This window comes from Lacibacter sp. (genome assembly GCF_035299325.1).
Classification (GTDB): domain Bacteria; phylum Bacteroidota; class Bacteroidia; order Chitinophagales; family Chitinophagaceae; genus Lacibacter.
This window is the reverse complement of record NZ_DATGWT010000027.1, coordinates 115,343-211,400: the sequence shown is the minus strand read 5'-3', so window position 1 is coordinate 211,400 and position 96,058 is coordinate 115,343. Positions and strand designations below refer to the sequence as shown.

General features: G+C 40.2%; 93 protein-coding genes (2 of these 93 cut by a window edge). 48 read left to right on the top strand and 45 right to left on the bottom strand.

The window, feature by feature from the left end; all coding sequences use genetic code 11:
* The first annotated feature begins 461 nt into the window (after positions 1 to 461).
* The 9 genes from VK159_RS16995 to VK159_RS16955 all read left to right on the top strand — a co-directional run bounded on the left by VK159_RS16995 (position 462) and on the right by VK159_RS16955 (position 9,258).
* The gene (locus VK159_RS16995) at positions 462 to 1,628 is read left to right on the top strand and encodes an aminotransferase class V-fold PLP-dependent enzyme (protein ID WP_324231362.1); all 1,167 of its coding nucleotides are present in this window, start codon (positions 462 to 464) and stop codon (positions 1,626 to 1,628) included.
* Between the two features lie 10 nt (positions 1,629 to 1,638).
* Complete coding sequence (paaI, locus tag VK159_RS16990) at positions 1,639 to 2,058, top strand: hydroxyphenylacetyl-CoA thioesterase PaaI (RefSeq protein ID WP_324231361.1); 420 nt, start codon at positions 1,639 to 1,641, stop codon at positions 2,056 to 2,058.
* Between the two features lie 16 nt (positions 2,059 to 2,074).
* Positions 2,075 to 2,671 carry a transferase hexapeptide repeat family protein gene (locus VK159_RS16985; RefSeq protein ID WP_324231360.1) on the top strand — a complete coding sequence of 199 codons (597 nt, stop codon included), beginning with the start codon at positions 2,075 to 2,077 and terminating at the stop codon, positions 2,669 to 2,671.
* Between the two features lie 136 nt (positions 2,672 to 2,807).
* A complete protein-coding gene (gene obgE, locus VK159_RS16980) occupies positions 2,808 to 3,797 on the top strand; it encodes a GTPase ObgE (protein WP_324231359.1) in 990 nt (329 codons plus the stop codon).
* 39 nt (positions 3,798 to 3,836) lie between these two features.
* Positions 3,837 to 4,730: a CPBP family intramembrane glutamic endopeptidase gene (locus VK159_RS16975; protein WP_324231358.1), complete on the top strand. Its 894-nt coding sequence runs from the start codon at positions 3,837 to 3,839 to the stop codon at positions 4,728 to 4,730.
* Positions 4,731 to 4,782: 52 nt separating this feature from the next.
* Complete coding sequence (locus tag VK159_RS16970; RefSeq protein ID WP_324231357.1) at positions 4,783 to 5,610, top strand: hypothetical protein; 828 nt, start codon at positions 4,783 to 4,785, stop codon at positions 5,608 to 5,610.
* A gap of 44 nt (positions 5,611 to 5,654) precedes the next feature.
* Positions 5,655 to 5,855 (top strand): hypothetical protein, encoded by a 201-nt coding sequence (locus tag VK159_RS16965; protein WP_324231356.1) that lies wholly within the window; start codon positions 5,655 to 5,657, stop codon positions 5,853 to 5,855.
* Between the two features lie 61 nt (positions 5,856 to 5,916).
* The gene (locus VK159_RS16960) at positions 5,917 to 8,079 is read left to right on the top strand and encodes a S46 family peptidase (RefSeq protein WP_324231355.1); all 2,163 of its coding nucleotides are present in this window, start codon (positions 5,917 to 5,919) and stop codon (positions 8,077 to 8,079) included.
* A 69-nt stretch (positions 8,080 to 8,148) separates the two neighbouring features.
* Complete coding sequence (locus VK159_RS16955; protein WP_324231354.1) at positions 8,149 to 9,258, top strand: dipeptide epimerase; 1,110 nt, start codon at positions 8,149 to 8,151, stop codon at positions 9,256 to 9,258.
* Positions 9,259 to 9,348: 90 nt separating this feature from the next.
* Here VK159_RS16955 and VK159_RS16950 read toward each other — a convergent pair whose 3' ends face one another.
* Positions 9,349 to 9,846 (bottom strand): hypothetical protein, encoded by a 498-nt coding sequence (locus tag VK159_RS16950; protein WP_324231353.1) that lies wholly within the window; start codon positions 9,844 to 9,846, stop codon positions 9,349 to 9,351.
* A 24-nt stretch (positions 9,847 to 9,870) separates the two neighbouring features.
* Positions 9,871 to 10,491 (bottom strand): DNA-3-methyladenine glycosylase 2 family protein, encoded by a 621-nt coding sequence (locus VK159_RS16945; RefSeq protein WP_324231352.1) that lies wholly within the window; start codon positions 10,489 to 10,491, stop codon positions 9,871 to 9,873.
* 126 nt (positions 10,492 to 10,617) lie between these two features.
* Between VK159_RS16945 and VK159_RS16940 the strand changes: the two genes are divergently transcribed.
* Positions 10,618 to 11,442: a UDP-2,3-diacylglucosamine diphosphatase gene (locus VK159_RS16940; RefSeq protein WP_324231351.1), complete on the top strand. Its 825-nt coding sequence runs from the start codon at positions 10,618 to 10,620 to the stop codon at positions 11,440 to 11,442.
* Positions 11,439 to 12,605 carry a glycosyltransferase family protein gene (locus tag VK159_RS16935; protein ID WP_324231350.1) on the top strand — a complete coding sequence of 389 codons (1,167 nt, stop codon included), beginning with the start codon at positions 11,439 to 11,441 and terminating at the stop codon, positions 12,603 to 12,605. The genes VK159_RS16940 and VK159_RS16935 overlap by 4 nt, the downstream gene beginning before the upstream one ends.
* Before the next feature lie 18 nt (positions 12,606 to 12,623).
* On the opposite strand, the gene VK159_RS16930 is transcribed toward VK159_RS16935, so the two are convergent.
* The 8 genes from VK159_RS16930 to rlmD form a co-directional block, all read right to left on the bottom strand.
* The gene (locus VK159_RS16930) at positions 12,624 to 13,385 is read right to left on the bottom strand and encodes a LytTR family DNA-binding domain-containing protein (protein ID WP_324231349.1); all 762 of its coding nucleotides are present in this window, start codon (positions 13,383 to 13,385) and stop codon (positions 12,624 to 12,626) included.
* 29 nt (positions 13,386 to 13,414) lie between these two features.
* Entirely contained in the window at positions 13,415 to 14,443 is a 1,029-nt protein-coding gene (locus tag VK159_RS16925) for a sensor histidine kinase (protein ID WP_324231348.1), read from the bottom strand.
* Positions 14,444 to 14,511: 68 nt separating this feature from the next.
* Positions 14,512 to 15,471: a fasciclin domain-containing protein gene (locus tag VK159_RS16920; protein ID WP_324231347.1), complete on the bottom strand. Its 960-nt coding sequence runs from the start codon at positions 15,469 to 15,471 to the stop codon at positions 14,512 to 14,514.
* 153 nt (positions 15,472 to 15,624) lie between these two features.
* The gene (gene cysS / locus VK159_RS16915; protein WP_324231346.1) at positions 15,625 to 17,118 is read right to left on the bottom strand and encodes a cysteine--tRNA ligase; all 1,494 of its coding nucleotides are present in this window, start codon (positions 17,116 to 17,118) and stop codon (positions 15,625 to 15,627) included.
* Positions 17,119 to 17,368: 250 nt separating this feature from the next.
* On the bottom strand, positions 17,369 to 18,514 hold the full coding sequence (locus VK159_RS16910; RefSeq protein WP_324231345.1) for an endonuclease/exonuclease/phosphatase family protein: 1,146 nt from the start codon (positions 18,512 to 18,514) through the stop codon (positions 17,369 to 17,371).
* Positions 18,515 to 18,522: 8 nt separating this feature from the next.
* Positions 18,523 to 19,449, bottom strand: a complete 927-nt coding sequence (locus tag VK159_RS16905) for a rhomboid family intramembrane serine protease (protein WP_324231344.1) — start codon at positions 19,447 to 19,449, stop codon at positions 18,523 to 18,525.
* Positions 19,450 to 19,463: 14 nt separating this feature from the next.
* Positions 19,464 to 20,303, bottom strand: coding sequence for a rhomboid family intramembrane serine protease (locus VK159_RS16900; RefSeq protein WP_324231343.1), 840 nt, complete (start codon positions 20,301 to 20,303; stop codon positions 19,464 to 19,466).
* A gap of 90 nt (positions 20,304 to 20,393) precedes the next feature.
* Entirely contained in the window at positions 20,394 to 21,860 is a 1,467-nt protein-coding gene (gene rlmD, locus VK159_RS16895) for a 23S rRNA (uracil(1939)-C(5))-methyltransferase RlmD (RefSeq protein WP_324231342.1), read from the bottom strand.
* An 83-nt stretch (positions 21,861 to 21,943) separates the two neighbouring features.
* Here rlmD and VK159_RS16890 point away from each other — a divergent pair, with 83 nt between their 5' ends.
* The 4 genes from VK159_RS16890 (at position 21,944) to VK159_RS16875 (ending at position 26,182) form a co-directional block, all read left to right on the top strand.
* Entirely contained in the window at positions 21,944 to 22,201 is a 258-nt protein-coding gene (locus VK159_RS16890) for a DUF6364 family protein (RefSeq protein WP_324231341.1), read from the top strand.
* A gap of 114 nt (positions 22,202 to 22,315) precedes the next feature.
* On the top strand, positions 22,316 to 22,732 hold the full coding sequence (locus VK159_RS16885; RefSeq protein WP_324231340.1) for a PIN domain-containing protein: 417 nt from the start codon (positions 22,316 to 22,318) through the stop codon (positions 22,730 to 22,732).
* 60 nt (positions 22,733 to 22,792) lie between these two features.
* Positions 22,793 to 24,256 carry a redoxin domain-containing protein gene (locus VK159_RS16880; RefSeq protein WP_324231339.1) on the top strand — a complete coding sequence of 488 codons (1,464 nt, stop codon included), beginning with the start codon at positions 22,793 to 22,795 and terminating at the stop codon, positions 24,254 to 24,256.
* 9 nt (positions 24,257 to 24,265) lie between these two features.
* On the top strand, positions 24,266 to 26,182 hold the full coding sequence (locus tag VK159_RS16875; protein ID WP_324231338.1) for a peptidylprolyl isomerase: 1,917 nt from the start codon (positions 24,266 to 24,268) through the stop codon (positions 26,180 to 26,182).
* A gap of 62 nt (positions 26,183 to 26,244) precedes the next feature.
* Here the strand turns inward: VK159_RS16875 and VK159_RS16870 are convergent, their stop codons facing one another.
* Positions 26,245 to 27,198, bottom strand: a complete 954-nt coding sequence (locus VK159_RS16870) for a methylenetetrahydrofolate reductase (protein WP_324231337.1) — start codon at positions 27,196 to 27,198, stop codon at positions 26,245 to 26,247.
* A 249-nt stretch (positions 27,199 to 27,447) separates the two neighbouring features.
* Here VK159_RS16870 and lptB point away from each other — a divergent pair, with 249 nt between their 5' ends.
* The 8 genes from lptB to can all read left to right on the top strand — a co-directional run bounded on the left by lptB (position 27,448) and on the right by can (position 35,247).
* On the top strand, positions 27,448 to 28,224 hold the full coding sequence (gene lptB / locus VK159_RS16865; RefSeq protein WP_324231336.1) for an LPS export ABC transporter ATP-binding protein: 777 nt from the start codon (positions 27,448 to 27,450) through the stop codon (positions 28,222 to 28,224).
* Positions 28,225 to 28,272: 48 nt separating this feature from the next.
* Entirely contained in the window at positions 28,273 to 29,781 is a 1,509-nt protein-coding gene (locus VK159_RS16860) for a GH3 auxin-responsive promoter family protein (protein WP_324231335.1), read from the top strand.
* A gap of 2 nt (positions 29,782 to 29,783) precedes the next feature.
* On the top strand, positions 29,784 to 30,734 hold the full coding sequence (locus tag VK159_RS16855; protein WP_324231334.1) for a phytanoyl-CoA dioxygenase family protein: 951 nt from the start codon (positions 29,784 to 29,786) through the stop codon (positions 30,732 to 30,734).
* Positions 30,735 to 30,756: 22 nt separating this feature from the next.
* Positions 30,757 to 31,605 carry a DUF3667 domain-containing protein gene (locus VK159_RS16850; protein ID WP_324231333.1) on the top strand — a complete coding sequence of 283 codons (849 nt, stop codon included), beginning with the start codon at positions 30,757 to 30,759 and terminating at the stop codon, positions 31,603 to 31,605.
* A 1-nt stretch (position 31,606) separates the two neighbouring features.
* On the top strand, positions 31,607 to 32,362 hold the full coding sequence (gene fabG, locus VK159_RS16845) for a 3-oxoacyl-[acyl-carrier-protein] reductase (protein WP_324231332.1): 756 nt from the start codon (positions 31,607 to 31,609) through the stop codon (positions 32,360 to 32,362).
* 21 nt (positions 32,363 to 32,383) lie between these two features.
* Complete coding sequence (locus tag VK159_RS16840) at positions 32,384 to 32,773, top strand: hypothetical protein (protein WP_324231331.1); 390 nt, start codon at positions 32,384 to 32,386, stop codon at positions 32,771 to 32,773.
* Between the two features lie 217 nt (positions 32,774 to 32,990).
* On the top strand, positions 32,991 to 34,592 hold the full coding sequence (locus tag VK159_RS16835; protein ID WP_324231330.1) for a SulP family inorganic anion transporter: 1,602 nt from the start codon (positions 32,991 to 32,993) through the stop codon (positions 34,590 to 34,592).
* A 22-nt stretch (positions 34,593 to 34,614) separates the two neighbouring features.
* Positions 34,615 to 35,247, top strand: a complete 633-nt coding sequence (can, locus tag VK159_RS16830; RefSeq protein ID WP_324231329.1) for a carbonate dehydratase — start codon at positions 34,615 to 34,617, stop codon at positions 35,245 to 35,247.
* A 53-nt stretch (positions 35,248 to 35,300) separates the two neighbouring features.
* On the opposite strand, the gene VK159_RS16825 is transcribed toward can, so the two are convergent.
* The 4 genes from VK159_RS16825 to VK159_RS16810 all read right to left on the bottom strand — a co-directional run bounded on the left by VK159_RS16825 (position 35,301) and on the right by VK159_RS16810 (position 38,294).
* Positions 35,301 to 35,954: a hypothetical protein gene (locus VK159_RS16825; RefSeq protein WP_324231328.1), complete on the bottom strand. Its 654-nt coding sequence runs from the start codon at positions 35,952 to 35,954 to the stop codon at positions 35,301 to 35,303.
* A gap of 120 nt (positions 35,955 to 36,074) precedes the next feature.
* On the bottom strand, positions 36,075 to 36,356 hold the full coding sequence (locus VK159_RS16820) for a hypothetical protein (RefSeq protein ID WP_324231327.1): 282 nt from the start codon (positions 36,354 to 36,356) through the stop codon (positions 36,075 to 36,077).
* Between the two features lie 199 nt (positions 36,357 to 36,555).
* Positions 36,556 to 36,840 carry a hypothetical protein gene (locus VK159_RS16815; RefSeq protein ID WP_324231326.1) on the bottom strand — a complete coding sequence of 95 codons (285 nt, stop codon included), beginning with the start codon at positions 36,838 to 36,840 and terminating at the stop codon, positions 36,556 to 36,558.
* A gap of 17 nt (positions 36,841 to 36,857) precedes the next feature.
* Entirely contained in the window at positions 36,858 to 38,294 is a 1,437-nt protein-coding gene (locus tag VK159_RS16810) for an NADP-dependent isocitrate dehydrogenase (protein WP_324231325.1), read from the bottom strand.
* Positions 38,295 to 38,383: 89 nt separating this feature from the next.
* On the opposite strand from VK159_RS16810, the gene VK159_RS16805 reads away from it, so the two are divergent.
* Positions 38,384 to 39,307: a LysR family transcriptional regulator gene (locus tag VK159_RS16805; RefSeq protein WP_324231324.1), complete on the top strand. Its 924-nt coding sequence runs from the start codon at positions 38,384 to 38,386 to the stop codon at positions 39,305 to 39,307.
* 222 nt (positions 39,308 to 39,529) lie between these two features.
* Here the strand turns inward: VK159_RS16805 and VK159_RS16800 are convergent, their stop codons facing one another.
* From VK159_RS16800 to rplM, 8 genes are all read right to left on the bottom strand, one after another.
* Positions 39,530 to 40,168 carry a DNA-3-methyladenine glycosylase 2 family protein gene (locus VK159_RS16800; protein WP_324231323.1) on the bottom strand — a complete coding sequence of 213 codons (639 nt, stop codon included), beginning with the start codon at positions 40,166 to 40,168 and terminating at the stop codon, positions 39,530 to 39,532.
* A gap of 91 nt (positions 40,169 to 40,259) precedes the next feature.
* Positions 40,260 to 41,033, bottom strand: coding sequence for an enoyl-CoA hydratase/isomerase family protein (locus VK159_RS16795; RefSeq protein WP_324231322.1), 774 nt, complete (start codon positions 41,031 to 41,033; stop codon positions 40,260 to 40,262).
* 57 nt (positions 41,034 to 41,090) lie between these two features.
* Positions 41,091 to 43,166, bottom strand: coding sequence for a phenylacetic acid degradation bifunctional protein PaaZ (gene paaZ / locus VK159_RS16790; RefSeq protein ID WP_324231321.1), 2,076 nt, complete (start codon positions 43,164 to 43,166; stop codon positions 41,091 to 41,093).
* A 68-nt stretch (positions 43,167 to 43,234) separates the two neighbouring features.
* The gene (locus VK159_RS16785; protein ID WP_324231320.1) at positions 43,235 to 43,702 is read right to left on the bottom strand and encodes a DinB family protein; all 468 of its coding nucleotides are present in this window, start codon (positions 43,700 to 43,702) and stop codon (positions 43,235 to 43,237) included.
* Positions 43,703 to 43,811: 109 nt separating this feature from the next.
* Complete coding sequence (tsf, locus tag VK159_RS16780) at positions 43,812 to 44,648, bottom strand: translation elongation factor Ts (protein WP_324231319.1); 837 nt, start codon at positions 44,646 to 44,648, stop codon at positions 43,812 to 43,814.
* A gap of 136 nt (positions 44,649 to 44,784) precedes the next feature.
* The gene (gene rpsB, locus VK159_RS16775; RefSeq protein WP_324231318.1) at positions 44,785 to 45,675 is read right to left on the bottom strand and encodes a 30S ribosomal protein S2; all 891 of its coding nucleotides are present in this window, start codon (positions 45,673 to 45,675) and stop codon (positions 44,785 to 44,787) included.
* Between the two features lie 108 nt (positions 45,676 to 45,783).
* Positions 45,784 to 46,173: a 30S ribosomal protein S9 gene (rpsI, locus tag VK159_RS16770; RefSeq protein WP_324231317.1), complete on the bottom strand. Its 390-nt coding sequence runs from the start codon at positions 46,171 to 46,173 to the stop codon at positions 45,784 to 45,786.
* 29 nt (positions 46,174 to 46,202) lie between these two features.
* Entirely contained in the window at positions 46,203 to 46,646 is a 444-nt protein-coding gene (gene rplM / locus VK159_RS16765; protein WP_182803332.1) for a 50S ribosomal protein L13, read from the bottom strand.
* A gap of 375 nt (positions 46,647 to 47,021) precedes the next feature.
* Between rplM and VK159_RS16760 the strand changes: the two genes are divergently transcribed.
* Positions 47,022 to 47,900 carry a DUF6268 family outer membrane beta-barrel protein gene (locus VK159_RS16760; protein WP_324231316.1) on the top strand — a complete coding sequence of 293 codons (879 nt, stop codon included), beginning with the start codon at positions 47,022 to 47,024 and terminating at the stop codon, positions 47,898 to 47,900.
* Positions 47,901 to 47,914: 14 nt separating this feature from the next.
* Here VK159_RS16760 and VK159_RS16755 read toward each other — a convergent pair whose 3' ends face one another.
* From VK159_RS16755 to VK159_RS16715, 9 genes are all read right to left on the bottom strand, one after another.
* Positions 47,915 to 48,757, bottom strand: coding sequence for a DUF6089 family protein (locus VK159_RS16755; RefSeq protein WP_324231315.1), 843 nt, complete (start codon positions 48,755 to 48,757; stop codon positions 47,915 to 47,917).
* Between the two features lie 73 nt (positions 48,758 to 48,830).
* Positions 48,831 to 49,709 carry an NAD kinase gene (locus tag VK159_RS16750; protein WP_324231314.1) on the bottom strand — a complete coding sequence of 293 codons (879 nt, stop codon included), beginning with the start codon at positions 49,707 to 49,709 and terminating at the stop codon, positions 48,831 to 48,833.
* A gap of 171 nt (positions 49,710 to 49,880) precedes the next feature.
* Positions 49,881 to 51,374, bottom strand: coding sequence for a POTRA domain-containing protein (locus tag VK159_RS16745; protein WP_324231313.1), 1,494 nt, complete (start codon positions 51,372 to 51,374; stop codon positions 49,881 to 49,883).
* Between the two features lie 73 nt (positions 51,375 to 51,447).
* On the bottom strand, positions 51,448 to 52,107 hold the full coding sequence (locus tag VK159_RS16740; RefSeq protein ID WP_324231312.1) for a CBS domain-containing protein: 660 nt from the start codon (positions 52,105 to 52,107) through the stop codon (positions 51,448 to 51,450).
* A gap of 17 nt (positions 52,108 to 52,124) precedes the next feature.
* Positions 52,125 to 52,898: an alpha/beta hydrolase gene (locus VK159_RS16735; RefSeq protein ID WP_324231311.1), complete on the bottom strand. Its 774-nt coding sequence runs from the start codon at positions 52,896 to 52,898 to the stop codon at positions 52,125 to 52,127.
* Positions 52,899 to 52,977: 79 nt separating this feature from the next.
* Positions 52,978 to 53,520: a CvpA family protein gene (locus tag VK159_RS16730; RefSeq protein WP_324231310.1), complete on the bottom strand. Its 543-nt coding sequence runs from the start codon at positions 53,518 to 53,520 to the stop codon at positions 52,978 to 52,980.
* A gap of 1 nt (position 53,521) precedes the next feature.
* Positions 53,522 to 53,971, bottom strand: a complete 450-nt coding sequence (locus tag VK159_RS16725) for a GatB/YqeY domain-containing protein (RefSeq protein ID WP_324231309.1) — start codon at positions 53,969 to 53,971, stop codon at positions 53,522 to 53,524.
* A 6-nt stretch (positions 53,972 to 53,977) separates the two neighbouring features.
* Positions 53,978 to 54,322: a gliding motility protein GldC gene (gldC, locus tag VK159_RS16720; protein WP_324231308.1), complete on the bottom strand. Its 345-nt coding sequence runs from the start codon at positions 54,320 to 54,322 to the stop codon at positions 53,978 to 53,980.
* Positions 54,323 to 54,348: 26 nt separating this feature from the next.
* Complete coding sequence (locus tag VK159_RS16715; protein WP_324231307.1) at positions 54,349 to 55,479, bottom strand: glycosyltransferase family 1 protein; 1,131 nt, start codon at positions 55,477 to 55,479, stop codon at positions 54,349 to 54,351.
* Positions 55,480 to 56,053: 574 nt separating this feature from the next.
* Here VK159_RS16715 and VK159_RS16710 point away from each other — a divergent pair.
* From VK159_RS16710 to murA, 4 genes are all read left to right on the top strand, one after another.
* Complete coding sequence (locus tag VK159_RS16710; RefSeq protein ID WP_324231306.1) at positions 56,054 to 56,512, top strand: hypothetical protein; 459 nt, start codon at positions 56,054 to 56,056, stop codon at positions 56,510 to 56,512.
* A gap of 52 nt (positions 56,513 to 56,564) precedes the next feature.
* Complete coding sequence (locus tag VK159_RS16705; RefSeq protein ID WP_324231305.1) at positions 56,565 to 58,187, top strand: T9SS type A sorting domain-containing protein; 1,623 nt, start codon at positions 56,565 to 56,567, stop codon at positions 58,185 to 58,187.
* 99 nt (positions 58,188 to 58,286) lie between these two features.
* Entirely contained in the window at positions 58,287 to 58,991 is a 705-nt protein-coding gene (locus VK159_RS16700; RefSeq protein WP_324231304.1) for a DUF4290 domain-containing protein, read from the top strand.
* A 126-nt stretch (positions 58,992 to 59,117) separates the two neighbouring features.
* Positions 59,118 to 60,428: a UDP-N-acetylglucosamine 1-carboxyvinyltransferase gene (gene murA / locus VK159_RS16695; RefSeq protein WP_324231303.1), complete on the top strand. Its 1,311-nt coding sequence runs from the start codon at positions 59,118 to 59,120 to the stop codon at positions 60,426 to 60,428.
* A gap of 76 nt (positions 60,429 to 60,504) precedes the next feature.
* On the opposite strand, the gene typA is transcribed toward murA, so the two are convergent.
* Positions 60,505 to 62,316: a translational GTPase TypA gene (gene typA, locus VK159_RS16690; RefSeq protein WP_324231302.1), complete on the bottom strand. Its 1,812-nt coding sequence runs from the start codon at positions 62,314 to 62,316 to the stop codon at positions 60,505 to 60,507.
* A 253-nt stretch (positions 62,317 to 62,569) separates the two neighbouring features.
* Here typA and VK159_RS16685 point away from each other — a divergent pair, with 253 nt between their 5' ends.
* Both VK159_RS16685 and VK159_RS16680 read left to right on the top strand, forming a co-directional pair.
* Complete coding sequence (locus VK159_RS16685; RefSeq protein ID WP_324231301.1) at positions 62,570 to 62,839, top strand: hypothetical protein; 270 nt, start codon at positions 62,570 to 62,572, stop codon at positions 62,837 to 62,839.
* A gap of 109 nt (positions 62,840 to 62,948) precedes the next feature.
* Entirely contained in the window at positions 62,949 to 65,414 is a 2,466-nt protein-coding gene (locus VK159_RS16680; protein ID WP_324231300.1) for an ATP-dependent helicase, read from the top strand.
* Positions 65,415 to 65,492: 78 nt separating this feature from the next.
* On the opposite strand, the gene cysK is transcribed toward VK159_RS16680, so the two are convergent.
* From cysK to VK159_RS16665, 3 genes are all read right to left on the bottom strand, one after another.
* The gene (gene cysK / locus VK159_RS16675) at positions 65,493 to 66,404 is read right to left on the bottom strand and encodes a cysteine synthase A (RefSeq protein WP_324231299.1); all 912 of its coding nucleotides are present in this window, start codon (positions 66,402 to 66,404) and stop codon (positions 65,493 to 65,495) included.
* Positions 66,405 to 66,419: 15 nt separating this feature from the next.
* Positions 66,420 to 67,232 (bottom strand): serine O-acetyltransferase EpsC, encoded by an 813-nt coding sequence (gene epsC / locus VK159_RS16670; protein WP_324231298.1) that lies wholly within the window; start codon positions 67,230 to 67,232, stop codon positions 66,420 to 66,422.
* A gap of 174 nt (positions 67,233 to 67,406) precedes the next feature.
* Positions 67,407 to 67,763 (bottom strand): arsenate reductase family protein, encoded by a 357-nt coding sequence (locus tag VK159_RS16665; protein ID WP_324231297.1) that lies wholly within the window; start codon positions 67,761 to 67,763, stop codon positions 67,407 to 67,409.
* 76 nt (positions 67,764 to 67,839) lie between these two features.
* Here VK159_RS16665 and VK159_RS16660 point away from each other — a divergent pair, with 76 nt between their 5' ends.
* From VK159_RS16660 to VK159_RS16640, 5 genes are all read left to right on the top strand, one after another.
* Entirely contained in the window at positions 67,840 to 68,349 is a 510-nt protein-coding gene (locus tag VK159_RS16660; protein ID WP_324231296.1) for a sigma-70 family RNA polymerase sigma factor, read from the top strand.
* The gene (locus tag VK159_RS16655) at positions 68,339 to 68,962 is read left to right on the top strand and encodes a hypothetical protein (RefSeq protein WP_324231295.1); all 624 of its coding nucleotides are present in this window, start codon (positions 68,339 to 68,341) and stop codon (positions 68,960 to 68,962) included. The genes VK159_RS16660 and VK159_RS16655 overlap by 11 nt, the downstream gene beginning before the upstream one ends.
* Positions 68,963 to 68,972: 10 nt before the next feature.
* Positions 68,973 to 69,839: a TraB/GumN family protein gene (locus VK159_RS16650; RefSeq protein WP_324231294.1), complete on the top strand. Its 867-nt coding sequence runs from the start codon at positions 68,973 to 68,975 to the stop codon at positions 69,837 to 69,839.
* A 61-nt stretch (positions 69,840 to 69,900) separates the two neighbouring features.
* Positions 69,901 to 70,596 carry a hypothetical protein gene (locus VK159_RS16645; protein WP_324231293.1) on the top strand — a complete coding sequence of 232 codons (696 nt, stop codon included), beginning with the start codon at positions 69,901 to 69,903 and terminating at the stop codon, positions 70,594 to 70,596.
* 31 nt (positions 70,597 to 70,627) lie between these two features.
* Positions 70,628 to 71,848 (top strand): ATP-binding cassette domain-containing protein, encoded by a 1,221-nt coding sequence (locus tag VK159_RS16640; RefSeq protein WP_324231292.1) that lies wholly within the window; start codon positions 70,628 to 70,630, stop codon positions 71,846 to 71,848.
* Between the two features lie 25 nt (positions 71,849 to 71,873).
* On the opposite strand, the gene VK159_RS16635 is transcribed toward VK159_RS16640, so the two are convergent.
* Both VK159_RS16635 and recA read right to left on the bottom strand, forming a co-directional pair.
* Complete coding sequence (locus VK159_RS16635; RefSeq protein WP_324231291.1) at positions 71,874 to 72,374, bottom strand: hypothetical protein; 501 nt, start codon at positions 72,372 to 72,374, stop codon at positions 71,874 to 71,876.
* Between the two features lie 201 nt (positions 72,375 to 72,575).
* Positions 72,576 to 73,607 (bottom strand): recombinase RecA, encoded by a 1,032-nt coding sequence (recA, locus tag VK159_RS16630; RefSeq protein WP_324231363.1) that lies wholly within the window; start codon positions 73,605 to 73,607, stop codon positions 72,576 to 72,578.
* Positions 73,608 to 73,842: 235 nt separating this feature from the next.
* Between recA and VK159_RS16625 the strand changes: the two genes are divergently transcribed.
* Entirely contained in the window at positions 73,843 to 74,313 is a 471-nt protein-coding gene (locus VK159_RS16625) for a DUF4920 domain-containing protein (protein WP_324231290.1), read from the top strand.
* A 54-nt stretch (positions 74,314 to 74,367) separates the two neighbouring features.
* Here VK159_RS16625 and VK159_RS16620 read toward each other — a convergent pair whose 3' ends face one another.
* Entirely contained in the window at positions 74,368 to 75,810 is a 1,443-nt protein-coding gene (locus VK159_RS16620) for an N-acetylmuramoyl-L-alanine amidase (RefSeq protein ID WP_324231289.1), read from the bottom strand.
* Between the two features lie 126 nt (positions 75,811 to 75,936).
* On the opposite strand from VK159_RS16620, the gene VK159_RS16615 reads away from it, so the two are divergent.
* Positions 75,937 to 77,853, top strand: a complete 1,917-nt coding sequence (locus VK159_RS16615) for a S9 family peptidase (RefSeq protein ID WP_324231288.1) — start codon at positions 75,937 to 75,939, stop codon at positions 77,851 to 77,853.
* Positions 77,854 to 77,890: 37 nt separating this feature from the next.
* Here VK159_RS16615 and VK159_RS16610 read toward each other — a convergent pair whose 3' ends face one another.
* A complete protein-coding gene (locus VK159_RS16610) occupies positions 77,891 to 78,658 on the bottom strand; it encodes a LytR/AlgR family response regulator transcription factor (protein WP_324231287.1) in 768 nt (255 codons plus the stop codon).
* Positions 78,655 to 82,344 carry a sensor histidine kinase gene (locus VK159_RS16605; RefSeq protein ID WP_324231286.1) on the bottom strand — a complete coding sequence of 1,230 codons (3,690 nt, stop codon included), beginning with the start codon at positions 82,342 to 82,344 and terminating at the stop codon, positions 78,655 to 78,657. The genes VK159_RS16610 and VK159_RS16605 overlap by 4 nt, the downstream gene beginning before the upstream one ends.
* Before the next feature lie 334 nt (positions 82,345 to 82,678).
* Here VK159_RS16605 and VK159_RS16600 point away from each other — a divergent pair, with 334 nt between their 5' ends.
* The 4 genes from VK159_RS16600 to VK159_RS16585 all read left to right on the top strand — a co-directional run bounded on the left by VK159_RS16600 (position 82,679) and on the right by VK159_RS16585 (position 86,074).
* The gene (locus VK159_RS16600; protein ID WP_324231285.1) at positions 82,679 to 83,281 is read left to right on the top strand and encodes a DUF3455 domain-containing protein; all 603 of its coding nucleotides are present in this window, start codon (positions 82,679 to 82,681) and stop codon (positions 83,279 to 83,281) included.
* A gap of 32 nt (positions 83,282 to 83,313) precedes the next feature.
* The gene (locus tag VK159_RS16595) at positions 83,314 to 84,096 is read left to right on the top strand and encodes a class I SAM-dependent methyltransferase (protein WP_324231284.1); all 783 of its coding nucleotides are present in this window, start codon (positions 83,314 to 83,316) and stop codon (positions 84,094 to 84,096) included.
* Positions 84,097 to 84,122: 26 nt separating this feature from the next.
* Positions 84,123 to 85,445 (top strand): vanadium-dependent haloperoxidase, encoded by a 1,323-nt coding sequence (locus VK159_RS16590; RefSeq protein WP_324231283.1) that lies wholly within the window; start codon positions 84,123 to 84,125, stop codon positions 85,443 to 85,445.
* Positions 85,446 to 85,621: 176 nt separating this feature from the next.
* Positions 85,622 to 86,074, top strand: a complete 453-nt coding sequence (locus VK159_RS16585; protein ID WP_324231282.1) for a hypothetical protein — start codon at positions 85,622 to 85,624, stop codon at positions 86,072 to 86,074.
* 98 nt (positions 86,075 to 86,172) lie between these two features.
* Here the strand turns inward: VK159_RS16585 and VK159_RS16580 are convergent, their stop codons facing one another.
* Positions 86,173 to 86,820, bottom strand: a complete 648-nt coding sequence (locus tag VK159_RS16580) for a YceI family protein (RefSeq protein WP_324231281.1) — start codon at positions 86,818 to 86,820, stop codon at positions 86,173 to 86,175.
* A 216-nt stretch (positions 86,821 to 87,036) separates the two neighbouring features.
* Between VK159_RS16580 and VK159_RS16575 the strand changes: the two genes are divergently transcribed.
* Complete coding sequence (locus tag VK159_RS16575; RefSeq protein ID WP_324231280.1) at positions 87,037 to 90,156, top strand: WD40/YVTN/BNR-like repeat-containing protein; 3,120 nt, start codon at positions 87,037 to 87,039, stop codon at positions 90,154 to 90,156.
* Between the two features lie 60 nt (positions 90,157 to 90,216).
* Here the strand turns inward: VK159_RS16575 and VK159_RS16570 are convergent, their stop codons facing one another.
* Positions 90,217 to 90,750, bottom strand: coding sequence for a DUF4199 domain-containing protein (locus VK159_RS16570; RefSeq protein ID WP_324231279.1), 534 nt, complete (start codon positions 90,748 to 90,750; stop codon positions 90,217 to 90,219).
* A gap of 106 nt (positions 90,751 to 90,856) precedes the next feature.
* On the bottom strand, positions 90,857 to 91,387 hold the full coding sequence (locus VK159_RS16565) for a response regulator transcription factor (protein ID WP_324231278.1): 531 nt from the start codon (positions 91,385 to 91,387) through the stop codon (positions 90,857 to 90,859).
* 66 nt (positions 91,388 to 91,453) lie between these two features.
* Here VK159_RS16565 and VK159_RS16560 point away from each other — a divergent pair, with 66 nt between their 5' ends.
* From VK159_RS16560 to VK159_RS16550, 3 genes are all read left to right on the top strand, one after another.
* On the top strand, positions 91,454 to 92,062 hold the full coding sequence (locus VK159_RS16560; protein ID WP_324231277.1) for a Crp/Fnr family transcriptional regulator: 609 nt from the start codon (positions 91,454 to 91,456) through the stop codon (positions 92,060 to 92,062).
* 94 nt (positions 92,063 to 92,156) lie between these two features.
* On the top strand, positions 92,157 to 92,813 hold the full coding sequence (locus tag VK159_RS16555) for an NADPH-dependent F420 reductase (protein WP_324231276.1): 657 nt from the start codon (positions 92,157 to 92,159) through the stop codon (positions 92,811 to 92,813).
* A gap of 23 nt (positions 92,814 to 92,836) precedes the next feature.
* Positions 92,837 to 93,607 (top strand): family 16 glycoside hydrolase, encoded by a 771-nt coding sequence (locus VK159_RS16550; RefSeq protein WP_324231275.1) that lies wholly within the window; start codon positions 92,837 to 92,839, stop codon positions 93,605 to 93,607.
* 70 nt (positions 93,608 to 93,677) lie between these two features.
* On the opposite strand, the gene VK159_RS16545 is transcribed toward VK159_RS16550, so the two are convergent.
* Positions 93,678 to 95,366: a B12-binding domain-containing radical SAM protein gene (locus VK159_RS16545; RefSeq protein ID WP_324231274.1), complete on the bottom strand. Its 1,689-nt coding sequence runs from the start codon at positions 95,364 to 95,366 to the stop codon at positions 93,678 to 93,680.
* A 347-nt stretch (positions 95,367 to 95,713) separates the two neighbouring features.
* Between VK159_RS16545 and VK159_RS16540 the strand changes: the two genes are divergently transcribed.
* On the top strand, positions 95,714 to 96,058 hold the 5' portion of the coding sequence (locus VK159_RS16540) for a metalloregulator ArsR/SmtB family transcription factor (RefSeq protein ID WP_324231273.1). It continues 12 nt past the right edge of the window; 345 of the gene's 357 nt are visible here — the first part of the coding sequence; the start codon lies at positions 95,714 to 95,716; its stop codon lies beyond the right edge, outside the window.
* Positions 96,054 to 96,058, top strand: partial view of an SRPBCC family protein gene (locus VK159_RS16535; protein WP_324231272.1) — the beginning only. The gene runs 451 nt beyond the window's last position; the window shows 5 of its 456 coding nt (coding positions 1-5); its start codon is at positions 96,054 to 96,056; the stop codon falls past the right edge of the window. The genes VK159_RS16540 and VK159_RS16535 overlap by 17 nt, the downstream gene beginning before the upstream one ends.

Here is a 96,058-nt window from a genome sequence, read left to right as displayed (position 1 = left end):
CCAATTTGGGCAGTTCCACGTATAGCAATTATACAAAGGATTACGACTAAAAGATTTTTCATTGGATACGTAAAAAGGGTTGATGACTAAAGCGAACTAATAGTTCAATTAAGAGGTAAAAGTAAAAGAACTAATCGGTTTCACTTATAGAACAAGCACCCGTTGTATAATCAGTTTGTCTACTACAGGTTCTGACTAACTACTTATTTGCAGTAACAGTTTATACTTAATCGAGATAATAAATTTTGACTACTGTAGGTACTTTTCTGTATTTGGTTTCAACATGCGTCTTACAATTGTGAGCTTACCTAAAGCCGACAATTACCTGCATCGTCTGTTGCTACCGGCTTTTTGTCTTCAAAACTCTACTTTGCTTAAACCATAGAATTTGCTGAATTTCGTTTGCATGCCTTGCTAAACGGCATTGGTCAAACTATCAACTTATCGAATAATTATCGGCTATGCAAGATCTGTCATCTCAATTCCTTGTTCGTAAAGACATCACTTACTTAAACTATGGATCTTTTGGTGCGTGTGCCAAACCGGTATTTGAACGTTACCAGCAATATCAACTGGAACTGGAACAGGAAGCTGTGCAGTTTATTACTGTAAATGGTCCAAAATATCTTGAGCAGTCGAGAACGGCTTTGGGTAATTATATTAATTGTCATCAGGATGATGTGGTGTTTGTGCCCAACCCTTCGTATGCGGTAAATATTGTTGCTAAAAGTTTTGATCTGAAACCTGGTGATGAAATACTCAGCACCAACCTTGAATATGGTGCCTGTGACAGAACCTGGAGTTATTATTGTAAAAAAGCTGGTGCTGTTTATAAACGTCAACCCATCAGGCTGCCATTAATTAGTAAAGAAGATTTTATTGAACAGTTTTTTCAAGGACTGACGACAAAGACAAGAATGGTTTTTATCAGTCAGATTACAAGTGCCACAGGTCTTCGATTTCCTGTTGAAGAAATCTGTGCCATTGCAAAAGAAAAAGGATTGATCACATTTGTTGATGGCGCACATGGACCGGGTCATGTTCCTGTAGATGTGCAGGCCATGCAGGCTGATATGTACACAGGTGCCTGTCATAAATGGATGATGACACCAAAAGGAAGTTCATTTTTATATGTAAAGAAAGAATTTCAATCGTGGCTCGATCCGTTGACGGTGAGTTGGGGATATGATGCAATTCATCCTTCCCATTCGCAGTTTCTTGACTATCACCAGATGCAGGGCACCCGTGACTTCTCTGCTTTTTTAACCATACCCGATGCAATAGCATTTATGGAGAAACACGATTGGGTGAATGTTGCGGCGCATTACAGGAAATTAACACAGGACCACGCAGCAGAATTTTGTAGGCTGCTGCAAACCGAACCATTAGCACCGGTTACAGATGATTTTATTGCACAGCTATTTAGTGCTAAAATAAAAACAGCAGAACCCGAAAAATTGCAAAAGCATTTATTCAATGAATACAAAATTGAGATACCTGTTATGCGGCAGGGTGAGGATATTTACCTTCGTTATTCATTGCATGCCATCAACTCGCAGCAGGATATGGATAAATTGTTCAATGCCATTGCTGCTATTAAGAAAACAACCAATTTAATTGAATCTTAAATAAACAGATATGCCATCAGCAAAAGAAGTGGTCGATCATATGATGCAACACGATCTGTTCAGTCAATGGCTGGGCATACAGGTAATCGAAATAAAAGAAGGATATAGTAAGATCAGCATGACCGTGCGGTCAGAAATGATCAATGGTTTTGGGATTGTGCATGGTGGTGTTGCCTTTTCGTTGGGCGACAGTGCGTTTGCATTTGCCTGTAACAACCGAAATAATTTATCAGTTGCATTAGATACATCCATCAATTTTATTAAGCCGGTGCATGTGGGTGATGTATTAACGGCTGAAGCAAAAGAGTTGCACAATGGCCGGTCAACAGGGTTGTATCATATCCAGATCTTTAATCAGAAAGATCATTTGGTGGCGCAGTTTAAAGGAACCTGTTACAGGACTGGGAAAGAATTGGTTGCTGTTAAATAATCAATGGATAGAAATCATGATCTACAAATTCAAAGGCTTCATCCCGGTTGTACATGAATCTTCATTTGTTCATCCGCAGGCAACAATAACCGGCAATGTGATCATTGGTAAGCATTGCTACATTGGACCAGGCGCCGCCTTGCGTGGCGATTGGGGTGGAATTATTTTAGAAGATGGCTGCAATGTGCAGGAGAATTGTACCATTCACATGTTTCCGGGTGTTACAGTTGTTTTGAAAGAAGGCGCACATATCGGTCATGGTGCTGTGATTCATGGCGCAACCATTGGCAGCAACTGCCTGGTTGGAATGAACAGTGTGATCATGGATAATGTAGTGCTGGGTGATGAATGTATTGTGGGTGCATTGAGTTTTATAAAAGAAGGCGAAGTGTTTGAACAACGAAGTTTAATCGTGGGCAACCCGGCTAAAAAGATAAAGGAAGTGAGTGAAGAAATGATCAGCTGGAAAACGAAGGGAACGCAACTTTATCAATCGTTACCCAAGGAAATGATGAAGGAATGGGAAGTGTGTGAACCGCTAAGGGAAATTCCTGCCGACAGACCGGAGCAGGAAAAACTCTATGAGAACTGGAAAAAGCTGAAAAACGAATAAGCTGCCTCATTTTCAGCTGTACAAGAGTCAAAGACGCTTCCGGTCTTGATGCCGACCAGAGCGTCGGCATGCGACGCCAATGCAGTTGAACAGAAATACGGCTGCTCGGCCCATAAAAACTATCTTTGCCGCCAGCATGGAAAAGAACTTTATTGATTACATACGGGTATTTTGCCGCAGCGGACATGGTGGTGCGGGCATTAAGCATTTTTTGCGCAACAAACTCACCGCTTTTGGCGGGCCCGATGGTGGTGATGGTGGCCGTGGTGCACATATTATTTTAAGAGGCAATTCGCAACTCTGGACCTTACTCCATTTACGTTATTATAAAAATGTATTGGCCGATGATGGCGACCCTGGCGGCAAGAATAATATGACCGGTAAGGATGGCAAGGATATTATTATTGAAGTGCCCCTTGGAACAATTGCCCGTGACGAGGCAACAGGTGAAGTAAAAGCTGAGATCCTGGAACATGGTCAACAGGTAATTTTAATGAAAGGCGGACGTGGTGGTTTGGGTAATGCTAATTTTGCAACACCTACTAACCAGGCTCCTGAACATGCACAACCCGGAGAGCCGGGTGTGGAAGGATGGATTCAGTTGGAGTTAAAAGTGTTGGCTGATGTTGGGTTGGTTGGATTTCCGAATGCAGGAAAATCAACTTTGCTTTCAACAATCACGGCTGCAAAACCAAAGATTGCTGATTATGCATTTACCACATTGGTGCCACAGCTTGGCATGGTGGAATATCGTGATGGAAAAAGTTTTTGCATTGCTGATCTTCCCGGAATTATTGAAGGTGCTGCTGAAGGCAAAGGTCTTGGTCATCGTTTCCTTCGTCATATTGAACGTAATGCGGTATTGCTGTTTTTAATTCCTGCTGATTGTAATGATCACAAAAAAGAATTTGAAATTCTGCATAAAGAACTGGAAGAATATAACCCTGAAATGCTGCAGAAAGAATTCATCATCGCCGTTAGTAAAAGCGATATGCTCGATGATGAACTGAAAGAAGCAATTGAAAAAGAGTTGCCGAAAAATATTCCGCATGTATTTATTTCTGCTGTTACAGGCAAAGGACTTACGGAGCTGAAAGATGTGCTGTGGCAGAAATTGAATGCGTAAAAGCAGCACAGGATCTTTCGCTAAGACTAACTTATTGTTTTGAAAAAACTCATCGCCAATACAGTTGCCGATCTGTTGCAACCAGCAATGTTTAAAAAATATGCTGTCAGCTTTCTGCTGATTGCAGCAACATGCTTTTTAAATTATTCTACTTCCTTTTCCTTTTGGCTGCGTAATGTAGCTTTTTCTCATGCGCTTGTTTGGTACAGTTTATTATTCTTCTTCTTTTTTACAGCCGGGTTTCTCATTCAAAACGGAAAAGAGCTTTTTCAGAAGAAACAAGTGCAATTCATCCTCATTGCCGGGTCAATTCTCTTTGCATTAAAGGTGGCAATGCCATTTCATAAGTTGTTTCCGGATAGCATTGGCACTAATTATCAGAAAGCATTTCAGCAGCCAATGAATTGGTTTGGGGCACTGCTGGTTATGTTACCGCTGCTCATGCTCATGCACTGGCTCTTAGAAAAAAAATGGACGTTGTTCGGTATCAAACAAAAACAATCGCTGAAGGCCTATGTTCTGTTGATTGCTTTTATGCTGCCGCTGCTTATCTGGGCATCGTTACAGCATGACTTCTCCCTTGTGTATCCTAAGGCAGCAATTGTTGGTCGACAGTTGGGTAGCGAAGCAAATCCTTTTCACTATTTAGCATTCGAAACGGCATATGCTGCCGATTTTTTTACCATTGAATTTTTCTTTCGTGGATTTCTCATACTTGCCCTTTCAAAACTCATCGGCAAGCAATGTCTATTACCCGTGGCGCTATTCTACTTTTCTATTCACCTTGGTAAGCCTATGATGGAAGCAGTGAGCAGTTTTTTTGGCGGGCTTATTCTCGGCAGCATTTCTTACCACAGCAAAAGTATATGGGGCGGCTTACTCGTGCACATCAGCATTGCATTGTTCATGGAACTCTTCGGTTTCATTTTTTAACAAGTAAGGTCTGCAGCTTTCATTAATTTTATTCTTCATCAATCCGTTTTACATGAAACAGGTGAAGGTTATTTTATCCCTCTTTATTTGCAGTTTCTTTTTTGTTGACAGCATCAACGCACAATCTGTGCGTCAACTTCGCAAAACTGTTGAACTGAAAATGCCGAGAGGTGGAGAGAATGGTGGAACCGTTGCGCAAAACGGAAAGAACCGTTACTTCTATGCAACCATCGCCGGTAATAAAACATACAGCTTAGCTTACTTTAACCAGGTTGGCGAAATGATGTCGCCACCTGATCTTTCGATATTAGCCGATGTTCGTGGCTTGTGGTATAACAACGCACTCAAAACTTTCCAGGGAAATGTATTTGGCAACGGCGGCTGGGTAACTTATGTAATGGATGATGCAGGTGTACCTTATGATGTGAAACAGTTTTTACCCGGCCAGTTACAACCGCATCCTAATTCAGTTGCACAATATAACCTGCGTGAAAACCTGGTGCATTTTCTGAAAGGATCAACTGTCGTTTCTTACAATGCTGCTACAGGTGCTGAAGTAAAAGAGAAAACGTTTTTGCTGAAAACCGGTTATTCTAAAAAAACACCAGCACCTGCTGATCTCGTAATTGATTCAAATGTAGTGCTCACAAAATATAATACCACCACTGTTGTTTATACCGGCATCAGCAATGCGGAATTTGGTTTACTGAATGTGCAAACAAAAGAGATTGAATTGTACAGCAAAAACGATGGTTTACTGTACCAGAAATTAAAGTTACCTGCTGATGCTATTGTAAAAGATAAACTCAATTTCAGTTTCAGCAACAATACTTATTTCCTGTACGATGCAAGAAACAGGACCTGGGTTGGTTATCGTTAAGCTTCTTCTTTTTGTTTTTTCATAAGCCCTGCTTAATTTCAGGTATGCAGCAATGTTTATTTTGCGGTCATCCTGTTGAGCTGGTGCATGTGCATGGCCACTACCAATGTCCTGTTTGTTTTACCAATGCATTGCCTTGCTGCGATGGCGATAATTGCCATACTAATCAATACTTCAACGAGTCTGTTTCAGAAGCTGCACAAACTCCCCTTACGAATCAGCAGAAACAAGACGTTAAAAGCTGATAACAATCGTTCGCCTGGGGTGGTTTTTTCCGTAGGTTTGTCCTCCGTAAATTAAATAAGTATGAAGAAGATTATTTTAACGATCATCGTAACATGTACCTTGTTACGAAGCTATGCCGATGAAGGCATGTGGTTACCTTTATTGCTGGGCGAACAGGTTTATGCCGACATGCAAAAGAAAGGGTTGAAACTCACCAGCCAGCAATTGTACGATATCAACAAAGCATCGCTGAAAGATGCCATCATTATTTTTGGAAATGGTTGCACCGGCGAAATCGTCAGCAGCAAAGGATTGATCTTTACTAATCACCACTGCGGTTATGGTGCGATTGCTACAGCATCAACTGTTGATCATAATTACCTGCGTGATGGCTTTTATGCAAAGAATCATGCTGAAGAAATCCGTACAGCATTAACCGTCCAGTTTCTTTTACGCATTACTGATGTTACAAAAGAAGTAAACGATTCACTTGGTTCATTAAGTGGAAAAGAAAGAGCCGACAAACAAGCCGCTGTTCTTGCATCTATCAATCAGCGTTTATCAAACATTGATCAATCAATTGAATGTCGTGTAAGTCCTTTGTTCAAAGGCAACCAGTTCCTCGCATTTATTTATCAGCGTTACAAAGACATTCGTCTTGTTGGTACACCGCAGGAAAGCGTGGGTAAATTTGGTGGCGATACGGATAACTGGGAATGGCCACGTCATACCGGCGATTTCAGTGTGTTTCGTGTGTATATGTCAAAAGATGGAAAGCCGGCAGATTATAATGCTGAGAATATTCCATTGAGACCAAAATACTTTTTACCTGTTTCAATCCGTGGATTGAAAGATGGCGATTTTGCTATGACCTGGGGTTATCCCGGCAGCACTAACCGTTACGAAACATCGTTGGGTGTAAAACTATCAACCGACATCAACAACCCTACACTGGTGAAGTTGCGTGACATGCGTTTGAAATACATGTTCGCTGAAATGCAGAAAGATCCGGGCATTAAATTAAAACTCGCCAGCAGCTATGCAAGCATTGCCAACTACTGGAAGTTTTATGATGGTGAAACAAAACAGTTGCTGAAATACGATGTATACGGGCAAAAACAAAAAGCAGAGGACGTATTTATTAAATGGGCAGCAGGTAAACCTGAATATGCAAACCTGTTTTCTGAGTGGGAAAAAATATACAGCGCATGGCGACCATATGCACAACACCGTGTTTATATGACAGAAGGTATTTACGGTTCACCATTGCTTGCATTTGCTTCAACTTTATTGCAATTGGAAGCAGCACTGGTAAAACCAAATGCATCGAAGGATGATATCATCAAAGCAATGAATGCAGTTACTGAATCACGTAAAAATTTTCTTGAAGGGCATAATGCTGCCAGCGATGAGAAAATTGTTGCAGCTGCATTAATGATGTATTACAACGATGTGCCAAAGGAACAACACCCTATCAGTTTCTTTGAAAATGTAAAAGGAAGCTATGGTGATCTGAAAGATGAAGCTACTTGGAAAAAATATGCGGCAGCTGTTTTTGCCAATACCATCATTTTAAATGATGCAAAATGGAATGCATTTGCTGCCAACCCCGATGCGTTGAAATTACAGCAGGACCCTGCTTTTACTATTGGAAGTGCTTTCACTAAAAATTATAATACAAAATTCCTTCCTCGCTTTACTGAGTTTAATAATAAGAACAACGACCTCGGTCGTTTGTACCTGAAAGGAATTATGGAAATGAATCCTGCTAAAGCAAAGAAGATGTATCCTGATGCTACGTTCACCATGCGTGTGTCTTATGGTAATGTAAAAAGTTATGTGCCGAAAGATGCTGTGAAATACGATTTTGTTACTACCTCAAAAGGTTTGCTGGAAAAATATAAAGCAGGTGATTATGAGTTCGATCTTCCTTCAAAACAAATTGAACTGCTGAAGAAAAAAGATTTCGGTCAGTACATTGATAAAAGCCGTAACGATCTTGTGATCGGTTTTATTACCACCAATGATATTACCGGAGGCAACAGTGGCTCACCTGTTATTAATGGCAATGGTGAGCTGATTGGTCTTGCATTCGATGGCAACTATGAAGCACTAAGTCATAAGCTGGCATTTGATAAAGACCTCAACCGTACCATTTGTGTTGACATCCGTTATGTGCTTTGGTGCATTGATAAACTGGGGGGTGCGGAGCACCTCGTAAAAGAACTGAAGCTGGTGAAATAAACCGCTGATGAAATGATTTTCCTGATAAGAGTCCCGCCTTCAGCGGGACTCTTTTATTACCTTCATTGTATGCAATTACAAATCACTTCCGTGGAGTTATACAAACTGCGTATTCCGCTAAAACAACCCTTTGTGATTTCCCTGGGAGCACAATACGATGCGGATAATGTATTGGTGATCATTCGCACCAACAAAGGCATCAGCGGTTACGGCGAATGCAGCCCTTACATGAGTATTAACGGTGAAAGCATGGACACCTGCTTTATTGTTGGACAGTACCTTGCAGGATTACTGAAAGGAAAAGACCCGTTACGAATTGAAGAATGTGTGTTGGCAATGGACAGGCTTATTACACGTAACGAAAGCATTAAGAGTGCATTTGATATGGCCCTGTATGATATTGCTGCACAATTCATGAATCAACCGCTGTATCAACTACTGGGTGGTACGAAAAATAAAGTGATCTCTACCGATATGACGGTGGGACTTGGATCTCCTGAAAAAATGGCGAAAGAAGCCGTTGAGTACAAAGCAGCCGGTTTCCCTTCCATCAAAGTAAAGCTGGGCACAACAACGGAAGATGATGTTGCACGCATAAAAGCAATATGTGATGCTATCGGCAACGAATTGCCATTGCGCATTGATGCCAATCAAGGCTGGTCTGTTGAAACAGCCATTGGTACTTTACAGGCACTCGCTGCTTACGGCATTGAACATTGCGAAGAACCGATTGCACGTTGGAACTATATGGCCTTGCCTGAAGTAAGGAAGAACAGTCCTATTAAAATTATGAGTGATGAAAGTTGCTTTGATGAACACGATGCTGAACGTCTAGCGAAACTGAATGCCTGCGATTATTTTAATGTAAAGCTGGGAAAGAGTGGCGGTATCTGGCATGCATTGAAAATCGTGGAAGTTGCAAAAGCAAATAACTTAAAACTTCAGGTCGGTTGTTTTATGGAAAGTCGTTTAGCCATTACTGCATTGGTGCATTTTGCATACAGCAGCGACTTGATCGTTCACTACGATCTTGACACACCGTTGATGCTGAAAGAAGATCCTGTTGTTGGCGGAATGAAGTTTCTTGACAATGGCATTGTGGAAATTAACGATGCAGTTGGGATTGGAGCAACGATTGATGAAGAGTATTTACAAAAGTGTGAAAAAGTCATTATTTAATTTTTGGCGCAGCGAAAAGAGATAAGAAGTTTTACTCAGAGGGATTACTCTGCGTAACCTCTGCTTCTTCTTTCTTTGCGCCAAAAGATTTTAATCTAACCTCTTCAACACAACCTGCACATCTTCCAACGAACCTGATCTCACTAAAATCAATCCTTCTTTATCGAGTAACATGTAAGTTGGAAATTCATTAATATGTAATACATCAATTACATTGGCACCTTCAGAGTTTGTTTGCCGGTATTGCAGCAAATGCGCCCAGTTGAGTTTATACTTCGCCGTCATTGCTTTTGCAACAGCTATCTGTTGTTTGTATTCATAAGGAAAACCATACACAGTGATTTTTGCTTCGTATTGTTTAATGAGTGCAACAAGAGCCGGAAACTCTTTAATGCAGCTATCGCTTTCACTTTTCCAGAAATGAAACAATGTATAGTCCTTCGATTCCCTGAATATTACATTGATAATTTTGCCGGAGATCATATCCACACCGGAAAGCGAACGCAATGCTGAGCCGGCAGTGGGTCCATCCTGGGCACTGAGTTGTGTGGCCCACAACAACAGAACTATGGCAAGTAGTTTTTTCATAACACTGAGTTCAACAGGTAACTGCTACTTCGTTTTATCAACCGGTGGCTTATTATCCTTCCATTTCCACAGGTGTACACAAGCATAAGTGCGGTAAGGCCTCCATTTGGTTGCATGCTTCTGCATTTTCTCGTAGAGTTCCTTTTTGTTTTCGTATCCGATCTTGTACAGTTTGATCATAGCCTGCTGTATACCAAGGTCGTCAACAGGCAATACATCTTCATGCTGCAAAGCAAACATCAGGATCATTTCTGTGGTCCATCGTCCCACACCTTTTATCTTCGTCAGCTTTTCAATCACTGCTTCATCACTCATTTTATACAGCTGGGCATCGGTGATCTTCTCATCAATAAAAAAGCGGCAAACGTTGTGTACATAGTTTGTTTTTGCATTGCTTAACCCTATTCCTCTTAGTGTTTCAAACGGCGTGTCGAGTATCTGTTGTGCAGTTGGTTCTTTCTTTCCATACAATGCAAGAAAACGGTTATAGATAACTTCAGCCACTTTTGTACTCAGTTGCTGGCTCATGATGGATGCGCAGAGATACAGGTAGATCTTCTTTCGCTTCACTAACGTATGCGGCTCCTGTGCATCAAGTACTTTTTTTAGCTTTTTATCTTTTGAGAGATGCGGAATGTAATGCATGATAATTCGGATGTAAGGTTGACAATATTTCGGCTTAACAATTTCATTACAATTTATTCATTCTCTTTTAATCATTCATCAATAGTTTGATAACAGTGGGTTTCAACCTTTGTAAAACCCTTCTTTGTGAAGACCTATTACAAAACAATTATCCTCTCCGACATCCACCTTGGTATCCGTAATTCACGGGTAAAAGAAGTAGTGGACTTCCTGACGCATCACAAGTGTGATACGCTAATCCTGAATGGCGATATCATCGATGGCTGGCAACTCCGTAAATCAGGTGAGTGGAAAAAGAAACACACTTCCTTTTTCCGCATCATTATGAAGTACATGCACAAATACAATACAAAGGTGATCTACCTGCGGGGTAATCATGATGATTTTCTTGATGAGATATTGCCTTTTTCATTCGGACAATTCATTATTAAACGCCATCACATCCTGCAAAGTGCAGAAAAGAAATACTATGTAGTGCATGGTGATATTTTTGATACTGTTACAACCAAACTGAAATGGCTCGCCAAGCTGGGTGATATTGGTTATACATTTTTACTCTGGCTCAACAGACATTACAATCACTATCGTACCAAAAGAGGATTACCTTATTACTCATTATCACAGGTAGTAAAAGCAAAAGTGAAATCGGCTGTCTCCTTTATTTCCGATTACGAAGAACAGTTATGCGAAGTGGCGGCGGCAAATCATTGCGATGGTGTTATCTGCGGCCATATTCACCAGGCTGCTGACAAGACCATCAACAATATCCATTACCTCAACAGTGGCGATTGGGTGGAGACAATGAGTGCATTGGTTGAAACAGAAAACGGCGAATGGAATATTGTTTACTATAACGAGTGGCTGCAACAACAATCACCTGCAGAAACAACTTATACAAACGTACAAAACACTGCTACTTATTTTCCAAGCTTAACACCTGAACTGCTATGAACAACCGTTTTGTTTTTGCTGTACAGGGCGAAGGAAGAGGTCATTTAACCCAAGCCATCGCCACTTATGAAATGCTTATTGCACGTGGTCATACTGTATGTGCAGTATTGATCGGCAGCAGTAGCCGCAGGGAGATTCCTGCGTTTGTGCGTGAACGTATTAAAGTGCCCATCATTACTTACCGTAGCCCGAATTTTGTAACGGATAAAGAAAACAAATCGATCCGTATTGGCAGAACAATTGTAAAAAATGTAATGCAGTGGAGAACTTACCGGAAAAGTATTCGGCTGATCCGTGAAGTAATTGCACAATACAAACCAGATCTGTTGCTGAATTTTTATGAACCGTTAATTGGTCTTTCATCGGTATTTAAAAAGCTTGACACGAAAATTATTTCTATCGCTCACCAGTTCATTTACCTGCATCCTTCTTTTCAATTTCCGAACGAAGGAAATAAGAGCGATGCATTTGCAATAAAGCAATACACCAAACTTACCGCCAGAGGTTCTGATAAACTATTGGCACTTTCCTTTTATCCATTAAACCTGTCATCCTATAAAAACGTATTGATTTCGCCGCCATTGCTTCGCAAAGAAGTATTTCAGCAGGAAGTATTTGAAGGCGATCATATTCTTGTGTACCTGCTCAACTCCGGTTACATGCAGGATATTATCAGCTGGCACAAAGCTCATCCTGAGATTGAATTGCATTGTTTTACTGATAGTGCTACCGTAAAAGGTAAATGGCATTTTGATGAAACTCTTTGTTTTCATTCCCTGGATGATCAGAAGTTTTTACAATACATGGCAAGCGCAAAAGCATTGGTAACAACTGCCGGTTTTGAAAGTGTGTGCGAAGCAATGTATTTTGGTAAGCCTGTGTTAATGGTTCCGGTGAAAGGACATTTTGAACAATGGTGCAATGCAAGAGATGGTGCAAAAGCCGGTGCCGGCACTCATGCCGATTCGTTTAATCTTGATGTATTGCTTGATTACGTGCCTCAGTACAAAAATACAGGTGAAGCTTTTCAACAATGGAGCAAACAAACAAAGCATATTATGTTGCAATGTTTTTCAGATGTATTGCATCAACCCATGGAAGAGGAAATAACGGAAGAAAAATCAACTCCCTTTTTTTCAGTTCCATTCTTTGCTTTCGGTTAATCAACAGTTGGGACATAGTTAAGCTTCGGCCCATGTTTTAAACTCATGTACCCTCTCTCGACTAAGTACTACTTCTTCTGTTTTAGAACCGTTGCGTAACAATAATTTAAGACGACTGTTAACGTAGGGCTTTACCTGGGCAATACTGCTGAAGCGTGCAATATATTTCCGGTTGAGACGAAAAAATTCCTTTGGATTCAGCAAGCCTTCCAGACGATCCAATGTGTAATCCACCGTCAGCTTATTTCCTTCTTTATCCACGAGGTACACAATCTTATCATCTGCCTGGAAAAACTGTACTTCCGATGTTTCAACAAAAAACATACGTTGTCCTGCTCTTCCAAGAAACCTCGTTTTAAAAGAGGCATTATCAAAAAACTTCGACAACTGATCATAATTAACTTCTGCGAAATTTGATTGCAGCTGCATAAACTTCTGCAGAGCTTTCGCTAATGCTTCTGCTGTTACCGGTTTTAAGAGGTAGTCAATACTGCAAAGCTGAAACGCATCCAGTGCATATTCATTATAGGCTGTTATAAAAACAATGGGCCTGCTATAATTAACCTGTTTAAAAATGTCAAAACAAAAACCATCAGCCAGTTGAATATCCAGGAACAGCAGATCAGGATGTGCATTTGAATTTAACCATTGAATACTTTCTTCCACACCGTACAGGTGTTTTACTATTTCAATGGCAGGATCGTATTGTTTCAGCAGCAGCATCAGGCGTTCTGCTGCCAGTTGTTCGTCTTCAATAATCACAATTCTTTTACTTTTCATCGGTTATGCAGTTTAGTCTTGTTTTCATGTCAGTTTATGTCAATTAAAGGCAGGCTTACTTTAAACTCGTGTTCGTTTTTTTCTACTTCAATCTTCCTGCCGGTTATTAATTCGTAACGTTGATTAATATTATTCAATCCGATATTTGAAGAAGGCTCACGGTTTATTTTCGGCTGAAGATTATTACTTACTTCCAGTACAGCCGATCCGTTTGCTTTTATTTTTATTTCCAATGGTCTTGTATGAGACACAACGTTGTGTTTAATAGCATTCTCTACCAGCATTTGTAACGCAACAGGAACAACATATGCATGATTCCATCGCTCATCAATTTCTGTTTTCAACTCGATTCCTGCCGGGAAACGTTTCTGAAGCAGATACATATAAGGTTGCAGAAAATCCAGTTCCTTCTGCAGTTCAATCAACTCTTTATCCTGGTTACGTAAAATATAGTGATACACTTTTGAAAATGCTTCAATAAAATCATTCGCTTCTTCACTGCTTTTCATCACCAATGAAGACAATACATTCAGATTGTTGAATAAAAAATGTGGATTGATCTGCGACCTGATACTTTGCAACTGTGCCTGCGTATTCATTCGTAACAGCTCCTCTGCCTCCAGTTGTTTGGATTTATATTTCTGCATATAAAAAACAACCGCATTCAACAAGTGAAACAACAAAGTAATGAGTGATGTATAGGTGAGTGTTAACTTCAACGGATTATCCAACGACATAGGCACGTGTAACACAACTACTTCAAACGATACCACCACCATTATCGTTAAGATGAGGCTTCCGGCCAATCCCAAACCAAAAAATGAAAGCAGCCGTTTGTTAATGTGCTCGTCACCATGAAACCATTTGCTGAAGAATGGCTGAATCAACCGGCTCCATTCCCAGCTAAGAAGCGTGATGAGTAATATGCTCAGGAAAGCCTGGTACCAATTAATAGGTAACTCGAAATAATCGTACACCCGGCAAACAGCTGTATTTACATAGGTATATACAGCCAACGCCAGGACGAACCAATAGCGGTATTTATTCTGAAAAAACATGTAGTCAGGAAACAAAACAAAAAAACCGGCCCAAAGGTTTGGACCGGTCTCAAATGATTAAACTAAACTTAAGGAAGAATTACTTTGTTGATGAGGTGAACCACCCCGTTTTTCGCCATAATATCTGTGGCAACAATAGTGGCTGTTGCACTTGTAGCGCCACTTCCTTTAATGGTAGCATTACCACCTGAAATAGCGATGACAGCATTTGTGCCATTTGCCATTCCCACGTTACCCGCAGCAACATCGTTAGAGAATACACGGGCGCCTCCCACAACATGGTGCTTCAATACCATTCTGAGTGTTGCTACCGGAACCTGCGACAAACTGGTAACGCCCAATTGAGCCAGGAGATCTGTAAACGCCTGGTTGGTTGGTGCAAAAACAGTAGCTCCATTAATTGTTGATAAAATTTCAGCAATGTTATCGGCACTGCCGGCTGCAGTACCTGCACTTGCCAGTGTTACTGCACGAACCAATGAATCAAGGGCAGGCGCTGCGGCAACTGCTACTTGCACAATGTTTCGTCCACCTGCAGGGATCAACACACGGCCAATCACATGTGCCACGCCGTTAGAGGCTTCTGCATTGGCAGTTGTTACACGCTGTCCGTTTACAAACACATCGCTTCCAACACGCTTCACATACAATGTATCTGTAGTTGCGTTTTTTGAAGCGATTGCTGTTAAAGTTGTTGGAACCGATGCTGCCAATACTTTGCCGTCAAACACATGATACAACAATACACTTTGCAAAGTTGCTACCGGTGTATTGGCGGGGAAAGCCGCTGCTGTAAAAGCTGCATTAGTTGGTGCAAAAACAGTGAAAGGACCAGCGCCTTTCAACGTGTTGGTTAAACCTGCAGCTTCTACTGTTGATACTAAAGAAGTAAGGCCGGCTGAGCTTGCAACTTCTACCAATGTGTTAGGAGCAGGATCATTTTTCTTTTTGCAACTGCTGATACTGCCAATAAGCGTAAAAGCAGCGAGGGCCATTGCCCCATTACGTAGTACCTGGTTCTTTTTCATAATTTTGATTTTGTTATAGAACAATGAAAAAGCAAAAGCAGCGACCAAAACCGACGAACTGTTGAATGAAGGGAGTGAATCTACCGTTAAGGGTAATGAAAAGAGGGGCGTGTGCCCCTCTGAAATTTTTTGCTGAATATGAACCTTACAATATCAGATTGAATAACTCATTCCTCCGTCCTTCTCATCTTTCAACTGAATACCAAGTTCAGCCAGTTGATTGCGGATCTTATCACTCGTAACAAAATCCTTTTTCGATTTTGCATCTTTCCGCAACTCAATTAATATCTGCATCACCGAATCAAAGCGGCCGCTGTCTTCAGCACTGATCGTTTTTAAACCAAAAATATCTTCGATGTAGAGTTTCATTTGCTTTTGCATCAACACAATTGTCTCGCTGCTCAATGCATCTGCTGCAATATGTTTGTCTTTTAATCCATTGATCACAGGCACCAGTTCAAACATGCTCGCCAATGCTTTTGCAGTGTTCAAGTCATCATTCATGAATTCTTCAAACTCAGCAATGAGCTTTAGGCTGCTTGCTTCAAGTGCTGCATCTTTCGCTTCGTACTTCGTATTGCCAACATCATACTTCTGTAACCATTCATGTGCTTCCAGTAAACGTTTCAATCCTTTCTCCGCAGCCTGCAGTGCTTCGTTACCAAAATCGAGCGTGCTTCTGTATTGGGTTTGCAGGATAAAGAAACGCACGGTCATCGGGTGATAGGCTTTCTCCAAAATAGGATGATTACCACTGAACAGTTCTGTTAACTTAATGACATTGTTATAACTCTTCCCCATCTTCTTACCGTTGATGGTGATCATGTTATTATGCATCCAGTAACGCACCGGTGCTGTATGATTGCAGATAGTGCTTTGTGCAATTTCACTTTCGTGATGCGGAAACTGAAGATCCATACCGCCACCATGTATATCGAACTGTGCACCTAAATATTTTGTTGCCATCGCCGAGCACTCGATATGCCAGCCGGGAAAACCAACACCCCAGGGACTTTGCCAACGCATGATATGTTCAGGCGCTGCATTTTTCCAGAGAGCAAAATCAGCACGGTCACGTTTTTCTTCCTGTCCGTCAAGTTCACGTGTTGTTTCCAGGAGATCATCAATAACACGTCCGCTCAACTTTCCGTAATCATGACTGGCAGCATATTTCTTTACATCAAAATAAACCGAACCGTTTACTTCATACGCATAACCGGCAGCAATGATCTGTTGAATCATACCGATCTGCTCCACAATATGTCCCGTTGCAGTTGGCTCTATCGAAGGCTTTACTGTATTGAATTGATCCATGGCCCAATGAAAAAGGTTGGTGTATTTCTGCACCAGTTCCATTGGCTCCAGTTTTTCTAATATGGCTTTGGTTGAAATTTTATCTTCTGCTTCACGACCTTCTTCTTCAAAATGGCCAGCATCGGTAATGTTACGAACGTAACGTACTTTATAACCAAGATGTGTCAGGTAACGATACAACACATCAAACGTAATGTAAGGTCTTGCATGACCGAGATGACTTTCGCCACTAACGGTAGGCCCGCACACGTACATACCGACATGGCCGGGTGTAATGGATTCAAATATTTCTTTCTGACGTGTAAGTGAATTGTAAACTTTTAGCTGCGACATAAACATGAAATGGTTGTAATGAAGAATGTTGTACAAGAGGGATTGGTTGCCAAAAAAATCAGCAACAACAGCTACAACAACAGGTATAGAAGAATTTCTTCATTGAAACAAAGATAGGATTTCATGTGTTAATTTTTATTTGATTTTGGCCACCTAGTATATCCATAAAAATGATCATCGCTGTTGTTATAAATTAGCTCCCCGCCTGAATGGAAATGGCGGGCAGGGATCATTTTATGGATATTTCAGATTATTTCTGCTGCAAATTAAAATCGGCAATTACTGGACTGTGGTCACTTTGCATTGATCTTAACACTTGCACCCGTTCCACTGATAGTGATTGGCTATGCAGTACATAATCGATCCGCAAGGTGGGCGACAGGAATTTGAACGTTCGGCCAATACCCCAGCCTTTTTCAGTAAATGCATCGTACAGGTTATCGCTGATAATCTGGTAAGCATTGGAGTTAGGCACATCATTCATATCGCCACAAACAATTACCGGGTATGGGCTCTTGTCGATTGCTTCCCTTACATTTCTTGCCTGGGCAGAGCGAAGCAAATTCGCCGTTTTCATTTTACGTAAAATACTTTTTCCGGCCGTTTGCACTGCATCTACATCTATCCCTTGCTGATCAATATTCTCTACAAATTCGTAATCCTTTTTTGCAAAGTGCATGCTCTGCAGGTGAATGTTGAAAAGTCGTACGGTGTCACGCTTAATCAACAGATCAACCCATAAAAATGTGTGATTGTATTCCTTTATATCCTGCACTTTTTCCCAACGTAATATGGGATAATTTGAAAACACAGCTACACAAAAAGGATGGTAGCGTTCATTCTTTTGTCTGAGGTTAGTATGTACACCAAATGCCCTGTCGTTAGCTGCGGCCACATATTTATAGCCGAGTTTTTTCTTCACCTTTTCCAGTGTAATTGGTGACAAAGTATCGAGTGAAAAAACAAACTCCTGAACAGCCAACACATCAGCTTTAAGATTTTTTGCTTCCTGCAACATACCAAGATCAAGATGACCTTTGTTCTCAAAAAAATTAAAGAGATGTGCGTTCCAGGTGGCTACCCGAAATGATGATTCATCTGCCGGTTTTGTTTTTGATTTGGGATGAAATCCAAAGAAAGAACCGATCAGCTCAAGACAAAGTAATAAGGTAATGACAGGAATGAAAGCCAGCCTGCGTTTTGCTGCCAGCCAGAAAATAAGAAACCCTATTTGCAGAATAAGAAAGAAAGGGAATAAGAGCGCAAACAAATTAACGATCCACGAAACAGATGGCGGAAGAGCAGGCAGGAAATACAACAGCAGCATACAAACACTCAACGCAACATTGCAGAAAATGAAAAATTTTTTTGTGAAGCTGCGAAAGAATCCGGCCATAACAGGTTTTATGTTTCATTATCAGCCGCTTTTTTCAGAATATCTTTTTCTTCCTGTGTTAATGATTGATATCCCTGCTGGCTGATTTTATCGAGGATGTCATCAACACGTTGCTGTGTTACGTTGGGCTTTTTTGAAAAAGGTTGTTGACCTTTTGTGTTGTAAAATACTTCTTTCTTTAATGTTTTTTTCGCCGGTTTTTCTTTGGGGTCAAATAAATGAGTAAACCAGTTATAAAGTCTGTGCATCCACTCTCCGGGATCTTTTCCTTTCTGTATTTGTTTGATGTAAACATAACCTAAGGCAGCACCACCGAGATGAGCCAGGTGATGTGGGAAAGCAGCACTGGCAAGACCCGCAAAATCAATGATCACATAAATCAGGGTGATCACCCATAATGGAATACCTCCATTGATCATAGGAAACACACGATAATCGGGAGCGGTAAATGTTGCCGCAATGGCAATGGCCATCACACAGGCACTTGCTCCGAGATAACTGAAGCTGTTGATCTCAGCAGCAAAACGTGGTAACAGGTTGGCACTTGCAATAAACAAAACAGCCCCGGCCAGGCCACCATAAATATAAAGTGGAACAATGTGCTTGTTGCCCACCAGGTCTTGCAACAAAAATCCAAATGCCCACAGGAACAACATATTTCCCAGCAATTGCCACAAACTGTATTGCGCAATCATGTGCGAAAGCAATACCCAAGGCCGGGTGATAAACGTATTTAGATTTGCAGGTAAGCTCACCCAATCGAGCACCTGCGATTTGTACAAGTTGACTTCAACATTGGGTGTGAGTTGGAATACGATCTCAATAAATTTGAGGATCACAAATATGATTACATTAATGGCGATGAGGCGCATGACTGCATCTCCATCTTCACCAAACATCATTCTTTTCTTCTTTTCTGCCTGCAGGTAACTCATACTTCAGTCATTTATCAATAAAACGTACGGCGATTCTTTTTGTTCCAGTACCATACCAATAAAAAGCCAATTAGTGCACCGCCCAGGTGAGCAAAGTGTGCTACACTTCCTCCACTGTTACGAACGCCCATCCAAAGTTCGGCAGCAGCATACAAAATCACAAACCATTTTGCTTTTATCGGGAAGAAAAAATAAATATAAATAAGTGTGTTGGGGAAGATATAACCAAAGGCAGCCAGGCAGCCGAACACTGCGCCTGAAGCGCCAACGGTTGGCGTGTTCAGCATCACATCAGCACCTTGCTGAACATATACAATACTTTCATCTACATATGCCTGGTTACTGAGATCGTTCGACCACATATCAGCAAATGCCTGTAATTGTTGCCTGTCGAAAACCCTCGTTAGTCCATTTTGATCAAAGAAACTCATAAAGCCTGCTGGGGATGGCGAAGTTCTGTACGAAGCAAGCTCACTCATTAATGGCTGCATTTCATAAAATAGCCAACCCAGATGAATAGCTGCTGCGCCTAAGCCACAGAGTATGTAAAAAGTGAGAAACCGCTTTGAACCCCATAAATTTTCCAGCATATTACCAAACATCCACAATGCAAACATGTTGAACAGGAAATGGAAGAAATCACCATGCATGAAAAGATGGGTGATGAGTTGGTGCGGTTTAAACAAATCAGATTGTACGCTATGCAATGCAAAAAAATCGATGATTGCTTTTTCGCTTCCCCATGCGCCACTGGTATATTGCGCCAGCAGTACTAACCCGTTTATGATAATAAGATTTTTGATTACCGGTGGTAACACGTTAAAACCACCGGGGCGTATTTGCTGATAACTCACTACAGATTAATTTGAATGATGAAGTACAAATTTCGGGATTGTGGGGCAATCCCGAGATAAACATCTTTCTTTAAAACGTTAAACCCCTGTTTACTTTCTCAATACCAACGCCGCCACATTTTCAATATGGTGCGTATGCGGGAACATATCTACCGGTTGCAACTGTTCAACCACATATTTCTCATTCAGCAATTGCAGATCTCTTGCCTGTGTGGCAGGATTACAGCTTACGTATACAATACGTGGCGCTTCAATTTCCAGCAACTTCTTCACGAGTTTTTCGTGCATACCCACACGTGGAGGATCAGTAATGATCACATCAGGACGGCCATGTGCTGCAAAAAACTCATCGTTACAAATATCAATTACATCGCCTGCATAGAACGAAGTGTTGGTTAAACCATTTGCTTGTGCATTCAACTTCGCATCTTCAATGGCTTCGGCCACTGCTTCCACACCAATGATCTTCTTCGCACCTTTGCTGCAAAAGATACCGATGCTGCCGGTGCCGCAATACAGATCATACAAGGTTTCGTTGCCGGTGAGCTTTGCAAACTCTCTTGTTACTTTGTATAATTCTTCGCCTTGCTTGGTATTGGTTTGAAAAAAAGATTTGGGGCCGATCTTGAACACAAACTCTTCCAGCTTTTCACTTACATATCCGCTGCCAAAAAAGGTTTCCGGCTGCAGATCATATATACTATCGTTCCATTTAGGATTAATGGTATAAAGCAAAGTTGTGATCTCCGGGAACTCTGCCAGCATTGCATTGAACAATAACTCACGGTTAGGCACATCGTCATAACCAAACGTGATATTCACCATTACTTCGCCGGTGGTGGTCATCCGGAAAATCATGGTACGCAACCAACCTTCGTGTGCTTTAATATCATAAAACGAAAAGCCGTTCTTTTTTGCAAACTCTCTTACAAAATTGCGGATGGCATTGTTGGGTTCCTGCTGCAGGTAGCAGGTGTGTATATCGATGACCTTATCAAAAATTTTGGGAACGTGAAAACCCAACGCAACATCTGCGGGCGGAGGAGCAGGTTCGGATTGTTCAGATGATGGGTTTGTTTGTGCTTCCTTGGCTCTTACCTCATCTCTTTTCAATAATTCCTCACGTGTGAGATAGCGTTTATTGCTGAACGTGTATTCAAGTTTGTTGCGATAGTATTTTGTTTGCTTTGCGCCAACAATGGGCAACAGTTCGGGCAACTCAATGCGGCCAATGCGTTTCAGGTTTTGCTCCACTTCCCGTTGCTTATACTCCAGCTGCTTTTCATAAGGCAACATCTGCCATTTGCAACCACCGCACAAACCGAAATGTTCACAAAACGGTGTGGTACGTTCGGGAGAATATTCATGAAAGTGGACGGCTTTCCCCTCGGCCCAGTCTTTTTTGCTTTTTCCCAGCTGAACATTCACCACATCGCCGGGCACGGCGCCTTCAATAAACAGCACTTTCCCATCTACACGGGCTATTGATTTGCCTTCGGCGGCATAATCTTCCACTTTTACCTGTTCGAGTATCCTTATTTTCTGTTTTTTTCTCACGGCGCAAAGGTAACAAAGAGCGGTTTACCGTAAAGGCTAAATTCTACGTATAAAAATTTTATATTTGCCGTATAATTAAAGTTATGGATACGAAGATCACCTTGAGCTTTGATGCCGCTGTAATTGAAAAGGCAAAGAAGTTTGCTGAAAAAAACAATATGAGTCTGTCACGGCTTACCGAATACCTTTTACGTCAAATTACCAGCAATCAATATAAGACGCTGGAGGAGTTCCCGATTTCAGATTGGGTAAACCAGGTTGCGGAAGGCGAAGCAGAATACCTGACCAAGCCAAGAGGAAGAAAAGCAATTAAGTCAGAATATTACCAATCAAGATCATGAAATATTCATAAAAATTATCACCGCTTTTGGTATAAACCCGCCTGCCGGACGGGGAGGTTTGCTTGATAATTTTTATGAATATTCTATGTGGCTAAATTAAATAAAAATGAACACGTGAAAATTTTTCTTGATGCGAATATCCTGATTGCAGTTTGCAATAAAGAATATCCCCTTTTCCCTTTTGCTGCGAGAATTTTAAGTCTTGCCGACAAACGTGAACATCAGCTTTACACATCTCCATTATGCCTTGCAATCAGTTACTATTTCGCAGAGAAAAAAGCTGGGCATAGTAAAGCAAAACAAAAAATGATACTACTGGCTGAAAAGATAAAACTGACAGATCACACGCCTGAAGATGTAAGGCAGGTTGCTTTAAATAAAAAGATAAATGATTTTGAAGACGGGCTGGAATATTACTCAGCCAAGCGGTTTAAATGCGATGTGGTTGTTACAGAGGATATTGATGATTTTTATTTTTCTGACATTTTGGTCTTATCAGCCGAAGCTTTTCTGAAGGGATTACACAAATAGCCACTTTGCAAATCGTTAACAGCTGCAGAAAGCTTTTGAATTAACTTTACGTTATTCGCTATGAAGAAGACAACCCTTGTTCTGACAACCCTTTTATGCTGCGGTACCCTTTTTAGCCAGGGCTACCGTATTGCCGTTCAGTACAAACCTGTACCCAACAGCCGGCTTTATCTCGGATATTATTTCGGCAGTCAGAAATATGTACTCGATTCTGCTTTGCTCGATCCTAAAGGTGAAGCTGTTTTTACCGGTGCTGAAAAACTTACCGGCGGTTTGTATATCATTGTTGATCCGCAAAAGAAAACCTTTGTTGATATTCTTATTGATAAGGAACAGGATTTCAACGTAAGCATCGACAGTGCTGCCTTCACTATTATGTCCATTAAAGGATCAAAGGAAAACGACTACCTGAAAAAGTATAAAGATGCTTCGGCATTGTATTACAGAAATTATCCGCAGCTGATGAATGATCTTGCTGTTGCTAAAACAAAACAAGACAGCGCTGCAGTTCAACGAAAACTGAATGAAGCAAATGTAAAAGCACAGCAATGGCGTGATAGTTTTATCACAGCTCAACCCGATGCTTATCTCAGTTTACTTTTCCGTCTGCTGAAAGAACCGGTTTATTCTGCTGCGGGTGCAAAAACAAAACAAGACAGCGTTAATGCATTTTATCAATACAAAAAACAATTCTGGCCAAACATATCTTTTGCTGATGAACGCCTGTTACGTACGCCCATGTTTGAGCAACGGCTCAACAGGTATATGGAAACAGCAGTGATTCGTGATCCTGACAGTATTAAACTCGAGTTGGATAAGTTTATTCTTTACAGCCGTACCAATAAAACCATGTTCCGTTACTTCATTAATCGTTTTACCAACGAATACATGAATCCGAAGTATATGGGGCTTGATGTAGTGTTTCTTCACCTGTTTGAAAAATATTATCTCAGCAACCAGGTTGACTGGCTCGAGAAAAAAGACCGTGATCTTGTTTTCAACAGGGCTTATAATATTTATGGAAATATAGTTGGCGAGCCTGCGGCCGAATTGAACTTGTTAGATACACTAAACCGGAAGGTGAACTTGTATTCCATCAAATCACCTTATACAGTTGTTATATTTTGGGACCCTGAATGTGGTCATTGTAAAGAACAGGTGCCAAAAGTTGATAGTCTTTACCGGGCCAGTTGGAAAAAACAAGGTGTGAAAGTAGTTGGGGTGCTGAGTGATGGCTCCGGCGATGATGAAGCAAAAGCAAAAGAAATGCAGCAACGCTGGACCGAATACATACGCACACAAAAGTTGAGTGATTGGGTGCACTTGTATCAGACCACCCAAATGCGTAAAACAGAACAGGCCAACCAAACACCGGGTTTTCGACAGGCATACGATGTTTTTCAAACGCCCACAATATATTTGCTTGACGAACAAAAGCGAATTGTTGCTAAAAAAATAAATCCTGAGCAGGTTGATGAACTCCTGCAGTATAAAAAAAACAACCAAACGTCCAAACATCCATAACCAAAGCTTATGCGTAACATTCTATTTTTTCTTTTGATGGTTGCAGCTACCGGCAGCCAGGCTCAAACCCTTTTTACCTACGGCACAAACAAAATTGATAAGAAAGAATTCTGGCGTGCATTTTCTAAAAATAACAATGGCGCAACCGATGAAAAATCCATTCGGGAATATCTTGATCTCTTTGTTCGTTTTAAACTGAAAGTACAGTCAGCAAAAGATGCCAAGCTCGATACGTTGCCTAACATCCAGAATGATATTGCGGCCTTTCGTGCACAGATCATTGAACAATATATGCGCAACCAGGGCAGCATTAAAGAACTGGTGAATGAGGCTATTGAACGCAGTGCTACTGAACTGGAAGTAGCACATGTATTTGTTGGATATGATAACGACACTGCAAAAGCAAAAGCTGCTATTGATAAAGCCTATGCTCAATTGCAAACAGGTGCTGACTTTGCAGTTACATCAAAAACTTTATCAACCAATGATTATGTAAAGTCAACCGATGGTTATATCGGTTACGTTTCTGCTTTCTCCTTACCATACGATCTTGAAACAGCTATTTATAACACAGCAGTTGGCGGTTATTCAAAACCGGTAGCAGGCAAAAGTGGTTACCATATTTTTAAGGTGATGAATAAACGTGCAACACTTGGCAAAATGAAAGCAGCACAAATTCTTATTGCTATTCCTGCCAATGCAACACAAGAAGAAATTGCAGCAGCACGTACAAGAGCGGAGATGGTTTATGGCTTAGCTAAGAAAGGCGATGCATTTGATAAGCTTGCGCAAACTTACAGCGACGATAAATTAACCTTTCAGAATGGCGGAGAATTACCTGAGTTTGGTTTTACGAAATATGATGCAGCATTCAGCAAAGCCGCATTTGGCTTGCAAAAAGATGGCGACATCAGCGCACCTGTACAAACAGCTTCAGGCTTTCACATCATTAAGCGATTGGAATTAAAGCCAGCAGTAGCCGATAAAAATGACCCGGCCCTGGTGCAGGAATTTAATGAGAAAGTAAATACTGATGCCCGTATTAATGTTGCCATTGCCAAACAAAGAGAACAGATGCTGAAGAGCAGTAATTACAAGGCACTTCCGTACAATGAAAAAGAAGTATGGATCATTACCGATACATTACTGAAAGCAAAGAACTATGCAGCCATCTATAAAGCTAACCAGCAAAAGCCATTGTTTACATTAGGCACAAGAGTTACTTCGGTGGCAGATTGGTTAAAGTATGTGAAGAGCCTGCAAACGCCTAACTACCAACCGAAACAAACTGACTACAAAGAACTGATGAAACAGTTTGTTTTTGCTACTGCTGAACAGTATTACAAAGACAGGCTTGAAACAACAAATGATGAAGTTGGTTTCCAGATTAAAGAGTTTCGTGAAGGAAGCATGTTGTTTGAAATTATGGAACGGAAGATCTGGAGTGTGGCACCTGCCGACAGCGCAGGACTTATTGCATATTACAATCGTAACAAACAAAAATATACCTGGCAGCCAAGTGTAAACGCTATTGTGTTTAATTGTGCGGATACTGCTGTTGCCAACCGTGCATTGGAAATGATGAAGAAAGAACCAATGAAGTGGAAAGACCACATGGATTTTCTCGGTGGAACAGCATTAGCCGACAGCAGCCGTTTTGAACTGAATCAATTGCCTGTGGTCGAAGGAACAAGTTTTACTGCGGGACAATTCACTCCCATTGTAACAAATCCAAATGATGGGTCCTCTTCCTTTTGTTATATCCTGAAAGTATATAACAGCAAAGACCAACGCAGTTATGACGAAGCAAAAGGTTTGGTGATCAACGATTATCAGCTGGAGATGGAAGAGAAATGGATCAGTCAACTCAAAAAGAAATACCCGGTAAAGGTAAATGAAGCGGTAGTGAAAAGTATGGTGAAGTAATTAAGTTCTATAATAAAAAGAGGCGGTTGAAATCAACCGCCTCTTTTTATTAAGCTTAATTTTTACATCACATTCTTCACCACATTATAAATCACTTTCGGGCTGCCGAGTGTGTAATAGTGCAACACCGGTACTCCAAACTCTTTCAATTCCTTTGATTGTTGAATGAGCCATTCCGTTCCTACTTTCTTGCAATCTTCATCTGTTTTAGCACGCATCATTTCGTTGCTGAGTTCTGTTGGTATGTCAACATGGAAAGTTCGTGGTATAACAGAAAGTTGCTTTTTGCTTGTTAATGGTTTCAGGCCCGGAATGATTGGTACTTCAATTCCAATTTCACGGCATTGTTTTACAAACGCAAAGAATTTGCTGTTGTCAAAAAACATCTGCGTCATTATATATTCGGCACCTGCATCTACTTTATCTTTCAGGCGTTGCATTTCTATTTCCTGGTTAGGGGTTTCGAAATGTTTTTCAGGATAACCTGCCACACCTGCACAGAAATCGGTACGGAAACCATCACGGATATCTTCTTCGAGGTAAATACCATGATTGAGATTGATGGTTTGTCTTAAAAGATCAATTGCTAAACGGTTGCCCTCAGGATGCGGTTCAAAATAGGTTTCGTTCTTAGCTGCATCACCACGAAGCACCAACACATTCTGTACGCCAATAAAATTCAGATCGATGAGCGCATCTTCAGTTTCACGTTTAGAGAAACCGCCGCAAATGAGATGGGGAACAGCATCGATATTGTAGTGGTTTTGCAAAGCTGCGCAAATACCAACAGTGCCGGGACGCTTACGCACTTCCACTTTTTCGAAGGTACCGTCGGGTTTCTTTTTAAATACCTGCTCTGCACGGTGGTAGGTAACATTGATCCATGATGGTTTAAACTCCATTAAGGGATCAAGATGATCAAAAATTGAATTGATGGTTTTTCCTTTCAGTGGCGGAAGTATCTCAAAAGAAACAAGGGTATCTTTTGCCTGTGCTATATGCTCGGTTACTTTCATTTATCGATTGTTATTTGCTTTGGCTTGCTGCTGTTTCCTGTTCAATTCATGAATGAACGATGAAGGGATTGCGACGCAACGATGATGCTACAGGGAACAAAAGCCGGTATCAAAAAAATTTCATGCAAACATATAACAGGAGCGGTTCTTAATCAAACAATGTTTGGCTGCCACTTTCACATTTTAAAAGGGAATGAACAAGTGTTCATAAAGAGGAATGCGGTATTTTCGCAACTACAATTTTTTGTTTTGAGTTTAACCATCCATACATCTGAGCTTGTAAAGCGTTACCGCACCCGCACGGTGGCCAATAAAGTGAGCATTGAAGTGAAGCAAGGCGAAATTGTTGGTTTGCTGGGACCCAATGGCGCCGGTAAAACCACAACGTTTTACATGGTGGTGGGTTTTGTGAAACCAGATGAAGGAGAAGTGTTTCTCAATGATGAGAATATTACCAATATGGCCATGTACAAACGGGCGCAATTGGGCATTGGCTACCTGCCGCAGGAAGCCAGTGTGTTTCGCAAACTGTCGGTGGAAGAGAATATTGCAGCTGTTTTGGAAATGACGAAGCTGAGCAAAGACGAACAACGGGAAAAACTGGAAGATCTGTTGAGCGAGTTTCGCCTGCACCACGTGCGTAAGAATAAAGGCGATTCCTTGAGTGGTGGTGAACGACGCCGAACTGAAATTGCCCGTGCCTTGGCAGTTGATCCTAAGTTTATTCTGCTGGATGAGCCTTTTGCAGGAGTTGACCCGATTGCCGTGGAAGACATTCAGGCGATTGTTGCCAAACTGAAATACCGCAATATCGGTATCCTGATTACCGATCATAACGTAACCGAAACTCTATCGATCTGCGACCGTGCCTACCTCTTGATCGAAGGAAAGATTTTTAAACATGGAACTGCTGAAGAGTTGGCCGATGATGAACAGGTACGCCGATTATACCTGGGCCGCAATTTTGAACTGAAGCGGAAGGATTATTTGCATGAAGAGGCTGCCAATAGTCAGCAAAGCGAATAACCATTTCAGTTAGCGTAAGTCGATTAACTTTTTTTATCTTGCCGAAACATGAGACTGCTTAGCCCTGCAATATCAAGACTTGCACGCCTCCGTATGTGGAGGATAGAAAGCTGGATGAATAATCCGGTGGCAGCGCAGCGTGAAGTATTGCAGGATCTGGTTACTACCGCTCAATACACACAGTTTGGTCACCAGTATAAATTTGCAAAGCTGTTTAACCTGCGTGAATTCAAAAATACAGTTCCCGTTCACGAATATGATGATATAAAACCCTACATCGAACGAATGATGCAGGGCGAAGAAAATGTATTGTGGCCAACACCTGTTACCTGGTTTGCCAAGAGTAGTGGTACCACCAGCGATAAAAGCAAATTCATTCCTGTTAGTGATGAGAGTATGAAAGATGGCCATTTCAAGGCCAGCAAAGATGTACTCACACTTTACTACAATAACTTTCCCGCTTCTGATCTCTTAACAGGTAAAGGTTTGGTGATTGGCGGAAGTCATAATATTTATCCATTCAATGAAGAAATACAGTTTGGTGACCTTAGTGCGGTGCTGATGCAGAATGCTCCTTTCTGGACCAACTGGATACGCACACCTGAACTGAGTGTTTTGCTGATGGATGAATGGGAAAGCAAAATTGAAAAGCTTGCTGAAACAACAGTTAAAGAAAACGTTACTTCCATTTCCGGCGTGCCCACCTGGAACCTTGTGTTGTTCCGCAGAATTTTAGAATTAACGGGCAAACAAACCATTGCTGAAGTGTGGCCGGAATTAGAATTGTTTATGCATGGCGGCGTCTCCTTCGTTCCTTACCGTGAGCAGTTTGAAAAGATCATTGGCAAACCGATCAACTACCTTGAAATGTATAATGCCAGCGAAGGTTTCTTTGCAGCGCAGGATCAACCGGGTGAAGAGGGTATGTTGCTGTTTGCTGATCATGGAATTTTTTATGAGTTCATGCCATTAGAAGAATATGGTAAGCAGTTCCCTAACACAATTGGATTAAGTAAAGTGGAGTTGGGTAAAAACTATGCGTTGATCATTAGTACCAATGGTGGTTTGTGGCGGTATATCGTTGGAGATACCATTCAGTTTACATCGTTACAACCGTTCCGTATTAAAGTAAGCGGACGCATTAAACACTTCATCAATGCATTTGGTGAAGAGTTGATGGTTGATAATACTGATAAAGCCATTGCTATTGCCTGCGAACAAACAGGTGCAATTGTAAATGAATATACGGCTGCGCCGATTTACTTCAGCCAGGGTAATAACGGTGCACATGAATGGCTGATCGAGTTTGAAAAAAATCCGGTTGGCTTAAATGATTTTGTTTACGAACTCGATACAGCGTTAAAAAATCTCAACAGCGATTACGAAGCCAAACGACATAAAAATATTGCACTACGTTTACCATTTGTACAACCTGTTCCAAAAGGGACCTTCCATCGTTGGCTGCAAAGCAAAGGAAAAATGGGTGGTCAACACAAAGTGCCAAGGCTCAGCAACGACCGAACATACGTGGAAGAAATCATCCGATTTAATAAATGAGCATGAAGCTGAAGGATAAACTGAAAGATTACAAACCGCTTCATTGGATCTATAACCTGTTTCATGTAAAACAACTGCAGCACAACAAGGATGCGTATAAGAAGTACGATATACACAAGCCCTTGTTCGATTCCATCAGCAGCAAAGATTTCCCTGAAAAAACATCACGAGCCTGGTTAGATGTGAATGAATCGGCAACTGTTGTATCAACCAAAAAAAGCTTTCAATACTTTACTCCCGAAATTCAACAACAGCTGATCGGCTGGAGCAGCAAAGGTTTCCTGCACATCAAACAATATTTCAGCAGTGAACAGGTAGATGAAGTGAACAAGGCTGTTGATGAACTCATAAACCAAAAACATTTACCGATCACCCATGATAACAAAGTGATGCATGGCTATAAGCATTCACCTGTTATTAAACACATGATGCAGGATGAAGGGCTACAGAAATTACTTTCGTTTGTATTGGATAAAGAGGTTGTGCCATTCCAGACACTCAACTTTGTAAAAGGCAGTGGCCAGCGTGCTCACAGCGATAGTATTCACATGACCACTTATCCGCTGGGTTATTTAATTGCAGCATGGATCGCTTTGGAAGATATTCATCCTGACAGCGGACCATTGTTTTACTATCCCGGCAGTCATAAACTTCCCTACTTGCTGAATGATGATTTTCAAAATTACAGCACACGATTAAAGCTCGGCAACAAACAATACAGCGATTATGAGGATATGACGGATGAGATCTTATCGCAGAATCATTTTCCCAAAGAAGTCTTTCTTCCCAATAAAGGCGATGTACTCATCTGGCATGCGAATCTTATTCATGGCGGTATGCCCGTTGTAAATCCTTCCCTTACAAGAAAGAGTATGGTGGTGCATTATTACGCTAAAGATGTGATCAAATACCATGAAATAACAGAACGTCCATCTTTGATGGAAGAAGAGTAGGTTTCCCGCACTATATTTAAGGATGGATCAGCCAATAACTACCTGCAAAAATTGCAGCAACCAATTCACGGGTAAATATTGTAACCAATGTGGAGAGAAGGTTTATTCACTTGAAGACAAATCGATCATTCATTTTTTTTCAGAAGCGCTGCATTTTATTACGCATTTTGAAGGGACGCTGTTTACTACATTTAAGACAATGTTCAGGAGTCCCGGTCTTATTACAACAGACTATTGCAACGGGGTGCGCAAAAAATATTTTAAACCCCTGTCCTTTTTTCTATTGTTGATTTTCCTGTACCTGTTGTTCCCTGTTTTTGAAGGACTGAATATGAAGCTTGAATTTTATAAAACGCAGAATTATTATGGAGCTTATGCAACAAAGAAAATTCAAACGGTATTAACCAGTACCGGCATGACAATGGATGAGCTTACAGATAAATTTCATGTGAAAGGCGAAAAGATCTCCAAGTTCCTACTAGTTATCCTGGTTCCTTTTACCGCCCTCTTTTTCTATGCCATCGGCTTTATGAAACGGCGGTTTTATTTTGATAACATGGTATTTTCGGCTGAGGTCAATTCATTCTTCCTGTTGTGGGGATTTTTGTGTTTGCCGTTGATTACAACGGTTTTCAATATTATTTCGAATGCGCTTTTTCATGAGATGGTCCCGTTTCATGATAACACACTCGGCATCCTGATTTATGTTCCGTTATGTATCTATGTGGCAATTGGCGCCAGGAAATTCTATCACTTTAAGATTTGGGTATGCATTGTTATCATCCCACTATTTTATTTTGTTCATACTTTTATTGTGTACAGCTTGTACAAATTTCTTTTATTTGTGACCACTATCAATCAAATACATTAGCATGAAACTACTTGAAGGAAAAGTTGCCATAGTTACCGGCGCTGCACGTGGCATTGGCGAAGCCATTGCCATTAAGTTTGCCGAGCATGGAGCAAACGTTGCATTCACTTTTGTGAGCGACAGCAGTAAAGAAAAAGCTACAGCACTGGAAGCAAAACTGTTGGGCATGGGTGTAAAAGCTAAGGCTTACCAAAGTAATGCCGGCGATTTTGCGGCCTGCGAAGCATTTGTGGCAGATGTGCTGAAAGAATTTGGTACTGTTGATGTTTGTGTAAACAATGCAGGTATTTCAAAAGATAATCTGCTCCTGCGCATGAGTGTTGAGCAATGGGATGATGTGATCAAGGTAAACCTCAACTCTGTGTTTTACATGACCAAGCAGATCATTAAACCAATGATGAAAGCAAGAAGCGGCTCTATCATTAACATGAGCAGCATCATTGGCGAGATTGGTAACGCAGGTCAAAGCAGTTATGCTGCAAGTAAAGCAGGCGTAATCGGTTTTACAAAAAGTGTTGCAAAAGAATTGGGCAGCCGTAATATCCGTTGCAATGCTATTGCTCCGGGTTTTGTTGAAACTGACATGACCTCTTACTTAAAAGATGGTGAAGCGGCTGATAAATATAAAGCTGGTATTCCGTTAGGACGTTTTGGAACAGCCGACGATATCGCAAATGCCTGTCTGTTCCTCGCCAGCGATATGGGTGCCTATATTACAGGTCAAACAATAAGTGTTTGCGGAGGCCTTAATATCTGAGAATATGGTTCAACAAGCTCAATGTTTAATAAAAAAATGGTAAAGAGTAAAAAACCTTTATCATTTTTTTATGTTAATGTACAAAAGAGAGCTATATTTTTGCATCCCGGTATGAGGAAGAAACTAATCAGCATATTACTAACAGTTGTTTTAAGCATTCAGCTGTTGCCTTTAGCACAGATTAGTAAAGCTATGTACCAAAGTCAGCAAATGACGGAGGAATTGCCTCACAACGATGTGCCGTCTACACCTTCGTTAACCGAAGAAATCCATAAGCATTTTGTAAGTTCAACTCATGAAGGGCTGATGCATTTAACTGAGCTCCGCATTGTTGAATTAATTCACCGTGCAGAAAAAATATACTCCCGTTTTTCAGACGACGTACAGACTCAGCCGCCAAACGCCTCATAAAACAACAGCTTATGCAACTGTTTGCTATCTCATCCTTAAGCAACAGCCAGCTATATCTTTTCTATTTACAGTATTTATTACAGGAACCATTCTATAACAGTATCGAATATTTGGCTCCACGTGTATAAAACCGCAGGCTTTATTGGCCATTTCGGTAAAGTTATGGTTCAGCCAACTGAACGATAGCTTGTTTAAACACCTGTTAAAGCAACATAAAATGAAATTAGAAACAAAATATTTTAAAACAGACTTACTAGCCGGGCTGGTGGTATTCCTTGTGGCGTTACCACTTTGTTTGGGTATTGCACTTGCAAGCGGGGCTCCGTTATTTTCAGGTATTATCACGGGTGTTATCGGTGGCATCGTAGTAGGATTTTTAAGTGGCTCTAATCTGAGTGTTACCGGGCCTGCAGCAGGGCTAACGGCCATTGTGCTGGCTGGCATTACCAGTCTTGGTTCCTTCGATTTGTTTTTACTGTCGGTAGTAATTGCCGGTGGCATTCAACTTCTTCTCGGCTTTATTAAAGCAGGTACCATCTCAAACTACTTTCCATCGAACGTAATTGAAGGTATGCTTACGGGTATTGGTGTTATTATCATATTAAAACAGATACCCCATGCTGTTGGTTACGATAAAGACAGCGAAGGTGACTTTGCGTTTATTGAAAACAACACCGGCCACAACACTTTAACTGCAATAACCGACGCCATTAATTCCGTTCATTATGGTGCTGTAATCATTACGGTTATTTGTATTAGCATTTTGATTGCATTTAATAAGATCCCTTTTCTCAAAAAAATAAAATTGATTCCCGGCGGCCTGGTGGCTGTTATTGCAGGCGTTTTATTAAATGAACTGTTTATTGGTACGGGTTCAAAATTGGCTGTGGAAAGCGAGCACCTTGTTAACCTTCCTATGCCCGGCTCCATCAACGAATTTTTTCAACAGTTTTCATTACCCGATTTTGGAGGCATTAAAAACAGTTCGGTTTGGATTCTTGGTTTAACCATAGCTATTGTTGCCAGTATTGAAACATTGTTGTGTCTTGAAGCATCCGATAAAATGGATCCGCTGAAACGCTACTCAAGCGGCAACACTGAATTAAAGGCGCAAGGTATTGGAAACATAATTGCCGGCATGATAGGGGGATTGCCGATGACTTCAGTAATTGTCCGCACATCAGCAAACATTAATTCAGGTGGCCGAACCAAACTCTCAACCATTGCTCATGGTGTGTTCCTTTTGCTTGCTGTGGTTTCAATACCAAGCATCCTCAATAAAATTCCGCTTGCTGCATTGGCAGCCATATTGATCATGATTGGCTTAAAGTTAGCAAGTCCGAAAGTGTTCAAACATCAGTGGCAAAATGGAAGGTTTCAGTTCATCCCTTTTATTATTACAGTTTTGGCAGTAGTTTTTACTGATCTGTTGAAAGGCGTTGGAATTGGCCTTGTATTCAGTATCATATTCATTCTTCGTGGAAATATGAAACTGGCATACTTCTTCCGTAAAGACAAACACAAGGAAGGAGAGTTGATTAAAATCAAACTTGCGCAAGAAGTTTCGTTCCTGAACAAAGCAGCGATTAAACAAACGCTGGTGCACTTGCCTAAGAACAGTATTGTAGTAATTGATGCCAGTGAAACTGTTTATATTGATCACGATGTACTTGAATTAATCAAAGATTTTGTTGATTTTACATCGACTGATAAGAATATTAAAGTTGATCTTGTTGGCTTTAAAGAAGCCTATAAAATTGAAAACACCATCAGTCATGTAAATGATGCTGATGCTATTCTTGAAAAAGAAGTATTATAACAATCACGAAAAAATTATTAAAATGAAATCATACGAAAAGCTCTTAGCAGAAAACAAAACCTGGGCCGCAAACAAAACAAAACAGGATCCCGACTTTTTTAACAGATTAGTTAATGTTCAAACTCCTGAATTTTTATGGATTGGCTGCAGCGACAGTCGTGTGCCACCAAATGAAATTACTCAAACAGAACCGGGTGAAATTTTTATTCACCGTAATATCGCCAATATGGTTGTACATACAGATCTCAATATGCTCAGCGTTCTTGAATATGCTGTAAACGTATTGAAGGTAAAACATGTAATTGTGTGCGGTCATTATGGTTGCGGAGGCGTAAAAGCAGCTATGACAAGAAAAAGTATTGGCTTAATTAACAAATGGCTGCGTAATATTAAAGATGTTTATCGCTTTCATCGTGATGAGGTTGACAGTCTGTTAACTGAAGATGAACGTACAAACCGCTTAATTGAATTGAATGTGCAAGAGCAGGTAACGAATCTGGCCAAAACATCCATAATTCAAAAAGCATGGAAAGAACGCCAGGCTCCTCACCTGCATGGTTGGGTATATGATTTGCATGACGGTGTTATCAAAAATATATTTGAGATGGAGGCAGGTGCCCGAATGGATGAGTTATATGAGTTTGATAATTTATAAAAAAATGAAGAGCCTCTTTATAAGAGGCTTTTCATTTTAGTCTATTCAAAGAATTAACCCTGTTTATACGGGAGTGCCGATTTGTGAACAATGATTCTTAGTTTTCCATCTTTCCCTTTTTTAAATACCCATGTTTTATCAACCATAACTTCTTTACCATCTTTCGAAGTTACCCATACATTACCCATGGTAATAGCAACAGAGCCATATATCTGTATCCCTTCGTTATTTTCACCGGCATTATCATAACGTGCTTTTACCCAAGGTGTCAGTGCAAAACCTTTGTCGTTCGGAAAATCCGGGTCGCCGCCAATAAAGTAAGCTAAGGCACCTTTTTTATCGTTCCGAAACGTTTGATCACCAAAAGCAAGTGTTGGTTTAAAAAACACTTTGCTACTATCATAATTATAGGCTTCAGATAATAATTTTTCAGCATAAGCCTTATAGTCGCCGCCTTCTTCTTTCAGTTGTCCAATCTTTACCAATGCATCGCACCATGCCTGCTGGGCTGTATTAACCTCGTCATAAGTAATAACAGACTGGGCTCCATCTTCAACATACACTAAAGCCAGATCATCAATTACTTTTTTAACCTGCTCGTTTGTTTCCGACACTACTCTGTTGGTTTGTTCTTTTGCTTGCTGCACCTGATTGCAAGAAAATAATATACTTGTAATCAAGAACAGCATGCCAGTAATTTTTCGCATACTAACTTTTTTTGCATTTTAAACAGCTGCATAACCGGTTAAAATGTTTTGTGAACAAATTGCTTAATGGAAATAAAAAGCGGTTTCCGCCCGCTGATGCTTTAAACACTTTTGAAAGTGTTATTCACCGGCAACTGAAATAGAAACAACAGATCGAATGACAAGTTTTTTGTCTGAACCTTTTACTTCCTGAAAAAGGCGGTTTAGTTGCTCCATACTATTTGTTAATGCATGAATACGGTTTATATGAACAGGATCATCTTTGCCAAAACGTTCATTAGCACTAAAGTTTTTAATTTCATGAAAATTTGTTTTTCTCGAAAATAAATCGATCAGCAGTTCACGTGCATCTTCAGGTGTAAACTGGCCGTCAATTAAATCTGCTTGAATTTCGTGGTGCATAAAAAATTAAATAAATAATTAGTGATTGAAAGTATTATTTCCTGTTTTTTCTTTTTGTATTTGTACCTGGTTGCCATCAAATGACACTATGCCAATGGTAAGCAAAAGAAATATAACAGCTAACGCCATCATTAAAAGGCTCAACGTTTGGTCATTGGCAAAAAAGGAACAGACAAACAATGATAAGCCGGTAAATAAGCTAAGAAGCGAGATGAGAAGCTGTTTCATAAACTGCTTTTTTTGATTCGATATTTATTGTTGCATTAATCTGTAAAGGCTGACTGTGGTCAACGATCGTATTACGAATAACAGCAAGTTCATTCTGTAAATATTTTAACCGGCTTTCACGATATTTGATATCTTCTTCACTGCTGTTTAAAGAAATTTTACTTTCATGAAATTTAATTTTTACGTGGATCATTTGCGTAAGAATATCTAATGCTTCTGTTCCTGAAAATTGCCCTTTAATTAATTCGAGTTGCATAGTTCTTATTATGTTTTTTATTGTCCTTGTCCTAATGAGAAGGCAGCTACACCATCAAAGCTGTAGAGATTTTCCGTTTTAATTGTATCAATTTGTTGTGCGGTTGCTTTACTTAGCAGTTCAATTATTTGATTTTTTGTCATTTCTTTACCGTTGACGGGTTTAAAGCGGCAACGCCAATGATCTGTACAAAATGTTTCTTCAAAACCATCGGGCCAAACTTTTATGCCCCGGTTAGTAATCATTGATAGAGAAAGGTCACTTGATTGCAATGGTTGTAGTAAAGCTGCAAGGTCGTTTGCAGAATAACCATCCCAGTGAACAAACAGATCCACTCCTTCCAGCTTTTTGAATGCAGGTTGTTTACGTTTGTATTTTGGTAATTGCAATGGTTTGCTTACGGCATCTGATACAGGTTGTAATTGCTGAGGTTGTTTACCAAGATTTGCAATTACTGCTTCTGCAAAAGCACGGGTGCCCACTTTTTGCTTGCTGATTCCTTCTCTGTATATATCGTATGTATGGATACCATCCTCTATTGTTCTTAACCATGCATTCTGAATTTTAGCAGCCACATCTGCCTGGCCAATATGATGCAGCATCATAATTGCGCCCTGCAGCAAACCAGAAGGATTTGCTCTGTCTTGCCCGGCAACCCGAGGTGCCGATCCGTGAATAGCTTCAAACATGGCGCATGTTTCACCAATATTTGCAGAACCCGCAAGACCAACTGATCCCGTAATTTGTGCAGCCACATCAGACAATACATCCCCATACAAATTTGGCATTACAATAACATCAAATAGTTCAGGTGTATCAGCCATTTTTGCTGCACCTATATCAATAATCCAATGTTCGTTTTCTATTTCAGGATACTCCGTAGCGATTTCATCAAATACTTTATGAAACAATCCATCGGTCTGCTTCATAATATTGTCTTTGGTAAAGCACGTTACCTTTTTTCTATTTTGCTGACGTGCATACTCAAATGCATAACGTATGATTTTTTCAGATCCCGGTCTGCTGATTAACTTTAAACACTGTACCACTTCATCGGTTTGCTGGTGCTCAATTCCTGCATATAAATCTTCTTCGTTTTCCCGAATGATGACAATGTCCATAACGGGATGTTTTGTTTTCACAAAGGGATGCAGGCTTTTGCAGGGCCTCACATTTGAATACAACCCAAGAAATTTACGTGTGGTAACATTCAAACTTTTATAACCACCACCCTGTGGTGTGGTGATGGGTGCTTTGAGAAAAATTTTATTGCGCCGTATTATATCCCATGCTTCCGGTGCTATCCCTGCTGAGTTACCTGCGAGGTAAACTTTTTCGCCCACTTCAATTTCTTCGATCTCAATTCTTGCACCGGCGGCATTTAAAATAGTAAGAGTTGCATCCATAATTTCAGGACCTATCCCATCTCCTTTGGCTACAGTTATACGTGTCATAATGTTGTTTATTTTTTACACGGCAAAAATGCAGTATCTCCTTTATAAATTTTTATTTATATTTACTATAGTTCCCATAAAATATATTTATGAATTATACACTTAATCAACTTCAGATTTTTCTAAAAGTTGTACAAACAGAAACTGTTACAAAAGCAGCAGAAGAGCTTCATTTAAGCCAACCGGCAGTATCCATACAACTTAAAAATTTTCAAAATCAATTTGATTTACCTCTTACGGAAATAGTAGGTCGTAAATTATACATCACAGACTTTGGAAAAGAAATTGCAGAAGCTGCAGAACAAATTTTGCAACAGGTATATGCCATTAACCACAAAACACTTGCCTTTAAAGGACAATTGAGTGGACGTTTAAAAATATCGGTAGTATCTACAGGTAAATATGTACTTCCCTACTTTCTTTCTTCATTTATGAAAACACATCCCGGTATTGAACTGGTGATGGATGTAACCAACAAGTTAAAAGTAATAGACAGTCTCGAAAACAATGAAGTTGATTTTGCGCTTGTTTCAATTTTACCGGATCATTTAAATGTAGAAAAGATTGATCTAATCCGTAACAAACTTTTTCTTGTTGGTAACACAGAAAAAAAATTTCAAAAGAGCCCATACACAAAAGAACTCTTTGATGAATTGCCGTTGATTTTCAGAGAAAAAGGTTCAGGAACAAGGCAGGCAATGGAACGTTTTTTTAACCGGAATAATATTATCATTCAGAAAAAAATGGAGCTTACTTCTAATGAAGCCGTGAAGCAAGCCATTCTTGCGGGGCTTGGTTATTCTGTAATGCCACTTATTGGCATCAGGAATGAACTACAAAACAATGAACTGCAGATAATAAATGTGAAGGGGTTACCAATTAATACTACCTGGAGTTTAATATGGTTAAAAGGCAAAAAGCATTCACCGGTTGCTTCCTCTTTTTTACAATACATAAAAAAAGAAAAAGCTACTATTGCGGCAACAACATTTCATTGGTATGAGCAATACTAAGGCCAGTTAAAAAAACTAACTATGATGAGAAATTTATTGCAGCATGAAATTATTTAGCGACAGCAGCGGCAAAAATTTACTCCGGGGCAAGTAGGAACTTGGCTACGCAGCTGGGTATATGACCACGAAAACGGAATCATCAAACCTGTTTTTGATATGAAGGCCGGTACACATATTGATCAAATTTATGAGTACGATGATCTGTAATAGCGCAGGTGTGCATCATTGTTCGATCTTAATATTCCGTTTTTTAATATAAGAATGCCAGAGAATCATGGCAGCAATCGTACGATAGGGTCGCCATGGTTCAGCAATAGTGAGCATTTCTTCTTTCGTAACATGAGGGTGTAGTTGCTTGTTTTCTTTTAAACTATTCACCAAAGCAATATCGCCCAAAGGAAAAAGATCAGTGCGTTGCAATGCATGCATCAGGTAAACATCAGTTGTCCAGTTACCAATGCCTTTAATAGAAGTAAGCTGTTCTCTTACTTCTTCATCGGTCAACATTGAAAACTTTTTTAGCTGAATCTTTTTTGTTGTTACTGCTGTTGCCAACTCTTTTGCATACACTTGCTTTTGCCTGGTGAAATAGCATTCCCTCAATTCTTCATTACTCATCGCAAGAATTTTTGCAGGCGTAACAGCACCTATCCTTGCTTTTAATTTTTTATACGCTGCAAATGCTGCTGCTAACGAAACCTGTTGTTCGAGAATGGTGAGAATAAGCGTTTCAAAACCCTGCTTACGTGTCCACATAGGTGGATAACCATGTTCATTGATGATGGCTTTGAGGTGTTTGTCTTTTTTCGAAAGAAGATCGCAGTATGTTTGAAAATTATCTGCAGAGAAGGTTTGAATCATGTGCTAAAAATAAAAAAGAGAAAGAGGAAAACTGTCGCTTGTTTAACTAACGTGATATTTTTTATCAGACTCTTTTCTCTTTCTACTCATTTCAACTCTTCGCTTTAAATTTCGAAATGGCATTTCTTGTAAATTCACTCAGCACCAAGCGTCCGCTGATCTTTGCACGCTCGATCAACAGTTCATCCCAATGCTCTGTTCCCTTCCAGAATATCTTTTTCATTTCGTGCATGGCTTCGGGTGAAGAATGTGATAATGTATTGGCAAGTTTCGAGATTGATTCATCCATGTCTTCAATGGTAGGATGCAATTCAGAAAACAATCCCTTCCGTTTTGCCCAATCGGCATTGCGCCAGCTGGCTGCATCAATTGCCAGTTGCGAAAAAGCGGATGTGCCAATCTTACGTTCTACTGCCGGACCAACCACAAACGGACCAATACCAATGGCCAGCTCACTCAACTTAATATCGGATCCTTCAACTGCAATAGCATAATCAACGGCTGCAGCTAAACCAACACCTCCGCCAACACATTTACCATGAATGCGGCCAATGATCAGCTTCGGGCATTTACGCATAGCATTGATCACATGTGCAAAGCCGCTGAAGAATTTCAATCCTTCTGCTTCATTTTGTATTGCTACCAGCTCATCAAAACTTGCGCCTGCACAAAAAGCTTTTTCACCTGATGATTTTAATATGATCACTAATACATTCGGATCATGCGCCAGATGCGAAATGGTGTGTGCCAACTCACTTAATAAACTGCCGGGTAACGAATTACTTTGCGGATGATGAAACTCAACAGTTGCAATTCCTTTATGTAATTCCTTTTTTACGTATGCTTCACTTATCTGCGTAACCATGATTCATTGATTTAGTCTTATTAAATTACAGCACTCTTGGCACAAATGCAATGCCTGCTATTGCTTTAATTTTTTTACCATTGTTAAAATTGTAGCAACGCCGGTCAGTTCATCTGTTTCATCCAAAAATTCAACCAGCCACTTTACAATTCCCTTTTCAATATCATCGCCACGTTTAAAGTCTTCGGGCTTTTCTACAATGCGTTTATCATTTGGTAGCTTTTCTTTACAGGTAAAGCGGATATACATTTCGGCACCGGGATAAACAGGTTTGGTAAAACGTAACTCATCAATACCATAATTCAACAACACGGGATTTATGTCGTAACTGTCCACAAACAAACCGGCTGCAATGCTCATAATGAAATAACCATGCGCCACCTGTTGCTCAAACATGGTGCCTGTAAAATCGGTTGTTTTGATATGAGCGTAGAAATGATCTCCACTCAAATCAGCAAAACGATCTATGTCCTCGCTCGTAATAACTCTTTTTTCAGTGATGATCTGATCGCCTATCTGCAATTCTTCAAAATACTTTTTAAACGGATGCTTGCCGGGATCTTTTCCCTTCGCATTTGGTTGATATACGTTGGTGATAGCAGTAATGGTTGTTGGCGAACCTTGAATAGCCGTACGTTGCAGGTAATGTTTTACGCCACGTAAACCACCCATCTCTTCACCACCACCCGCACGACCGGGACCACCATGTACCAACAATGGTAACGGTGAACCATGACCGGTACTCTCCTTTGCACACTCATTATTCAACACAAGAATACGACCGTGATGTGTGGCAGCACCAATTACATATTGCTTTGCAATTTTATGATCGGCAGTTACAATGGACGAACATAAGCTACCCTTTCCTAATTTGCTTAATGCAATTGCTTCATCCATTCTTTTGTAGGGCATGATCGTACTCACCGGACCGAATGCTTCTACTTCGTGTACCTGGGCTGAAGCCCAAGGCGATTCATTCTTCAATAAAATGGGTGAAAGAAATGCTCCTTTGTTTGCATCAGCATCAACCACATCAACACTATCTAAACTGCCATATACAATTTGAGATGATGCTAATAATTTCTGTACCTGTTCTCTTACTTCCTTGCGTTGTGTTTCGCCAGCCAATGAACCCATCCTTACTTTTTCATTGAGTGGATTGCCAATGGTTGTTTGTGCAAGCGAAGTTGCTATTGCTTTCCACAGATCTTCCATTTTATTCTCCGGTACAAATATTCTGCGAATACCCGTGCAACGTTGCCCGGCTTTCAAGGTCATTTCCTTTCTCACTTCTTTGATAAAAATGTCCCACTCCGGCATGCCGGGATTTACATCATCACCCAGCACAATACAATTAAGTGAATCAGCTTCCATGTTAAACGGAACATTTTCTTGCAGAATATTTTGCTGGCTCTTCAACATTAATCCTGTTGATGCACTACCGGTGAACGTAACAATATCCTGGCTGTTTACATGATTCAATATATCACCTGCACTACCACAAATCAATTGCAATGCACCTTCCGGTAAAATTTTTGAAGCGATGATCTCCTGCACAACTGCTTCAGTTAAGTAAGCTGTTACTGTTGCAGGTTTCACCACTGCAGGAACACCTGCTAAAAGATTCACGGCAATCTTTTCCAACATACCCCACACAGGAAAATTAAATGCATTGATGTGTACAGCAACTCCTTCTTTCGGCACAAGAATATGTGTGCCCATGAATGTATTGTTCTTACTCAGGTTATGGCTTTCTCCATCAATACAAAATACTTCGTCAGGAAATTTGCGGCGAAGCGATGCATTTGCAAAGAGATTACCAATTCCACCTTCAATATCAACCCAGCTATCTGCTTTTGTAGCACCTGTTTGATAAGAGACTGCATAAAATTTATCGAGGTGATTGCGTAAATGAATAGCCAATGCTTTGAGCATATTCCCACGCTCATGAAACGTCATTTTTCGCAAGGCAGGATTACCCACGGTTCTTCCATAGTGAAGAATGGATTGAAAGTCCAATCCTTTGGTAGATGCAGTTGCAACAGGTTCGCCTGTAACAGCATTGTACAGGAGTTGTCCTTCACCATCGCCATTGATCCAGTGGCCGGTGATATAATTGCCGAGCTTATTCATATTTGCTAATAATCGTTAGGCTGCTAAGTTACAGCAGAAGATAGTTCGGTAAATGCCTTGCTTCATTTTTAACTCAGCAAACCAAACTGGCGTAAATGATGGGTAACATGTTTGTAGTGGAGTCGTACCCATTCTTCAAAGTTCAATTCGCCAAATACAGGATGAACAGCGGTATCGGTTGGATTAGTTTCGTAAAAATGAAAGAAGTGGTTTACTTCTTTTTCCAGTTTGGCAACCGCTTCTTCAGCTGATGAATAATGAACAGGAAAAGGCTCTTCACCAATAATACTTGTGGGAGCTTTTGTGTTTTCCCTGAACTGTTTATCGCTCATTAAAAATTCTTTGAGCTTAAGTATATGTTCGGGTGGTGAAACAAGATCGAACTTAAGTTTATGTGTAGATACTTTAAAGAAAGCTGAAACATGCTCCACCATTTGCTGAAAGTTCATTTTGCCCCATTTGGGTTGAGCAGAAGTATCGGCTTCACGAATGATCGGTATGTATTTGTTCTTTAGAAAGTTTAGTTGTTCTTGCATAGCAATCTGTTTTCGTTTTCAAATGTACAGGAGTTTATGTGTGCAGTTTAACCAAAAAAATCCCGTGCACTTTCGTACACGGGACCATTATCAGGATTCCATTTTAGTATTATCCTAAAGCAACACGTTTGAAGGTTGTTACTTTCACGTCGCCTGAAGCTTTCAGGAATTCACCAACGCTTTTAGAAGCATCTTTCACATAAGCCTGTGCAAGCAATGTTTGCTCTTTAAAGAATGCATTCATTTTACCATCAGCGATCTTAGCGATCATTTCTTCAGGTTTGCCGGCCATTTTCGGATCTTGCTTCATCAATTCAACGATGATATCTTTTTCACGTGCCACTACATCAGCAGGTACGCTGTCAGCATCAACTGCCACAGGATTCATAGCAGCAATTTGCATTGCTACGTCTTTACCGGCATCAGCAGCTTCTTTATCTAAACCAACTAACACACCCATGCGGTATGCGCCGTGAATATAAGAAGCAACATAAGGAGCTTCAATACGCTCAAACTTGCTTATACCGATCTTTTCACCAATTGCAGCCAGTTTATCATTGATCAAATCAGCAACTTTTGCACCATTCACTTCAACAGCATTCAGTTCATCAACACTTTTTACATCGTTTGCTACAGCAGCATCAGCAATTGATTGTGCAAAAGCAACGAAATCAGTATTCTTGCTCACAAAATCAGTTTCGCAGCTGATGCATACTACATAACCGATTTTTTTATCGGCACTTGTTTGTGCAATTACCACACCTTCTTTTGCTTCACGGTCGCTACGTTTTGCTGCAACTTTCTGACCTTGTTTGCGCAACCAATCGATCGCTGCTTCAAAATCACCATTTGTTTCAGTTAACGCTTTACGACAATCCATCATACCTGCACCAGTTGCCTGGCGAAGCTTATTAATATCCTGTGCACTTATTGTTACAGTAGACATATCTTTTAATTTGAAAATTTGAAAATTTGAAAAATGCTTTCTGCCAAAGTTTATAAACTAACTCAAGCAGAAAGCATTTTATATTTTTTAGAAGTCTTACTCTTCGTTCATCCTGCTTCTTACTTCCTGCCCATTATTATCTGGTTGAAGTACGCTTCTGTGTGCTTGGCACACGACGCTTAGGAGCTCCACCAGGACCACCGGCGTTGCCACCAGGACCACGACCAGGACCACGGCCACCACGTCCGCCTCTGTCACGACCACCTTCTTCACCTTCGTCGAACTTAGAACCTTTATCTTCTACTTCTTCAGTTTCGTCTTCTTCTTTTTCAACCTGGCGCTCAGCTAAACCTTCTGCAATTGCTGCAGTGAGGAACTGAGTGATGATAGCGATTGATTTTGTTGCATCATCATTACCCGGAATAAAGTAATCTACTTTATTAGGATCGCAGTTTGTATCAACCAAACCGAATGTAGTGATGCCTAAACGCTTCGCTTCAGCCAAACCAATATGTTCGTGACCAATATCAACTAAGAACAAAGCAGCAGGAACACGGCTCATGTTAGCGATACCGCCCAATACTTTTTCCATTTTCTCTTTATCACGACTTAACTGGAGACGCTCTTTTTTCGTAATGCTGTCGAAAGAACCATCATTCAGCATTTTTTCAATGCTCTGCATTTTCTTTACGCTCTTACGAACTGTATTGAAGTTTGTTAACATACCACCTAACCAACGGTCAGTTACGTAAGGCATGTTTACTTTTTGTGCGCACTCAGTAACAATTTCCTTTGCTTGCTTCTTGGTAGCAACAAACATGATCTTTTTACCGCTGCGTGCCAGCTGTTTCATAGCTGCTGCAGTTTCCTGCAAACCTTCAACAGTTTTGTTGAGGTCGATGATGTGAATACCTTTCTTTTCAGCAAAGATGTAAGGTAACATCTTGGGATTCCACTTCTTCTTCAGGTGACCAAAATGTACACCCGCTTCGAGTAATTGCTGTTGTAATGAAGTGTTATTTTCCATTGTATACTTTTTGTTATTGTATGTAATAGTTTGAAAGCTCTGAGCTTTGAGCAGCGAGCCACGAGAAGAAAACTCATAGCTCGAAGCTGTGGGCCTGAAGCTGTTTTGTTAACGTTTAGAGAACTGGTAGCTTCTACGGGCTTTCTTATGACCAAATTTCTTACGTTCAACACCACGTGGATCACGCTTCAGTAAACCTGCAGCTTTCAATACAGGGCGATACTCAGGATTCACTTCAAGCAAAGCACGGGCAATACCCAGTTTCACTGCTTCTGCCTGACCTTTAATACCACCACCATTAGCGTTAACTTTTACATCAAACTTATCTAATGATTCAACAGTTCTTAAAGGAGCTTCTACCTGGTTTTGTAAATACACCAGGCTGAAATATTCTTTGTAGTTTTTGTCGTTCACGGTAATTGTGCCGGTACCCTTGCTGATAAACACACGGGTAATGGCTTCTTTACGGCGACCAACTGCGTTTTTTTGCTTTTCCATTTATAAGGAGTTTGAAAATTTGAAAATGATTAGAACTTCAGTTCTTTTGGTTGTTGTGCAATGTGTGAATGTTTATCGCCAGCATATACAAACAACTTCTTGTACATCTTACGGCCGAGACGGTTTTTAGGAAGCATACCTTTTACAGCACGCTCAACAACCACTTCCGGACGACGACGCAGAAGGTCTTTTGCAATTTCAATTTTCTGACCACCCGGGTAACCACTGAAGTTGTGGTATTCTTTGTAGTCGATCTTTGTACCAGTGAAAACAACCTTATCGGCGTTAATTACGATTACATAATCACCACAGTCAACGTGGGGAGTGTAATAGGCTTTGTTTTTACCACGAAGGATTGCAGCGATTTTTGAACTCATGCGTCCAACGGTTTGATTGGTGCCGTCCACAACGTACCAGTTACGTTGCACAGTAGCCTCGTTCGCATGCTTCGTAGTGAAATGTAGTTTGCTCATTGTATTTTATTTTTTCCACGCCATCCCGTGGAGTTTTTAGAAAAGTCCCGCTTTTTAGAACGGGTCGCAAAGGTAGGGCTGCTCAACGCAATCTGCCAAAGAAAGAGGAAAGTATTTTTACAAGCACTTTTGTAACCGATTGATTTACAGTAAAAATTTTGCACAACTTTTTTTATCACTTCCGAAATGCCCTTAAACAAAGGGTTTGGGGAGATTTAAAAGGCCAAATTCGTATCCAGCTTAGGTTCCTGTGTTATACATATTTGTTTGGATGAAGCGGTAATGTTCGGGGATTATTCGCTTTCGTCGGAAATATCTTGTACTTTAATGAGAGTAAGTTCAACCCAGATCCTCTTAACAGAAAAAATCTTTCCCATGCAAAAAGGACTCTTCTTTCTGTTCATTGTAGTTACCGTAACGGTTTCCTCTGCGCAACCATATGTTGATGTGTTGAATGTGCGTACGATCCAGTCTCCGGATCAAGGATTCATCAGAAGGAACAACCACAAAAATTCATTTGAATATTTCAACGCCTCACTTACCTTGCCTATCCGTTTTAAAATAACCGGTGGTGCGCTGATCTTCAGTCCATACGTTGAGAATTGGCAGGTGAATCTTCCGGATAGGAATAAACAGCCTTCACTTATCGTGGAAAGAGAGCAGTTTTTCCCAACCGGCATCGGGCTTCCTGTAACACTTCTCACTCCAATAAAGCGTTCTAAATTTCTTCTCAACACCACCATGATCCTGCGCAATAATGCAGAGAAAATAAGCTTACCGGGTTCGTTTCAGGCAGGAGGGTTTGTTGTAATGAACTATAAGATCAACCCAAAACTCACTTTAAAAGCGGGGTTGTATTATAACCGTGAAGCTTTCGGAAATTTCTTTATGCCAATTGCAGGATTGGAATATAAAATTGACAGCAGCTTTCAAATATGGGGGGCATTGCCTGGCTCACTCTTTTTGGAAAAAAAATTGAAGAACCGCTGGTATGCAGGGCTTACATTTAAAGCAGTGAACAACAGTTACCAGTTATTTCACGGAAGATATATTCAGTTTAATGATAACCAGCTCAGCCTTTTCTCCGATTTATATTTCACTAAAAATCTGGTATTGAATCTTGAAGCAGGGCATAGTTTATTTCGTCGTATAAGATTAGGTAACAGCGGAAAAATTAAGCAATACGTTTACGAAGAAAAAATAAACGACAACCTGCTGTTCCGTGTTTCAGCCATTTACCGTATACGACTGTAATCATAAAGATGGCTCTAATTTGCAGTAGGACATTTATAAGATGTAATGCTGAACGTGATTCCTACTGTTGCCATAATATACTGATCACGTGGGCCACTAAAGCCACGTTGTGTTCCTGCAACTCCAATAGGCGTTCCTGTTTCATAACTTCTGTCTTGTAAAAAAGAGGCGGGTGAGCCAGCCGGAAATGTGGCAAGACCAGCATAAGTGCCGGAAACATCATCAATAAAATCAGATGTGGTAAAACGGTGTGCAATTTCAAAATTCAGATTCATTCTGTCAGTCAACGCAAACTTTACACCAACACCCACCGGAAAAGCAAAGGCAGTAGTAGAATAAAGTTTACGATCAGGATAAGCAGCAGAACCTTGTCCTTCTGTCCCTAAAGGACGGAGAAAATACTTTGTATCATTCAAATATGCATATGGATCGAAATTGAACACGCCTGCTCCGAAAGTGATGTAAGGAGTAAATCTTTCCCCGGGATTGGTTGGGTTGAAACGGAAGAAATTAAAATCGCCCTGCAACATCAGCTCCCAGAGATTGGTATTAAAGCTGAGGTTCCGACGCATCCGAAACTCATTTTTCTTTTCATAAATATCACTGTAACCCAATTGAGCAAAATTGGCTCCTATGCGTACAGCCACATAATTATTTATCTGCTTGCGGAAGAAAACACCGCCTGCAAGTTTAGGGCGGTTAAGTTTTTTGTCGGGATTGAGGTCGCCGAAATAATGGGCAGCACCAAGCTGAACACCAAACTCACCTTCATGCTTGTAGCCATCATACTGGGCACGAACAACGAAAGGGGCAACACATAAAGAGAGCAGAAAAAGGGTAAAAAGCAATGTTTTCATTAGCATCAGTTCTCAAAAAAAGTAATAACGCAAATATCAGGGTTTTCATATATCCCCGGCTTATTTGCTGTATTTAGTTTCTGCGATCGAGGCCCCAAGAGAGCTTATTGCGCAAAGTTTGCAGGAAGTTGTTCTCGTTTAAACGGATAAGGCTTACAGTAAACTCTTCTTTTTTCACCGCCAGTTGTATGGTTTTACTAACGATTTCTTTTCTTGAATCGAGTGTACATAAAAAACTATCGGCCCGGCCTTCAATTTCAAACGAGATAATATTGTTATCAGGCACAACAATTGGACGTACGTTCAGGTTATGGGGCGCCACAGGAGTTATCACGAAGCTTCCGGAATCGGGGAAAACAACAGGGCCGTTACAGCTAAGTGAATAACCGGTTGAGCCCGTTGGTGTAGCCACAATTAACCCATCGGCCCAGTAACTGTTCAAAAACTCGCCGTTTAGATAAGCGTGTATTTTGATCATGGATGAAGTGTCGAGCTTGTGGATTGCAAATTCATTTAATGCGTATGGCGTATCGCCAAAGAGCGGCATGTTGCTATCGAGATGAATGAGAGTACGTTCATCTTCAACATAGGTGTGGTTCTTTAATGACGCTACAACTGTTTCTACTTCTTCACGACCAATGCTTGCTAAAAAACCAAGGCGACCAAAGTTGATGCCGAGCAATGGTATGGGCAACTCTCTCACCATTGTAACGGTATCGAGCAATGTGCCATCACCACCAAGACTGATCATGCATTCGAATGTATCATCAAGTTCTTCGGAAGAATGAAATATGGGAGGCTCTTCATCAAACTGAATTTGCTCTTTTATCTGTTCATAAAAACCTCTGTAGATATATGCCCGGATATTATTTGCACTCAGCTCTTTTAATAAGCGTTGAATATCTTCTTTCTGATCAGATTCAAACACCCGGCTGTAGATAGCTACTTTCATGTGTTTACTTTAATTTGATTTTGGCACATCGCACTTTCAAAAAATCATCGTGGGTCTTTCTATCAGTCCAGAATTTTTTCAGGAAAATTGATGTGTATTTTATTGTTATTGTCTAACTGATAACAGTTACAATAGCTTGAATTTTTTTGTTTTTAAAGACTGCAGTGATCATTAAAAATCTCTGCGTATATGTAAAAATAATCCCTTTTCACCCAACTGGTTAAACGAATATTCAATGCGTGCAATAAAATCGTAGTAGCTCAACACATCAATACCTGCACCGTAAGTATACAGAAAACGGTTGTTTAAGATACTGTTTGTGTATGCAGGCAGATGACTGGCTCCAATATCTCCATAAACCTTTGCAATAATCTTGAATGGTATTTTTTTGTACTTCTCGTTTTTGATGATGAAAGTGGGTACGTTTAAATTCAGCACTTCCTGCCTTATTGTTCCCTTCAGTATACCCGCCTGCACGCCATCAATCACATAATATTCAAGCCCTCGCAAAAACCAATCACCGTAACCCAATGCGCCGATATTATACATCGGTTGTTTGAAAGGCACTTTCACCATATAATAGCCAACCGCAGAAACTGAGGTCTTTTTTGTTAGCTGGAAAAACTTGCCTGCTTTACCGGAAAACTGCCACAGGTTCATTCCTTTTGCTCCTAAGCCCCTTTGCATAAATGAACCATTGAAAAGAAAACCCTTCCAGGGGTACACAATATTATTTGCGTTGTAGTACTGATATGCATACACAAACTCACCAAATTGTTGCTTGGATCTGTTTTCGTTAAAATAAGGCAGATACCCTTTAAGTGAATTAGCGGCGATCAATTTACTGATCGTGTCGGGAATAGTTTCCTTTGCGTAACTAAGACGAAAAGTATGCCGATGGTTTACACCTTTCCTTACGGTAAAACCAGCTTCCATTTTAAATGTCGTGCGAACAAACTCACTGATCTGCCCATTACTTACCGGAAAGAATGCCTGCTTGTTACTGTCTGTTGCATAGGTCATTTGCCTCGACTGCTTATAATAAATGCTACCTAAAAATCCTCTCTCCAGTTTTTTATCGGCATAAGGTTGTTCATAAAAGATAGAATATTCACGGGTATATCCGTTAACGAAGTTAAAGTTGAGCTTGTCTCTTCTTCCGGATACATTGTCCCAGTTTAATTTCAATCCATAGTTTACACGTTCAAGGCTTCTGTTTTGCTCTGTCAGCCATTGATTAACATTGCGATCGACCAACTTAAAATAAGGGAAGGGGAATAAATACCAACGCTCTTTTACTTCAAACAGAATGTCTACATGTTTTTCATCCCATGCAGTTATCTTAGGTATTACTTCAAGAAACAGTTGTGTATTAGAAACATTCAGCCTTGCCTGATCAATCAATTCTTCCATTTGGCTGCTGAACATTTTTGATCCTTTTCTGAAAGGCACTTCCCGTAGAATGATGTATTCCTTTGTTTTTTTATTTCCTGTTACAGCAACTGAACGAACAATAAACTCAACGGAATCGGGAAGCTGACGAATAATCTTACGTAAATTTTCTTTTGCTGTTTCTATTGCAACAGAAGGTTGTGCATAAAGCCGCCCTACAATAACCTGCAGGAGAATAAGCAGGCAAATAGTATAAACCCTTTTTGGCAGCATAATTAGTTTTCTGTTAAAGACAGACTTTAAATGTACAATGAAACAGGTAGAAAAAACGGGTTAGCCCTTGAAACTATATGTTAAGATAGTTCATGAGATGATCGTAATTCAGGCGCAACTCTTCTTCCGAGAGGTTTTCGCCAAAATACTGGATTACATTGTATTCGTAACGTTCAAACGAAGAAAGTATATCCTGAATATCGTTCTTATTTACTTTAATGGCCACCATCAACTCACCTGTTGAACTATCTGTCCAGGTATTCAAATGAATGATCTTTGCATTATTAGATTCAACAATCCGGCCAATCTCTGAAATATAAAAGCTGTTTGGTTGCATTTGTAAAATAACAATGCCGCCGGGAACAGCTGCTGCATTATAGTGCGATGCTGCCTGTACAAGATCTTCTCTTGTAATAATACCCATCAATTCACCATCTTCCTTAACAACGGGTAAAAGGCTCAGCTTTTGCTGATGCATAATTTTTAATGGAACAAGGAAAAAATCTGCCGGATTAATATTTACAGGTTTGCCCGTATGAAGAAACTGTGCAATGGTTGCAGACTCATCTTCCCCTTCAATATCGTCTTCGTAAACAAGCCCCACATACTTTTGATCATTAACTACCGGAAGTTCCGTTGTTCTGTTTTCAGTCATCCAATCCAAAGCCTGCCGAACCGTATCTGTGGTTTGAAGTGTGGGTATGTGATTTGATATAAGTTCGGCTGCAGTCATTGTCATATTCTTTCTTCTTAGACGGGTACCGGGGCATTTAACTTGGTAAGGAACCCGTTTAATATTTCGTTAAACTCATCCGGTCGTTCCATCATTGGTGCATGGCCGCATTTATCAATAAAATGCAGTTCTGAATTTGGAATGAGCTTGTTGAATTCTTTTCCTACAAACGGCGGAGTGATTGTGTCGTTATTTCCCCAAATTAACAGAGTTGGGGTTTTAATTTCCTTCAACTCATCGCCAAGGTTATTACGGATGGCACTCTTTGCCAGCGCAATTACCTTAATCACTTTTATCCGTTGATTTACGATATCATATACTTCATCAACTAATTCTTTTGTTGCCATTGCAGGATCGTAAAACGTTACTTCCGTTTTTTTGCGGATGTACTCATAATCTCCACGCTTGGGATAGGTATCACCCATTCCATTTTCAAACAAACCTGAGCTACCTGTAAGTATGAGCGATTTAATGCGTTCAGGATGTTTCAATACATGCACCAATGCTACATGGCCTCCAAGGGAATTGCCCAGCATGTGTATGTTATCGTATCCTTTAAATTCAATAAACTTCTGAACATGTTTTTCCAATCCGCCAACAGATGTATGGAGTAAGTCAAGCTCAAACAACGGCAACATGGGCACAACCACTTTGTTGCGCTTGCTGAAATAATCAAGCAAATCTTTGAAGTTGCTTAATGCACCAAACAACCCATGCAACAGCATGAGCGGTTCGCCTTCACCGACTTCGATATATTTAAACTTTCCTTCCTGTATTATTTCGTAGTTCATTCCTGGCAGCAAATAACAGTTGTTAATTGCTAAAATAGTTGATTTGTGTGAAAAATTGTAATTCAGTTGCAGATTGCCGTTATTGCGGCTTTATTTGTGTGCCCAGCTTCTCAAAGAAGTCTTCTAACTGCGAAAACATATTGCTGAAAATGGGCAATACAATGCCTATAGTATTGATCACTTTTGGCCCCAATGGCTGAATAAATTCATTTGTTCGGGATGCTGCAATAGTTTCTTCTGTTAATAATTTCATTTGTGCAGCATAGAAAAATAAAACACTTAGTATTAACAGGTAGAGTACCGCATAGCCTAACACACCACCGAGTTTATTTGCCCAACCCATCCAGGCAAGATCCACTGCTTTTTCAATAAGCTTAGCTACTGCTCTTATTGCAAATACCGTTAAGAAAAATACAGCTGCAAATGCAATGAATGGCAACCATTGTGTATTGATGTTTGTTGATTGTGCCAGCCAGGCTGCAACAACTGTACTCAACTTGAGTGCTGCTGCTAATCCAATTACAAATGCAATAATTGAAAACACCGCAACGATCAATCCGCTGCGTAAGCCTTTTATGATTGCAAGTGCAATAGCGATCAATACAATAATATCAATGATCATTCTATTTGCTTAGAAGTTCTTTTACCACAGCGCTGATTGTTTTTCCATCAGCCTGGCCAGCTAACTGTTTGCTGGCAACGCCCATCACTTTGCCCATATCAGCCGGTGAGGATGCGCCGGTTTCTGCAATAATTGCTGCAATAATCGTTTTCAACTCTTCTGCATCCATTTGCTTGGGCAGAAACTTTTCGATGATTGCAATTTCTTCTTCTTCTTTCTGCGCAAGGTCTGTCCTGTTTTGCTGACGGAAAATATCGAGTGAATCTTTTCGTTGCTTCACCAGTTTCTGTAATAGTTTTATTTCATCATCAGCTGTAATTTCTCCGCTGCCACCTGCTGTTTTTGCTAACAGGATAGCTGCTTTAATTGCTCTCAGGCCACGTAATCCTGCTTCATCTTTTGCTTTCATGGCATCTTTCATTTGCGCCATAATGTTTTGTTCCAGGCTCATAGTTTATTACTGATTTTGGTTTAGCTGTGTTTTTTTGAATTTCTGTATGAAGTCTTTTGCAAACTCTTTCATTTCTGCGCTCAGTTCCGGTTGATTGGTTGCACGATTGAATGTGTCGGCCATAGTCATGAGTAATTGATAATAGAAATCCGCCATTTCATCAACCATCATTTCTTTTGTCCAAAGATCAATGCGCAGGGCTGATTTATCGGCACCATCCCAAAACGCCAGCATCATTGCTTTTGCAGTCTGGTCCATATCTGCACTACTGTCGCTTGCCTTCCATTTAATTTGCTCAGGCACTTTTTGCTCATCTAAATAAACGTCGATGGAAATATTACTTTTATGCATACTAAAATTTGTGCCGCAAAGGTAAGTTATTCGGCAGAGGCGGCCAGCTCAATACAGCTCCACATTTTTTTTGCCGACTCATCCCAACTAAACAACTGTAACCGATTTTTCCCGTTTTCAATAAGGCGGCTTCGCAGCACTTCATCTTTATAAATCAGCATCAATTTCTCAGCAATATCATCTGGATTTTCAGGATCAATGTATAGATAAGCATCGCCCCCTATTTCCGGCAGTGCGCTATTGTTTGAAACAATGGCAGGCACTCCACATTGCAGAGCTTCCAGCGGTGGCACACCAAATCCTTCAAAAAAAGATGGATAAACAAGTGCGTATGCTGACGCTACCAGTTTCGCCAACTCATTTTTTTCCAGGTAGCCGGTAAGAATTACATCATTTCTGAATCTGAAAGTGGAAAGCAGCTTGGTAAATTCATCTGTTTTCCAGGCAAGCCGGCCGGCAAAGATCAATTTCATATTGCTTTGTTGCCGTTTCTTGAATCTCGAAAAAGCCTTTAATAAATTGATAGGGTTTTTGCGGGGGTGAATGGATCCTGCGTAAATAAAGTATTCACAACCAGCGCTGTATTTCTCCTTCACTAGTTCCTTTTCCTCATAGGGAAGCTGTTGAAAAAGAGAACTGGGAGCATTATAAGTAACATGGATTTTTGCAGGATCTATGTTGTATTGATCAATAATATCTCGTTTCGAATACTCAGAAACTGTAGCAATTACTTTGCTCTTCTTTAAAAACTTACCTGTATTTTTTTGATAATAACTGACATGCGATTTCGAAATAAATTCAGGGTGATGATGAAACGCAAGATCGTGTAAAACAAGGAGTTGAGGCACTTTCGTTCTTAAGGAGCAGAAGCCATCAGGGCTTACAAATACATCGGCTTTTATCTTTCGTAAAAAAACAGGCAACATCCAGTTATACCAAATATCCCAAGCCAATGGAAACCTGGCCTGTGGCTTGATGATCACCAGATGGATGTTGGCAGCATAGATAAACCTCTGATCAAAAGGACGGTCAAACAAAAAATAGAATTGATGCTCAGGGTGATCGATGGCTATTCTGGAAAATATCTCTTCAATATAGTATCCAAAGCCCTCCATTTTACCCGGAAGCAACGATTTTGTATTAATTGCAATCACCATAGTAGAAATGCAAAGGTAGGTGTGAAACAATGAGATCGAAATTGAATAGTATCATTCTACAAATCAGGAAATTATGCAATTAAAAACGTTGATTTCCCAAGCAATTATTCAAAAGAAGTACGATAGGATGGTAACGTTTACGACTTTACTTTTACTGACGATATGATGATAACATCAGCCCTATAACTTAGCTGAAGAAGGTTCAAATTGCAGAAAATACGGTGCCGATTTTAAGCAGTTTCCCTTAATTTTTGAAAATACTTTTGAATCAAAAAAAATAATCTTGGCATTGAAAAAGTTTGGAACAGTAATTGCTATTTACTACATGTTCTTTTAAAACGAAATAATATTATAAACACATGTGCGTTAATAGTTTATAACTTACAAATAATTCTTTCGCAACAGGGAAGAGTCAGGATACATTGATGGTTTTACAATGTGGATTTTGGGTAAACGACCCCGCTTTCCAGCGGGGTCTATTTTTAAAATACAGATAAATACCTATTGCCTGATTTAATTCTTCCGTCTACATTTGTTTCGTAATCCAGTATTCCAATATCCTAAAACGTATTCTATGAAAAAGCTAGTCTTCGCACTCGCATTTTGTACGCTATCTATTTTTTCTTTCTCTCAAGAATTTCAATCAGGTCGTCAAAAGCATGATGGTAAGCCCACATTGTTCAGCAATGTTGCTTCCCGCTTTGCTCCATCGCAAACTTTTATAAGCGAGGTTATGAATGCACGCCTGAATCAAACTGTTGATCTGTTCGTAACTAACGGTCTTCGTTTTAAAGGTGAAGTAACTGCTATCAGCAGTGATGCTCCCGGTCTTACGACTGTTACCGTTCAATCAACTGACCGCCCTGGTCTTCTTCTTTCCATTTCAAGAACCACTTTGCCTGATCAAAGCATCGTTTATCGTGGTATCATGATCAGTCAAAAACATAGTGATATGTTGATGATGGAGAAAGATGCTGTTACCGGTACTTATAACTGGAACAGAAAACAGGTTTCACACATGATAGCTGACTAAAATAATTACTTGTTCCAGCAGGTATTTTTGTTTCCCTTTAAAATCCAATACTATGACACGTCTAATCCTATGCCTTGTTGCTGTATTTGCAACAACTGCATTCAAAGCATCCGCTCAGGTGCCTAAACTGAGCAGTAACCCAACTGCAAGTGCAACCATTTTTCTTGACTTCGATGGACAAACAGTAAGCACTCCTTACTGGAATGGTGGCAGAACATTTTACTGCACACCTTCAGGATTATCTGAAGCGCAGATCCTGACAACCTTTTACCAGGTAGCAGAAGATTTTAATCCGTTTAATCTGAACATCACCACAGATTCAACAGTTTATTTTGCAGCACCCATCAATCAAAGACAACGCATTATTGTTACGGCTTACAGCAGCTGGTATGGTAGTGCCGGTGGTGTAGCTTACCTCAACACATTCCGTTGGGGAATGGAAATTCCAGGCTTTGTGTTTGCTAATCTTTTAGGTTACAACGAAAAAAATATTGGCGAAGCCTCTTCGCATGAAAGCGGACATACATTAGGTTTAAATCACCAAACTTTGTATGATGCAAGTTGCAATTTTGTATATGAATACAACCCGGGTACTGGTACCAACGGTAGTGCAACAAGTTGGGCGCCTATAATGGGCAACAGTTATGGCAAAACACTTACACTTTGGCATAAAGGAACTAGCACACAGGGTTGCACTAAATTACAAGATGATTTAGCGATACTTGCGGGCAACGACAATGGCTTTGGCTATAAAACAGATATGGTTGGCAATACGCATCGGGATGCGACTGCTTTGCCAATGTCAACAACTTTATCGGCTAACAGCCAACCAACAACCGGATTTAATGTAAGCAGCGAAATCAACACATCAACCGATGTAGATATTTTCCGGGTTGATATTACCAGTGCTACACGCTTACAAATTGATGCTAATCCTTCTACAAACGGAACAACAAAACCAAATGTAGATCTGCAGTTAACATTACTCGATTCAAGAGGTAATACAATTAACACCTACAATCCTCCTGCAACATTAAATGTAGCAATCGACAGCTTTGTAAATGCAGGTACTTATTACCTCCGTTTAACAAATGCCGCAAACACCAACGTTTCAAACTATGGTATGTTGGGTGACTATACAGTGAGTGGTGCGGCTCTCCCTTCAACCCTTCCTGTGCAAAGCATGAAATTGAACGGAAAAGCAAACAACAACAACCATGAATTAACCTGGAATATTGTTGCCGATGAACCAATTGAATCGATCTCAATTGAAACATCAACAAACGGCATGAGCTTCAGCAGCATGCAAAATGTAAACAGCAACAGCACCAGCTTTGGCTACCAGCCTTCTGAAAAGAAAACAATCTACTACCGCTTATTGGTTACAACAGCTTCTCAGTTGAAATACTACTCGAATGTAGTTGCACTTCGTGAAGTTGGTGGCAAATCAAAAGTGGATGTAGTTACCAATATTATCAGCAAAAATGAAATTGCGCTTAACAGCAACGGCTCTTACAATTGGCGTATTATTGACATGAGTGGTCGTGCGCTGGCAAATGGCCGCACTACAACCGGCTTTAACCAGTTACAGCCCGGAACACTCAACAGTGGTATGTATCTGTTACAGATCATCGATGGCGGTGAAATCATAACAGAAAAAATAGTAAAACAGTAAGTTTTTAGATAGTCATAGTTTACCACTGGAACCTGCTGCCCCCTAAAAAGGGCAGCTTTTTTTATAAACCCTTTGCTTACATTTGCTATTATCAAGTTTATGGAATATAACACAACAAGAAATCATTTAACCATTCGTGAGTACGGACGACATATCCAGAAAATGGTTGATCATATCATAACAATAGAAGACCGTCAAAAGCGGCAGGAGCAGGCTCAGGTGGCAATTGAACTGATGGGCTTTTTAAACCCGCACCTGAAGAACGTAGAAGATTTCCGTCATAAATTATGGGATCACTTGTTTCTCATCTCCGATTTTAAATTGGATGTAGATAGTCCTTATCCGATTCCCACGAGAGAATCGCTGAAAGCAAAGCCGGAACGTTTACCTTATCCTAAGCGTTACCCACGTTATAATCACCTCGGTAAAAATATTGAAGTGATCATTGATAAGGCGTTGAAAGAAGAGAACCCTGAAAAGAAACAAGGTTTTGCCAATGCCATAGCTTATTACATGAAGCTCTCGTATAACAACTGGCACAAAGAAAATATTCATGACGATGCTATACAGGCAGAGTTAAGTGCAATTACAAAAGGTGAACTGGAGTTTAACAACAGGCCTTTTGTTCGTCAGTATCGTCCAAGTGATGATTTCAGAGAAAATCGTGGTGGCAGTGGCGGCGGTAAATTCAAAAAGCATTTCCAGCAACGCAGTGGTGGCGGTGGCGGAAGAGATAACAGAGGTGGTGGGGGCCGTGATAACCGTGGTGGTGGCGGCGGTGGGAAGTTTAAAAAGAGATACTGATCGTTGCTCAACCAAACTATTTGAAAGGTTAATAAGAAAAGTACTTGTTAACCTTTTTTATTTCGCAGTACTTTGTAGCAATAAGAGATTGTCATCACATACACTTAATACATTTAATTATACTCCATGCATTCTTTTGAAGTAAGAGGTGGTAAAAAACTAAAAGGCGAAATTGTACCACAAGGTGCAAAGAACGAAGCATTGCAGATCATCAGTGCTGTATTGCTCACACCGGAAAAAGTAACGATAACCAACATCCCCGATATTGTTGATGTAAATCTGCTCATTGAATTATTGGGCGAAATGAATGTAAAAGTGGAACGACCACAACGGGACACTTGTATTTTCCAAGCCGATGATGTAGATATTGATTACCTGCACAGCGAAAAATTTAAAAAGAAAAGCGGCAAACTTCGTGGAAGTGTAATGCTGGCAGGACCAATGCTTGCCCGTTACAAAAAAGCATTTATTCCAAAACCCGGTGGTGATAAAATTGGCAGGAGAAGATTAGATACGCACGTTATTGGTTTTGAAAAGTTGGGAGCCGATTTTAATTATCATCCTGAAGATGGCTTTTTTCATCTCACAACAACCAAGCTGCAAGGTGTGAACATGTTGCTTGATGAACCGTCTGTAACAGGCACTGCAAACATTGTAATGGCAGCAAGTATGGCCAGTGGCACTACTACTATTTACAATGCAGCATGTGAGCCTTACATACAACAGCTCTGTGCCATGCTTAATCGTATGGGTGCAAAGATCAGTGGCGTTGGAAGTAATTTGTTAAGTATTGAAGGTGTTGATTATTTAGCTGGTACTGCTCATCGTATTCTTCCGGATATGATTGAAGTTGGTTCGTTCATTGGCTTAGCTGCCATGACACAAAGCGATATTCTTATTAAAGGAGCAGGTGTAGATCAGCTTGGAATTATTCCGGAAAAGTTTCGTCAACTCGGAATTCAATTAACAATTGATGGTGATGATATTCATATACCTGAACAGGAGTTGTATGAAATACAACGCTATTTTGATGGTGGTGTATTAACGATCTATGATCATCCATGGCCAGGCTTTACACCCGACCTGTTGAGTATTGTTCTTGTAACAGCTATCCAGGCAAAAGGAAGTGTACTCATCCATCAGAAAATGTTTGAAAGCCGTTTGTTCTTTGTAGATAAACTCATTGATATGGGTGCGCAAATTATTTTGTGTGACCCACATCGTGCTGTTGTTATAGGTTTGGAACGTGAGCAAAAACTGAGAGGTATTACCATGAGCAGCCCCGATATACGTGCAGGCCAAGCATTGTTAATTGCTGCTTTAAGTGCTGAAGGGAAAAGTACTATTCAGAATATTGAACAGATCGACCGGGGCTATCAATACATTGATGAACGTTTACGTAAACTCGGTGCAGACATCAAACGCATTGAAGGTTGATTGTTTCTCTCAACAATCAAAACGAACTAAATAAAAAAGACCCCGATCAAATGATCGGGGTCTTTGCTTTTATCTTTTACGCCATCTGTGCGTTCATTGATTTCGATTGTTTCTTTCTTTCTTCTTCATCAAGTATCACCTTACGCATACGAATATAGTTAGGTGTTACTTCAATACACTCATCAAACTGAATGTATTCCATACACTCTTCCAACGTAAGTAATGTTTTCGGAGCAATGCGTGTTGCATCATCACTTCCGCTTGCACGGTGATTGGTTAATTTCTTCCCTTCTGTTGCATTTACAACAAGATCACCTGGTTTAATGTGTTCTGCAATGATCTGTCCTGCATAAACTTCTTCACCCGGATCAACAAAGAAAGTACCACGATCCTGCAACTTATCAATCGAATAACCGGTTGTTTTATCCTGGAATTTCGAAAGTAATACACCATTGTTACGGCCGGGGATAGCGCCTTTCCAGGGTTTGTATTCGCTGAAACGGTGTGCCATAACTGCTTCACCTGTTGTAGCTGTCAGCATTTGTGTACGCAAACCAATCAATCCTCTTGATGGAATTTCAAATTCCAGATGCTGCATTTCGCCTTTGGTTTCCATGATCAGCATTTCACCTTTACGGCGTGTAACAAGGTCAATAACTTTACTTGCAAACTCCTGCGGCACATCTACTACCAGCGTTTCGTATGGTTCGTGTTTTTTACCGTTTATCTCTTTGGTAATTACCTGTGGTTGACCAACAGTTAATTCATATCCTTCACGACGCATGGTTTCAATTAAGATACCAAGGTGAAGAATACCACGACCATAAACAATTAAGCTATCACCATCTTCGCTATCAGAAACACGAAGCGCAAGATTTTTTTCTGTTTCTTTCATTAACCTGTCACGCAAGTGACGGCTTGTAACAAACTTACCATCTTTACCAAAGAACGGTGAGTTGTTTACACTAAACAACATGTTCATTGTTGGCTCATCTACACTGATCACCGGTAATGCTTCAGGATTTTCAGCATCAGCCAATGTATCACCAATATTAAAATCATCAACACCCACAACTGCACAAAGATCACCTGCAATTACTTCAGCTACTTTCTTCTTACCCATTCCTTCAAACACATACAGTTCTTTTACTTTCAACTTGCGAACTGTACCATCGGCCTGCATCAAAGCAACCTGCTGACTTTCTTTAATTGAACCACGACTTACTTTGCCAATAGCAATACGGCCAAGGAAAGAAGAATAATCCAGTGAAGTGATCTGCATTTGCAACGGACCTTCTGCCACTTTTGGTGCAGGTACATATTTAATGATACCGTCAAGTAACGGGAAAATATTATCGATTTCTGTTAATGAATCGTTGAACCAACCATTCTTTCCGCTACCATAATAAGTAGGGAAATCCAATTGTTCTTCTGTTGCATCGAGGTTAAAGAAAAGATCGAACACTGAATCATGCACTTCATCAGGACGACAGTTTGGTTTATCAACTTTGTTGATCACCACAATAGGTTTCAAATTCAACTGAAGCGCTTTCTGCAACACAAAACGTGTTTGTGGCATCGGGCCTTCAAACGCATCAACCAACAGAATTACACCATCAGCCATTTTCAATACACGTTCTACTTCACCACCAAAATCGGCGTGGCCCGGAGTATCAATTACGTTAATTTTTACGTCGTTATAAATTACAGCGGCGTTCTTAGAGAAAATGGTAATACCACGCTCTCTTTCAAGATCGTTACTATCCATGATCAATTCACCAGTGTCCTGGTTATCACGAAACACCTTGGTTGCGTGTAAAATTTTATCCACCAAGGTTGTTTTTCCATGGTCTACGTGGGCAATGATTGCTATGTTGCGAATATTCATACTCAATGTGTTAGGCCGAAACGGTTGGTGTTCTTGCCTTTTTTAAGGCGGCAAAGGTACGGCATTTAAGCGGGGCGGCAAGGGAAAAGACGGTTAATGTTTGGTTACGGAGCAGATATGTAATCTGAAGGTTCCGCCTCTTCTAAAGCCCTTATGCACAGGCAATGCACATTGCGGGCCCGTAACAATTTGATAAGAAAATGTTGGCATCGTTTTTACATTACTGATTGTAATTCACCTAAAATCAAAATTTATGCAAAAGGAAGTAATGACCATCACCCGAAACCTTCTCAGCAACGGAGTGTTTAACCATCTTTCCGACGCTAGTATTTCACGTATGCAATGCTTATTGCTAAAACAGAACAATGGCAATGTGACCACGCAATTAATGCAGTACTGGTACAGTGGAAATTATTACACAGCAGGAGTACCGCAGGATTTGTTATACGCATGCAACCTGTTATTGATGCAGGCAGGGAAACCAATGATCGATGTTTTTATGAATGAAGAAGCTGAAGCCTGATCCATCATTCCTTTTTCCTTTTGTTTTTCTCCAACGGAGCTGCAATTTCTTTCTCCACAGCAACCCATCTCCCGTTTGCTTCTTGTAAATTGCAGGCTTATTTCGATTTATGATTGATTATTTAAATGGGCTGAACGAACGGCAGAAAGAAGCGGTAACCACTATTGAAGGACCGTTAATGATAGTAGCAGGTGCAGGCAGTGGCAAAACAAAAGTATTGACTACACGTATCGCCCACCTGATGGCAAGAGGTGTGGATGCGTTCAACATATTGGCGCTAACCTTTACCAATAAAGCTGCCAAAGAAATGAAAGAACGTGTGGAGCATATTCTTGGTAACCACGAAGCAAGGAATCTTTACATCGGCACTTTCCACAGTGTGTTTGCACGCATCTTAAGAAGCGAAGCAACCAAGATCGGATACCCATCGAACTTTACGATTTACGATACGGATGATGCAAAGAGTGTGATCAAAACAGTGATCAATGAAATGAACTTAGATGATAAGCACTACAAACCATCTACTGTTTACAACCGCATCTCTTCTGCAAAAAATGCTTTGGTAAACGCCGAAGAATATAAAACTGACTGGCATATACAGCAGGAAGATATGCGGTCGAATCGTCCTGCTATTGCACAGATCTACGATAGCTATGCCAAACGTTGTTTCAAAAACGGCGCAATGGATTTTGATGACTTGCTCATTAAATTTTATGAACTGCTGAAAACTGTTCCTGAAAGTTTAAGCAAATACCAACGACGTTTTAAATATATCATGATCGATGAGTACCAGGATACAAACCCTGCCCAGTACGAGATCATTAAGTTGCTTGGTGCTATGTATGAAAATGTGTGTGTGGTGGGTGATGATGCACAAAGTATTTACAGCTTTCGTGGTGCCACCATTGAAAATATTTTACAGTTCCAGAAAGATTATGACAATGTGCACTTGGTAAAACTGGAACAGAATTACCGCAGCACTAAGAACATATTGAATGTTGCAAACGAAGTTATTGCCAACAATAAAGGTCAGATTGAAAAAACATTGTTTACTGATAATGGTGATGGTGAGAAGATTCGTTTAGTTCGTACTATGACGGATAATGACGAAGGAAAGTATGTGGCTGATACAATACAGGAACAGAAACTCCGCAATCATTACCGTAATAAAGATTTTGCTATTCTCTATCGCACCAATGCACAAAGCCGTGCATTTGAAGAAAGCTTACGCCGCATGAGTATTCCTTATATCATTTACGGCGGCATCAGTTTCTATCAACGTAAAGAGATCAAAGATTTTATTGCTTATCTGCGTTTGATCGTAAACCCGAAAGATGAGGAAGCACTGAAACGTATCATTAATTATCCGGCAAGAGGCATTGGCAAAACAACGATTGATAAATGCGTGTTGTATGCTAACGAGCAAAACATCAGCATGTGGGAAGTTCTCACAAAAGCACAGCAGTTTGGTTTTAAAGCGGGAACTCTTGAAGCAATTGATGGCTTTGTAACAATGATCCGCAGCTTTGCAAGTATGTTCCAGAAAAACAATGCTTATGAAGTAGCAGTGCATGTTGGCAAACAGACGAATCTTGTAAAAGAGCTTTTTAATGATAAGAGTACAGAAGGCTTACAGCGTTACGAAAACATACAGGAGTTACTCAACTCAATAAAAGAATGGGTTGATGATACGGCCAACCGCCAGCAGATAGATGATGACGGGGTGATGATCGAAGAAGCCGATCCTTTTGCTGAATCAGAAAAGTCGCAACAGGAACCCTCTTTTGATGCTCCAACTGCGCAACAACAGTCAACCTCCGGTGCTGTTACATTGGGTGCATACCTTCAACAGATCACATTACTTACAGATGCAGATGCAAAAGATCCTGATGCAGATAATGTAAAGTTGATGACTATCCATGCTGCAAAAGGGTTGGAATTTGAATGCGTATTTGCTGCTGGCTTGGAAGAACAGCTTTTCCCGAATGCACTTTCAATAAACACAAGAGAAGAATTGGAAGAAGAGCGACGTTTGTTTTATGTGGTGATCACAAGAGCAAAGAAAAAGTTATGGATCTCGTATGCCAATACCCGTTATAAGTTTGGACAGATCGTACAAAATGAACCAAGCCGTTTCTTAGATGAATTGCCCGAACAATTTATTGATAAGAGTTTCGCAGGTGGCGGCTCGAGAAATCAAGGTTCATCTTTTGGTAGTGGTTCAGCATTCGATCGATTGAAAGGTGGATTTGGCAACAAGAGTAACGAATATGATGATGCAGCAAAAGCAGAGAAACGATACGGAGCTCCGCCAAAAACAGCGTCAGCTAAACCATCTTATGTAACAACGCCTCCAAGACCGCAAACAATAGAACATAAACCGGCCACTGATTTTGTTGCGAGTGATACCAGCAACCTGCAGGAAGGTCAGCGTGTGGAACACCAGAAATTCGGATTCGGTGAAGTAGTGAAGATGGAAGGCAGTGCACATAATCCCATTGCAACTGTAAAGTTTGAATTGAACGGTGAAAAGAAGATCATGTTGAACTATGCAAAACTCCGAATAGTAAGCTAAGCGTTTAAACAAGTAGAAAGAGAACAAAAAAGAAAGCCTCCGCAATGCGAAGGCTTTACTTAACTATAGGTCGACCAATTAAAACAATCCGTCTACACTAAAGTAGCGCTCACCAGTATCGTAGTTGAAGATCAATACACGACTTCCCTTTGGAATCTCGGGTAATTTCTTTGCTAATGCAGCCATAGTTGCACCACTTGAAATTCCCTGGAAAATTGCTTCTTCTTTCGCAGCACGTTGCGTGTATGTAAACGCATCATCCTTGCTCACTTGAATTACGCCATCTAACACATCTTTGTGAAGATTGGCAGGGATAAAGCCTGCACCGATACCTTGAATAGGATGCGGAGAAGGTTCACCACCACTGATCACGGGAGAAAGTTCAGGTTCAACAGCAAACACTTTTAAATTGGGGAATTTCTTTTTCAATTCACGACCAACGCCGGTAATATGTCCACCGGTACCGACACCCGTAATTAAATAATCTAATCCCTCAGGAAAATCATTCAATATTTCCTGTGCCGTTGTTTTTACATGCACGTCAATATTTGCAGGATTGTCAAACTGTTGCGGCATCCAGCTGTTAGGTGTTGCTTCAACAAGTTCAGTTGCTTTTGCAATTGCACCTTTCATTCCTTTTTCACGTGGAGTTAATTCAAACGTAGCGCCATAAACACTCATCAACTTGCGACGCTCGATACTCATACTTTCAGGCATCACAAGAATAAGTTTGTATCCTTTCACTGCGGCAACCATTGCTAAACCAATACCGGTGTTGCCACTTGTTGGTTCAATGATCACACTTCCTTCTTTCAAAATACCTTTTGCTTCGGCATCTTCTATCATGCTTAATGCAATACGGTCTTTAATGCTTCCACCAGGGTTTGCACGTTCCAGTTTGCTCCATACTTCCACATCGGAAGAGAACAAACGGTTAATGCGTACATGCGGTGTGTTTCCTATTGTTTCTAAAATGCTGTTCGCTTTCATTGTCGCTTAAATTTTTTATATGATAAAATTGAGAGGTTCAGTGAAATCTTTCTTGTCGGCCACTACGATCTGATTTTTTGTGTACACAACGCTGTGCGGTATTACACTTTCTGTAACCCAGGTGTTGCCGCCTACAATACTGTCGTGACCAATGACTGTTTTACCACCAAGGATGGTACTGTTGGCATAAATTACCACATTATCTTCAATAGTTGGGTGACGTTTTGTTTGTGCATCTTCTTTACGTACGGCCAATGCACCCAGTGTTACACCTTGATAAATTTTTACATTCTTTCCAATTACGGATGTTTCGCCAATTACCACACCTGTACCGTGATCGATAAAGAAGGGACAACCGATCTGTGCACCTGCGTTTATATCAATACCTGTTCTGCTATGCGCCAACTCACTCATCATACGTGGAAGAATAGGAACATTGTGTTTGTATAAAGGATGTGTAAGTCTGTACACAACAATCGCATAAAAGCCGGGATACGACAGAATCACTTCTTCAACAGAATAGGCAGCAGGATCAAACTCAAGTATAAGCTCTGCATCTTCTATCAGGTCAGCTTTGATATTTGCCAACCCATCCAGGTAAGCGTCGGTTATTGCGGGTACATCTAACTCATACCGTTTAGAAAGAGGCGTAAGTATTTCGGTCAACTGTTTCCTCAGTGAAACATTTGCACTGCATTGTTGTTCGACGTAAGCTTCTGCATCACCTACCATCGGGAAAAGGCAATTGATGAGATCTTCCGTAAACGAAACCACAGTATTCCTCGACGGGAAATTGCTGCTATGCAGGTAGCCGGGAAAATCACTCATGATAAAAAATTTAAACGTCTTCTGAAATGGCAGGCAAACGAACGGTCACTCACTTTCGCAACAAGCGATCATGCGAAAATAGGGCTTCTTTTATTTAGTCTACTAATTCAGTTGATTTTTTGCAATTCTGCAACCGTTCTGCTTCCAAATATGACAGAGAACTAACAAATTACTTTATTGCAGCGCCTTTTTCAAGGCTTCCACTGTTTTTTTATCGTTTCCGATAAAGATCTTGTCGTTCAAAATGGTTACGGGGCGTTTCAGAAAAGTGTCTTCCGCCAAAATGTAGTTCTTATAATCGTCTTCAGTGAGCTTTTTATCCTTCAGCCCGAGTTCTTTGTATTTAAGCGCCCTCCGGCTAAATAATGCTTCGTAACTACCGGCAAGTTTCTTCATTTCTTCCAGCTGTTTGGCGGTGATCTTTTGGTCACGGATGTTTTGAAATTCAAGTCCGGCTTTATCTGCACCTGTTTCTTTTATAATTGCCTGGCAAGTTGTGCAATGGGCCAGGTGATACATTTTCTTCTTCATGAGTAAAAAAACAAATTTGCGTGTAACTTAAATGAAATTTCTGCTACATATACATTTACGCAAACCATTTGGTTGAATGACCACCAACGCTGAACAGAATTTCCTGCTACTGGTGCAAGAACACCAAGGCATCATCAGAAAAGTATGCCATCTATATGGCCGCAATGATGCGGACAGGGACGACCTGTACCAGGAAATTGTGATTCAACTATGGAAAGCGTTTGGCAGTTTTCGTGGCGATTCCAAGATCAGTACCTGGATGTACAGGATCGCTTTGAACACAGCCATCAGCAACCTTCGGAAACAATCAAGAAAAGTAGCACTCAGTTTCCCTGAATTTATTCCAAAAGAAGAAGCAGATACAAACGAAGAAAGGATTAAAGAAGAAAACCTGAAGCAAATGTATGCAGCAATCGCCCGTTTATCGGAAGTGGAGAAAGCGATTGTGATGCTGTACCTCGAAGACAAGAGTTACGAAGAAATGGAAGATATTCTGGGTATCAGCAATGGCACACTGCGAGTAAAAATGAATCGTATCAAAGATAAATTACGTACACTCACAAAAGCAGAGGCTTATGGAGCTTGATCAATTAAAAGAAATGTGGAGCGATGTGGGGCAAAGTAAAACCTCAACTTCTGAACAGGAGCTGCAGGCTATTTTGCAAAAAAAATCAAAGAGCCCCATTGCCAAAATGAAACGCAACCTATTTATTGAAATGGTGATCGTGGTGGTTCTTTACAGTTCCAGTATTCTTCACTATTTCCTCAAATTCAAAGGAGCAATGCTAAGTCTTGCATGGCTGATGTTGATATCGGGCCTTCTCTACATGATCTATTATGTACGAAAACGAAAGCTGCTTCACGAAATGGAATGTGTTACTTGTGAAGTGCGGTCCAATCTACAGTTACAGGTTCGTACACTCCAAAAATATATCTGGTTTTATCTTGTAGTGGGTACCTTGCTGTTCCCGTTTATCATGCTCACTTCCGGAGTTATCATTTTTCTGTACGATCCCAAAATGCAGGCAAACTCAGCCAGCTTATCCTTCTGGCCGTTTTTTCTTGTTCTCGTAACGATAACAGTAGTACTTACAATCCCTATGTACTTTCTAAATAAATGGTATGTGCGTAAGCTCTACGGACAACATGCCGAAAAACTGAAACAGATCGTAAACGAAATGAGTGAAGAAGAAGATTAATTTTACAGCTATGCAAAAACTTATGACCAGCCTGTTAGCTTCTTTTCTTTTTGTTTCGATGAGTTTCGGACAATCAGCACCGAAAAGCAGTTTGCTTTGGGAAATTACAGGTAAGGATCTTAAACAACCGTCTTATTTATTTGGTACCATCCATATCATCTGCAAAGAAGATTTCTTTTTACCACCTATCGTTACAGAAAAATTTACCAATGCCGACCAGATTTTTCTTGAACTGGACATGGATGATCCGATGATGGTTTTAAAAATGATGCAGTTGCTGCAATTGCCAAAAGGACAAACCATCAAACAACTTTTTGGCGACAGTGCTTTTAAAACGTTTGACGAACAGTATAAAAAAATTACAGGCAGTTCTGCCATGATGTTTAATACGTTCAAGCCTTTTATGCTCATGAGCATGCTCACCGAAAAATCATTGAGTTGTACTGCACGGGAATCATATGAACAAACATTCATTGCAATGGCCGCTAAACAGAAAAAGAATATCAAAGGTCTTGAAACAATAGAGGACCAGGTGGCTGTGTTTGATTCGATTCCCGACAGTACAGAAATTGCAAACCTGAAAAACATGGTGGTTGATTTTAATAAAGGTGTGGAAGAGTTCAAAAAACTGGTTGCTGTTTACAAAACGCAGGACGTAGACTCAATGTACAGGCTCACCAACCAATCGCCTGAACTAATGGAAGCAGAAGAAGAATTGCTTGTAAAGCGCAACAGTAAATGGATACCCATCATTGAAACGAATATGCAACAAACATCTTGTTTCTTTGCTGTTGGCGCTGCGCATTTGGGTGGAGATATTGGAGTAATTGCATTGCTGCGCAAACAGGGTTATACAGTTAAGCCGGTGAAGTTGTAGGAAAGACTTACTTTTTGTCATCTTGGTTTTGAATAAATGATCTTAGATACTATTATAAGTCATGACTTATATTGAAAGATACTTAAATGGAGAAACGAAAGAGGTTTATAAAGAAATAACTGACTTAGGGCAAGAAGCATTTTATGCTGATAATTTTACTCAAATAGATTTTGTTTTACAAGAAACGTTCAAGAGAGTAGCTTTCAATTTAAATATTATATACCAAGAGCTAAAGAATATTGGCTACCAATTTACTTCAGATATTAAATATGATTGGCAGCAGCCTTTACTACCGCCTGATCCAAACACAGAAATCTTATTATCAGAATTAAAATCAAAAATCAGGGAGCGTGGGCATATTCCTTTGTCATTAGAATACTTTTACAAAATAGTAGGCTCATGTAATTTTTGCTGGGACTGGGGCGTTAGTCCTGTTATTCTATGGGAAGGGGCTGACCCAATTGATATTCCTCCAATTAAGGATTTACTTGAGATGGTTTATGATGATTATGATTGTGAGGATATTTTAATAAGCGGCGATTATTTACAAAAGGACAATGTTAGTGGGTCTTGTTATAATATAGAACTAACTGCTACTCCCGCTGTTGATAGTTTACTTCACGGCTGGGATATTCCTTTTATTGAATATTTGAGACTTACTTTTAAGAATTGTGGATTTACAATGGCAGATCAATGTAACTATGAAAGTTTGACTTCATTTTGTAATACTGTCAAGCCAAAATTAAAAGAGATATAAGTCTACTTGGTCTGCTTCTTATCTTCGTGCTATGCAGCGCTTTGCCATTTTTCTTTCCAACACATTCAACAAACAAAGTTTTATCCAGCAACTGCTAGATAAAAAAGCAATCGGCATATTTGCTTCTTTCAACAGTTCCGATGCTGTGCTTTTCTCTGCTTACACTGTTCAGCAATATTTATTAGAAGAAGAAATTCATGGTTACAGCGGCATTGAAGCAACGAGGAACCAAACGCTTCGCTCCATGTCGAGTGGCGAACAAAAGAAAGTATTGCTGCAGCATTTGTTATCATTGAAACCGGGGCTGTTAATTCTTGATAATGTATTCGATAATTTAGATACGGCAGCACAGGCAATGTTCAAAGAAGATATTCAACTTGCTGCTGCACACACACAACTTATACAGCTTTCACATCGCAAGCGTGATCTTTTACCTTTTATTGAAAACAGGTTAACAATTCGAGCAGGTGAGTTTGTTCCGCTTGAAAGAAATACAGACGATGAAATTCATGTGGATGATGCGCCCGTGCCATCTGCATTACACAACTATCAGCTTTCAACAACTGAATTGGTTCGCTTTAATGATGTACATGTAAGTTATGATGGAAGACAAGTGTTGCAACAGATAAACTGGACCATTAATGCCGGCGAGTTCTGGCAACTAAAGGGGCCGAACGGTTCCGGCAAAACAACGTTGCTCACGATGATCACCGGTGATAATGTAAAGGGCTACGGACAACAACTCTACCTTTTCGGACGAAAGAAAGGAAGTGGTGAAAGTGTATGGGATATTAAAGATAAGATCGGCTATCTCACTCCGGCTATGACTGATCTTTTCAGCACAAGACATACACTACTGCACATGATCGTATCGGGATTTGTTGATTCTATTGGTCTGTATACAATTCCAAGCGATATGCAACTACGTTCTGCTTACGAATGGCTGCAGCTATTACAATTACAAGATAAAGCAAACATCCCTTTTCCAAAACTTACACAAGGTGAGCAACGCCTGGCACTTGTTGCAAGAGCAATGGTAAAACACCCGCCGTTATTAATTCTCGACGAACCGTTGATGGGGCTTGATGATACAAACACAGAAAAAATTATTCAGCTCATCAATAAACTTGCTGCTGAAACAAGTACCGCTGTATTGTATGTATCACATCAGACAGAAAATGGTTTGCAACCTCAAAAAGTATTTGAGTTGGTGAAGACAGAGAATGGTTCTACTGGTACTATACACGATTAAGTGTGCTACAAGCTATAGCATGTTACTATTTAATTCGCTGGTATATTTCCTCTTCTTTTTCGTAAAAGAAAGAAAGATGCATATTCCTTTGAATAAACGATTTTAATTCTGCAGAGTTACTAAATTGTTCATCGATATTCTCCGTAACTGCATTGAGTGTAATGCGGGAACCATTTGCTGCTACTTCCATTTTATAGAGATAAAAATTTGCACCAGAACCTTGTTCACTCAGTTCAGAAATATTCAGGAATTTAACAGCATCCACTTCTGAAAGGTAAGCTTCATATTCTTCCGGCTTATCATCTGCCTTTGGTTCTTTTTTTGTTTTGCTGATGCTGACGATATAATCAGTTTTCTTTTTGATGGTTATGATCTCATCACTTGAACTTTGTGGTGCCCACTTTCCAAGCAGTTCAGCCGGAAACTTTACTGATGGGTCACTGATTGGCACTTCTGTTTCGTAAGGGCATCCCATTAACAGGAAACAACATGCCGTAATTGCAACCAACTGCACCAACTTATTCATTTGAATTAATTTAAGGTTATTTAAACTGTTCCTACTACACGCTTATAATTTATCTCCAATCATCATAATTGTAGCTAAACGAAAGTAAATCTATTCATCCTCTTTGGCAATACCTTTCAGCAGGTGTAGCTACAAATGAAAAGGCCTTCCGTTTCGCATTACTGCTAACGAAAGGCCGGTACTTACAAACAAACCCGAAGTTTACGAAGCTGCTGCTCCGTTTTGAATTTCTTTTATCTTTTCACGAATCTTCGCTTCAATTTCATTAGCCATACCAGGGTTATCAAGCAGTAGATTTTTTACAGCATCTCTACCCTGTCCCAGCTTATCGCCATTGTAGCTGTACCAGCTACCGCTTTTCTGAATAATAGCAAGATCCACACCCATATCTATGATCTCACCGGTTTTGCTTACACCCTCACCAAAGATGATATCGAACTCAGCTGCTTTAAACGGAGGAGCTACTTTATTCTTTACCACTTTCACTTTTACACGGTTACCAATTGCTTCATCACCATCTTTGATCTGGCTCATACGACGGATATCCAAACGAACCGATGCGTAGAACTTCAAGGCATTACCACCAGTGGTTGTTTCGGGGTTACCGAACATCACACCAATTTTTTCACGCAACTGATTAATGAAGATGCAAATGGTATTTGTTTTATGAATCGTTGCTGTGAGCTTACGCAATGCCTGGCTCATTAAACGTGCCTGCAAGCCCATTTTGCTATCGCCCATTTCACCTTCCAGTTCACTTTTTGGAACTAACGCTGCAACAGAGTCAATAACCACCACGTCCAAAGCTCCGGAGAGAATCAAGCGGTCTGCTATTTCCAATGCCTGTTCGCCATAATCCGGCTGAGAGATCAACAGATTATCTACATCAACACCCAACTTCTGCGCATAGGCACTGTCGAATGCATGCTCCGCATCAATGATGGCGCAAATACCGCCTTTCTTTTGTGCTTCCGCAATAATATGTGTGGCGATGGTTGTTTTACCACTGCTTTCAGGACCGTAGATCTCAATCACTCTTCCTCTTGGTACTCCACCAATACCTAAGGCAGTATCAAGTCCAATTGAGCCGGTTGAAATGGCTTCAATTTCGTTGACACCTTTTTCATTCATCATCATTACACTGCCTTTTCCATAATCCTTGTCAATCTTGTCGATGGTGAGCTTTAACGCTTTGAGCTTCTCGGTATTAACATTGATGCTCTCTTTACTCATTTTTTCCTTTTTTGGTTTCTCCAAAATTAAAGTCTCTTCCATAACGGGTTTGTTTTGTTTGTTCACACTAATTTGTTTAGCAAACGTAAAACTAATTATTTTAGAAGCCAAATATTTTAGCAAAAAGATTTTTTAAATTGATTAGATCATGTCATTTATACAGAATCCAATTTTTAACAGCCTTCATTTGCTTCCTTCAAACTCTTGGCTACCTTTGCCTTTCAAATTTTTGATTATGAAAAAACTTTCTTTTGTATTGATGGCAGCATTCATGAGCGTAGCTGCCCTTGCCCAAAACAGCCCAAAGCCAGCAGAAAAAGGCGTAACCTACGGTGCAGGAACAGAAAATAAAGATGTGGTTACAATTGCCAACATGGAAGAACAGGTGCAAAGCGCCGGTAAATTCAGCGGAAAAATAACCGGTAAAGTAACCGAAGTATGCCAGGAAAAAGGCTGCTGGATGAAAGTGGATAAAGGTAACGGCGAAACCATTATGGTGAAATTTAAAGACTATGCGTTCTTTATGCCAAAGAACCTGGCGGGTCAAACCGTGGTACTTGAAGGTGATGCAACGGTAAAAGAAGTAAGTGTAAAACAACAAAAGCATTATGCTGAAGATGCCGGCAAAAGCAAGGAAGAAATAAACAAGATCAAAGAAGCAAAGAAGGAAGTGCAGTTTGTTGCAAAAGGAGTATTGGTATTATAATTATATGATTAAAGCGATTAAAAGCCCTCTCACATGAGAGGGCTTTTGAGTTTATTATTGTTTAATGAATTGTTGTGATACAGATTGATGACCGATCTGTAGTTGAAGCATGTAAACGCCTTTCGGCAAGTCATTCACAGCGGTTAATTCATGGATCTGTAAGCCACTCCATTTTTGCAAAGCCGAACTGTAATGCGTTTTTCCATCGGCACCAATAATTTTATACTGTACAGTTTTTACTGCATTTAACTTTATTCTCAACCATGCACTTCCTGTTGAAGGGTTGGGCGACACATTGAACGATTCAAGCCCATCTACTTCTATAACCGGTGTTAGGGTGCACCCGTTCTCACAATAACTTTGAACAGCTGATCTGATGGCCGGAAGATCAGCATACAATAATGTTCCGGGGCATTCTGTTGCACAACCCTGCCGGTGGCCCGATATTGTGTTGATGGTTAAATTACTGCTGCTGTGAAAGAGTGTTGCTGACGGATCAATATTGCGTTCACATACTTTCCATGATAACAAACGGACAAGTGCATTCTTTGCTGCCGCAGTTGCAGTTTCCGTTGTATAGGTGCCCAGCATACAAACACCCATTGTGCCACCATTAGTACCACAGAAATGTGCACCCGTGCTATTTTCAGTACTGCTTTTATAACGCCCTTCATAAATAACACCATTCGGATCAATGAGCCAGTTGTACCCAATGTCTGAGTAACCATTTGTACCGGTGTGTGAATTCCAGATGCTCAAAACTGTTGCAGAAAAATCACTTGAAGTATTTGCACCTGCTGAATGATGCACAATAAGATGTGTAACGTTGGTGGTCGATGGATTCCAGGGTGCTTGCGGACAGCCCCAGCCTGCTCTGTTTGCAAACGAAGGCAAAGCACAGTTACAAGTAATTGTTGTGCCCGATGGTGTTGGCTGATCAGGTGTTAATGTAATATCGGCCGGTTCATTTTCGATCTTTTTACCGGGGCTGAAAAAGTTAAGAAAGAGATATTCGATCACATTTCCTTTTTTCTCTTTGTTACTGATCACTTTTAACTGGTAATAACGTTCAACTGCATCAGCATAAATGATCGATGATACTCTTGAGTATTTCGTTTTTTCATAATGCTCATCTTGTTTTACTTCAGTCCATTCCTTCCATTTCGAACCATCGGCTGAAAAGCGGATGTACAACTGTGAGTTATTGGCAGCATCAGCAATTTCGTTCCAGCCACAGGAAAAAGAAAGAAAGGGCGTAACAGAAGAAAGCTCCATTTTTTTTGCTGCAAATAAAATCTCCACAGGTTTTGCCGTTTGCTTTGCTTTATTCTTTTCAAGCGTAAGATTTGTTGTTTGTATGATGGCCAGCTTAGCAGATGACAGCTGCTGAAAGTTGATCTGTTCAACATAGTTTTCACTGTTACGTGTAGTTTGTGCAGCTGTTAACAAGCCGAAACCGCAGAAGGATAATAAAATAACAAGTTTACTCGGTTGCATCTTTAAAAATAAGAAAGGTTTCAATTGCAAAAAAGCAGTCCGCTCATTTGCTTGTTCCCTTTTATTATAAACGGTTTGTAAAATGCAACGTCTTTTCCTATTTTATACTTCTAAAAATAAATTGCTATGCAAAAAACTTACTCTTCACTTATCATCATTGCCTTACTTATGTGGGGCTGCAAGGAGCAGGCAAAAGCTCCCCGGGAAGTAAAACAATATACCATTGAACAGTTCTTTCAAACCGAAGGTATTGGTGGCGGTTCATTCAGTAAAGACGAAAATCGAATCCTCTTCAACAGCAACCGGTCGAAGATCTATAATGTGTATGAACTGAACCTTGCAGACACAACTGTTAAACCGCTGACTTCTTCAGGTAAAGAATCCTTTTTTGCCGTTGACTATCTACCAGGCACTGATGATTTTCTGTATAGTGCCGATAAAGGTGGAAACGAAAATGATCACATCTATTTGCAACGACGCAATGGTTCAGTAACCGATCTTACACCAGGCGAAAAAGAAAAAGCAAATTTTTATGGCTGGACAAAAGACAAACGTTCTTTCTACTATGGCAGCAATAACCGTAACCCGCAATTCTTTGATGTATATAAAATGGATAGTACTGACTGGAAACCAAAAATGTTGTATAAAAATGATAGTGGTCTTGATGTTGGTGGCATTTCCTTTAATGAACGCTGGCTGGTGTTAACAAAGTCTGTTACTAGTGATAAAAATGAAATGTATCTCTTCGATGCACAATCAAAACAAACAAAAAAACTTTCGACAGACAGTTTAGGCGATGCTACCTATTATCCAACCGGTTTTGAAACAACTGATACACATCTTTACTATATCACAAATGAAGGAAAAGATTTTACCTACGTTGTAAAATACAATCTTGAAACAGGTGCCAAAGAAAATTTCTTTAATACCAACTGGGATGTAAACTATATGTCAATCAGTGAAAAGGGGAAATACCACGTAATTGGTATAAATGAAGATGCAAGAGATAAGGTAATGCTGTTCGATCATGCAAGCGGTAAAGAATTAGAAATGCCGAAAATAGAAGGTGGCTACATTGCAGGTGTTACTATTTCTCCAAGTGAAACAAAAATGATACTCACTGTTGTGAGCGATAGAAGCAGCGCCAACAAATACCTCTACAACATCGAAACAAAAGAATTAAAGCAATTAACTAAAACATTAAATCCTGAAGTTGCAAGTGAAGATCTGGTTGATGCTGAGATCGTTCGTTTTAAATCATTCGATGGACAGGAAATTCCTGCTGTATATTATAAACCACACAATGCATCTTCAAGCAACAAAGTTCCGGCATTGGTATGGGTACATGGTGGTCCCGGTGGACAAAGCCGTGCTGGCTACTCAACCAGCATCCAGTATTTTGTAAATCATGGTTACGCAGTGCTTGCAGTGAACAACAGGGGCAGCAGTGGTTATGGTAAAGCATTTTATAAAATGGATAACAAAAACCACGGCGATAAAGATTTGAAAGATTGTGTATGGGGTAAAAAATGGTTAGCTGAGCAAGAGTATATAGACAGCAGTAAAATTGGAATTTATGGTGGCAGCTACGGGGGTTTTATGAGTCTCGCAGGTATTATTCAATACCCGAAAGAATTTGCTGTGGGTGTTGACCTGTTTGGCGTTACTAACTGGATACGTACGTTAAGAAGTATCCCTCCTTATTGGGAAAGTTTTAAAGTTGCATTATACGATGAAATGGGTGATCCTTCGTCTGCAGATTCGGTGCGTTTAAAGAACATCTCACCGCTGTTTAATACAGATAAGATCAAAACACCTTTACTTGTTTTGCAGGGAAGTAACGACCCACGTGTGTTACAGGTTGAAAGCGATGAAATAGTTGCAGGTGCTAAAAAGAACGGTACACCTGTTGAGTATGTATTGTTCCCCGATGAAGGACATGGCTTTGTGAAAAAAGAAAACCAGATAAAAGCAGCAGCAGAAACTCTGAAGTTTCTAAATAAATATTTGAAGAAAGAAGAACCGAAAGGAAACCTGAATTAAACGAATAAGCCGGGTAAATGATTGTTTACCCGGCTTATTAATACTTGAACACCTCTTTGATCTTATTCATAAACTCTTCTTTTTTTCGGCGGCTCACTTCCACTTCCATTCCGTTATCCATTACCACCAGGCCACCTTCGCCACGCTGATATTCCACCACATGTTCGAGGTTAATCATAAATGTTTTATGTATTCTGAAGAAAGAAGTATTCTGCAGAATTTTTTCATACTCCAGTAATGTGCGTGATACGGTGATATTTTTTTTATTCAGCAAATGAAAGATGGTATAATTTTTTTCAGCTTCGCACACCACAATTTCTTCCAGCTTTAATACAGAAAAACCTTTGAAGGTGGACACAACAAGTTTCATTTCCTGCTGGCGGTTATTTTTTTGCAGGTTGTGCAGCAGCACATCAATATTAGCCGGTTCGTCTTTTTGCTCAACACGATCTTTTACCCGGTTCACTGCTTCAATTAAACGGTCTTCATCAACAGGCTTCAATAAATAATCTGCAGCACTGAACTGCAACGCCTGCAACATGTATTCATTATGCGCCGTTACAAAAATGATCTCAAACTTCCGTTCCTGCATATCTCCCAGCATTTCAATACCACTTTTTCCGGGCATTTGAATATCTAAAAACACAACATCAGGTTGCAAAGACTGTATCTGTTGTGTAGCTGTTTCTGCATTGTTGCAAGTGGCAATAATCTCCACTTCGGGACAATTTACCCGCAGCATTTTGCTTAAGGTAGCAATACCATCTGCTTCATCATCTACTATTATTACTCGTAACTGTTTCATACAAGGTCTCTGTTTTTAAATTTTAATACAGCCAATGTGCCGCTTAATGCTGCATCTGTTTCACTTAAATCGGTAATGGTTAAACTACAGTCCATATCAAATTTTTCATTCATGATGGCAATGCGGTTACGCAGGTTATCAAGTCCAACCGATTTATGTGTTGCATGTTGAAGATTCTTATTGGCCTCAGATCGGCGGATACCAATACCGTTATCTTCAATGGAACAAATAATATATGACCCATTAGCAGAAAACCGAACGGTAATTTTCTTCTTCCCTTCTTTAAGAAGCAAGCCATGCCACACAGCATTCTCTACCAATGGTTGAATCATGAGTGATGGAACAACGATTTCTTCGTCATCAATAGCAGCGTCAACTTTTACAGTAGCGCTGAATGAATCTTTAAACCGTAATTGCTCCATTTCAAGATATGCATGGAGGTACTCCACATTTTCACGCAGGGTTACAAATGTTTCACGGGAGTGATTCAATGTTAAACGGATAAGTTGTGCAAACTTGCTGAGATAACGGGATGCTTTCTCTTTTTCATCATCCAATATCAAACGTTTAATACTGTTGAGTGCATTAAACACAAAATGCGGGTTCATCTGCGCCTGCAACGCTGAGAGTTGTGCTTCTGCCAAATGCTCATTGATCGTAGCAAGTTCTTCTTTCTTCACATTCAGCACCTGCTCACTCTCTACCTGTTTTATTTTGTTACCTGTAAGAGTAGCGATGGTTGTCATTATTTGAAGATCACGTTCTTTAAAATGATTCAGTTCACTGTTTTCTGAATCAATAATACCCATCAATTCACCCTCATGAATAATGGGTACACAAATTTCACTGAGGCGCTGCATATCATCTACCCTGTAACGTTTGTCGGTTCTTGTATCTGCAATGATCACCGGCTCTTTTGTTTGCATCACATAACCAACTACACCCTGACCCATTTCCACTTCAAACAAATGTTCAGCAAGTTTCTCCGGTGAATTTTTATTTCCATAACCGGCACGTTGTTGCATTTTTGTTTTGTCTTTATTCCACAAATAGATCATACAGTCTTCGCAACCCATTCGACCGATCAGGTTCTTTGCAACATCCCACAACACATCATCTGTAGTCTTCTTATCAGTAAGTGACAAGGAGAAATAATTACTGATCTGCTCCAGCTCAAACTGTGTTTTATATTTTTCAGCACGGAGTTCCTGCATACGTGCTTTTTCACTTTCAACTTTGCGGATATAAAAAATTCTCCATCGATAAAACAGGTAACCAATGATCAAGATCAACGCACTCAGGATGGAAATGAACCAAATTGTTTTCCAGAAAGGAGGTTTTACAATTAAATTAAACTGCTTTACCTGCACCGGCCAGCGTTCATTTTTTGCTGTCATTTTTATTTCAAACTTATAAGTACCTAGAGGCAGATTATTAAAATTGATCTCTGAGCCTGTGATCATTTTCCAGCTGCTGTCGTGTGAGTTTAATATCCTGTAACTAAGCAAATAACTACTAAACCGCCTATAAAAGTAGACACTTCCGATTTTAATGGTAAAGTCGTTGTGATTGTAATCTGTTATAAACGACGAGCCCGGTAGATAAACGCTAGAATCACTATTAAACCGGATGCTTTCAATAAATAATTGCGGTGGTGCGGTTGTATACAACAAACTATCAGCACAAAATTTTACAATAGCAGTACCAAAACCCGAATAGAGATAGTTGGCCTCCTTATCATAATAGAAGTTTACGGATGTAACAGATTGTAAAGGAAAACCATCATCTTTATCAAAGGAGGATATCTGTTTTGTGCTGAGATCAAGACCTGCAATGCCTGTTTCAGAACCCATCCACAACATATTATTTGAAATACCTGTTGTAAAAATATTATTGGAAGGAAGTTTGTTTTCTGTGCTGTAATGTTCAAATTTCTTTTCGCCAATTGAATAACTCACCAGCCCGTTACTGATATTACCAAACCATAATCTATTCTTATCGTCACAATACAAACCCAATACTGTTTTGCGTGGAAAAAGGATTTCGGGGAACGTATCTATAAAAAAATCGGGTCGATGCGTTAGCCGGTTAATGCGACAAAGTCCTTGCCCTGCAAACCATATATGACCAGATGTGTCTTCTGTAATCATATTTGTTATCAGGAGCTTTGTCATATAGGGATGAGCCATTTCTTTGAGATAAAACTTCTTTTCCCGGCTGTTATAATAATAAACTCTGTTGTCGTTACTTGTAATCCAGATGTTACCGGCACGGTCTTTAAATTGTGAGGAAACCCAATTGGAATTTGTCCATTTCTCTAAGTTGCAAGCTCCTGTTTCATACGTTTTCATATTGAACCAACACAAAGGGCCGTTTGTGCCAATAAATAATGTATCACCACCCGGATGCGTTACATTAATAATATCATCCGAAATAATTCCGTGTTTCTTAAAACTTAGTTTACGTATAAAATTGAGCGTATTTTTTTCAAATACCAGCAATCCGCCATCTCTCCTGCATCCGATAAAAATTTTATCGCCGGTAACAAATACATAACTTATTGTAGCGGCGGGTGTCTGCTGTAAAATTTCCTTTGGCAGCAGTTTCCATGTTACAGAGTTGCTGATCATATTTTGCTTCAACAACCCTGAGCTTGTGGTAACCCACAATCTTCCTTCTTTATCTTTTAAAAAACCGGCGCAGAAATAATCGGTTAGATATTTTTCAGGATATACTGTTAGCTTTCCCGTTTTTGGCTGATGAACTATTTTATAAAAACCGTTTGTACGGGAACTAACAAAATAGGTAGAATCGTTGTAACGGAAAAGACTTGTGCGCCAGTTAAAATCCATGTTAATGTTTCTGTCTGGTGCTTTTGAAATAATTCCAATTTTGGAAGAAGTGTTGATGTAAATAACAGTGTCTGACTGCGTTTTAAAAATGAAAAACCCCTCTTTATCTGTTTGCCTTATGCTTGCAACGTCACGTGTCATATGGGCCACAAAAGGCACACCATGATCATTTTGCTGCTGTACCTTTTGCATTTGCTTCTTACTGATATTGTATAGAAAAATGCCTTCGCTTGTTGACAGCAACAACTCATTTTTTGAGTAGTAGAGCAACAGATGACCAAAAATAAAATACTGTAATTGGTCTTGCTCTGTTGCATAATTATCGAAACGAAAAACGAGTTTATCAGTATTATCAAAATGATAAAACCCCGAACGGGTAAGTACAAAAATTTGTTTGCTGTCATCAGCCGTAACATCAAATACATCGTTGTATTTGAATGCATATTCTTTAAACTTTGTTGGAATAAATAAATTTCTTGCCTGCCTGTTACGGGTATCTATTATATGCAGACCCGTGTTTGTTGCAACAGCCAATTTCCCGGGTTCTAACCATTTCAGCAAGCGGATATTTTCATCCGGGATGGCCTGTTTCTCAGTTCCCGAATGATATTGAACAAACTGGTTGCCGTCAAAACGGTTCAGTCCGTTTGCACTACCGATCCATAAATAACCCTGTTCATCTTGTACAACACTTGAAAGCTGGTTGCTGCTGAGGCCATTTTCAATTGAATAAAGAGTAAAATCAGAAGAATGGTATTGTGCTGATGTAAACGAGTACAGCAGTATGAAGAAGAGCAAGAGGAAATATCGTACTGTCAGGTAGAGCCATTGCATCTTCTAAGTTAAATCCATATTCTGAAAATTGAAAGTGGTGAAGAGCAGTGAATTATACTTGCCGCCGTTTGTTCAGCAGGTACCGTCGTTCGTATTACTATCCAATCCGTTGGTTCAAACAATACAGTAAAATAAATTCAGCCATTCAAATTCCGCAACAAAACCGGCTTTCAACTGACGAAAACCTTTCATACAGTAGCTGCCGCTGTTCGATTGCTTTTACAACGCCGTTTGTTCATTGGTACTCTGCAACGCTTCTATACTGATTTATGTTTGTTCCCGATTTAGAAATTACGTGTTGCAATAAAGCAGCATTAACCATTAAACCTCAATAATGAAAAAGAAAAAACACACAACAGCATGGTTGTTGCCCTTGCTGTTAATCATCACCTTGCCGGCTTGTGAAAAAAATGAGCCGTTCAACATCACTACACCCGCTTATCAAATTAAAGCAAGTGAAAAGCTATCCATCCCTGCCGAAATAGAGTTACCGATTAATACGCCTTATGGAAATACGAGGGTTGCAACTTTTTACGCAACCGGTGTGCAGAAATACAAAGCCCAGCACAAAGCAGGTACCGAACCTGCTGTTTATGAATGGGTATTTATTGCACCCAAAGCTAACCTGTATGATGTAACCAATAAAAAAGTTGGTACACATGGTGCAGGGCCATACTGGGCAATCACTGCAGCTGATTCTATTTTTGCGCAACAGTTTACGCCGGCAAAAACAGCAACACCCGATCCCAACAGTATATCATGGCTGTTACTGATGCCGAAGACAGGCACAACACCCACCGGTATTTTCAGCAATGTTGATTACATACAACGGATTGCTACCAAAGGCGGGAAAGCACCTGCAACTGCACCGCAAAGCTTATCTGATACAGCTTATGTTTACTACACTGCTATCTATCGCTTCAGCAAGAAAAATTAATCATTACATATTTATCATTAAACCTTACAACAATGAGTACAAAAACAACACAAGGACAACTCTGGAGTGTAGCTCCTCAGAAATGGTCGCAACATTTTGAACCATGGTTTCTGCCCATGTACAAAACAGCACTCCGTCAATTACAATTAAATGAAGACCATTTACTGCTTGATGCAGGATGCGGTTCCGGTATGTTTACTGCAATGGCCGCAAAAGAAGGCGCAGAAGTGATTGGCATTGATGCAGCACCTGGTTTACTGGAAGTAGCAAGACAACGTAACCCAAAGAGCAATTTTCTGGAAGAAGATCTGGAAGCACTTCCTTTTGAAGATAATAGTTTTGATGTAGTAGCAGCTTTCAACTCTCTGCAGTATGCCGGTAGTTTTGAAAGAGCATTAGCAGAAGCAACACGTGTATTAAAGCCCGGCGGAAGAATGGTGATCGGCATATGGGATCAACCGCAGTACAGCGAAGCAACAGAAGTATTGAAAGCTATTGGTTCATTATTACCTCCGCCTCCTCCAGGTAAACCCGGTCCTTTTGCACTTTCAGAAGATGGAAGAATTGAAGAAGCATTCATCAATGCAGATCTGAAACCCTTGTATAAATCAAGTATTCCTTGTCCGTTCATGTTCAGCAATCTGCGCCATGCGGCACAAGCCTTCATGGGTACCGGACCCGCAGCAATAGCATTGAACAGCCACAGCAAAACAACAGTTGAAGAAACGATTGAACAGGCATTCAAACCTTTTCATATCACGGATGATTTCTTTTTCCTTCAAAACAAATTCCTCTTATTCATCGCAGAGAAATAAATACTCGCTAACCTTAAAAAACAAATATGAAAAAAACAATTCTCACAGGTATACTTTTCTACACTTCTATTTTGAGTGTGTTGCTGGTTGCCTGCCAAAAAGAAGAACACCCGCAAAAGCAAAACGAATATGATGCATCCGTTGCTGCATCATGGATGAATCTGTATTTGCGTTTAACCAAAGTAACACCCGGATTTAATTCGGTAGTAGCAACCCGTGCTTATGCATACGCAGGTTTAACATTGTATGAATCATTAGCGCCAGGAAGTAAAGATTTGCAATCGATCATGCCGCAGTTGAACGATGCTCCATTGATCCCTGCTGTACAAAATGAAAAGAAGTATTACTGGCCGGCCAGTGCCAATGCAGCCTTGGCAAGCGTTACCAAAAAATTATTCGGCAATGCATCAGCAGCTATGGTAACTGCAATTGATTCGCTTGAAAATGATTGGAACAACCGTTTTCAAAACAAAGCATCAGCAGAAGAAATACAACTTGCAACAGCGTTTGGCAAACAGGTGGCAACGATTATTTTCGATTGGTCGAAAACAGATGGTGGACATGAAGCTTATAACAATACAACTTCCGCTACCTATGTTCCTCCAACAGGTGCAGGGATGTGGGTACCAACACCTCCGGCATTTGGCAAACCATTGCATCCGTACTGGGGCAATAACAGAAGTTTTATCAAAAACATTGTCACAGAAACACAACCTGCAGCCCCAATAGCATTTTCAACACAGCAAGGTAGTGCGTTCTATAATGAAGTAAAGTATTTGTTCGATCGTTCCAAACAGTTATCCGGCAACGATTCCATTACTGTAAAGTTTTGGGGTGATATCACTGGCAATTACAATGCACCGGCACATGCGGCCAATATTGTAACGCAATTGATACAACGTAAAAACTTATCGCTGTATGATGCAGCCATTCTTTATTGCAAACACGGCATTGCTTACAGTGATGCATTGATTTCATCGTTCAAAGCGAAGTACCAGTATAATCTTTTACGTCCGGTTTCTTATATCCGTGAAGTGTTTGAAGAAACTGGTTGGAACCCGGTTATTCCAACACCTCCACATCCGGAGTATGCATCGAATCATGCAGTTATTTCTTCTGCTGCTGCGCAAGTGCTGGCTGCAAGGTTTGGAACGAATACCATGTTTACCGACAGCACCTATACTGCTGAGTATGGAGTACGTATTTATCCATCGTTTCAGAAGTATGCCGAAGAGGCAGCAATGTCAAGAGTACTCGGCGGTATTCACTATCATTTCACAGCCTTATCAGGTTTGGAGCAGGGAAAAAAAGTGGGCAACCGGGTAAATCAACTTGTTTTTTTAAAATAAAGTGCATGCTAACCATGAAAACGTTTTTTGATTAATGATCCTTTTGCTAACACATGAAAGAACTTAAAATCGGGCACTGGTTTTTTTATGCAGGGGCAGCGTTGATTTTTGCTGCCCCTTTTTAAAGACACATTGCTAACAAAATAAAAAACACTAAAAAATTAAAACTTATTATCATGAAAAAAATTATTGTAACAATTTCAGCAGTTCTGCTTCTTGTTGCTGTTTATGCAACAGATAAAGTTGAAAAGAATATTGAACGTTCCTTTCAATTAGAGTTTCCGGGAGCAACACATGTTTCCTGGATAAAAATTGACAACAGTGATCTATATGCTGTGCGTTTTGTATATGGCCATGAAGCAATGATGGCTTATTTTAACACCGAGGGAAATTACCTGGCAATTGTGAAAAGCATTCTGGAAGAAAACTTGCCTTTGCAGGTTAAGCGCACATTTTCCAAGGTAAACGCTTCTGGTGTACTTGCAACCATAGAACAAATACAAATGATGGGCGAAACAAGCTACTTATTTGTATTCAAAGAAAGTGGACGGAAGAAAGTCTACCAAATCAGTGAGGATGGTCGAATTAAACTGGCAAAGATCACAGATATACTTAATAGCAAACGATAACTCTTAGCTTATCCGCTTTATTTACAATAACGGAAGCTCTATAAAACACGAAAGCCCCCGGCAACCGCAGGAGGCTTTCTTATTTATACTTTAATCGATTATTGTGCCTTCGCTTTATTCATCTCAAGTAACACAGTAATATCAACATCCTTACCTACCACCAGGCCACCTGCTTCTGTTGCACGGTCCCATTTCAGGTTATAATCAAAACGGTTGATAGTTGTTGTTGCTTTAAAACCCGCTTTATCGCCACGTGTGCTGGTAGCAATACCACCAAACTTCACAGCAAATTTTACTGGCTTTGTTACGTCACGGATGGTAAGGTTTCCAACCAGCTCATATTTATTATCGCCAAGTGGCTTAAATGACGTACCAACAAACGTTGCTGTTGGATATTTTTCTGCATTGAAAAAATCATCACTCTTCAAATGTTTGTCACGGTTTTCGTTCTCTGTGTTGATCGAATTCATATCAACCGAAAAATTGATCTTCGCATCACTCATGTCGGCTTTTGTATGTTCAACCGTACCGTCGAAGATTTTAAAAGATCCTTCTGTTTCAGAAACCACCATATGTGTTACAGTGAACTTCAGGTTTGAGTGTGATCTGTCCAGCGTCCATTTTGTAGGTGTTTGCACATTCGCTGAAGAAGAGGGTTGAATGTTGTTTGTGTTTTCTTTCGGAAGAAAAGCCGCCATTACTACCAAAGAACCAATGGCAACTGCCGATACAAAGAAATGTTTCATACTGTGTTTGTGTTTAGGAATTTTAGTGTTTGAACATCAAAAGTAAAGTTTTAATCCTTGTTGTCCTGTTAAAAACTGATTAATTCAATTTCAACCAAACAAAACAATGATAATGAGCTTAGTCGCTAAAACCGTTCCATTCTTGTGCCGTTTATCAAAAACATTTGGAAGGGCGCTTTTGTTTTCTCAATTTCAGTTTTCCTAAAACAAGCTTGTATGAGAATAATCGCTCTGGCCGTTTCGGCCTTGTTGTGTCTTTCTGCCACAGCACAAATTAAAAATGAACAGTTTAAGAACCTGAAACCCCGTAACATCGGGCCTGCTGGCATGAGCGGTCGTGTTACGGCCATTGATGCCTTGCACACAAACCCCGAAACAATTTTTGTGGGTGGTGCCAGTGCCGGAGTTTGGAAAACAGACAATGGCGGCGCCACATGGGCTCCGTTGTTTGATGAACAACCTTTGCTGAACATTGGTGCGCTGAAGGTGCAGCAAAGCAATCCTTCGGTTATCTGGGTTGGTACCGGCGAGGGTAACCCCCGCAACTCACTCAATCTGGGCGATGGTATCTTCAAAACATTGGATGGTGGTAAAACATGGAAACGCATGGGTCTGGAAAAGACAAAAAACATTCATCGTATCCTGATCGATCCAACAAATCCCAACACGGTTTATGCAGCAGCTATCGGGAATCCTTATGGTATCCATAGCGAACGTGGTGTGTACAAAACAACCAACGGCGGCGAAACATGGGAACGTATTCTTTACACGAATGATACGAGTGGTTGTGCTGAGCTCATCATGGATCCATCAAACCCAAATAAATTAATTGCCAATATGTGGCAGCACCAACGTAAACCCTGGAACTTTAACAGCGGTGGTCCCGGTGGTGGTATTTATATTACGGTTGATGGTGGTAAGAACTGGAAAAAATTAGGAAAGAATGAAGGCTTGCCGGCTGATCCGATCGGTCGTTGTGGTTTAGCTTTTGCACCCGGTCGTCCAAATTTTGTATATGCAAAAGTAGAAGCAACAAAAAATGGTTTTTATAAAAGTGATGACGGGGGTTTTAGCTGGAAGCTGGTCAACAGCGATCCTGCACAAGTAACGGATCGTCCGTTTTACTACAATGAAATTTATGTTGATCCGAAAAATGAAAACCGCATTTACGATATCCACTCTACAGTAACGATCAGTGAAGATGGCGGTAAAAGTTTCACCACATTAATTCCTTACAATGGTATTCACCCCGATCACCATGCATGGTGGATTCATCCAACAAACGAAAACCTGATCATTGAAGGAAATGATGGTGGTATCGGCATCAGTAAAGACCGTGGTAAAACATGGCGTTTCGATGAGCAATTACCATTCGGACAGTTCTATCATATTAATGTTGATAATGAAATTCCTTACAATGTAATGGGAGGCTTACAAGATAACGGCAGCTGGCGTGGACCTGCTTACACATGGATCGATGGTGGTATCCGTAACTACTATTGGGAAAGCTTGTGGGGTGGAGATGGTTTTGATGTAGTGCCCGATCCTACCGACAGCAAATGGGTTTATGCAATGAGCCAAGGTGGTTCTGTTGGTCGTTATAATGTAACAACAGGTGCAACAGAATCTATTCGTCCGCCTGCTCCTGCTGCACGCACAAAAATGCGTTTCAACTGGAACAGTGCAATTGCTCTTGATCCGTTTGATAACAATACAGTTTACTTCGGCAGTCAGTTCTTAAATAAGAGTACTGATAAAGGAACAACCTGGAGTATCATCTCTCCTGATCTTACGACCAACAATGCTGAACAGCAAAAAGAAGAAACAGGTGGTTTAACATTAGATATAACAGGTGCAGAAAATTTCACAACCATTATGGCCATTGCACCATCATCCAAAAACAGGAATGTGATCTGGGTGGGTACCGATGATGGCAATGTGCAATTAACGCAAGACGGCGGTAAAACATGGACCAACTTCCGTGGCAAGATCAAAGGCATGAATACAGGCGCATGGATCACGCAAGTTCACGCAAGCAAGTATAACGAAGGCGAAGCATTTGTTGTGAGTAATGATTACCGTCGTGGAGATTTTGCCATTACCATTTTCCGCACAACTGATTTTGGTAAAACATGGGATAATATTTTAGCCAACAAAGGAATCAAAGGCTATGCACTTTGCATGATACAAGATCCTGCAGAACCTAATTTGATCTTTGTTGGAACTGAACATGGATTATGGGTGAGCTATAATAATGCGAAAACATTTGAACAATGGACCAATGGTTATCCAAGTGTATCAACTTACGATCTTGCAATACAGGAACGTGAAGCTGATCTGGTGATCGCAACATTTGGTCGTGCTGTTTGGGTGTTAGATGATATTCGTCCATTGCGTGCTGCGGCTAAAGCGAGTGGTGCTTCTCAAACGACGAAAGTAAAAGTGTTTGAAGCGCCCACTGCTTATCAGGCAAGTTTCCGTAATGCACCCGGTTATGAGTGGAGCACATGGGGTTTGTATGAAGGTGAAAACAGGCGCCGAGGTGCAATGGTTTCATTTTTTGTAAATCATGCAGCAGATACAAGCAAAGCAAAAGTGGATAGCGCAATGGTGAAAATTTTTGATGATGCCGGTAAACAACTACGAACATTAAAAGTAAAAGCCGACAGTGGCTTCAACCGTTTCTATTGGAACTTCGATACAAAAGGAAGTCGTTTCCCCGGAAGCCCAAGACCACGACCAAATGCAAATGAACAAGGCGGTGGTTGGCCGGTGTTTCCAGGCACTTACAAAATGGTTGTAACACTGGGCAAAGCAAGTGACTCAACGATGATCGTTGTAAAAGATGACCCACGCATTCCTACTCCACGTGCTACATATGATGCAAAGAAAAAAATGTTCGATCGCCTGCAACTGAGTGCTGATAAATTAACAGCTGCAGTTGACAAGATCGTTGATGCAGAGGAAACGCTTACAAAAATAGAAAGTCAGTTACGTGGTGCTGAAGGAAAAGATGTTGACAGTCTGCGCAAAGAAGCGGTGAAAATGCGTGATGAGATCAAGAAGATACGTGAAACTATTTTCGGACGCAGTGCAACAGATCGCCAGGGAATCACACGTTTTGCTGATATCACTACACAAAGCATCTTAGGCGTAGCACGCCAGGAGATAGCAGGAAAAATTGCAGCACCTACTGCACAAACAGAACGTTTGGTGGCTGATGCTGAAACAGCAGTAACTGAAAGTGTAACGAAGATCAATGAGTTTATAAGTGGCAAGTGGGCAGCCTTCCGCAAGCTTGCAGAAAGTACACCAGTGAAGTTATTTAAAGATTAAGCCAAGAGTTTGAAAAAGTAAAAAGAGATAGAGAGGGCCGCTAAAGCGGCCCTCTTTCATTTATACAACTTTCGCTATTTTTCTTTTCAATATGAGGGCCGTGATCAGAGACACAAGTAAACCCACCGGCAAAATTTCGATGTAGGTAAAGAGCACAAAGAACAACGGGTTCTTGTACATCTCTTTTTGTGTATTCATTTGTTCCGTAAGTTTTTGAATTTCGGCCGGAGTTGAAGTTGCCCTTTCATTTTCAATTACCTGGGCACAGTAACGGTCCATAAAATCGGGCATATAAAAATTGTAAACAATTGCCCACATGATCACATACATGGTAGAGCCGATGAGTGCAATCAATAAGCCCATCTTAAAAGCTTTTCCAAAACTGATAACGCCACCGTTTTGTTTATCACGTTGGTTTTTTACAGCTACATAAATCAGAGAAAACGCCACCAGCATACTCAGGTAACCAATGATCATAGAGCCAGCTCCATGATCGGCGGTATTACTTTTATACATGGTGATCATACTGATGGCCATGATGGTAGAAACAACCAATCCTGAAATGAGACCGAAAACAAGAACATTCTTTTTCATGTGCAATTTTTTTATGCAGTAAAGATGGTGTTTCCGGTGGCGAAAGTTCTCATACTAAAGTATGAAACTACTTGAACAGCAAGGAATTTATACCAAAGGATGAGGGTTATGCAATCAATTTCAACTGCCTTGCCTTTTCAATGGCTTGTGTACGTCTCTTTACATCGAGTTTTTCAAACAGTTTCGAGGAATGTGTTTTCACTGTTGGCAATGAAACAAATAATCGGTCGGCAATTTCCTGGTTGCTTAACCCTTCGGCCATTAGTTGCAGCACTTCCATTTCCCGATTGCTTAGACCCAGTTTTTGTTTTTCTTTCTCCATTGCTTCCAATTCTGCGGCTGAGAGTTCCTGGAGATACACATGTTTTTCCACCACCACCGTTTGTATTTCGGTTTTTGGTTTGATGAGTTTTAACGCCAGCCAAATGCCAAGACCGGTAAACACAACCGCAATGCTGAGAATATAGAGCTCGTGGGAATGATTGATGAGCACCAGCTTGTACTGCAGCAACTGCAGCAAAAGCAAAATGCCAACCATCAATGCAGCATAAAGCAGTACCTGTTTGTATTTCTGTAGAAAGCGGCGCATTGCTCTACGAATGTACGGCTGTTGATGATATGTAAGAAGTGGCGGCATGAACACTGTTGATGGTTTAATTACTACCTTTAAAACTGCCCGGATAAAACGCAGTTATAAATCAAGATGAAAGATAACTTGTCAGATGCCTCCATTGAGCCGCTGCTGCACTACTTTGAAATGCTCATTCCGCTGAATAAAGAGGAGCGTGAACAGGTGCGTGAAAAATTCAGGCCACGATTATACCGCAAAAAACAATATGTGTTGCAAGAGGGAGATGTATGCAACCAGATGAACTTTGTGCTGAGAGGCTGTTTGCGTATGTACAAGATCGATGATACCGGAGGCACGCATTTATTGCAGTTTGCAGCAGAAAATAACTGGATCACTGATCTTGGAAGCTTTCATAGTGAAGAGCCATCAACATTAGCAATCGATGCACTAGAAGATTCGGTTGTATTACAGATCAATCAGAAAGATCTCATTTCATTATATCTCTCAGCACCAAAATTCGATCGCATTTTTAGAGTATTGATTGAAAATAGTTATGTAAGCCTGCAAAAAAGATTGCTGCAAAACATCAGCAGCAGTGCCGAAGATCGTTATCAATCTTTTTTAGAGACCTATCCACATCTTGTAAATCGCTTGCCCCAAACACAGATCGCTTCTTTTCTGGGCATCACTCCCGAGTTTCTCAGTCGCTTGCGTAATAAACTCAGCAAGCCAAAGTCTTGATGTAGATCAAGTGTATTTCTTAACATGGGTCATTGGTAAGCTTTGCTGATCAACCCAATTTTGTATTCATAAATCATTCATTAAAAAACAGGTTATGAATACAACAACAAAAGTGGCTGTGATCGGGTTAGGAAATATCGGTACAGCGGTAGCAAACAATTTAGTAAAAGGCGATCGTGCAGTAATTGTTGCCGACAGAACAATTGCAAAAGCAAATGCATTAGCGCAACAGTTGGGAAGCCGTGCACAAGCAATGGAAATTCCTGCAGCTATCAAAGCAGCAGATATTGTAGTACTGGCCATCTGGTTCAACGCTACAAAAGAAGTATTACAGCAATATGCAACAGAACTGGAAGGGAAGATCATAGTTGATCCTTCGAACCCGATTGCACCAGATGAGAATGGTGGATTTAAAAAGATCATTGGCGAAAAGGAATCAGCAGGCGAGATTCTTGTTTCGTTGCTTCCAAAAAATGCAAAGCTCGTAAAAGCATTGGGCACCCTGGGTGTTGCGTCGTTAACGAATGCAGCTTTTCAACAACCGGCAAATGTGTTGTTTTATGCAACAGATGATACCAGCATCAACAAAGAAGTAGAGCAATTAATTCATGATAATGGATTTGAGCCCGTTCGTGTTGGTGGTCTTGATCAATCGATCCGTATTGAAGTGTTTGGTGACCTGCATGAGTTTGGCCCATTGGGTAAACCAGTTACCAAAAGCGAAGCAATTGTAAACTGTAAGATGAATTAGTATTTAATAAACAAGTAAAAAACATGAATACCACAAAATTGTTTACAACCCTCTTTTCCGTTTTGGGAATCTCATTTAGTCTTATTGCCCAAAAGCCGGAAAAATTTCAAAACTTAAAGTTTGAAAAACAAACCTTCGAACTTCATAACGTAACCGGGGAAATAATAAAATTTCAGGGCGAGCAGGTATTAAAAATCGAACGAGATTTAAATGCACTCCCTTTTGACAGCACCAACATTGAAGCAACAGTTGATGAGCCACACTATGCACGGCTTATTGGTTTGGATGATTTTGAAAATGGTACGATCGAAGTGAAAATGTATAGTCAGCTACAGAATCCTGCGCCTTATTCCGGAGTTGCAGGATTTATAGGAGTCTATTTCAGAGTTAAAGAAGACGACTCAGCTTTTGAGGGTATTTATGTACGGCCAAAGGTTGGCAGAGCTACTAATCAGCAACACAGGAATCATGCAGTACAATACATCTCGTATCCACATTACAAATTTGATACCTTACGGAAAATAGCACCCTATAAATATGAAGGCTCCGCCCCGGTTGCCTTAAATGAGTGGATCACCATGCGGATTGAAGTGAATGGCGAAACTGCCGAAATGTTTATAAATGATATGAAGTATTCCAGTTTTATTGTAGATAAAATGTTAGGCAATCATAAAAAAGGAGGAATCGGTTTGTACGTAGATATTGGCACTATAGGGTATTTCAAAGATTTGAAAGTAACAAAGAGAGCATTGAAAGTAAAAACGAAAGCTATTGAGAAGATAAACGGTATTTAATATTTTCTTTGCTTCGTTTGATGTTTTAAGAATCTGAAGTTGATAAAAAAGTAATGAGCGACTGTATATATTACAGTCGCTCATTTTTTATTGCGATTCCTTCCAATACTTGTGGCTTGCTCTTTCCATCAAACGCAATCACCATTGTTGTTTCTGCGGAAAGTATATGATTGTGCTCCACAAACTCTGTCCAATTAAAATTGATGGGTAACATCGCAAAACGAAGTTTGTGATGATTGAGTTTGTGTTCTTCAATCAGTTGCTGTTTAGTAGCAGCATCTGCTTCAGGTAATAAAACCAACACGGGTTTTATTTTATGCTGTAGATAATAATCGATCGTAATCAATTGTTGCAGCACTACATCTTCTGGATAAGCTTCTTTTGCATAAGCAAACAACTGCGTGTACACATCTTTCAGATCATGTTTGTGAAGATCGCAATGTTCGGAAAAGGAATTGCCAAGACCTTGTAAGAAATCGAACACACTGTAATACGCCGTTACATATTTCAATGTGTTGATAGCACGTGGCTTGTTCCAATACATTTCTAATGCTTCTTCGGCCAGCACCACCTGCTCCAGTTCAGCCTTACTCATGTATTTGCTTTCAATGATCTGATAAGGAGCAACAGGATCGTACACATAACCATGCACGGCTGCTGTTTTACGCACCGGTGTTCCTTTTAAAAACTTCAGGAAGCCCAATTGTAATTCAGGTGCAAAGAGTTTGAACACTTCTTCGAAACTGTATTTGATGTCTTCAAAATAATCGAGCGGTAAACCAACGATGAGATCAAGATGAAGATCAACTACATCCTGTACTTGTTTGATGATGCCTTTTGTTTTTTCGAAATTCTGTTTGCGGCTTACTTCCAGGTTTGCTTTTTGATTCACCGTTTGAATACCGATCTCAAAACGGAACAAACCCTTCGGCACTTTCTCATTGATGAACTTGATAATATCGGCATGCAGAATATCTGCCGTTATTTCAAACTGGAATACATTGCCCGGTTTATGATTGTCGAGAATAAACTGAAATACATCCAGTGTAAAATCACGCTTCATGTTAAACGTACGGTCGAGGAATTTGATCACACGGCCATGCGTCATTAAATAAAGCAAGTTGCTTTTGATATCTGTCATCGGCAGGTAACGTACATTGTTATCGAGACTCGCCAAACAGAAACTACATTTGTACGGGCAGCCACGGCTTGTTTCAATATAACACACTTTGTTATACAAGTCTTCAACCGGATCGTTGATGTATGGATTCACACCAATGAAATTGCTTACATCATACGTCACAGATTTCTCTTCGTAGCGTACTTCGCCACCAACTTTATACACAAGATTGGGAACTGCTTCTACATTCGGGTAATGGGTTAAAAATTCATGGAACGGAATTTCACCTTCGCCACAAATAATATAATCAATGCAATCATGTGCAATGATCTCCTCCCATTCGTAGCTCACTTCCGGTCCGCCCAATAAAATTTTACAGTTGGGATTGATGGCCTTGATGCGTTGCGCAACTTTCAATGTTTGTGTAATGTTCCAGATATAACAACTGAAAGCCACCACATCATATTCGGCACATTCCTTCGCCATCTCATCCACATTCATGCGGATGGTAAACTCCTTCCACGACAAACCTTCGTGGTGCTTATTCAACTCATACAAGATCCGGATCGCCAGGTTGAGGTGAATATATTTTGCATTAAGAGTGGTGAGTAACAAACGCATTGGGCAAAAATAGTTCATCTGGGGCAAGGTGACTCATCCTCATCCTAAGCTTATCGAAGGATAACTTACACGCTCTTAGAATCAATTTGTTATCATTTGAATAAGTTCAATCAACAAGCGAACAATGCCTAACCATTTTAGAAAATCAACCTTTCTTAGTCTTTTTAAGCAGCTTCTAAATCTTTTGATGCGTTTAAAAATGTCATTTTTCATAACTCCGTTTACTATAAATAGGTGTTCTTGCTGTCGTGATCAAAATGGGTGATCAGGGGCACTTGAGGGTTGTTTCAAAGAATCTTCGCCAAAAATTTGCGTAAGCAAATACTTACATATACATTTGTGTAAGTAAATACTTACGCATTAATATGGCATACGAAGCAAGAAGAGATGTGTTCCAGGCAATTGCCGATCCAACACGCAGAGAAATTATTGGTTTGGTGGTAAAGCAGCCGCAGAACCTGAATGCCCTCGCTGAAAATTTTAATGTAAGCCGACCGGCTATTTCGCAGCATGTGAAAATATTGACCGAATGTGGTCTTATCACCATTAAGCAGAAAGGGCGTGAGCGTTATTGCGAAGCAAAACTGGACGCACTCAACGAAGTATCAGCATGGATTGAACAGTACAAACAATTCTGGGAACAGAAATTGGATGCTTTAGAAACTTACCTGGAAAAAATTCAGCAACAACCAAAAGCAAAAAAGAATGCC

Bases quoted from the DNA above. Each gene is read 5' to 3' on its own strand.
- VK159_RS16995 (WP_324231362.1), top strand. From the start codon at position 462: ATGCAAGATCTGTCATCTCAATTCCTTGTTCGTAAAGACATCACTTAC.
- paaI (WP_324231361.1), top strand. From the start codon at position 1,639: ATGCCATCAGCAAAAGAAGTGGTCGATCATATGATGCAACACGATCTG.
- VK159_RS16985 (WP_324231360.1), top strand. From the start codon at position 2,075: ATGATCTACAAATTCAAAGGCTTCATCCCGGTTGTACATGAATCTTCA.
- obgE (WP_324231359.1), top strand. From the start codon at position 2,808: ATGGAAAAGAACTTTATTGATTACATACGGGTATTTTGCCGCAGCGGA.
- VK159_RS16970 (WP_324231357.1), top strand. From the start codon at position 4,783: ATGAAACAGGTGAAGGTTATTTTATCCCTCTTTATTTGCAGTTTCTTT.
- VK159_RS16965 (WP_324231356.1), top strand. From the start codon at position 5,655: ATGCAGCAATGTTTATTTTGCGGTCATCCTGTTGAGCTGGTGCATGTG.
- VK159_RS16960 (WP_324231355.1), top strand. From the start codon at position 5,917: ATGAAGAAGATTATTTTAACGATCATCGTAACATGTACCTTGTTACGA.
- VK159_RS16955 (WP_324231354.1), top strand. From the start codon at position 8,149: ATGCAATTACAAATCACTTCCGTGGAGTTATACAAACTGCGTATTCCG.
- VK159_RS16950 (WP_324231353.1), bottom strand. From the start codon at position 9,846: ATGAAAAAACTACTTGCCATAGTTCTGTTGTTGTGGGCCACACAACTC.
- VK159_RS16945 (WP_324231352.1), bottom strand. From the start codon at position 10,491: ATGCATTACATTCCGCATCTCTCAAAAGATAAAAAGCTAAAAAAAGTA.
- VK159_RS16935 (WP_324231350.1), top strand. From the start codon at position 11,439: ATGAACAACCGTTTTGTTTTTGCTGTACAGGGCGAAGGAAGAGGTCAT.
- VK159_RS16930 (WP_324231349.1), bottom strand. From the start codon at position 13,385: ATGAAAAGTAAAAGAATTGTGATTATTGAAGACGAACAACTGGCAGCA.
- VK159_RS16925 (WP_324231348.1), bottom strand. From the start codon at position 14,443: ATGTTTTTTCAGAATAAATACCGCTATTGGTTCGTCCTGGCGTTGGCT.
- VK159_RS16920 (WP_324231347.1), bottom strand. From the start codon at position 15,471: ATGAAAAAGAACCAGGTACTACGTAATGGGGCAATGGCCCTCGCTGCT.
- cysS (WP_324231346.1), bottom strand. From the start codon at position 17,118: ATGTCGCAGCTAAAAGTTTACAATTCACTTACACGTCAGAAAGAAATA.
- VK159_RS16910 (WP_324231345.1), bottom strand. From the start codon at position 18,514: ATGGCCGGATTCTTTCGCAGCTTCACAAAAAAATTTTTCATTTTCTGC.
- VK159_RS16905 (WP_324231344.1), bottom strand. From the start codon at position 19,449: ATGAGTTACCTGCAGGCAGAAAAGAAGAAAAGAATGATGTTTGGTGAA.
- VK159_RS16890 (WP_324231341.1), top strand. From the start codon at position 21,944: ATGGATACGAAGATCACCTTGAGCTTTGATGCCGCTGTAATTGAAAAG.
- VK159_RS16880 (WP_324231339.1), top strand. From the start codon at position 22,793: ATGAAGAAGACAACCCTTGTTCTGACAACCCTTTTATGCTGCGGTACC.
- VK159_RS16875 (WP_324231338.1), top strand. From the start codon at position 24,266: ATGCGTAACATTCTATTTTTTCTTTTGATGGTTGCAGCTACCGGCAGC.
- VK159_RS16870 (WP_324231337.1), bottom strand. From the start codon at position 27,198: ATGAAAGTAACCGAGCATATAGCACAGGCAAAAGATACCCTTGTTTCT.
- VK159_RS16860 (WP_324231335.1), top strand. From the start codon at position 28,273: ATGAGACTGCTTAGCCCTGCAATATCAAGACTTGCACGCCTCCGTATG.
- VK159_RS16855 (WP_324231334.1), top strand. From the start codon at position 29,784: ATGAAGCTGAAGGATAAACTGAAAGATTACAAACCGCTTCATTGGATC.
- VK159_RS16850 (WP_324231333.1), top strand. From the start codon at position 30,757: ATGGATCAGCCAATAACTACCTGCAAAAATTGCAGCAACCAATTCACG.
- fabG (WP_324231332.1), top strand. From the start codon at position 31,607: ATGAAACTACTTGAAGGAAAAGTTGCCATAGTTACCGGCGCTGCACGT.
- VK159_RS16840 (WP_324231331.1), top strand. From the start codon at position 32,384: ATGTTTAATAAAAAAATGGTAAAGAGTAAAAAACCTTTATCATTTTTT.
- VK159_RS16835 (WP_324231330.1), top strand. From the start codon at position 32,991: ATGAAATTAGAAACAAAATATTTTAAAACAGACTTACTAGCCGGGCTG.
- can (WP_324231329.1), top strand. From the start codon at position 34,615: ATGAAATCATACGAAAAGCTCTTAGCAGAAAACAAAACCTGGGCCGCA.
- VK159_RS16825 (WP_324231328.1), bottom strand. From the start codon at position 35,954: ATGCGAAAAATTACTGGCATGCTGTTCTTGATTACAAGTATATTATTT.
- VK159_RS16820 (WP_324231327.1), bottom strand. From the start codon at position 36,356: ATGCACCACGAAATTCAAGCAGATTTAATTGACGGCCAGTTTACACCT.
- VK159_RS16815 (WP_324231326.1), bottom strand. From the start codon at position 36,840: ATGCAACTCGAATTAATTAAAGGGCAATTTTCAGGAACAGAAGCATTA.
- VK159_RS16810 (WP_324231325.1), bottom strand. From the start codon at position 38,294: ATGACACGTATAACTGTAGCCAAAGGAGATGGGATAGGTCCTGAAATT.
- VK159_RS16805 (WP_324231324.1), top strand. From the start codon at position 38,384: ATGAATTATACACTTAATCAACTTCAGATTTTTCTAAAAGTTGTACAA.
- VK159_RS16800 (WP_324231323.1), bottom strand. From the start codon at position 40,168: ATGATTCAAACCTTCTCTGCAGATAATTTTCAAACATACTGCGATCTT.
- VK159_RS16795 (WP_324231322.1), bottom strand. From the start codon at position 41,033: ATGGTTACGCAGATAAGTGAAGCATACGTAAAAAAGGAATTACATAAA.
- paaZ (WP_324231321.1), bottom strand. From the start codon at position 43,166: ATGAATAAGCTCGGCAATTATATCACCGGCCACTGGATCAATGGCGAT.
- VK159_RS16785 (WP_324231320.1), bottom strand. From the start codon at position 43,702: ATGCAAGAACAACTAAACTTTCTAAAGAACAAATACATACCGATCATT.
- tsf (WP_324231319.1), bottom strand. From the start codon at position 44,648: ATGTCTACTGTAACAATAAGTGCACAGGATATTAATAAGCTTCGCCAG.
- rpsB (WP_324231318.1), bottom strand. From the start codon at position 45,675: ATGGAAAATAACACTTCATTACAACAGCAATTACTCGAAGCGGGTGTA.
- rpsI (WP_324231317.1), bottom strand. From the start codon at position 46,173: ATGGAAAAGCAAAAAAACGCAGTTGGTCGCCGTAAAGAAGCCATTACC.
- rplM (WP_182803332.1), bottom strand. From the start codon at position 46,646: ATGAGCAAACTACATTTCACTACGAAGCATGCGAACGAGGCTACTGTG.
- VK159_RS16760 (WP_324231316.1), top strand. From the start codon at position 47,022: ATGCAAAAAGGACTCTTCTTTCTGTTCATTGTAGTTACCGTAACGGTT.
- VK159_RS16755 (WP_324231315.1), bottom strand. From the start codon at position 48,757: ATGAAAACATTGCTTTTTACCCTTTTTCTGCTCTCTTTATGTGTTGCC.
- VK159_RS16750 (WP_324231314.1), bottom strand. From the start codon at position 49,709: ATGAAAGTAGCTATCTACAGCCGGGTGTTTGAATCTGATCAGAAAGAA.
- VK159_RS16745 (WP_324231313.1), bottom strand. From the start codon at position 51,374: ATGCTGCCAAAAAGGGTTTATACTATTTGCCTGCTTATTCTCCTGCAG.
- VK159_RS16740 (WP_324231312.1), bottom strand. From the start codon at position 52,107: ATGACTGCAGCCGAACTTATATCAAATCACATACCCACACTTCAAACC.
- VK159_RS16735 (WP_324231311.1), bottom strand. From the start codon at position 52,898: ATGAACTACGAAATAATACAGGAAGGAAAGTTTAAATATATCGAAGTC.
- VK159_RS16730 (WP_324231310.1), bottom strand. From the start codon at position 53,520: ATGATCATTGATATTATTGTATTGATCGCTATTGCACTTGCAATCATA.
- VK159_RS16725 (WP_324231309.1), bottom strand. From the start codon at position 53,971: ATGAGCCTGGAACAAAACATTATGGCGCAAATGAAAGATGCCATGAAA.
- gldC (WP_324231308.1), bottom strand. From the start codon at position 54,322: ATGCATAAAAGTAATATTTCCATCGACGTTTATTTAGATGAGCAAAAA.
- VK159_RS16715 (WP_324231307.1), bottom strand. From the start codon at position 55,479: ATGGTGATTGCAATTAATACAAAATCGTTGCTTCCGGGTAAAATGGAG.
- VK159_RS16710 (WP_324231306.1), top strand. From the start codon at position 56,054: ATGAAAAAGCTAGTCTTCGCACTCGCATTTTGTACGCTATCTATTTTT.
- VK159_RS16705 (WP_324231305.1), top strand. From the start codon at position 56,565: ATGACACGTCTAATCCTATGCCTTGTTGCTGTATTTGCAACAACTGCA.
- VK159_RS16700 (WP_324231304.1), top strand. From the start codon at position 58,287: ATGGAATATAACACAACAAGAAATCATTTAACCATTCGTGAGTACGGA.
- murA (WP_324231303.1), top strand. From the start codon at position 59,118: ATGCATTCTTTTGAAGTAAGAGGTGGTAAAAAACTAAAAGGCGAAATT.
- typA (WP_324231302.1), bottom strand. From the start codon at position 62,316: ATGAATATTCGCAACATAGCAATCATTGCCCACGTAGACCATGGAAAA.
- VK159_RS16685 (WP_324231301.1), top strand. From the start codon at position 62,570: ATGCAAAAGGAAGTAATGACCATCACCCGAAACCTTCTCAGCAACGGA.
- VK159_RS16680 (WP_324231300.1), top strand. From the start codon at position 62,949: ATGATTGATTATTTAAATGGGCTGAACGAACGGCAGAAAGAAGCGGTA.
- cysK (WP_324231299.1), bottom strand. From the start codon at position 66,404: ATGAAAGCGAACAGCATTTTAGAAACAATAGGAAACACACCGCATGTA.
- epsC (WP_324231298.1), bottom strand. From the start codon at position 67,232: ATGAGTGATTTTCCCGGCTACCTGCATAGCAGCAATTTCCCGTCGAGG.
- VK159_RS16665 (WP_324231297.1), bottom strand. From the start codon at position 67,763: ATGAAGAAGAAAATGTATCACCTGGCCCATTGCACAACTTGCCAGGCA.
- VK159_RS16660 (WP_324231296.1), top strand. From the start codon at position 67,840: ATGACCACCAACGCTGAACAGAATTTCCTGCTACTGGTGCAAGAACAC.
- VK159_RS16655 (WP_324231295.1), top strand. From the start codon at position 68,339: ATGGAGCTTGATCAATTAAAAGAAATGTGGAGCGATGTGGGGCAAAGT.
- VK159_RS16650 (WP_324231294.1), top strand. From the start codon at position 68,973: ATGCAAAAACTTATGACCAGCCTGTTAGCTTCTTTTCTTTTTGTTTCG.
- VK159_RS16645 (WP_324231293.1), top strand. From the start codon at position 69,901: ATGACTTATATTGAAAGATACTTAAATGGAGAAACGAAAGAGGTTTAT.
- VK159_RS16640 (WP_324231292.1), top strand. From the start codon at position 70,628: ATGCAGCGCTTTGCCATTTTTCTTTCCAACACATTCAACAAACAAAGT.
- VK159_RS16635 (WP_324231291.1), bottom strand. From the start codon at position 72,374: ATGAATAAGTTGGTGCAGTTGGTTGCAATTACGGCATGTTGTTTCCTG.
- recA (WP_324231363.1), bottom strand. From the start codon at position 73,607: ATGAGTAAAGAGAGCATCAATGTTAATACCGAGAAGCTCAAAGCGTTA.
- VK159_RS16625 (WP_324231290.1), top strand. From the start codon at position 73,843: ATGAAAAAACTTTCTTTTGTATTGATGGCAGCATTCATGAGCGTAGCT.
- VK159_RS16620 (WP_324231289.1), bottom strand. From the start codon at position 75,810: ATGCAACCGAGTAAACTTGTTATTTTATTATCCTTCTGCGGTTTCGGC.
- VK159_RS16615 (WP_324231288.1), top strand. From the start codon at position 75,937: ATGCAAAAAACTTACTCTTCACTTATCATCATTGCCTTACTTATGTGG.
- VK159_RS16610 (WP_324231287.1), bottom strand. From the start codon at position 78,658: ATGAAACAGTTACGAGTAATAATAGTAGATGATGAAGCAGATGGTATT.
- VK159_RS16605 (WP_324231286.1), bottom strand. From the start codon at position 82,344: ATGCAATGGCTCTACCTGACAGTACGATATTTCCTCTTGCTCTTCTTC.
- VK159_RS16600 (WP_324231285.1), top strand. From the start codon at position 82,679: ATGAAAAAGAAAAAACACACAACAGCATGGTTGTTGCCCTTGCTGTTA.
- VK159_RS16595 (WP_324231284.1), top strand. From the start codon at position 83,314: ATGAGTACAAAAACAACACAAGGACAACTCTGGAGTGTAGCTCCTCAG.
- VK159_RS16590 (WP_324231283.1), top strand. From the start codon at position 84,123: ATGAAAAAAACAATTCTCACAGGTATACTTTTCTACACTTCTATTTTG.
- VK159_RS16585 (WP_324231282.1), top strand. From the start codon at position 85,622: ATGAAAAAAATTATTGTAACAATTTCAGCAGTTCTGCTTCTTGTTGCT.
- VK159_RS16580 (WP_324231281.1), bottom strand. From the start codon at position 86,820: ATGAAACATTTCTTTGTATCGGCAGTTGCCATTGGTTCTTTGGTAGTA.
- VK159_RS16575 (WP_324231280.1), top strand. From the start codon at position 87,037: ATGAGAATAATCGCTCTGGCCGTTTCGGCCTTGTTGTGTCTTTCTGCC.
- VK159_RS16570 (WP_324231279.1), bottom strand. From the start codon at position 90,750: ATGAAAAAGAATGTTCTTGTTTTCGGTCTCATTTCAGGATTGGTTGTT.
- VK159_RS16565 (WP_324231278.1), bottom strand. From the start codon at position 91,387: ATGCCGCCACTTCTTACATATCATCAACAGCCGTACATTCGTAGAGCA.
- VK159_RS16560 (WP_324231277.1), top strand. From the start codon at position 91,454: ATGAAAGATAACTTGTCAGATGCCTCCATTGAGCCGCTGCTGCACTAC.
- VK159_RS16555 (WP_324231276.1), top strand. From the start codon at position 92,157: ATGAATACAACAACAAAAGTGGCTGTGATCGGGTTAGGAAATATCGGT.
- VK159_RS16550 (WP_324231275.1), top strand. From the start codon at position 92,837: ATGAATACCACAAAATTGTTTACAACCCTCTTTTCCGTTTTGGGAATC.
- VK159_RS16545 (WP_324231274.1), bottom strand. From the start codon at position 95,366: ATGAACTATTTTTGCCCAATGCGTTTGTTACTCACCACTCTTAATGCA.